The organism is Allokutzneria sp. A3M-2-11 16 (genome assembly GCF_024213555.1).
GTDB lineage: Bacteria > Actinomycetota > Actinomycetes > Mycobacteriales > Pseudonocardiaceae > Allokutzneria.
The window spans coordinates 113806-229148 of record NZ_JANAVO010000002.1; the positions used below are offsets into that span (position 1 = coordinate 113806).

The window sequence follows — 115343 nt, forward strand, 5'->3', positions numbered from 1 at the left end:
GGGATCATGTGTGCGGGCAGCCGACTGCTCACATGCCGCTGCACCTCGACGACGTCGAGGTCAACCGCGTCCTCGGGACGGCGGGCGCGCAGCGTCGCCAGGCCGGAGTCACCGACCGCGCGGTGGGTGACCTCCGTGAATCCGGCTTCGGCGAACAACTCCGCCCACCGCTGTGCGGAGAGCATGGGCGAACCGTTGGCGCGGCGCTCCGCGTCGAGTCCGTCAAATCCGTTCTCCAGCAAGGCCGCGGTCAGTAAGCCGATGGGCGCCAGCTCGGTCGGCTCCACCGCGATCACCCAACCGCCGCGACGTACGAGGAGTCCGGCCACAGCGATCCCGTGCCGGACATCGGCGTACCGGTGCAGCACGTTGTGCGCGAGCACCACGTCGAACTTGTGCCGCAAGGACTCCGGCACGCGACCCTCGGCGACCCGTTGGCAGTCAACGCCGTCGAGCCTCCGCGCTGCCGCCTGCACCATGGACGTGGAGGGGTCGATCAGCGTGTAGCAGACCTGATCGGAATTCAATGCGGATTGAAGTCGTTCCGCTGCAACACCTTCACGGCCGCCAAGCTCCACGACCTCCACTGGCCGCCCGAGTTCTGCGGCCAGCTCAGCGATCTCGCGGGCGATCACGGGCACGCTCTCCGCCCCGGCGTTCGCGGGCGCGAGGACCGGGTCCGTCAGGATTTCCGAGACGTTGCCGGTCTCCAGCACTCCGCGGAACCAGTCGATCCTGCGCCAGATGTGGTCGACCACCTCGTCCTGGCCGCCGGGCGCAGGAGGCTGCCGGTCCAGCCAGCGCGTCCACAGATCGCGGAGCGGCGGCGAAGCGGCGGGCAGGAGGTCACGGAGCAGAGGAGCAACGGCGGCGGCCTGCCCTGTGAAGTCGACGGCCTCCGTGACGCCGGTAGTCACCAAGGTCCGCGGAAGCCGTGCGGGAACGATCGCCGCCGTCAAGGTCGGGCTGACCACTGCTTGCCCGACTGCGGGGTGGGAGTGCAGGGCCGCTTCGATCTCGCCCAGCTCGATGCGGTGACCACGGATCTTGACCTGGTGGTCACGACGCCCCAGGAACTCCAAGGTGCCGTCCGGCCAGTAGCGGCCCAGATCCCCCGTGCGGTACCACCCGTCCACGAACTGCGCCGCCGTCGCCTCGGGCGCTCCGCGGTACCCCAGGGCCACTCCCGCTCCACCGATCCACAGCTCGCCAGGAGTCCAAACAGGACAGTCACGGCCAAACGGGTCCACCACGCGGAACTGCTGGTTGCGCAGCGGGAATCCGTACGGGATCGAGCTCCACTCCGGATCGACAGCATCCACTTCGAAGCAGTTCGACCAGATGGACGCCTCGGTTGCCCCTCCCAGGGCAACGAAACGGCAGTCCACCTTGCCGGGAAGATCCAGGCCGACCCAGTCACCGGACACCAGAACCACGCGGAAAGGCACCTGTTCCGCGACGATCAGGAGCATGTCGAGCAGCGCGGGAACGGTGTTCCACACGGTCACGCCGTGCCGGTGCACCAACTCCGCCCAGCGACGCGCATCGCGCCGGGCCTCCTCCTCGACCAGCACCACCGCGCCACCGACCGACAGCAGGCCGAACACGTCGTAGACCGAGAGGTCGAAGTCCAAGGCGGACACCGCGAGCACGCGATCCGACGCAGTGATCTCGAACCGCGAGTTGATGTCCGCGATGGTGTTCATCGCCGCGAAGTGGGTGATCTCGACGCCCTTCGGCTCCCCCGTCGAACCCGACGTGAAGATCACGTACGCGAGCCGGTCCTCGCCCAGCACGACCGGCGCGGGATCGGCCGACTCTGCCGCTCCCAAGAACTCCCGGTCGACGACCAGCCGCACCCTGGCGAGCCGCAGGATGCGTTCGCGCCGCACGGGCGGCTGGTTGACACCGATCGGCACATACGCCGCGCCCGCCGCGAGAACGCCCAGCACTGCGACGATCTGATCAACGCCCTTCGGCAGGGTCACCGCAACCGTCTCCCCCGGCCGCACCCCCTCCGCGAGCAGGACGGACGCGACGCGGCGAGCACGATCGGCCAGTTCGCCATAGCTCAACGAGCCATCACTTCCCCACAGGAGCGCGGGAAGCGACGGTGACTCCTCCGCGATGCGGAAGAACTCCTGGTGCAGCAAGACATCCGGCCGCGGACCAGCCGTGGCGTTGACGTTGGCAAGAATCGTCTTCTGCCCTCCGGGAAGGAGATCCGGAGTAGGAGCGGACCAGTCCGATTCGGCCAGCCAGTCCAGCATCCGGAGGTAGGCGTCGAACATCGCGTCCAGCAGACCCGCCGGGAACAGCTCCTCCACGGCGTCCCACAGCAACGCGATACCACCGTCCACTTCGGACACTTGGTGGTCGAGCCAGACCTGTGGGGTCTGCGAGATCCCCCAGAGCTGATCGGTGAGCAGCGGGTTCTCCGGGAAGGGAAGACCAAGGGCGCTGGTGAACACCACCGGCATGACCACGTCGGGTTCCCCGGCCCGCTTGGCCAGTTCGCGCAGCACCCAGACCGCGGATGCCTCGCGGTGGTCCAGCGCTCCCCACAGGCGTTCCTGAAGCCTGCGCGTGCCCGTGGACCACGCTTCTCCGGGCTCTGGATGGTGATCGACCAGGATCAGCGAGGTGAAGTCCCCGATCACGTTGGCGATGTCCGGATGTGCTTCACGGCGGTCGAACAGGGTGACGTTCAGGGTGAGGTCGGCGCGCCCGCTCCACCGCCCGAGCACATCGGCGAACGCCGACATCAGCACCGCCGAAGGCGTGACGCCGTGCGAGCGCGCTCGATCAGTGATCGCACTCCACTTCTCAAGACCGAGCACCGATTCCCGGCGGACGAACTGCGGCCGCTTGACCTCCGCGGGGTCCACCGCCAAGGGCAGCTGTGGCGCGGGCGGCAGCTCCGGGAGCCGCGCGCTCCAGTACTCCTGGGCCTTCTCCGCAGGCGGTGTCGCGGTGAGAACGTAGTCCCGGAAGGACATGTCGACGGGCGGCAGCTCAGCCGAAGGATCGGCGTAGAGCGCGCCCAGCTCGGAGTAGAAGATCAGCACGCTCAGTGCGTCAAAGATGAGGTTGTCGGTGCCGATGCCGAGAACGCCGTCGCGGGAGACAGTGACCGAGAACAACGGCCACACTGAGGGGTCGAAGACCTTGTGCGACATCTCCGCTCGCAGGTCGTCCACAATGGACACCTCGTAGGCGGGAACCTCAGGCAGCACACGCTGCTGGCCGTGCTCGTCGAAGACCACGCGAAGCATGTCGTGCCGGGCGACGAGCGCGTGCACCGCGGCTTCGAGCCGGGCCACGTCGAGATCCGGAACCGAGTACTCGCGGTAGAAGTGGCTTCCGACGCCGCCGAGCGTGAAGTCCTCGCCACGCCCGATCCAGTACGCCCGCTGCACATCGGTGGGCGGGAACGGCTCGAAGCGATTCGCAGGGTCGGCGACGACCTGCGCCACGGAGGACGCGCTCTCGGCCAGTGTCGCGGCGAAGGCGGCGAGCGTCGGGTTGGCGAACAACGCCGCCAACCCGACATTCCCGAGCCCGGCCGCGTTCAACCTGCTGACCAGGCGCGTCGCCAGCAGGGAATCCCCGCCCAGCAAGAAGAAGTTCTGTTCACGTCCGCGTACTGGTGTGCCGAGCAAGTCCGACCACGTCGCCGCAACGGCCTCCTCGACGCGTCCGGTCGGCGGAGTGAACTCTTCAACGTCCTTAATGGACAGGTCGCGCTTCAGGGCCGCGCGGTCGATCTTGCCGTTGGCGGTCAGCGGAAGAGAGGGGAGAACAGCAACCCGGTCCGGCACCATCACCGAAGGAAGCCGCTCCACCAAGGAGGCTTGCAGGGCTTCGAGATCGACGTCGCCCAGCCGATCGAACTCGGCCAGGTCACCATCGCCATGCAGGATCGCGACGAGCTCGTCCGTGCGCTCGGCGAGCGAATGCGCGAAAGGACCGCCCTGCCACCGCGCCGTGATCCACGGTGCGGGATCACGGCCGACGAGCCACTGCGTCACTTCAACAGCGTCGGTGTCGGGCGCCATCTCCAAGAGGTAAGCGACGAACGACGCGATGAGATCCCGGTCCGGCGCCATCGTGATCGCGGCGGCCAGCCTGCGCTCGTCGGTGACCACCGCGACGGCTTGCCCCACACCGGGGAACGCGGTCAGGGCCGACTCGATCTCCCCCAGTTCAATGCGGTGGCCGCGGATCTTGACCTGGTGATCCGTGCGGCCGAGGAACTCCACGGTGCCGTCCGGCCAGTAGCGGCCCTGGTCGCCGGTCCGGTACCACCGCACGCCGTCGAACTCCACGAACTTCTCGGCCGTCCGCACCGGATCGTTCTGGTAGCCGAGGGCCACCCCGGCTCCGGAGACCCACAGCTCCCCCGCCACCCAGTCCGGACAGTCGCGGCCGTGTGCATCGACGATGCGACATCGCATGTTCCGCAACGGTTTTCCGTACGGCATGGACGTCCACTTTGGATCGACCTCGTCGACTTCGAAGACGGTCGCGTGGATGGCCGCCTCGGTCATGCCCCCGAGCCCGGCGAAGCGACATCCCGGCCGCAGCTCGCGCAGACGTCCGGGCAGGTCGACAGTGACCCAGTCGCCGCCCAGCATGACCAGCCGCAGGTGGTCACCGAGGTCTCCGGTGACGATCAGCATGTCCAGCAAGGCAGGCACGCAGCTGACCACGCTGACTTCCCACCGCCGCATGAGGTCCGACCACGCATGAGCGTCGCGGCGCTGCTCCTCGTTCAGCAGGACGACGCTGCCACCGAACGCGAGAAACGCGAACAGGTCGTACGCGGAGAGGTCGAAGTCCAAAGCGGACAGTGCGATCGTGCGGTCATCCCTGGTGATCCCGAAGTGGTCGTTGACTGACTCGACAGTGTTGGCGACCGCGCGATGCGGAACCTCGACGCCTTTGGGAACTCCGGTCGAGCCCGAAGTGAAGATCACGTACATCAGGTCTTCACCGGACACGGGAACGACGGCGTCCAGCGGCCGGTGATCGATCGCGTCCGCCATGACGGCCTCGGTCAGCACCACCTTGACCACGGCGTGCGCCTGCGCCCGCCGAGCGGCGGGAATGTCCACTCCGGACGGAATGTAGTAGGCACCCGCGGCAAGCACACCGAGGACCGCGATGACCTGGTCCGGCCCCTTGGGCAGGGTGATCCCGACCGCGTCACCCGGCTGGGCGCCTTGGGACATCAGCATCGTGGAGACCCGACGGGCCTTCAGCGACAGATCGCCGTAGCTCATCTGTCCGGCTTCGCCCCAGACCAGGGCGACGCGCTCGGGCTCAGCTTCGGCGACCTCGAAGAACCTCAGGTGGAGTGGCTTCCCCGGTTCCTCACCACGAGTCCACGACCTGATCGGCACCACCGGGGCGACCGGCTCGTCCCAGGGTAGGTCGGTGACCAGACTGGTGAAAGCGTCGAACATCGCGTCGAGCACGCCTTCGGCGAAGAACGACTCCCGCGCGTCCCAGCTGAGCAGGATGCCGCCGTCGAGCTCGGTGACCTGCGCGTCGAGCCACACCTGCGGCCCCTGCGAGATCATCCACACCGGTCGCCCCAGGCCGTTCAGCTCGCCGAAGTCCAGGGTGCTCGCGAAAACGACTGGAGCGACCACGTGTGACCCGTTGGCGCGCGTCAGCTCGCGCAGCACTTCCACGCCGGTGAAGCCGGAGTGGCTCGACGCCTCCCGCAGGTCCTGCTGAATCCGCCGACATCCCTCCACGAAGGGAGATCCAGTGCGCACACCGAGCAACACCGAGCTGGAGAACGCTCCCACCAGCGAATCCACGTCGTCGTGCAGTGGTTCGCGGCCGAAAACGGGGATGTTCAACAGGAAGTTCGGTTCACTGCTCCACGCTCCGACAATCTCGGCGAAAGCGGCGGCGAGAACGACCGCGGGCGTGAGGCCAAGGCCGTGCGAGCGCTCGCGGAGCTGACGCGCCGCAACAGGGTCCAACCAGAACTGGCGCCGCGTAAAGCGTAAGTCCTTGCTCGGCACCACGGGCAGCGCGGGCGCTCCGGGCAGCTCGCCGAGGCGGTCGAGCCACCATCGCTTGTCCTGCTCCACATCGCGCGCCGCAGCACGATCGGCGAGGTAGCGCGGGTAGCTGTAGTCCAGTGCGGGCAACGACTCGCCGTGATAAGCACGAGCGATGTCGTTGACCAGGATGCGCAGGCTCATCGCGTCGGCGGCGACCATTTCCAGGTTCACATGTACCCGGGAGCGCACATCGTCCACACGGGACAGTTGGACGTCGAAGACCTCACCATCCGTGATCCGCTCGGAAAGCTCGGCCCGGACATTCGTGTCGTGCACCCTCAACCCCGGCCACGTGCTCTCCGGAAGGATGCGCTGTTGTCCATTCGCGTCAACCGAAACGCGAGTCATCCCGTGCCGGGCGATCACCGCGCGAACGGCGGACTCCAAGCGCGACGGGTCGACGTTCTCGACCTCGAACTCGGCGTAGAAGTGTGCGGCGACGCCTTCCTCCCGGCCGATCCACATGGCGTGCTGGAGCGGGTCGAGGTCGAACGGCGCGAACTCGTCGACCTCCACGCGCTCGACCGGGGTTGCCTTCTCCCCCAGCAGTTCCCGCCAGGCGGCGACGGCCGGGCGCTCCGCGAGGTCGGCGAAGCTCACCTTCGCGCCCGCGCGGCGGAGCCTGCCCGCCACCCGCATCATCGCGATGGAGTCCATTCCGGACTCGATGAGGTTCGCGTGCTCGTCGAGGGAGTCCGCGGGCACCTTGAGCACGGACGCCACGGTGCCGAGCAGATCGATGGTCACCGCAGGACGTCCTTCGCCTCGTTGAGTTGACGTGTCAGCAAGTCGAGCAGCAAAGCGTTGTGCTGAACGGGGTAGAAGTGATCGCCCGGCACGACGTGCAGATCGAAGCCACCTGATGTGAAGTCGCGCCAGCGTTCGGCCTGCGCGGGCGTCACCTCGCGGTCCTCCTCGCCGACCACGGCGGTGATCGGCGCGCGCAACGGCACACCGGGCCGATGCCGATAGGTCTCCTCGATTCGGTAGTCCGCGCGGATCGCGGGCAGGAACACCGGCCACAGCTCGGGATTCGCCCGCAGCACCTCGGCACCGGCACCGCCGACGCGGACGACCTCCTCGACCAGACCGGCGTCGTCGCGAAGGTGGACGCCCCCGCCGACCAGCTCGTCCGGCGCGTGCCGCCCCGAGGCGAAAACCCTGGCCGGAGCCTCGCCACGGGCTTCGAGCGCACGGGCGAGTTCGTACGCGGCGACCGCGCCCATGCTGTGCCCGAACAAGGCGAGTGGACGGTCCAGCAGCGGGCCCAGGTCCGCGAGCACCTCGGTCACGATCTCGGCCATCGTCGCAGGGACCGGGTCGGCGATCCGGTCCTCGCGCCCCGGGAACTGCACGGCCCACAGCTCGACGTCGTCCGGCAGCCCGGTTCCCCAGGACCCGAAGAAGCTCGCCGAGCCCCCCGCGTGCGGGAAGCAGACCAGCCGCGTGCGCACGGCGGCCCGAGGGGTGCGGCAGCGCAGCCAGCGAGGGCTCATCGCGTTCCTCTCCAGTCGAAGCTCTTGTTCAGCGTTCAAGAGACTAAGGTAACCCTTACCAAATATCGAGGGAGCGGACCACCTCGTGACCAAGGACCCATGCGAACCCCCGAATCAGTACACAGTGGACACTTAAAGATTCGCGTTTGGCCATGAATTTCCTTGGCACATCAGCACACTAAGCGCAGAATCCAGCATCGTCACATGCGGATATCCGCACGGGTCACGCTGCGTTCGCCCCGGTCACGGATCGTTCACGTGACGAAGGGCGCTCTTGGAATCTCGCCGTTGAACTCCCCTGGGCGGCTTGTTACCTTGACCGCGCTTAGGTCGACCTAACCACTCTCGCTCCGTCCCGGAGGTCCCCTCATGCCGTTGAGTCGTCGCGCCCTGCTGCGCTCGGCCGGACTCGCGTTCGGCACCGCGACGCTGCTCGGCGGCTGCGGCCCGAGCACTCCGGCGTCCGCGCCGGTGGAGAACACGGCCGGGCGCGTGCCCCGCAAGGGCGGCAGCCTGCGCGCGGTGTTCACCGGCGGCGGCACCGCGGACACGCTCGACCCGTTCGGCTCGGCGTCGCCGGTGGACTTCGTCCGCAACGACGTGCTCTACGACGTGCTGTTCTCCATCGAGAACGGCCGCGCGACGCCCCGGCTGGCGCTCGCCGCCGAACCCGCGCCGGACGGGAGGTCCTTCGTGTTGCGGCTCCGCGACGGCGTGGTGTGGCACGACGGTTCGCCGTTCACCGCCAACGACGTCGCGTACAGCTTCCGCTACATGAGCGCGCCGGAACGCCCCATGCCGAGCGAGCTCCAGAGCTACTTCGACCTCGGCAAGGTCGCGATCCGCGACGTCAGGACCCTGGTTGTGCCGACGCGGCAACCGATCGGCGATCCGGCGCTGATCATCGCCGCCTTCCTGACCAAGGTGATCAAGGACGGTGCGACCTCCTTCACCCCGACCACCGCGGTCGGCACCGGGTCGTACCGGGTCACCGCGTTCGAGCCCGGCCGCGAGGCACGGCTGACCAGGTTCGACCGGTACTGGGACGGCGCGGGCGCGGTGGACGAACTGGTCGTGCTCAGCCTGTCCGACCCGCAGGCCAAGGTGAACGCGGTGCGCACCGGCCAGGCCGACTACGCGGGCGACATCCCGTTCAGCATGGCGAAAGCCGGAAGCGGCAGCCCGGACGTCGAGGTCCGCACGGCCGGGCGGCGGCATCGAGTCGGGTTCGGCTTCGTGCTCAACGCGACGATCGCGCCGTTCAACGATCCTCGTGCCCGTCGTGCGGTGCGGCTCGCCGTCGACCGGAAGTCCCTTGTGGACAGTGTGCTGCTCGGCTACGGCGAGCCCGGCAACGACCTCTACGGCTTCGGCACGGATCACTTCGCCGAGCGCGAGCCGCTGCGCCGAGACGTAGACCAGGCACGGAAACTGCTACGCGAGGCGGGTGCCGAGGGCGCGTCGATCACCATCCGGTCGACGGAGTACGAGGTCGGCTACAACGCGTCCACGCAGCTCCTCGCCGAACAGCTGCGCGAGGTCGGGCTCAAGGTGAAGCCGGACATCGTTGGTGTGGCGGAGTTCTTCGAGCCCAGGGCCCTCGCGGCGAGCAACGGTGTCACCTTCTCCATCGGAGCGCTGCCCCTTCCGGTGATCTACGCGCGCCTCGCCGCCTATCCCTCCCTGGCGCTCAACGATCGCGAGTTGAACGACGCGATCGCCGCCGGGCTCGCCGCGGTCGACGACACGGCGCGGCGCAGGGCGTGGACGACGGTGCAGGACGTGATGTCCGACCGTGGCAACACGATCGTCTGGGGGCTCGCCGACACGCTGAGCCTGGAGCGCAAGGCCGTCGCGGGCGTCGAGGTGCGCGGCCTCGCCAAGTACCCCTATCTCGGCAAAGCCGGACTGGCGTGATCACCAGGCTGGCCACCGGCGCGGCGCTGCTCGCGGTGCTGTCGTTCCTGGTCTTCGTCGGTGTCGAACTGCTCCCCGGTGATCCTGTCACCACCCGACTCGGTCCGACCGCGACGCCGGAACGAGTTGAGGCGGCACGGCATCAGCTCGGGCTGGACCGTCCAGTGCTGGTGCGCTACGGCGAATGGGCCAGCGGGCTCCTCAGCGGTGATCTCGGTCGGTCGGCCACGGGCAAGCCGGTATCGGAGATGCTGGCCGACCGCGTCGGGAACTCCGCACTGCTGGCCGGAATCAGCCTCACGTTGCTCATCCCGCTGTCCCTCGGCCTCGGCCTGCTGGCGGCAACCCGGCGAGTGGTTTCGGCCGGAGCTCTTGTACTGGCGTCGGTCCCGGAGTTCGTGCTCGCCGTGGGTGCGGTGCTGCTGTTCGCGATCACCCTGCGGTGGTTTCCCGCGGTGTCGTTGATACCAGCGGGTTCGAGCCCGCTCGCGCACCCATCGGCCTTGGTGCTGCCCGTGTTGAGCCTGCTCGCGGTCGGCATGGCCTATGCGATCAGGGTCATCAGCTCGGCGGCCTCGACCGTGCTGAGATCGCCGCACGTGGAGTTCATGCGCCTCAACGGAATTCCGGTGTTGCGCACGGCGGTCATTCCCGCTGTGCTGCCGGTCGCGGTGCAGGTGTGGCTCGTGACCGGGGTGAGCCTCGTCGGCGGTGGAGTGCTGGTGGAGAAGGTCTTCGGCTACCCGGGCATCGGTGAGCTCCTGGTCGTTTCGGTGCAGTCCGGCGATCTCCCCGTCGTGCAGGCCCTCGTCCTGATCTTGGGTGGCGCGATGCTGCTCGCGCTTCTGCTCGCCGACATCGCGATCCGGTTCCTCACCCCTCGTCTGCGGACCGCCTCGTGAAGTGGGTCCTCGCGCTTGTCGCCGGGCTGATCGCGCTTCCCTCGTTCGCGCCGCACTCGGCGACGAAACCGATCGGGGCTCCGTACTCCTGGCCGACGTGGGCGATGCCGTTCGGGACCGATCACCTCGGCCGGGATGTCTTGTCGCGCATGCTGCACGGCGGTCGCCCCCTGGTGTTGACCAGCCTCGCCGCCGCGGCGGCCGGCGTGCTGCTCGGCGCGGCTGTCGGGTTGGCGGTTGCTTTGACGAAGCGTCAGATGTTGATGTGGCCCTTGGACGCGATCGCCGCGGTGCCACCGACTCTGGTGTTGCTGCTGACTTTGACGGCGATGCCGGATCGCACGGGGCTTGTGCTCGCTGTCGCGATCGCCGGTGCTCCGCTCGCCGCACGGGTCACCCAGGCTGCCGCGGCACAGGTCGTGGGCCGCGCGCACGTGGAGATCGCGATCGCGCGCGGGGAGAACTGGGCGTGGTTGCTGGGCCGGGAGATCCTGCCTTTGGTGGGTGGCACGGTTCTGGCTGATGCCGGGATGAGGTTCGTCTCATCGGTGCATCTCGTTGCCGCGGCGGGATTTCTCGGGTTGAGCGTGTCGGACTCGGACTGGGGCTTGCTGATCGTGGAGGCCCTGCCGGGAGCGCCTTTGCAGCCGTGGGCGCTGCTCGTGCCCGTGCTTGGCGTGGCCCTGCTCGCGGTGAGTTCGAACCTCTTCGCGGATCGCGTTGCGCGGCGCTCCAGGGGGATGCTCGGATGAAACCGTTGGTGGAGCTGTCCAACCTGTCGCTTTCCGCGGACGGTCGGCCGCTGTTGGACGGTGTGAACCTCACGATCGCGCCGGGCGAGGCCGTTGGCGTGCTCGGGCCTTCCGGCTCCGGGAAGACGACCCTCGCGTTGGCAGTGCTGGGCCACCTCCGCCCCGGGGTGCGCCATGTCAGCGGTCAGTCCTATGTGGATGGACACCCGATGCTTCCCTCGCCTCCGCCCGGAGTGCGCGGCGGTGTTGTCGGTTACCTCGGCCAGGACCCCGGCCTGCTGCTCAATCCCTACGCCAAGGTCAGTGCCGATCTGCCGCTCTCCCGCGTCGGCCTGTCCACCTCACTGGTCGGCCGCTACCCGCATCAGCTCTCCGGCGGTCAGCAGCAGCGCGTCGCGCTCGCCATCGCGCTTGCCCGCCAGCCACGGCTGCTGGTACTGGACGAGCCAACCACCGCGCTGGACGTGCTGGCCAAGACCGAAGTGCTGACCGAGCTTCGACGGCTCCGGGACAGCGGCGTCGCCTTGTTGTGGATCAGCCATGATCTGGACACAGTGGACAGTCTGGTCGATCGCGTGTTCACGATGGACGGCTCTGCTCCGACTCGTAGCGCCATCCCTCGCACACCGTCCACTTCGGACGGACCGATTGCTCTACGTGCCTCGGGCCTGCATGCGGCTCATGGTTCGCATCGTGTGCTCAACGACGTTGACTTGGACGTTCGCGAGGGGGAATGTCTTGCCGTGCTCGGAGCTTCGGGCGTTGGCAAGAGCACGCTCGCGCGATGCTTGGTCGGGCTGCACAAGCCCAGCTCGGGAGCGGTGTCCGGATCGGATATCCAGCTGGTGCCACAGAATCCGGCGGAGTCGCTGCACCCGCGCCAGGACGTCCGCACGGCTTTGGTCCGCCCGCTGCGCAAGATCCGGGGGATGCGGCGGCCCTACGACGCGGAGGTGCACCGCCTGCTCGACGCGGTCGGACTGCCCGCCGAGTTCGCCTCGCGGCTACCCGGTGAACTGTCCGGCGGTCAGCGGCAACGCGTCGCGCTCGCCAGAGCCCTTGCCGCCCAACCAAAAGTTCTGGTCTGCGATGAGATCACCTCAGCGTTGGACGCTTCGACCCAGGCAGGCGTGCTCAGTCTGCTCGGAGAGCTCCGCCAGCGGCACGGGCTCGCGGTCGTGTTCATCACCCACGATGCCCAGGTGGCCGCGGCGGTGTCCGACCGCGTTCTCGTGCTCGTCAACGGTCGCGTCGCCGTGACCGGACGCACCGATGACCTGCTCGCGCGGCCGGAGGACCTGCCCGCGCTGCTACTGGAGGAACGACCGTGCAGGACGTAGAGGAGCTGCCGCGGCTCGACGCGGAGTACTTGCAGAACCCGCACGAGCTGGCCGATCGGCTGCGCCGCGAAGGACCCGCGTGTCCGGTGCTGATGCCGGACGGGATGCGGGTGTGGCTGGTCACCAGTCACACGGAGGCCCGTTCGCTGCTCACCGATCCCCGCTTGAGCAGCGACGGCGTGTACGACCGTCTTGAGTACCAACGACAACTCGCCGAGGGCAAGAAGATCGAGTTCTCGCGGTCGTTGGCCGCGCACATGCTCAACGTGGACCCGCCGGACCACACTCGGCTGCGCAAACTCGTCACCAAGGCGTTCACCACGCGCACGATCGCCCGGCTCCGCCCGCGGATCGAGGAGATCACCGCACAGCTGCTCGACGACATGTCCGGCAGCGTCGACCTGATCCCGGCGTTCGCGCTGCCGCTGCCGATCATGGTGATCTGCGAGCTGATGGGCATTCCGCCCGAGGACCAGGAGCGGTTCAGCGGCTGGTCGAACGCGATGGTCTCGACCGCGCCACCGGAGCAGATCGGTGCCGCGTCCGGCGCGATGGCCGGCTACCTCGCGGGCTTGACCGAGCAGAAGCGTTCCGCTCCGGCCGACGATCTGCTCTCCGCTCTGGTGCACGCTTCCGAGGACGGCGACCAGCTCTCGGTCCCCGAGCTGATCGCGATGACGTTCATCCTGCTCATCGGCGGTTATGAGACGACGGTCAATCTGATCGGCAACGGCGTCCTCGGTCTCTTGCAACATCCGTCGCAGCTCGCGGCGCTGCGCGCGGACCCCGGCCTGCTGCCCAATGCCATCGAGGAGTTCCTGCGCTACGAGACGCCGAACAACATGGCTTCGCCCAGGTACACCACATCCCCGGTGCGCGTAGGCGATGTGGAGATCCCGGCCGGTGAGTTCGTCATGGTCTCACTCCTCGCCGGAAACCGTGATGCCACAAGGTTCCCTGAGCCCGACAAGCTCGACATCACCAGGCCGACCGGCGCGCACCTCGGCTTCGGCCACGGGATTCACTACTGCGTCGGGGCTCCGCTAGGCCGCCTCGAAGGCGAGATCGCGATCGGCCGCCTCCTGGAACGCTTCTCGCACATCGAACTCACTGTAGATCCCTCCGAGCTGCGCTGGCGCAAGAGCACGCAGATGCACGGCCTCGAAGCTCTCCCGGTCCGACTTCATCCCTAGGACAAGACGATGTGTGGCATCACCGGCTGGGTCGCCTACGACACCGATCTGACGCAGCACGCGGATGTGCTCGACGCGATGACGGACACCATGTCCCGTCGTGGTCCCGATGCATCCGGCACCTGGCTGCGCCCGCAGGTGGGGCTCGGACACCGTCGCCTCGCCGTGATCGACCTTCCCGGTGGCGCGCAACCCATGGAGGCCAACGGTGTCACCCTCGTCTACAGCGGCGAGGTCTACAACTTCGCCGAGCTTCGCAGGTCCTTGGGGGAACACAATTTCCGCACTCGCAGCGACACCGAGGTGGTCCTCAACGGCTACCTCCGTTGGGGTTCGGCCGTCGCGGAGCGCCTGAACGGCATGTTCGCCTTCGCGCTGTGGGATTCCCGCGAGCAGAAGCTCCTCCTGGTCCGCGACCGCCTCGGCATCAAACCGCTGTACTACCAACGCACTTCGGACGGTCTGCTGTTCGGATCCGAGCCGAAGTCGATCCTCGCCAACCCGTTGTCCTCGCGCGTGATCGACCGCGACTGCCTTTACGAGCTGTTCGGCCAGACCAAGGCACCGGGTTGGTCCTTGTGGAAGGACATGCACGAAGTCCCACCGGGCACCGTCCTCACGTTGAGCCGCAACGGACTCCGCTCGCGCGCATACTGGTCACTTGAGACCGCCGAGCACACCGACGACCGCGACACCACGATCGAGACGGTTCGCGATCTCCTCACCGACACCGTCTCGCGCCAGCTCGTCGCCGACGTCCCTCAGTGCGTGCTTCTCTCCGGTGGTCTCGATTCCAGTGCTATCACCGGCCTGGCCGCCCAAGCTCTTCCTGACCTGCGCACGTTCTCGGTGGACTTCGTCGGCGAGTTCCAGCCCGATGAGCTTCGCTCGACCGCTGACTCCGGATTCGTCCGTGAGGTCGCTGATTTCGTGGGTTCCAAGCACACCAACGTAATCCTGGACCCCAGCGAGCTGTCCGATCTTTCGCTGCGCCGCGCCGTCGTCTCGGCCTGGGACATCCCGTTGGGTTTGGGCGACATCAACACGTCGCTCTACCTGCTGTTCAAGGCCATCCGCGCCGAGTCGACCGTCGCACTTTCCGGCGAGTCCGCCGACGAGCTCTTCGGTGGCTACCCCTGGTTCCACATCGAGGCGACTCACACGTTCCCATGGCTGGCCTTCTCGCATTCCATCAACGCCGATCGAACGGCGGTGCTGCGCAAGGACCTCGGCCTGGACCTCGACTCCTACGTCGCCGACCAGTACGCCTCCGCCGTGGCGTCGGTGGAGTTCCTCGACGACGAGTCCGTTTCCGAGCGCCGGATGCGCGTTGTCTGCCACCTGCACCTGACCCGCCTCGTCCGGGCTTTGTTGGATCGCAAGGACCGCATGTCCATGGCTACCGGCCTCGAAGTGCGCGTCCCGTTCTGCGACCACCGCCTGGTCGAGTACGTGTACAACGCCCCTTGGTCGTTCAAGCACTTCGACGGCCGCGAGAAGAGCCTCCTCCGTGCCGCTGTCCGCCACGTCCTGCCCCAGTCGGTCGCCGACCGTGTGAAGAGCCCCTATCCCACCGTTCAGTCCGCCGACTACGTCGCTTCGTTGCAGGCGCAGGCCGCCGATGTGTTGTCGGAGAAGGACAATCCCGTGTTCGCCCTGATCGACCGCCAGTGGCTGCGCGCGGCCGTGGGGGCGTCGTCGGTTCCCGGTTCGGTGCGACAGGGCTTGGAGCGGGTTCTCGACCTGTACCACTGGGTTGATCTTTACCGCCCGACCCTCGCTATTTGACGGGGTACGCCTGCGGCGCTCCGTCCTTGTCGACGCCGATCCCGGCGTACCGGCTGACCCAGAACGGCGCGACTTCGACGGTGGCGGAGATGTCCTTGCCGGTCTTGGCATCGAGCACGATCGGCTTCCCGCTCACCCTGCCGTACACCGCTCCGTGCCACGCGGTCACGACCCCGGGAGCGACACGGTTGGCGCCCACGTCGGGCAGCGTCCACAGTTGCTCGGCAGTCTTGGCGTTGTAGCCGGTGACGCGCCCGCCATTCGTACAGACGAGGACCGACTGCTGGTCGTACACGCACTCGCCGTAGGCCCTGCTGCCGAATCCGCCCTCGCCCTTCAGTTCTCCCTTGACGGCACCGGAAGCGGGGTCGAGGAACAACAGCGACGGCTTGCCGCTGCCGTAGTCGGTGCGGTTGACCACCACCAGCGCCGGGTCGGACGGCACCACGGTGAGCTGGCTCGCCCTCGTCGCGCCCACCCACAACTGCCCGCCGGTGACGACGTCCAGGGCGGTGGCCTGGTTCATCGACTTGTTCTCGGCGACGTTGGAGTCCGTGCCCACCAACACATGCCCGTTGAGGCTGCCCGCCTCGTAGTCGCGGCGCTCCCACAACGTCGCCCCGGTCGCGGCGTCGAGCGCCACCGTGAACGCCCTGTCGCTGTCGGAATAGCTGGCGACCACGGCCTTGTCGCTGATCGCGGAGACCTTGGTGACCGATCCCTGACCGCTGCCGCCGTAGGTGTCCGTGGCGACCTTGACCTTGGCCTGCCACGCTTTCGCCCCGCTCGTGGCATCGGCGGCGACAACCGTCAACGCCGTGAACCCGGGTGTGGTCCCCTGTCCCGGTTCCGCCGTCGCCACGGCCGCTGCGGCGAGCTTGTCCGTCACCGCGGGTGGTCTGGGGCCGACCGGGTTGACGAACGGCCCGCTCTGCGCGTACGGGTCCGCTGGCTTGCCCTCGATGCCTACGGTCCAGTTCTGCTTACTGGTAAGGACATCCACCGCCGTGAGGCTGTTCGGCGCCACGATGTACGCCGTCCGTTCGCGCAAGGTGAGGAACCGGGAAACCGCATCGCCCGCGAGATTGGCCCGCAACGCCGACTTGGGCAGAGCCACCGCGGCGGCGGTGTCGAACCCCATGGGCGGATCGGCCGTCTTGGCAGGCGCCACGAACGTCGTCGACTGCGGGCCCGTCCCTGGCTCCGCTGGCAGACCCCGCGTCGCCTCACTACACCCGGCCAGCGTCACAGCCGCTGCCAGGCACACCACCGTCACTGCGTCGCGCCGCACGCGAGTCCCCTCTATCGGCCGGTCCTCGTTCGCTCGCGGACAGTAGGAGGCCACGCTTGAAGTTTTCTGCAATGCGCTGGTCAGGAGGTTGCGGCGGCCTTGACCATCGACCTCAAGTAGCCGGAGATCGCTCCCACCGAGGGATAGTTCCACAACAACGTCGCAGGCAAAGCCACCCCGACCGCCCTCTCCAACTCCACCCGCAACGCGGAAGCCAGCAGCGAATCCACCCCCAACTCGCTCAAAGCCCGATCCACGCCGATCTCCGGCATCCCCAACACCCGTGAAACCACCTCCGACACCAACTCCGTCACATCCCCCACCTCAACCCTCGCCGGAGAGGAAGAAACCACCTCGTCGAGCACCGCGGGCCGAGGTCCCGAATGATCGCGCAGCACACGCAACACCGCGACCACGTTCGCCTCACCTCCGACCGACTGGTCGAAAGCGCGCAGTGCCTGCGAAGCGGTGACGTCCGCGGTCCCCCGAGCCGCCAGCTCCACGTCCGTCGCCGAGGCCGAGGTCGACATGCCGAGGCCGCGCCAGCTCGTCCACGCCAGGCTCACCGTCTCCCCGCCACGCCGCGTTGCCAAGTCGTCAAGGAACGCGTTGGCCGCCGCGTACGCGGCCTGACCGGGCAACCCCAACAACGGCCCCGCGGACGAGAAGAACACCATGAAGTCCAACGACCCCGGCGGGAACAGTGCGTCCAACACCCGAGCGCCATCGACCTTCGGGCGCATCACCGAGGCGACGACCGAGGCGTCCAACGACTGAATCAGTCCACTGTGGACCACACCAGCCGCGTGCACCACGCCGGTGACCGGCGGAGCCTGCACGCTGGCCAAAGCCTGACGCACCGAAGAAAGGTCAGCGATATCCGCCGCAACGGGGAAGACAGAGACTCCGGCAGCTTCCAGAGCAAGCACAGCCCGACCAGGTGAACAAGAAGCCCACGAGGACCGTGGAGGAAGCGGTGTCCGTCCAAGCAATACCAGCCGACGCGCACCTCGCTGGGCCAGATGTGCCGCCACCTCCAACCCCAGTGCTCCCAAGCCGCCAGTGATCAGGTACGTGCCGTCAGCACGACACGAGAACGAGCCCGCCCCAACGACAGGCACCAGGCGCGGAACGAAGACCTCACCCTCCCGCACAGCGAGAACCGGCTCCCGAGACGACAAAGCCCGCCCCAGAGCCGACACGTCGAGCGCGGTCATGTGCGAGGGCAGCTCGATCGCGCCGCCCCAGAACTCGGGGTGCTCACTCGCCACGACACGGCTCACCCCCATCATCGAAGCGGAGGAAGTCACGCACCACAGCCGCGAACCAGAATGCGACTGAACAAGGGAGAGCAGCGAGGCAACGGAGTCCGGCGCACACAGGACATGTGCGCCGGAAGCCCCCTCGGGCACCCCCAAGGCCGCAGCCAGCTTCGCATCGCCAAGAACGGACACGTCCGTCAGAGCCACAGCGTCCGAAGTGGACAAAGGCTTCCACTCGACTGAATACCGCAGCTCGGCGAGCGAGTCGGCTTCAGCCGTCAGCTCCCCGTAACGCAGCCCCTCCAGCCACGCCGACCCATCATCCCCCGAAACCCAGACATCCACGGTGGACTGATCAACAATACGAACCGAGATCGACGCCGAGGTCGGAGCCACCCCCGAAACACCGAAGCGAGCAAGGCGCGAAGGCATCCGCAACACCGCGGGCCCGCCAAACACCACAGAAGCCATGGACAGCGCCGCGTCCAGAATCGAAGCCCAACCGCCATCAGTGCTCACTCGCCCCGTCAACACGCCATCACCGCGACGAAGCTCCGAGAACCGCCAGGGGTAACCCATGGCCGCAACACCCAGCTCCGCCAGCCGCGTGATCACGTAGTCCGGCGGCAACTCCGAAGAGGCCGATATGGAAAACCCAGATCCCGCACGGGAATCCACAAGAGCCGTAGTAGTCACGGCATCGTCGGAGACGATGCGCATGCTGTTGCCATCACGAACGACCTGAACCGAACGCGCACCCGACAACGGCACCACCACCGGAGTCCGAAGCGACACGTCACAAAGCCCAGAACACTCCCCCGCCTCCAGGAATGTGTTCAGCAGCACCGCCGCGGGAACGATCTCCGTGTCCAGCACAGGATGCCGCCCGGGGTAGGGACGCGTACGCACGTTCAGTGTCGTCGTCCACACCCGAACCGTCGAGCCGTGCACAGAAACAGGAGTGCCGAGCAACGTGTCACGCGGGAACGACGCACTGGGCCCCGAAACCCAATGATGCGTGTGCTGCCAGGCGACCCCAGGCAGGTCCGTCAAACCGCCATCGGGCTGAAGCACCGACCAGTCCACGTCAATCCCATGGCAGTACAGCGATCCGACCGCGGTGAGCAGGCTGGCGTGCTCCGGCTGGTTCCGCCGAAGACTCGGCACCACAACGCCCTTGCCACCAAGGACCTCGTTGATCGAGTGACTGACCACTGGATGCGCGGAGATCTCCAGGAACACCCGGAAGCCGTCCTCGACCGCAGCCTCCACCGCATCCCTGAACAGCACAGGGTTCCTCAAGTTCTGCGCCCAGTACAACGCATCCTGGCGCGGAGCCGAGCGAGGATCGGAAACAGCGGTGACATACAAGGGAATGTTCGGCGTAGAAGGCGAGAGGTCTGCCATCGCCGATGCCAACTGGGAGGCCAACGGAGCCATCTGTGGCGAGTGGAACGCGACATCTGAATCCACCCGCCGAACAACGCGTCCATCCAAAGTGGACAGGAAGGCGTCCAGGGCGGAAGGTGTACCGGCGAGCACCGTCGAGGCTGGAGCCGCCGCGATCGCGGGAACGACATCCGAGCGCGCAGCCAGCAGCGCTGAAGCCTCCTCGAACGACATGTCCACCATGGCCATCGTGCCCTGGCCCGCGGCCAACGGAAGCAGGCGGGAGCGACGGCACACCAGCCGCGCGCCCTGCTCCTCCGTCAACGATCCCGCGACCACGGCCGCCGCGATCTCACCGACCGAGTGGCCGATCACCGCCGCAGGACGGACACCGTACGAAGACAGCACCGCCGCGATTCCCACCTGCATCGCGAACAACATCGATTGGATGCAGTCCACTCCCCCGAGCGATCCCGACTCCAGGACAGCACGTGGCGAGATCCCCTGCTCCGCCCGGAAAACCGGCTCCAGACGATCGATGACCTCGGCGAAGGCAGGCGAATCGACCAGCAGCGAACGGCCCATCCCCGACCACTGCGCACCGTGCCCCGAAAACACCCACACCACATCGGAAGACGAGGAAACCACCGGGGAAACCGACTCCAACCCGGCCACGAGCGTCGAGTGATCACTGGACACCACCGCCGCGCGCACGGGCAGATGCGCGCGGCGGTGGGCCAGTGTGTGCCCGACGTCGGCGAGTGAGCGCTCGCCGATCGCCGACACGAGCCGGGAAGCCTGCTCGCGAACCGCGGCCTCGGAGCCGCCTGACACCGGATACACCCGAAGCCCAGAAACGGTTTCCGAAGCGGCAACCGAAGTGGGCCCCTTCTCCAGCACGACGTGCGCGATGGTCCCGCCGTAGCCGTAGCTGGCCACGCCCGCGAACCTCGACTCCAGCGAACGCGGCGAGGTCACGACCTCCAGACCCGCCCAGTCGATGTCCTCGCGGAGCGACGTGTCCAGCACGGTCGGCGGTACCACGCCCGCGTCCAGGGCGAGCGCGGTCTTGATCACTCCGGCGATGCCCGCGGCGGCTTCGGTGTGGCCGAGGTTCGTCTTCACCGAGCCGACGAGACAGCCGCCTTCACCCACCACAGTGGACAGTGCTCCGACCTCGATCGGATCACCGACGCGCGTCCCGGTGCCGTGCGCTTCCACGTAGCCCACCTCGCGCGGATCCACCCCGGCGTCGGCGTACGCGGCGCGCAGCAGGTGTTCCTGCGCTTCCCGTGACGGCGCCATGATCCCGTCGGTGCGGCCGTCCTGGCGAACCGCCCCACCCCGCACGACGGCCCACACGTGATCGCCGTCGGCAATGGCGTCCGACAGCCGCTTCAGCACGACGACTCCGCAGCCCTCACCGCGACCGTAGCCATCGGCGGTGGCGTCGAACGCCTTGGACCGGCCATCCGGCGAGATCGCCCCGGCCTCGTCGAGGACAGCGGTCAAACCCGGGCCGGACATGAGCATCACGCCACCCGCGAGCGCCAGCGGCACCTCGCCGGAGGCAACGCTCCGGCAAGCCTGGTTCAGTGCGACAAGCGACGAAGAACAAGCTGTGTCAACGGAAAAGCTCGGTCCGCGTAAGTCCAATGTGTACGAAACGCGGTTCGCGACCGCGCACGCCGAGGCGCCGATCCCGGTCCACGCGCGAACGTCGGGCAGGTCTTCGAGGAGCCTCCGACCGTAGTCGTCCGAGCCGACGCCCATGAAGACACCGGCGTCCGTGCCCGCCAGCTTCGTCGGATCGATCCCCGCGTGTTCGAGGGCTTCCCAGGCAACTTCGAGCGCCATTCGCTGTTGCGGGTCCAGCTGTTCCGCCTCTGTGCCCGACACACCGAAGAACGTGTTGTCGAAGCCCGCGATATCGTCGATGAAGGCACCCCGCGACGTCACCCGCGACAGCACTGCCGCGTTCTCCCGTGACTTCGACCACGCGGCGTCCCAACGCCCTTCCGGTACCTCTCCCACGGCACGGGAACCCGACATCAGGAACGACCAGAACCGCTCCGGCGAAGAGACTCCACCCGCAAAACGGCAGCCCATACCCACGATCGCAACAGCCACGCGCCAGAGCGAAACACGCACGTGGGCACGTGCGCGTGAGTAGCGCGGAAACTTGAGTACCCAGCTACTCACGCCATACCGCGCACCACGTGTTGAGCTTCCACGGTGCGCACCGAGAGCCTGTTCCTAGCCGGTATCGGCAGCCACCTGCCGCCGCGCGTGACAACGGAACACGCGGTGGCCCAGGGCTGGTACGACGACACCGAACGTGAATTCGGAGAGATGCACGCGGTCACGGTCAGCCCGGACGAGCCCGCACCGGACATGGCGATCGCCGCTGCCAAAAAAGCGCTGAAGTACTGCGATCCGGACGATGTCGGAGTCCTGCTGCACAGCTCGACGCATCCGCAGGGGCCCGAGGGGTGGTCTGCCGCGCACTACATTCTGCTCAACACCGTGAACCGGCCCATTCCCGCGATGGAACTACGGCAGGGCTGCCTCGGCATGCTCGCCGGGATCGAAGCCGCCGCGCACAGGTTGATCGCCGATCCCACGCACGACGCCGCGCTCATCACCACCGCGGACAACTTCTCCACTCCGCTCGCCGATCGCTGGCGCGCTTCGAAGCTCTTCCTCCTCGCCGATGGTGCCGCCGCCGTCGTGGTGTCCCGGCGAAGCGGATTCGCGAAAGTGCACGCGATCGGCTCGTTGTCCAATCCCCGCATGGAAATCCTGCACCGCGCGGGCGAAGACCTCTTCCCGCCTGGTGCCACGATCGGCCGCGGCCTCAACTTCACCGAACGCAGCGAGCGCGTGCGCGAACAATGGGCGGCGGGGGAAGCACCACCGATCCTGCACTTCGGCGAACAGGTCGCGGAGATCGCCGAACGTACGCTCGAAGAAGCCGGACTCACAATGGACCAGATGAGCCGCGTCTGCCATCCCGGATATTCACGTGGCGCGCTGGACGCGATTTTCCTCGACTCGCTGGGCATCGACGACGAGCGTGGTATCTGGGATTACACCAGGACGGTCGGCCACACGGGGGCGGCTGACCTGTTCCTCGGCCTGGAAGACCTGTGGCGCAACGGAAAAGTCCAGCCCGGCGAGTTCGTGCTGCTGGTCGGCGCGACCACCGGGATGGAAGCCGGATGCGCCGTCGTCGAGATTGTGACCGAAGATCCGCTTGCGGGATCGAGCATTGGCACAGGTTCGTGATGCTCGACGGATGCACGCCCTGGCCCGCCGAGTTCGCGGAGCGCTACCGGGAACAAGGGTATTGGCGCGGCGAAACCCTCGGCGCGGTGCTGCGCACGGCGGCGAAGGACTTCGGCCCGCGCACCGCGTTGGTGCACGGTGACCGCCGGATTTCCTATGCGGCGCTGGACGAATGGGCCGACCGCCTCGCGGCGGGATTCGCCGATCACGGCATCCGGCCCGACGAACGCGTGATCGTGCAGCTGCCCAATGTGCCGGAGTTCGTGGCGATCTGCTTCGCCCTCTTCCGGCTCGGCGCCAAGCCCGTCTTCGCCCTCGCCGCGCACAGGCACACCGAGATCCGGCACCTCCAGGAGCTGAGCGGGGCGACCGCCTACATCGGCCCCGGCACGCATCGCGGCTTCGACTACCGCGAGATGGCCAAACAGATCGATTTCCGGCTGCGCTTCGACCTCGGCGCCGACATCGCGGGAATTCCCAGGGACTTCCCCGAGCCTGATCCGTCCGATGTCGCGTTCTTCCTGCTCTCCGGAGGCACGACGGCGCTTCCCAAGCTGATTCCCCGCACGCACGACGACTACGTCTACCAAACGCGCACCGCCGCGTCCGTGTGCGAACTCTCCGCCGACGACGTCTACCTCGCCACGCTGCCGATCGAGTTCAACTTCGCCTGGGGCAGCCCCGGTGTGCTCGGAACCCTGTGGAACGGCGGCAAAGTCGTCATCGCCGACAGCCCTTCGCCCGACGACTGCTTTCCGCTGATCGAGCGCGAAGGCGTCACCGTCACCGCACTCGTGCCCTCGCTCACCCAGATCTGGGTGGAGGTCGCGGAATGGACCGAGGCCGACCTCTCCACCTTGCGGTTGCTGCAAGTCGGCGGCGCTCGAATGCGACCGGAGTTCGTCAGGAGCATCGGCCCGGCGCTCGGCTGCCGCCTGCAACAGGTGTTCGGCATGGCGGAAGGCTTGCTCACCTTCACGCGGGGCGAGGAGGACGCGCTGCGCACACAGGGCACCCCGATCTCCCCAGCCGATGAACTGCGCATCACCGACGAAACCGGAAACGACGTCCCCACCGGCGAAATCGGCGAGCTGGTCACCCGTGGCCCGTACACGCTGCGCGGTTACTACCGCGTTCCCGAGCACAACAAGAAGGCGTTCACCGCGGACGGTTTCTACCGCACCGGCGATCTGGCGCGGCTGACCGGGAACGGTGAGCTGGTGATCGAGGGCCGCATCAAGGACATGATCATCCGAGGCGGCGACAAGATCTCCTCCGGCGAGGTCGAGTCCCACCTCGCCGAGCACCCCGCCGTCGCGGGCGTCGCGGTGGTCGGCGTGCCCGACGAGTTCCTGGGCGAACGGATCTGCGCTTACGTCATCCCCCGGGAGACCGCGCCGAGCCTGGCCGAGCTGCGCGAGTTCATGCACGGCCGCGACGTCGCCGAGTACAAGCTGCCCGACCTGATCAAGCTCATCGACGCTTTCCCCTTGACCCCGCTGGGGAAAGTCGACCGGAAGGCCCTGAGGTGATCACCGAGTCCGAACTGCGCGACACCCTCGCGACCGTCCTGAACCGACCGGCCGAGGAGATCCCGGGCGATGCGAACCTGGTGCTGCTCGGCATCAGCTCACTGGAGATCATGCGCCTGGTGAGCCGCTGGCGCAGGCAGAAGCTGCCCGTGTCGTTCGAGGCCCTGGTCACCGAGCCGACGCTGGACCAGTGGCTGGCCCACCTCAACGCGAGCTGATCCGTGGCTACCCTCGTCCAGGACGCGTGCGTCTACACCGCCGACACCGATAACCGAGTCATACCAACAGGTTCCGTCCTCATCATCGACGGCAGGATCGCCGCGGTGGGAACGGCGGCGGAGATCGGGCCCACCGTCGCGCAGATTCCTCCGGACCAGCTCACCGTGCTGGACGCGCGGCGGATGATGGTGCTGCCCGGCTTCGTCAACGGGCACTGGCACGAGACCTTCGCGCTGCGCCTGGCTCGACCGAACTCCGGTTTCCTCAGCTGTGGCGGCGATCTGCACCAGGTGTCGGCGTCTTTCGACTCCTCGGCGGACTTCGGCGACCTGCTGACCCCGGACGAGGCGGAGGCGGTCGCGCGCTACTCCATGTGGACGCAGCTCCGCAGCGGTGTGACCACCCTCGGCGACGCCGGGTCGATCAACCGTCCCGAAGCTCTCGCGAAAGCGGCACACCAGCTCGGAATGCGTTGCGCGGTAAGCACATGGGCTGCCGACGCCGTGTGCTTGCCCGACGAGCACAAGCCGACCAGGACCCGGGACGCCGACGCGGTTCTCGCGCGCGTCGAAGCCCTCTTGCCGTCGCGCTCCGATCTGGTTCGGTGCCGTCCCTCCGCCATCTACGTCACCAACATGACCGACGAACTGGGCAGGGGGTTGGCCGAGCTCACTGCCCGCCACGACCTTCCCTTCGCCACCCATGTCGGGGCTCTGCGCAACGAAGCCGAAGTGATGCTTCGGTATTACGGCACCACTGGCGTGCGGCGCCTCGACGAACTCGGGTTGGTCACCGACCGGCTGATGGCCGTCCACTGTGGATTCGCCGATGAGGAGGAACGGCAACTGCTCCGCGCCGCAGGTGCCCAGGTGAACATCTCACCCGCGAAGTACGGCATGTCCGGGGAGACCGCGCTCACCGAAGGTACGGTCGCCGATCTTGAGATTTCCCTCTCCACGGACGGGCTTCCGCTGCCCCTGCCGGGTATGACCGAAGCCATGCGCGCCGCATGGCACGGCTTCGTCGAGCGCACCGGCGATCCGGCCACGCTCCTGCCGACCGACGCGCTCGCGATGGCCACCCGGGTTCCCGCACGCGGCCTGCGCTGGCCGGACATCGGCAGCCTGGCAGTGGGAAACCAGGCCGATCTCGTGCTCGTGCCGACCGAGGACTGGCGATACCTGTTGCAGCCCAAGCCGTTGGAGACCTTCCTGTCGCTCGGTTGCTCCAACGACGTGGACACGGTCATCGTCGGCGGCGAGGTGCTGATCTCCGGCGGACGCGGAACGCGGACCGACGAGGACGCACTGCGCGAGGACTACCTCAGCGCCTTGGCGTCCTTCAGTTCCCGTTGCCTCGGCATCGAAGCCGCCGCACCGGTGCGAAGCGCTAGGCGGAGAGCACCGCGGCGAGATCGGCACGCGTCGTGATACCGAGCTTGCCGTACACGCGTTGCAGGTGGTTCTCGACCGTGCGCACCGAAACCACGAGCAGGTCGGCGATGTCGCGGTTGGTCAGCCCGTCCGCCGCGTACTGGGCGACTTCCCGTTCGCGCGAGGTCAGATCGGGGCTCGCCCCGACACAGGGCAGGACGCGGCGAACCGGCTTCCGCCTGGTCGGCACGAGGAGCGCCCGAAGCCTGCGCGCGGTCAGCTCCGGCATGACCGCCGCGACGACCTCACCGCAGAGCGGATAGGTCATGCGGACACAACTCCCTTCCGCCACAAGGACTCCGCGACGGTTCAGCGACTCCGCGGCCTGCGCGAGCGCCGGGAACCGGTCCACGCACAGCGTTCCGGCGAGCGCGATCATGTCGATCAGCTCGGCCTCGTCGCGGGTGAGCCTGCCCAGCCGCATCCGCACCACGTCGGCCAGCCTGCCGTCCGCGCAGGCGAGCCCGGACCAGCGCCACACGCCGGCCACGCGGCGCAGGCTGCCCTCGTCCACCGCGTGCTCGGTGAGTTCCCGCAGCAGCAACGCGTTCCCCGCCGTGAGCAGGCCCATGCCCTGGGTGGTCGCGTCGTCGACCACCGCGCCGAGCCGGGCCAGCAGGACCGCGCGGATCGCTTCGTGGCCGAACGGCCGCACCTCGACGCGCTCGGCCAACCCGTCCAGCCACAGCCTGCTGATCCCGTCCGGCACCCACTCCCCGGTGCGCACGGCCGCGACCACGGTGACCCGGTCCAGCGCGGCGAGACGGCGCACCCGGTCGGCCACCTCCGGCTCCAGCAGCTGCGCGTCGTCGAGGGCGAGCACGACCCGGCCCGTGGCGGGCCAGCCGTCCAGGGAGCGGACCACGTGACCGCCCGCGAGCCCGGCCGCCTCGGCCAGCAACCGGCTGCGGCCGGTGCCCGCCTCCCCGGTCAGCACCACGCCGAGGCCGGCGCCGAACGCGGCGGTGATCCGCGCCAGCTCGGCGTCCCGCGCGACCAGCGGCCACTGCATGCCCGTCACTCCCCGTATCCCGACGTCATCCCTTAGGGGAGCCTAACTAGTGAATGCACGCACAAACAAGGCGCATCCGCGCACGTGAGATAGCACTCTGTGCGCAAGATCCTCACGTTCGACCACCAAAAACCTCTTGAACACCGCACTAGCCCCCACCACGCCCGCCTTCCCCGTTTCGTACTCTTGCCGGGAAAGAGAGCGCTCCCAAATCCCGCTATGAGTACGAAACGGGATTGGTCCAGACCACACCGGCCTCAGAAGGAGGAGGTGGGAGGGTGCGAGAGGGTGTGGCGCATGGGCACAGTCTACCCGCGTCGGCGGCGCCGGATCGCGGTCAGCCGCGCCTGCGCCCCGTCCAGCGCCCGCTCCACGCAGTACCGGTAGAACTCGGCGTCGTAGGCGCGCAGCTTGCCCATGTCCGCCGACCGCTCACGCAGCCACTCGCCCATCGCGGCCAGCCCGGGATTGCCCGGCTCGTCGGCCAGGTCCGCGAGCATCCGGGCGTGCTCCAGCCGGGCCTCCGGCCGCGAGTTGCGGTCGTCCTCCACCGCGATCAGGTTGAACGCCGTGTTGACCAGGTAGCTGTAGACGGTGGCGGACTCGTCGCCGAAGCCCGCCGCCTTCAGCACGCCGACCCCCTCGTCGATGATCTCGCGCGCGGACGGGACCACGGGGCCGAGCAGCACCATCTGCCGGGCGATGCCGTGGTAGTGCATCGCCACCTTGCGCACGTCGGCCAGCAGCGCGCCGAACCACTCCCGCCACGCCAGGTCCGCGCCGGGCACCGGGACCTGGGCGATCACCCGCTCGGTGACCGCCATCGTCACCTTCTGCCGGTCGCCGACGTGGTGGTAGACCACGGCGGCGCCGACCCCCAGCTCCGCGGCGAGCTGGCGGATCGACCACCCCTCCAGCCCGTCCCGGACGGTCAGCCGCACCGCCGCGTCCACCACCTGATCCGGCGTGATCGGCGGCAGCCCGGCCGACGCTCGGGAACGGGGGCGGGTCACTAGCGGAACGCGGGGTACAGCGGCAGCCGCTCGGCCTCCGCCCCGAACCGGGAAACGATTGCCTCGGAAACCGCGCGGGCGTGCTCGGCGACCGCGATCCGCCCGCAGGCCACCGCGTCGGCGTGCAGCCGCCGCCACCGGTCGGCGAGCGCGGCGCTGCGGCGCGGCGACACCATGTTCGCGTCGATCGGGCCGTCCTGTTCGGTGGTCCGCGGCAGCAGCCACCACGTGGACAGCCACACCCACAGCACCTGCGCGTCGAGCAACCTCGGCAGCAGCACGGCGTCGTCGTCCAGGTCCGGCCACACCACGCTGACCTCGGCCCGCCACGCGGCGAGCATCGCCTCGGTCATCCCCGGCGGCAGCGAGAAGGAGCACCAGCAGGACGGGAACGGCACCCGCAGGTAGGCCGCGTCCAGCGCGATATCGCGCATGCAGCCCCACTCGAAGTCCAGGAACCGCACCCCCCGGCTGGTCACCAGGTTGTTGTCGGGGCAGACATCAGAGGGGCTGAACGCGCGGTAGCGGGTGCCCTCCAGCAGGTGCGCGGTGCTCGCGGCGTGCGCCTCCGCGTCCGAGTTCCGTTGCACGCCAAGGGCTTCGGCCAGCAGCTCGGGCAGCTCGGCGAGCGCGACGCGCGCCTCGTTGGCGATCGGGTCCCGCCACGAACGTTCGCCGAGGCGGCGCATCAGCGCGTCGAAGTCCGCCTCGCGGCCCGCGGTCGTGGCGTGCAGCCTGCCCAGCGCGCGGGCCCACGCCAGCAGCGAGCTCTCCGCGGCCCGGGGGTCCTCGCCGAGCAGCTTGTCCGCCAGGGTCGGCGCGCGGCCGAGGTCCTCCATCACCAGCACGCGTTCGGCGACCCCGTGCGCCATCAGCTCCGGGCTGACCCGCTCCGGCGCGGTGAGCGCGGTGAAGAGCTGGCTGCTCGCGGCCTCGTGGGCGAACGGATCGGGCCTGCCGTTGTCGGTGTGGTCGTGGTAGTGCTTCACGACCATGGTCCGAGGCAACGAGAACGGCGTCTCGGCGACCCGCACCCGCAGCACCACGGAACGGTCGCTGCCGCCGAGGTCCTCGTCCGCGTCCAGCCGCACGGGCGCGCCGAAACGACGGCTCAGCACGGACTCCGCCGCCGCGACCGTTGTCGCGGCCTCGGTGTCGGAGCGCACGGCGTTGTGCGGTTCCGCGGTGTGCGGCGCCGCCAGGCCGGTGGTGATGTCCACGCTCATCGTCACCGAACCTACCCCCGCCACTCGCTACGTTCCGACATGATCTGGTTACACTCCGGCAAACGCGCACCACCGCCGAGGGACACGGCCACGGTGATACCTCCTGGGATCGCTACCCAAACATCTCAAGGATGACGTTTCCGCACGGTCTCGTCACTCGCGGAACGGGTGACGAGGGGATGACATTTCCGGTGTTCACCCGGCTGCCAGCGGGCGGCCGTTGGCACCGGGCGAACTGAACCGGTTCCGCCGGTACCTCAACCACAACACCAGCGCCGCCGCGACCACGATGCCCGCCAGGTTGACCGCGAGCTGCGCACTGGACTCCAGCGCCTTTCCCCAATCGCCCAGCACGGCGGCGACCGCCGCGTAGCCCGCGGCGGGCACGGTGGTGACCGAGATGAACACGCCGACCAGCGCCGCGGACTTGGCCGACGTCAGGGCGAGCATCCCGGCCGCACCGGCCAGCAGCGCGACGATCAACGAGAACGGTCCCACCTGGTAGACGAAATCCACCTGGTGCTGGGTGCCATTGAACACTTCACGGTCGAACAATCCACCCGTTTCGCCCAACGCCGCGGCGCCCGCGGTGACCAGCATGGCGAGCGGGAAGCCCACGGCGATGGCGAACGCGGCCCGGCGGACGAGGTCCCAGCGGCGCAGCACCAGGCCGACCGCGATCGCGGCGAGCGGCCCGAACTCCGGGCCCACCACCATCGCGCCGACGATCGTCACCGGGGAGTCGGTGACCACGCCGACCGCGGCGAGCAGACAGGCCAGCGCCATGAACGACTGGAACGTGGTGGTGAGCCGGGACTCCTCGCCCGTGCGCGCGATCAGCTCCTCCCACACCACCGCGTCCGCGCCGTCACCGGGCGCGTCGGCCTCGGCCCGGTCGGCCGCGTCGGAGAGCGAGGTGTCGATGGTCTCCAACGTGATCGCACCGTCGTGGTCGAGCTGCATCGCGCACAGCTGCGCCAGCACGTCGTCGGCGGCCTCCCGCGCGACATCGGCCTCGACGACATCGCCCGCCGGGTCGAGACCCGCGCCGGGCAACAGGACCAGGTGCGTGGCGCCTGCCGTCGCGCGGAGCACACCGAGTACCGCCTCGGTGCGCTCCGGCGGGCAGACGATTCGCAGGTGCAGCACGGGATCAGCTCGCTGCGTTGTCCCTGGCGGGCCGTTCCTTCGGCTCGGTCGGCTTGGGCTTGAAGTCGACCCCGGCCTCCTTGCGCTGCTGCGCCGTGATCGGCGCGGGCGCGGAGGTCAGCGGGTCGAAACCGCCACCGGACTTGGGGAAGGCGATGACATCGCGCAGCGAGTCGGCCTTGGCCAGCAGCATGCAGATGCGGTCCCAGCCGTAGGCGATGCCGCCGTGCGGGGGCGCGCCGTACTTGAAGGCGTCGAGCAGGAAGCCGAACTTCTCCTGCGACTCCTCCTCGGTCAGGCCCATCACCTCGAACACGCGCTTCTGCACGTCGGCGCGGTGGATACGGATGGACCCGCCACCGATCTCGTTGCCGTTGCAGACCATGTCGTAGGCGTAGGCCTTGGCCGCGCCCGGGTCCTGCTCGAACGTGTCGACGCTGTCCGGGGTCGGCGAGGTGAACGCGTGGTGCAGCGCGGTCCACTTGCCCGACCCCACCGCGACGTCGTCACCGATCTGGTCGGTGGACTCGAACAGCGGGAAGTCCACCACCCAGGCGAAGGCCCACGCGTCCTCGTCGATCAGCCCGCAGCGGTGGGCGATCTCCACCCGCGCCGCGCCGAGCAGCGCGCGGGCGTCGTTGGGCTGGCCGGCCGCGAAGAAGACGCAGTCGCCCGCGTTGGCGCCCGCGGCCTTGGCCAGGCCCTCGCGCTCGGACTCGCTGAGGTTCTTGGCGATCGGGCCGCCCAGCGTGCCGTCCTCGGTGACCAGCACGTAGGCCAGGCCCTTGGCGCCGCGCTGCTTGGCCCACTCCTGCCAGGCGTCCAGCTTCTTGCGCGGCTGGCTCGCCCCGCCCGGCATGACCACGCAGCCGACGTAGGGCGCCTGGAAGACGCGGAACGGGGTGTCGGCGAAGTACTCGGTCAGCTCGGTCAGCTCGACCTCGAAGCGCAGGTCCGGCTTGTCGCTGCCGTAGCGGGACATGGCGTCGGCGTAGCTGATCCGCGGGATCGGCAGCGCGATCTCGTGGTCGGCCAGCTCCTTCCACAGCGCGGAGATCACCTGCTCGCCCAGCGCGATCACGTCGTCCTGGTCGACGAAGCTCATCTCGATGTCGAGCTGGGTGAACTCCGGCTGCCGGTCGGCGCGGAAGTCCTCGTCCCGGTAGCAGCGGGCGATCTGGTAGTACCGCTCCATGCCGCCGACCATCAGCAGCTGCTTGAACAGCTGCGGCGACTGCGGCAGCGCGTACCAGGAACCCGGCTGCAACCGCGCGGGCACCAGGAAGTCGCGGGCGCCCTCGGGGGTGGAGCGGGTCAGCGTCGGCGTCTCGATCTCGACGAAGTCGTTGGCGTGCAACACGTTCCGGGCGATGCGGTTGACCTCGCTGCGCATCCGCAGCGCGCGGGCCGGGCCGGAGCGGCGCAGGTCCAGGTAGCGGTGCCGCAGCCGGATCTCCTCGCCCGCCTCCACGTGCTCGTCCAGCGGGAAGGGCAGCGGCGCGGACTCGTTGAGCACCTCCAGGTCGGAGGTGGTGATCTCGACGGCGCCGGTCGGGATGTCCGGGTTCTCGTTGCCCTCGGGACGGACCTCGACGGTGCCGACGACCCGCAGGCAGAACTCGGCGCGCAGCCGGTGCGCGCGGGTGGCCATCTCGCCCTCGCGGAAGACCACCTGGACCACCCCGGAGGCGTCCCGGAGATCGATGAAGATCACTCCGCCGTGATCGCGACGCCGCGCCACCCAGCCGGTGAGGGTGACGGTCTGGCCTGCATGCTCGGCGCGGAGACTTCCGGCCTCGTGCGTGCGCATCACGGGGGTGCTTCTCCTTGGTCAGGGGTGTAGAGCCCGTCAAGGCTAGCTTGACGTGTCGGCGCACCTCGTCCGGGTCACTACCGCAGCGGGCCGCTGAACCTCGGGCCCGCGAGCCTGCGCTCCAGGCGGCTCAGCCCGGTGCGCACCGGCTGGGCCAGGTACTCGCCGAGCACCACGCCCGCCGCCAGGGCCAGGCCGATGCCCAGCGCGAGGAACAGCGCCCGCATCCCGCCCGCCACGTCCTGTTCCACCGTCAGCTTGAACAGCGCCTGGTAGGCGGTGAGGCCGGGCAGCAGCGGGGTGATCCCGGAGACCGCGATGGCCAGCGGGGAGACCTTCAGCCGCCGCGAGACCACGCCGCCGACGAAACCGATCAGCGCCGCCGCCCCGGCCGAGGCGATGATCATGTCGACGCCGAGCAGCACCAGCGCGCCGTAGCTGGCCATGCCCGCCGCCCCGGCCAGCCCGGCCAGCAGGAGGGTGCGCAGCGTGGCGTAGCTGGCCAGGGCGAAGCAGGCCGAGGTCGCCGCGCCCGCCGTGATCATCGCGGGCAGGTGCGCCAGCAACGGCGGGATCGGCTCGCCCACGGTCAGCGGGGAGCCGACGGCCACGCCGAGCTTGAGCACCAGCACCACGCCGATGACCAGCCCGATCGTCATCAGCGTGATCTCCATGGCCCGCCCGGCCGCGGTCACGTTGAAGCCGGTGATCGCGTCCTGCACGGCGCCGACGAGGGAGAGCCCGGACAGCAGCACCACGATGCCCGCGGCGATCACCAGCGAGGGCCGCAGCGAGCCCCCACTGCCCTGCAGGGCGTTCACCCCGAGCGCGATCCCCGTGGCCAGCGCGCCGCCGATCACCTGCTGGAAGAAGAACGGCAACGCGATGCGGTTGACCATGCGGCCGATCCGGTCGATCAGCGCGGTGGCCAGGGCCGCGATCACCGCGAGCAGCATCCCGCCGCCGAGCAGCACCGCCACCGCGGCGGCCATCCCGGACCAGGCGAGCGTGGCCACCCACCGCGGGTACGGGTGCGGCGCCGAGCTGATCTCGTCGAGCACCAGCCTGGCCTGCTCCGTGGTGAGCCCGCCGCGTCCGATCCGGCGCACGAGTCGTTCCACCTCGGCCAGCCGCGTGTAGTCCATGCTGCGCGAGCGGACCACGCGGGTCGCGGTGACCGGCGCCGCGGTGTAGCCGCGGTGGCAGCAGATGGTGATCGACGTGAAGATCACGTCGACCTCGCAGCTGGGCATGCCGAGCGCGTTGGTGACCGCGAGCATGGTCGAGGTGACGTCGGCGGCGCCCGCACCGCTGGCCATCTGGAGCTCACCGATGCGCAGGGCGAGGTCGAGCACCTGGTGCACCGAGGCGTCGTCGGGGACTTCGGGGCCGTACAGCATGGTGGGCATGATCGCCGCTCGCCCGGCCGCCCGCTGGTTGGCCTCGCCTCCCTCCCCGCGCCGCATCCGGAACGCCCGAAACGCCAGCCCCACCGCTACCCCCACCGCGTAGTCACGTCACCTGGGGCATCGACGGACCAACCCGGCGCGTTGCACGAGTGGATCATTGCGCTCGTCACACCGCCCGGAGCCCGGGGCCGCCGGGTACAGCTGGGGGCATGACCGCCTCAGCGCAGGAGAGCTTCCTGAAGGCCTTTCACGCCGAGCACCCGATGGCCACGTCCGAGGCGTTCGGCGGTGGCCGAACCCCGGATGGCCTTTCCAGCTACGAGGTTCTCGCCGCGCGGGTGGCGGGCGGCGAACGGGTGCTGGACCTGGGCTGCGGGGACGGTGCCCTGTTGGACCTCCTCGCCTCGCCGGGCAGGCAGCTCACCGGGATCGACCTCTCCCCCGACTCGCTGGCCGTGGCGCGCCGTCGTCCGGCGCTGGCGGGGGCGAGCCTGGTGGAGGGGCGTGCTCAGGAGCTTCCCTTCCCTGACAACGGTGTCGACGCATGTACCTCCCACATGGCGTTGATGTTGATGGACGAGGTCGACGCGGTGGCGGAGGAGATCGCCAGGGTGCTCGTCCCCGGCGGGACCCTCGCCTGCGCGCTGGGCGGTGGGTCCGCGGGTGGTGAGGCGTTCGAGGTGTTCCTCGCCCTGCTCCGGCCGGTGATCGCCTCGGCTCCGCCGGAGCAGCGCATCCCGCCGCTGGGGGATCGCCGCACCCGGGACCGCGCCGGGCTGGACGAGATCCTGGGCCCGGCCGGGTTCGCACCGGTCGCCTGGGAAACGGTGGTGCTCGACCTGAGCGCTCCCGTGCACGAGCTGTGGCCGGTCGTCTCCTGCCTCTACGACGTGCTGCCGCTGCCCTCGGCCACCGTCGAGACCCTCCGCTCGGAGTTCACCACCGAGGCCGCCGCCCTCGCCCGCCCGGACGGCACGATCCCCTGCGGGTTCAGGCTTCACATCGCGACCACCTCACTCCTGCCTTCCTGAAGACCACACCTCTTGGAGAGCGCGGTAATCGATCACGACGACGCCCTCGTGCCGAAGGACGTCACCGGCCTCCCGTGAGGTCAGGAACTCGTAGTCGGTGCGACGCACCCGCCAGCCGGGGTCGACCGCCCGCGACCTCTCGGCACCGGTGCTGGGGTGCACCGCCCACTCGGTGAGCCCCGCGGGCAGTTCGCGCAACAACCGGGCGTACCGGGCCTCCTTTCCTTGAAGCTCAAGGGAAAAGCTGTCCAGGAAGTCGTTGTCCGTGACCGGCAGGCCCCGGTGTCGCGCCTTCCGTCGTCCCGGTTCGAGCCAGACCCGCAAGGCGAGGCCGTGCTCGACGGCCAGCGCCGCGGTGAGGTCGAAGACGTCTTCTCGGCCACCGTCGGCCAGGCAGTGGAAATCCAGGTGCGTCGGTGCGAGGCCCGCCGCGGCCACGGCGTTGATCTGGTGCCTGAACTCCACCTCGACCTCGTCGATACGAGCGCGGGCCAGCAGCGCGGCCCGCCCGGCGGGCTCCGAGGTGAACAACTCGCCCGTCTCGTCGAGCAGGGAGGGCACGGCCCGCCGCGGGGCGAGCGGCCCCCACTGCTCGTGCACCGAATCGCGCACGAGCGAGAGGTGGACCCCGAAAGGGATCTCCGGCCGCTCGCGCAGCAGGGCCATCGCCCCGGGCGCCCCGGGGCAGGGCGTCATCAGGCTGCACGAACTGGCGATCCCGCGTTCGATCGACTCGATCACCGCGGTGTTGACCTCCTCGTGCAACCCGAAGTCGTCGCAGTTGACGATGAGCAGCCGGGCATCCGCGGGATAGCCCAGCAGTTCACTCGACCGCACCACGTCCCGCCCCTCCTCTCCATCAGTAGGTCTTCGGCAGACCCAAGGAATGCTGCGCGACGAAGTTGAGGATCATCTCCCGGCTGATCGGAGCGATCCTGGCGACGCGCGCCGCCGCCCAGAGCGTGCCGACGCCGTACTCCGTCGCCATTCCGTTGCCACCGAGGGTCTGCACCGCGGTGTCCACGGCGTTGATCACCGCTTCGCCCGCCGCGTACTTCGCGATGTTGGCCGCCTCCGCCGCGCCCGAGTCGTCGCAGTCGTAGGCCCACGCCGCGCGCTGCACCGCCAGCCGCGCCAGCTCCAGTTCCACGTGGGCCTTGGCCAACGGGTGCGCGATCGCCTGGTGCGTGCCGATCGGATCACCCCACACGTTCCGGGTGCGCGCGTACTCGTTGGCCTTGCCCAGGGCGTGCCTGCCCATGCCCGTCGCGTAGGCGGCCACGGTGATCCGCTCCGGGTTGAGCCCGGCGAACAACGCGGTCAGCCCCGCGTCCTCGCCGCCGACCAGCGCCTCGGCCGGGAGCCGCACGTCGTCGAAGAACACCGTGTACTGCCGTTCCGGCGCGGTGATCTCCATCGGGATCTCGTGCCGCTCGTAGCCGGGGGCGTCGGTCGGCACGATGAACATCGCCGGCCGGAGCTTGCCCGTCCGCGCGTCCTCCAGGCGCGCCACCACCAGCGTCGCGTCGGTCTCGTCCACGCCGGAGATGTAGTACTTCCGCCCACTGAGCCGCCAGCCGTCGCCGTCCGGCCGCGCGGTCGTGCTGATGTGGTGCGCGTTGGAACCCGCGTCCGGTTCGGTGATCGCGAAGGACATCTTCGTGGAACCGTCGGCGAACCCGGGCAGCCAGGTCTTGCGCTGTTCCTCCGTCCCGGACTTGGCGATCACCGTCGCGGCGATCGCCGGGGAGACCACGATCAGCAGCAGCGGACAGCCGCCCGCCGCCAGCTCCTCGCAGACGATGGCGAGTTCGGTGATGCCCCCGCCCCCGCCGCCGTACTGCTCGGGAACAGCCACGCCGAGGTAGCCGAGCTGCCCGGCCTCGCGCCACAGCTCGTCGGTCCGCTCACCGCGCTTGGACTTGTCGACCCAGTACCCGTGGCCGTACTTCGCGGCCAGCGCGGCGACCGCGGCGCGTAACGCCCGTTGTTCGTCGGTCTCCCGGAAATCCACTACCCCTCCTCAACGTCCAGGACGCCCACCACGGCGAGCACGGCGCCCGCGTCCACCTGATCGCCCACCTTGACCTCGATCGCCTCGACGATCCCCGCGTTGGGGGATCGAACGGAGTGCCGCATCTTCATGGCTTCCAGCACGACCAGCTCCGCGCCCGCCTCGACGCGCCCGCCCGCCTTCGCCACCAGTTCCACCACTGTTCCGGGCATCGGCGCGAGCAGCGACCCCTCAGCGATCGACTCGGCTGGGTCGGTGAAGCGCGGCATCCGTTGCAGCGCAACCGATCCCAGCGAGGAATCGACGAAAACACGGTCGCCGTACGCCGCGACGTGGAAAGTCCGTCGCACCCCGGCGATATCGAAAGTAGCCCGATTTTCCCGGCTGTCAAACAGGACCACGTCCTCGTCGCAGAGGAGCCGCCCCCGCTCCAGCCGGTAGGCGACCTCGTGCTCGCCACTCGATCCGGCGAATCTCTTGCGCTGCAACTGCGACGGGAGATTGCGCCATCCGGGGGGAATCGCCGGATGGGTGCGGCGATCCGCGCTGCTCTCGGCCACGGCGGCGGCCAAAGCGGACAGTCGCTCTGTGCGATTTTCACCCAGGCGTTCCACCACCCGATGGGTCTCGAGGAAAGAAGTGTCGGTTTCGCCTGATACAAACGCCTTATGCCGCAACACATCGACGAGAAGATCGCGATTGGTCGCCGGACCGTGCAGCCTCGCCCCGGCCAACGCCGAGGCAAGCCGCCTGGCCGCGGCGATCCGCGTCGGCGCCCACGCGATCACCTTCGCCAGCATCGGGTCGTAGTGCGTCCCGATGACCGAACCGCTCTCCACTCCGGAGTCCAGCCGCAGCCCGTGCTCGGACGAGCCCACCGCGAACTCGGTGTCCACAGTGGACATTTCAAAGCGGTGCAGCGGTCCGCTCTGCGGGCGCCAGCCCGCCGCGGGGTCCTCCGCGTAGAGCCGCACCTCGATCGCGTGTCCGCGCGGGACGGGCGGTTCGGCGGCCAGCCTGCCGCCCTCGGCGATCTCCAGCTGCGCCCGGACGAGGTCAACGCCGGTGACGCACTCGGTCACCGGATGCTCGACCTGAAGCCGCGTGTTGGTCTCCAGGAAGAAGAAATCTCCCTTGGGGGACACCATGAACTCCACGGTCCCGGCGCCCACGTAGTTGATCGCCCTCGCCGCGGCCACCGCCGCCGAGCACAGCGCGGCGCGCAGATCAGTGCTGACGGCGGGGGACGGCGACTCCTCGACGACCTTCTGGTAGCGGCGCTGGATCGAGCACTCCCGCTCGCCGAGCGCCCACACCGTCCCGTGCCGATCGGCCAGCACCTGGACCTCGATGTGCCTGCCGCGCTCCAGGTACGGCTCGCAGAACACGGTGTCGTCCCCGAACGCGCTGCCCGCCTCGGCACGAGCGGACCGCACGGCCTCGTCGAGCTCGGCGAGCGCCCGCACGATCCGCATGCCGCGACCGCCACCCCCGGCGGAGGCCTTCACCAGCACGGGCAGGTCGGCCTCGGTGACCTCCGCCGGGACCAGCTCCGGCAGCACGGGTACCCCGGCTTCGGCCATCAACCGCTTGGCGGCGACCTTGGACCCCATGGCCTCGATCGCCTCCGGCGCGGGACCGACCCAGGTCAACCCCGCGTCCAGGACCGCGCGCGCGAACTCCGCGTTCTCCGACAGGAACCCGTACCCCGGGTGCACCGCGTCGGCTCCCGCGTCGCGCGCCGCGCGGATCAGCAGCTCTCCGCGGAGATAGGTGTCGGTGGGGGCGGCTCCGGGCAGGCGTACGGCCACGTCCGCCTCCCGCACGTGCGGCGCGTCGGCGTCGGGATCGGAGAACACCGCGACGGTCCGGATGCCGAGCACCCGGCAGGTCGCGATCACCCGGCGCGCGATCTCGCCCCGGTTGGCGATCAGCAGGCAGGAAATCACTGTCGCTCCTCACATCCGGAACACGCCGAACCGCTCGGCACCTGCCACGTCCGCGCTGTGGATCGCGGAGAGGCAGATGCCGAGAACGGTCCTGGTGTCCCTGGGATCGATCACGCCGTCGTCGTAGAGGCGGCCGGACAGGAAGGGGGCGAGGGACTGCTCCTCGATCTGCTGCTCGACCATCGCCCGCAGCCCGGTGTCGGCCTGCTCGTCGTAGGGCTGTCCCTTGGCGGCCGCGGCCTGCCGCGCCACGATCGAGAGCACCCCTGCCAGCTGGGCGGGCCCCATCACCGCGGACTTTGCGTTGGGCCAGGTGAACAGGAACCGGGGGTCGTAGGCCCTGCCGCACATGCCGTAGTTGCCCGCGCCGTAGGACGCGCCCATCACCACGGTCAGGTGCGGGACCGTGCTGTTGGACACCGCGTTGATCATCATCGCGCCGTGCTTGATGATCCCGGCCTGCTCGTAGTCCTTGCCGACCATGTAGCCGGTGGTGTTCTGCAGGAACAGCAACGGGGTGTCCGAGGCGTTGGCGAGCTGGATGAACTGCGTCGCCTTCTGCGCCTCGGCGCTGAACAGCACCCCCCTGGCGTTGGCCAGGATGCCGAGGGGATAGCCGTGCAGCGAGGCCCATCCGGTGATCAGGCTCGTGCCGTAGGACGGCTTGAACTCGTCGAAGTCCGACCCGTCGACCAGGCGGGCGATCACCTCGCGCGGGTCGAACGGCTCGCGCAGGTCCGTCGGCACGATGCCCAGCAGGTCCTCGGGATCGTGCGCGGGCTCGACGACCGGCGCCACCGGGCCCGGCCCGTGCTTGCGCCAGTTCAGCCGGGCCACGATGCGGCGGCCGACGCGCAGCGCGTCCGGCTCGTCCTCGGCGAGGAAGTCGGCGAGGCCGGAGGTCCTGGCGTGCATCTCGGCCCCGCCGAGCGACTCGTCGTCGGACTCCTCGCCGGTGGCCATCTTCACCAGCGGCGGCCCGCCGAGGAAGACCTTGGCCCGTTCCCTGACCATCACCACGTAGTCGCTCATGCCGGGCACGTAGGCGCCGCCCGCGGTGGAGTTGCCGAAGACCAGAGTCACCGTGGGCACCCGGGCCGCCGACGCCCTGGTGAGATCGCGGAAGAGCCTGCCGCCGGGGATGAAGATCTCGCTCTGGCTCGGCAGGTCGGCGCCGCCGGACTCCACGAGGTTGACCACCGGCAGCCGGTTCGCCATGGCGATGTCGGTGGCGCGGAAGGTCTTGCGCAGGGTCCACGGGTTGCTGGCCCCGCCGCGCACCGTCGGGTCGTTGGCGACGATCAGGCACTCGACACCGGAGATCACGCCTATGCCGGTGACCACGCTCGCGCCCACCGTGTAGTCGGTGCCCCAGCCCGCGAGCGGGGACAGCTCCAGGAAGGCGGAGTCCTCGTCGATCAGCAGCTCGATGCGTTCCCTGGGCAGCAGCTTCCCGCGCTTGTGGTGCCGGTCGACGTACTTCTGCCCGCCACCCGCCAGCGCCTTGGCGTGTTCCGCGGCCAGCTCGTCGAGCTTGGTGAGCATGGCTTCCCGGCGCGCCAGGTGCCCGGGATCATGTGTGTCCACTGTGGACTTCAGAACGGTCACGCCGTGTACCCCATCCGCCGGGCGGCCAGGTCCGCGAGCACCTCGCTCGCCCCGCCGCCGATGCCCAGGATCCGGGAGTCCCGGTAATGCCTCTCCACCTCGGCCTCCCGCATGTACCCGAAACCGCCGTGCAGCTGCACGGCCGCGTCCACCACGAAGTCGCACGCGCGCACGGCGGCGTTCTTCGCCATGCACACCCGCGCGACGGCCTCCCCGCCCTCCGCGACGGCCAGCACCACAGCGCGCACGTAGGTCCTGGCCAGCTCGATCTGCTGGGTCATCTCCACCAGGCGGTGCCGCACCAGCTGGCGGCTCACCAGCGGCCTGCCGAACGTCGAGCGGTCGCGGACCCACGCCAGGGTCAGCTCCAGACACCGTTCCGCGGTCGCGTACGCCTGCACGGCGAGGCTGAGCCGCTCCACCTGGAACTGGCGCATGAGGTGCGCGAACCCGCTGTCCTGCGCGCCGACGAGGTTCCGCACCGGCACACGAGCGTCCACAAAGGACAGCTCAGCAGTGTCCGAACAGTGCCAGCCCATCTTCTCCAGCCTGCGGCTGACGGTGAACCCCGGCGTTCCCCGTTCCACCACCAGCAGGCTCACCCCGCCGTAGCCGGGCTCGCCCGTCCGGACTGCGGTGGTGACGAAGTCCGCCCGGGCACCGGAGGTGATGTAGGTCTTCGCCCCGTTCACCACGAAGTGGTCACCGTCGCGCACCGCGCGCGTGCGCAGGGCCGCGACGTCGGACCCACCGTCCGGCTCGGTCACGGCCAGCGCTCCGATCAACTCTCCGGCCAGGGTCGGTCGCACGAACCGGTCGACCAGGTCGTCCCCGCCCGCGTCGGCGATGTGCGGCAACGCGATGCCGTGCGTGAAGAGCGCGGCGACCAGTCCCGAGGAGCCACCCGCGCGGATCAGCTCCTCGGTGACCACGGAGACATCGACAAGGTCGCCGCCGTCACCGCCGACCTCCTCGTCGAAGCCGATGCCGAGCAGGCCCGCTCCGGCGGCCTCGCGGTGCAGGGAACGCGGCACCTCGCCTGCCCGTTCCCAGTCCGGCAGATGTGGCCGGACCTCGCGCTCCACGAACGCGCGCACGGAGCCCCGAAGTGCTTGCCGTTCCGGGGTTTCGAAGCTCATCGCTCCCCCTTCAGCAGCGAGGCGGGCAGGTCGACCACGCGGGCGCGGAGCCACTCCCCCAACGCCTTGGCCTGGGGATCGAACCGGGTCGAGGAGGCGACGCCCTCACCGAGCAACCCGTGCACGACGAAGTTCACCGCGCGCAGGTTGGCGAACTGGTGGCGCTCCACCTCCAGGTCGGCCACCTCCGGCAGCAGGTGGCGCAGCCGGTCCACGGTCAGTTCGTGCACCAGCCACCGGAAACCCGCGTCGGACCGGGCCCACACGCCGAGGTTGGCGTCGCCGCCCTTGTCGCCCGAGCGCGCGCCGAACGCCGTGCCCAAGGGGGCCGCGGTCGTCGGTTCCGGTGGTGACGGCGGGATCTCGTCCTCCCAGGCGAGAACCCAGTCCGGCTGGTCGTGGCCGACCTCGACGATCTCGACGCGGGCGCCGCCCGGCAGCACGGCGACGTGCGAGACGTCCTTCCTGGACACGTAACCGGCGCGGTACACGCCGAACGGCGTGCCGTCAGCGGGTGGAGCGGTGACGTGGAACCCGGGATAGGACGCGAGCGCGAGTTCGACGGCGGCGCGGGAGAAAGCCTTGGCCCGCTTCGGGTCCGTGGTCTTGATGGTGGCGTGCAGCAGGGCGCTCGCCGTCTCCTCGGTGTCGGCGTCCGCGTGGTCGGTGCGGGCCAGTGTCCAGGTCAGGCCGTCCGCCCCGATCGCCGATTCGAGCTGACCCCGGACGAGTTCGGCCTTGGCCTCGATGTCGAGTCCACAGAGGACGAATGTGGTGGCGTTGCGCCAACCCCCGACCGTGTTCAGGCAGACCTTCAGGGTGGAAGGAGGTGGGAAACCGCGGACTCCGGAGATCCGGACCCGGTCCCGGCCCTGCTGGGTGAGTTCCACGGTGTCGAAGCGAGCGGTCACATCCGGTCCGGGATAGCCCGCCCCACCGATCTCGTAGAGCAGCTGCGCCGTAACGGTGTCCACGGTCACCGCGCCCCCGGTGCCCGGGTGTTTGGTGATCACCGAGCTGCCGTCGGCGTGCAGCTCCGCGATGGGGAACCCGGGGCGGTCGCGGTCGGCGATCTCGGTGAAGAACGCGTAGTTGCCGCCCGTGGCCTGCGCCCCGCACTCCAGGACGTGACCCGCGGCGGTCGCCCCGGCGAGCTGGTCCAGGTCTCGCGCGTCCCACCCGAAGTGCGCGATGGCGGGTCCGACCACCAGGGACGCGTCGGTGACCCGCCCGGTCACCACCACGTCGGCACCGGCTCGCAGGCACTCGGCGATACCCCATGCGCCGAGATAGGCGTTGGCGGTCAACGGTTCCGCCTGGCCCGGCTCGCACAGGCCCAGTTCGGTGGCCCGCCCACGCAGGTCGTCGCCCTCGACGTGGGCCACCGACACCGCGAGGCCGAGCCGGTCCACGAGCTCGCGCAGGGCGGCGGCGAGCCCGGCCGGGTTGAGGCCGCCCGCGTTGGCGACGATCCGCACGCCCTTGTCCTTGGCCAGCCCGAGGTTGGCCTCCATCTGACGGAGGAATGTCTTGGCGTAGCCCAGTTTCGGGTCCTTCACCAGGTCCCGGCCGAGGATGAGCATGGTCAGCTCGGCCAGGTAGTCGCCGGTCAACACGTGCAGGGGGCCGCCGTCGAGCATCTCGCGCACCGCGTCGAACCGGTCCCCGTAGAAGCCCGAGGCATTGCCGATGAGGAGAGGAGAGCCGGAGTTCATGGGACCGGTGCTCATGAGAACTGCCCTGCCGCCCGGCCGCCCCCGGGTGGTCCGGCGAAGACCTGGGCGATGCCCAGCCACGTCCGCGCCACCTCGCCGGTCGCGGTCACATCGAGGTCATCGAGGTGGCGCCGCTGGGTGACGAGCAGGCAGAAGTCCAGCGCCGAGCCGGTGACCCGCTGCTCCGCGTCCTCCGGGCCCCACGACCAGACCGCGCCCTCCGGTCCGGTCAGCTCCACCCGGACCGGGTCCTCAGGTGCGGCCGTTCCGTTGACCTGGAAGGCGAATCCCCTCGTGCGCACGCCAAGGTAGGCGATGTGCCGAAGCCGGGCGGTGGGGCCGCGGGAGACACCGAGCGCGTCCACGACGTCCTGACCGTGCGCCCAGGTCTCCATGATCCGGGCCGTGGCCATCGACCGCGGTTTCATGGGCGGGCCGAACCAGGGCAGCTTGGCGTCCGGATCGGCGAGCGCGAGCGCCGCGGTCAGTTCGCTGCGCCCCCGGCGCCACCGGCGCAGCAGCTCGGCTGGGTCCTCGGCCGCGCCTTCGGCGGCCCCGGCCTCCACGAAACCGGTCGGGTCGGCCAGCGCGTCGCCCAGCTCGGCGGTGAACGCCTCCGGGTCGCGGATGGACAGCACGGACAGCCGGTCCGTCCACGCGAGGTGGGAGACCTGGTGCGCGACAGTCCACCCCTCGGCGGGCGTGGGCGTGCGCCAGCCCCGGTCGTCGAGCGCCGCGACCAGGGCGTCGAGCTCGTCGCCCTCGGCACGCAGGTCGGCCGACAGCGCGATCAGGTCCGTCATCGGTTCCCCTCGTCTTCGGAGTCTTCAGAGACTGCAGAGTCTTCGGAGCGCTGCTGATCGGCGCGCTTGTGCGCGGTGGCGTGGGCGAGCTCCCGGTCGAGGGTCCGCGCCCAGTGCCGGACGATCCGGCCGCGGCGGCGGGTGTCGTCGGCGAGCTGCGCGGCCAGCGCGAGCCCGCGGGCCAGGTCGAGCGTGGTCTGCACGGCCACCCGCACCGCGGCGTCGGAGTCGTCGACGCCGAGCAGCTCCACCGCGAGCCGGTGGGTCTCCCGGCCGAGGCGGGCCTGGAGCGGGAGCACGACCTTGTGCAGCTCGGCGTCGGTGCGCGCGGCCACCCACAGCTCCAGGGCGGCGGTGAACAGCGGGCTGGCGAAGAAATCGGCGATCAGCCCGACCACGGCGACCGTGCGCCCCTCGGTGCCGCTGATCTCGGCCGCCCGGTCGCGGAGCACCTGCACGCTCTCGGCGCCCACGTGCTCGACGGCGGCGGTGACCAGCTCGGCCCGGGTCGGGAAGTGGTGCAGCTGGGCACCTCGCGACACCCCGGCGCGCTCGGCCACGAGGGTCGTCGTCGTGCCCGCCCAGCCCCGCTCCACCAGGCACTCCACCGTGGCGGCCATGAGTTTTCGCCTGGTCTCCCGGCTGCGGTCGGCCTGGCGCTGCCGGGTGGACGCGGGCGTGGTCGCGGTCTCGGGCACGAACCGAGTCTCACCTCCGACTAACAAACAGTCAAGCCTGCTTGTTAGTTTCCCTGGCGTGTCCGGAGCGCGGCCAGCCCCGGTTTCCCGCGTCTCACGAGCCGGTGTCCCAGCAGGTCAGATCACACTCTTTGTCTCACCTTCCCGCGTACGCCGGAATCGGTTGCGGGCCCGCCCGCCCCTGGTGAAGCTGTGCCGCACGCGGAAATCTGGGGGACCGATGTTGCGCATCCACTTCACCGACCGCGATCTCGCGCTCACGCGGGTGGCCGCGGCACCCGACCCGCTCTGGGAAACGGTGCTGAGCCTGCACATGCTCGGGCCCGCCGGGCGGCACCTCCCCGCGTTCACCTCGTGGCGCACGGCGGCGCGGCGGAAGCTTCGTGATCGTGACGTCAAGGCGCCGTTGCACTTTCTGCACGCGCTCGCCGCGCCGGGCAACTACTTCCCCGATCTGCTGACCCCGGCGGAGGCCGATGGCGGCCTGGATGACGGCTTGGCCGCCGTCGAGGACACGGCGCCGGAGCGGTTCCGGGCGGAGATCACGCGGCTCTCCGCGGTCCGTCCTTTGCCGCGGTGGACCGACGAACTGTGCGGGGGCGACCGGCGCCGGGCCCGGATGCTGAGCGAAGCGCTGCGGCGGGCGCACGAAGCGCTGGTCGCCCCACACGTGCGCGAGGTCCACACGCACGTGGACGCCGACCGGTCGATCCGGGCGCGCGCCGCGTGCGACGGGGGCAGCCACGGGTTGCTGCACTCCCTGCGGCCGGTGCTGCGCTGGGACCCGCCGGTGCTCTCCGCCGACTACCCCGTCACCAGGGAGCTTCACCTGGACGGCCGGGGCCTGCGCCTGGTCCCTTCGTACTTCTGCTGGGGCACGCCGGTCACGTTCGCCGACCCGGATCTGCCGCCCACGCTGGTCTACCCCGTGTCGCACGACCTCGCCGACAGCAGGCCAACGAACCAGGCCGCGCTCACGGCCCTCCTGGGACGCACCCGCGCATCGGTGCTGCACGCCTCCACGGACACCAGCACCACCGGTGAGCTGGCCCGGCGTCTCGGCATCTCGCCCGCCGCCGTGAGCAGGCACACCGCGGCGCTGCGCGACGCCGGGCTGCTGACCAGCCAGCGGCAGGCGGCCATCGTGCTGCACCGGATCACACCGCTGGGCGGCGAGGTGATCAGCCGATGTGGATTCGGCCCCCCAGAACCGAACCCACACCGGCTGATCGACTAGCGGGACGGCACAACCCTGTCGTCCGCGCCGACCGCGCCGCGACCCTTTTGCGGCCTCGTGCAAAAGCCACGCTGCTGGGAGACTGGGAACCGCGTGACCGACTCGGGTGAGGGGAAGGGCGACGTGCGCGCGGGGCAGGCCCTGGCGGCACTGCTCGACGACCTCAAACACAGGAGCGGCCACAGCTACGGGGCCGACCAGCGGGAACTGTCCAAGCTCTACCGGCTCTGGGAACAGGCCAGCTTCCCGAAGCCGAAGTCGAGCAGGAAACCCTTGCAGCACAACCACTTCCGCCTGCCGGGCGGCGCCGTTCACTGCTCGGTCTCGGTATCGTGCTCGCGGTGCTGCTGCTGGCGGCGGGGCGAGCACACCGCACGTCGCCCCCGATGCGGATTTCGCCGAGAACGTTCCGATCTGGACGAACAGGCCCTTCCCGGTACCCGATGAGTTCATCGGCGTCACCAAGAACGCCGCGTCGCGGGAGATGCCCGGGTTCGAGGTCGGCGGGCTGCGCCTGTGGAACTCGGGCAGCCGGTGGTCGAAGCTGGAGCCGCAGCGCGGGGTCTACGACTGGCCGAAGCTCGACCGGCACGTCGAGCCCGCGGAGCGAGCCGGGGTCTCGCTGCTGTTCACCCTGAGCGGGACGCCGGGGTGGGCCAGCCCGGACGGGCCGGAGATGAACTTCTTCGAGCGGCCGCGCACAAGCGCGCCGGACGATCTGGCGGTGTGGGAGGGCTACGTCCACACAGTGGCGACGCGCTACCGCGGCCGGATCCAGGCGTACGAGGTGTGGGACGCGGCCAACGTCGAAGCCGGGTACAGCGGGACCGTCGAGACGATGGTGGAGCTCGCCTCCCGCGTCGATCAGGCCCTCTACCGCTCGGCCCGCTGGGTGCCGCCGCTGTGGAACACCGGGCAGGGCTTCACTCTACGCCGAGTATCGGAGGGTCTACTTCTACAACTGGGGCAGCGACAAGCTCCCGATCACGTTGCAGCCGCACGGCGGCCATCCGACGAAGGTGGGGTTGCACGTGCAGGAGCTGGACCGGACGCAGAACACGTTCTGCGGGCAGGGGGAGAAGGCCGCGTTGCCGAACAACGCTTGGGAGTGCCGATTCCGGCGCGACGGTGCGGAGCTCCGGATCTGGTGGACCGACCGCGGTACCGCACGCGTTCCCGTGCCACCGGGCGTCGGCGTCGTGCACACCCTCGACGGCGAGCGCCGGCTCGTGAACCTTGGTGAGCCCATCGACATCACGAAGAGCCCCGTGCAGCTCCGTAGCCGATGAGTGACCCTCCGTATTTCCTTTCACCGCTTGACGTCCGCCTGTCTAACCTGAGCACGGATCGTGGCGGGTGCCACGACCTCGCAAGGGGGATTCGCACTGTGAGCATCGGAAAGAAGCTGGGCGCATTCGTCGCGGCCGGCGTGTTCGCGCTGGGTGTACCGGCCGTGGCCGAGGCGGGGCCCACGGTCACCGCGCTGGCCGAACTGCCGGGCGGTTCCGGCAGTGGTGCCTGGGGCGTGAACAACCACGGCGTCGCAGTCGGCTGGTCCAACACCGGAACCAGCGCGCACGCGGTGCGCTGGGCCGAGAACGGCGCCGTCACCGACCTCGGCACGCTGCCGGGGGACACGGGAAGCAGGGCGACCGCGATCGCCTGGGACGGCACCGTCGTCGGGCGTTCCTCGTCGCCGAAGGGCTACCGCGCGGTGCGATGGTCGCCGGACGGCGCGATCACCGAACTCGCGAGCCTGCCCGGAACCACCTATTGCACGGCAGAAGCGGTCGACGTGCACGGCTTCGTCGCCGGGCACTGCTCCGACGACTACTCCGCGAGCACCGGTCGCGCGGTCCGGTGGGCGCCGGACGGGACGGTCACCGAGCTGGGCAAGCTTCCGGGCGATGTGGCCAGCAGGGCGCTGGGCATCAGCTACGAGAAGGTCGTCGTGGGCTGGTCCAGCCGCCCGGATGGCTCCACCCGCGCGGTGCGCTGGGGTGAGGACGGCAGCGTGACGGAGTTGCCGTCGCTGCCCGGTGGCGCGCAGAGCGACGCGCGCGGCATCAACAACGGCGCCATCGCGGGCCGGATCTGGGTCTACACCCCGGGACGCGGCGGCGTGCACCACGCGGTGCGGTGGAACGCGGACGGCACGGTGACCGACCTCGGCGCCCTGCCCGGCACGAGCGGCGCTCCGAGCGAAGCCCGCGCCGTCACCGCCGGTGGTGTCCATGGCGCGGGCACTGTTGTCGGTGAGTCCCGGAACGCCGATGGCCGCTACACCGCCGCGCACTGGTCTGCGAACGGTGCCGCCGTCGACCTCGGCGCGCTGCCGAACGCCGGCGCGGGCACGATCACGTTCGCGACGGCGGTAAACGCTCCGGGCGTGGTGGTCGGCAGCTCCGGCGGACACGCCGTCCGCTGGACCATCTAGCTCCTTCCCCGCCATCCCCCACCCACCCACACACACCCTCATCCCACGCCGAAGTGGCCAGAGAACCTCCGTTTCGTACTCTTAGCGGGCTTTGGGAGCGCTCTTTTTCCCGCTATGAGTACGAAACGGGGTTCTCTCGGCTGCGCCGTTGATGTTTCGGGTGGACACCTCAGCGACCCCTGAGCTACGGGGATACTGGGCGCATGCTGACCGATCGGTTGGAACTGCGGCGCTTCCGAGGTGATGACGTCGCGGTGTTCCGCGCCTACCGGTCGGACCCGGAGGTGGCGCGCTACCAGTCCTGGGAAACAACACTGTCCACAATGGACGCAGGCGAGCTGGTCGACGAGTTCACCGGGCTCACCGCGGACGCGCCGGGGTGGTTCCAGTACGCGGTGGAGCTGCGCGGCACCGGTGCGCTGATCGGGGACGTCGGGGTGAACCTGCACGAGAACCGCATGCAGGCGGAGATCGGTTTCACCTTCGCCCGGGAACACCAGGGGCGCGGTTACGCGACCGAGGCGGTATCACGCGTCGTGGATCACCTCCTTGTCTCCCAAGGGTTGCGGCGGGTCTCGGCGGAGTGCGACGCGCGGAACACCGCGTCGGCTCGCCTGTTGGAACGGGTCGGTTTCCGGCGGGAAGGTCACCGGCCGGAGTTCACGTGGCTCAAGGGCGAATGGACTGACGACCTCCTGTTCGGGTTGCTCGCGCGGGACTGGCGGGCACGCGAGGCCGGGGCCTAGTCGAGGTGGGCGAGCAGGGCCTGTGACCGCGAGGGGTGGCGCAGCTTGCACAGTGCCCTGATCTCGATCTGCCGGATGCGTTCGCGGGTCAGGCCGACGACCGCGCCGACCTGGTCCAGCGTCCGCGGCTGGCCACCGGTGAGGCCGAACCGCAGGCGCAGAATCCCCGCCTCGCGTTCTGACAGCGTGTCCACGACGGCGTTCAGGTGCTTGCGCATCCGCTCCGAGGACAGGAGTTCGACGACGTCGACCGCGCGGGGGTCCTCGATGAAGTCGCCCAGCCGTGAACTCCCTTCCTCACCAACGGGCATGTCCAGTGACAACGGGTCGAGGGCGCATCGCCGGATCTCCTCGACCCTCTCCACGGTGAACCCGGCCTCCGCTGCCACCTCCTCCGGCGTCGGTTCGCGGCCGAGCGACTGCAGCAGATCGCGCTGGACACGCTTGATCTTGTTGAGGGAGTCGACGAGGTGCACCGGCATCCGGATGGTGCGGGCCTGGTCCGCCATGGCGCGGCTGATGGCCTGGCGAATCCAGCACGTCGCGTAGGTGGAGAACTTGTACCCCTTGCGGTAGTCGAACTTCTCCACCGCGCGGATCAGGCCGAGGTTGCCCTCCTGGATCAGGTCCAGCAACGGCATACCCCGGCCGGTGTGTCGTTTGGCCAGGGAGACCACCAGGCGGAGGTTCGCCTCCAGCAGCTGTCGCTTCGCCTGCCGCCCGTCCCGCTCCAGCCAGCGCAGCTCGGCGCGCTCGCGCACCGGGCGGTTGTCGTTGCCGCGCAACAGTTCCGCCGCGTACAGACCCACCTCGAAACGTTTGGCCAGCTCCACCTCCTCCTCGGCGCGGAGCAGGCCGACCTTGCCGATCTCGTTGAAGAAGAGCCGGATCAGGTCCGGTGTCGCCGTCGCGGTGGTCACATCGGCGAATCTAGGTGGGGCGGGTGGGGGTGGGCATTGCGGAAAACCACCGGGGTTGCTGTGGAAAACCACAGGGGACTACAGGAGCGTCAGCTGCTCCTGCCGCACGGCCGCCGGGTTGAGCGCCTCCGGCAACGCCCCCTCCGGCCACAGGTCAGCGACGTCGCCCGCGCTGGACCTGCCCATGCCCTGGGCGAGCCCGTGCTTGCGCAGCAAGGGCGCCACCCGCTCGCCGAGCCAGCTCCGGTACCGCGGGTCGGCGTAGCTGCCCCTGGCGTAGACGCGGCGGTAGCCGGCGACGAGGTCCGGGCGTTCGCGCGCCAGCCACGCGAAGAACCACTCGCGCGCGCCCTTCCGCAGGTGCAGCGGCAGCACGGTCACCCCGGTCGCCCCGGCGTCGCGGATCGAGGCGAGCAGGTCGTCGATCCGCGCCACCGAGTCGGTCAGCCAGGGCAGCACCGGGGCCACGAACACACCGCACGGCAGCCCGGCCTCGCGCACCCGCCGGACCAGTTCGAGCCGCGCCTGCGGGCTGGCCGTCCCGGGTTCGAGCGAGGCCTGCAGGTCGCGGTCGAGCAGCGCGATCGACACCCCGATCCCGATCGGCACCCGCTGACCGGCCTCGGCCAGCAGCGGGATGTCCCTGGACAGCACCGTCCCTTTGGTCAGGATCGAGAACGGCGTCCGCGCGTCGGCCAGTGCCCGGATGATCCCCGGCATCAGCTGGTAGCGGCCCTCGGCGCGCTGGTAGGGGTCGGTGTTGGTGCCCATCGCCACGTGTTCCCGCGCCCACCTCGGCGAGCGCAGCTGCGCGGCCAGCACCTCGGGCGCGTTGACCTTGACGATGACCTGGGTGTCGAAGTCGCGGCCGGAATCGAGGTCGAGGTAGGTGTGCGAATCCCTCGCGAAGCAATAGGTGCAGGCGTGGGAACACCCCCGGTACGGGTTGACCGTCCAGCCGAACGGCATCGACGAGCCGCCCGCCACCTTGGACAGCACCGACTTCGCCCGCACCTCGTGGAAGGTGACATCGGCGAAGCCCGGCGTCGGGGTGGTGGAGTACTCCAGCCCCGGCAGGGTCGCGTTCATCCGGTCGTCTCGCTGACTGTCCCACCTCATGGCTATGATTCGAACATGTGTTCGAACACGCCGCAAGGCTCAGAGGGAGGCGACGAGCTTTGACACCACCTCGGGAGCGATCCGCTGCGCGAGCTTGCCGGGCTCGGCCGCCGCCGCGAGGGTGAACAGCGGCCGCTCGTCGAGCGCGGCCTCCCTCGCCTCCGCGCGCAACTGCGCGACCAGCAGCTCCGCGAACAGCAGCGCGTGGGGCTGCCCCGTGGCGTTGAGCGCGTCGGCGAGCTTGCGCAGCGCCAGCGGCTCCAGCTCGCGCAGGCGGTCCTCGGCGTAGATCGCGAGCGCGACGGAGATCGTCTTGCCGCCCGCGGTGACCAGCAGGCTGACCGTGCGCAGTCCCTTCGCCTGGCTGACCAGCACGCCCAGGTCGGTGACCTCGGCGAGGTCGGCGCTGGTGGTGCCCAGCCCGCGCACGGTGAGCACGCGGCCGTCCAGCCAGCTGCGCTTGCGGGACTCCGCGAAGGCGAGCAGCGACGGCGGGAGCGCGAGCACCACGAACAGCACTAGCCCGGCCGTGGCGTCGAGGAGCAGCGCGACCAGAACGCCGAGCAGTGCCGCGACCAGACCACCGGTCAGCCCCACCACCAGCGCGCGCCTGCGCGCCAGCTCCGGCGAGAGGAGATCGAGCGGAACCACTCACAACCCCCTGGTGGGGAACGACGCGCCACCGCCGGACAGGAACGGGTTGGTCACGCGCTCCCTGCCGATCGTCGACGCGGGCCCGTGTCCGGGCAGGACCACGGTGTCGTCGGACAGCGGCAGGATCTTCTCCTTCAGCGAGCGCATGATCTCCTCGGTGTCCCCACCGGGCAGGTCGGTGCGCCCGATGGAGCCCGCGAAGAGCGTGTCGCCGGAGAACAGCAGGCTGCCGCCCTCCTCGGTGGTGATGCGGAAGCACACCGAGCCCTCGGTGTGCCCCGGCGTGTGGTCGACGGTGAAGCTCAGCCCCGCCAGCTCCAGCACCTCGCCCCCGGCGAGCTCGCGGACCTCGTCCGGTTCGGTCATCTCGACCCGGCCGCCGAACAGCGCGGTGGCCGTGGGGCCGAGGGCGCGCCCGGGGTCGGCCAGCATGGGCCGGTCCGCCGGGTGGATCCAGGCGGGCACCCCGTGCGCGCGGCACACCTCGGCGGCGGAGAAGACGTGGTCGAAGTGGCCGTGGGTGAGCAGCACGGCCACCGGGGTCAGCCGGTGCTTGCCCAAGGCCTCCTCGATCGGTTCGACAGCGTCCTGACCTGGGTCGATGATGACGCAGTCGGCGTCTTCGGCCGGGGCGAGCAGGAAGCAGTTGGCCTGCAGCGCGCCGACCGGGAAGCCTGCGACGAGCACAGTGGAGACCTCCGGGAAAGCGGTGTTCGCGGACAAGAGAGAATTTCGGCGTCAGCCTAACGGGGCGGCGTGCCACACCGGGTTCACACCGTGTTCCCTAGACTGCCCCGTCACGCACGATCCTCGGGAGGGAGCACTGTGCCGAGCAACGAGCAGCGCCGCCAGGCCGCGAAGCGGAAGCTGGCGCGTCAGCTGGAGCGTCGCGCCCAGCGCGCCAAGCGGCGCCGCGTCATCGGAGTCGGGTCCGCCATCGGCGGAACGGTCCTGGCCGTCGCGCTGATCTTCTGGGTCACCAGGACGCCGCCGGAGCCGGAGGCCAAGCCGCTGGAGATCCCGACCGAGCTCGCCAAGCCCGCTGCCCGGCCCAGCCCGCTGCCCCAGAAGGTGAACTGCGAGTACAAGCCCACCCAGGGCGAGCCCGCCGCCAAGGGCGCGAAGGCCCCCGAGGGCAAGGACGTCTCCTCGACCGGCACGGTGAAGGTGAACGTCGAGACCAACGTCGGCACCCTGCCGCTGACGCTGGACCGCTCCCTGGCGCCGTGCGCGGTGAACAGCATGGTCAGCCTGGTCCAACAGGGCTACTACAACGACTCGGTGTGCCACCGGATCAGCACCGAGGGCCTGCAGATGCTCCAGTGCGGCGCGCCGAACCCGGACGGCTCCGGCGGTCCCGGCTACGCCTTCGCCGAGGAGGTCTGGCCCGAGCTGACCTATGGCCGCGGCTACCTGGCGATGGCCAAGACCAACGCCCCGAACAGCACCGGCGGCCAGTTCTTCATCGTCTACGGCAACGCCGCGCTGAGCCCGGACTACAGCGTCTTCGGCACCATCGGTGAGGACGGCCTCAAGCTCGTCGACGAGGTCGCCCGCGCCGGGCACGACGGCTCCTTCGACCCCAACCCGGGCGGCGGCAAGCCGAAGAAGGAAGTCAAGTTCACCAAGGCCACCGTGGCGTGACCACCTCATGACGAGGGCCCGTCCGAATTGATCGGACGGGCCCTTTGTCATTGCGCGAGAAGCAACGGAAAGACACGCTTGTGGCGGTATGGATACCGCCGATCCGTCCGCTACGGTCCAATTCCCTGCGATTCATCCGCCGCCGCGATCATGCTTTTTCCCGCTCAGCATGAGGAGTGACGGTGGCGAGCAAGTTTCTTGGACGGATCAGCGCGGTGGCCGCGGCCTGCGTGGCCCTGCCCCTCGTGCTCACCGGGGTGGCCGGCGCGCACGGCTACACGACCAACGTCCCGAGCCGGGCCTACCTGTGCAAGACCGGCGCGGTGACCGGCTGCGGGCCGGTCCAGTGGGAGCCGCAGAGCGTGGAGGGCCCGAAGGGCTTCCCCGCCCGCGGCCCGGGTGACGGCCGCATCTGCGCGGGCGGGCTGGGGCAGTTCGCCCAGCTGGACGACCCGCGCGGGGGTTCGTGGCCCGCGCGGAAGGTGAGCTCCGGCGCGAACCTGACGTTCAGCTGGACGCTGACCGCGGCGCACGCGACCACCTCGTTCCGCTACTTCATCACCCGCACCGGCTGGAACCCGTCCGCGCCGCTGACCAGGGCCGCGCTGGAGCCCTCGCCGTTCTACACGGTGAACTTCAACGGGGCCCGGCCCGGTTCGACGGTGACCCACACCGGGAAGCTGCCCGCGCGGTCCGGACGGCACCTGATCCTCGCCGTCTGGGATATCGCGGACACCGGGAACGCTTTCTACCAGTGCGGTGACGTGACTTTCTAGAATAGGCAGCGAAATAGCCTCCCGGGCACCCGGGAGGCTATTTCGGCGTGACTACCTTCCGTTCATCGACATAAAGGCTTCCGGATAACGCGGTCCGGCCGTCTCGCCCAGGTCGAGCGCGGCCAGGTCGTCGGCGTCGAGTGCGATCTCCGTCGCGGCCAGGTTCTCCTCCAGCCGCGCCCGCCGCTTGGTCCCGGGGATCGGCACCACGTCCTCGCCCGTGGCGAGCAGCCAGGCGAGCGCGATCTGCGCGGGTGTGGCTCCCTTGCGCTCCGCGATCTCGCGGACGGCACCCGCCGCGGCCATGTTGGCGTCGAAGTTCGCGCCCTGGAACCGCGGGTCCCGGCGGCGGTAGTCGGTCTCCGGGTAGTCCTCCGCCCGCATCGCGTCACCGGTCAGGAAGCCCCGGCCCAGCGGCGCGTACGGCACCAGACCGATGCCCAGCTCCCGCAGCACCGGCAGGATCTCCGCCTCGATCGCCCGCTCCCACAGCGAGTACTCGCTCTGCAGCACGGAGACGGGGAAGCTCGCGTGCGCCCGCCGGATCGTCTCCGCCCCGGCCTCGGACAGGCCGAAGTAGCGCACCTTCCCGGCTTCGACGAGCTCGCCGACCGCGCCCGCGACGTCCTCGATCGGCACGTTCAGGTCCACCCGGTGCTGGTAGAGCACGTCCAGGTGGTCGGTGCCGAGCCTGCGCAGCGACTGCTCGACGACCCACCGGATGTGCTCGGGACGGCTGTTGAGCTCGCCCTGGACGCCGTTCTCGTCGAACTCCCAGCCGAACTTGGTGGCGACGACCGCCTCGTCGCGCCTGCCGCGCAGCGCCCGGCCGAGCAGTTCCTCGTTGGTGAACGGCCCGTACATCTCGGCCGTGTCGAGGAAGGTGCAGCCCAGGTCGAGCGCGCGGTGGACGGTCGCGATCGACTCGGCGTCGTCCGGCGTGCCGTAGGACCGGCTCATCCCCATGCAGCCCAGCCCGAGGGCCGATGCCCGCAGTCCCTGTCGCCCCAGCTGGCGGATCTCCATCGTGGCTCACAACCTCTCGGTTCGGTGTTCGCCACCGAACCTAGGAGTTGGAGCGCGCTCCAACGCAAGTCAGTGGTGCCACGCCTTCCCGCCGACGTTGTGGATCATGCGCTGGAGCACCTTGAGCGTGCGCACGTACTCCTCGTCCGGGATGCCCTCGTGGATGCGCGCCCGCAGGTCCCGTTGCAGCAGCGCGATCTTCGCGTGCAGCGCCCTGCCGTCATCGGTGATCGCCAGCCTCCCCGGAACCGCGACGGCCCAGCCCCGGTCGAGCACCGCGTCGATCTCCGGTTGCAGGTCCGCGCCGACGTCCAGGTAGCCCTCCAGGATCGCGGTCACCTCGGCGCGCGTCTTGTCCCCCTCGACCAACTGGTTCAGCACCCACCACCGGGGCTGGGTGAGGTCGTGTTCGGCGAGGGCGGTCCGGATGAAGGTGACGGCGGCCTTGTGCGCGGCCCACGCCCAGTAGCCGATCGGTTGCCAGGCAAGGTTTTCGTCGCTGTGTGAGTACTCCATGCGCCGACCGTAGGAGCTCAACTCGGGTTGAGGTCAACCGTCCAGTCCGCGCGTGGCGACCTTGTCGAACCGGCGGTCGGAGAGCAGCCGGTTGAGCCGCAGCAGCAGCTTGCCCATGTACCCCGAGACGTAGCGCGTCTTCGGCCGGTCCGTCTCCACGGCCGTCAGCACGGTGCGCGCCACGACCGACGGGTCGGAGAGCTTGTGCCGCTGGGCGTTCGAGGACTCCGTGCGCGTGGCCATCGCCTCGGCGAGCGCGGCGTAGGGACCCTGCCCGGAGAGCTCGCGCAACTCCGCCGCGGTGCCGTCCTGGATCTCCGTGGCGATCAGGCCGGGCTGGACGACGACCACGTCGACGCCGAAGCGGCCGACCTCCTGGCGCAGCGTGTCGGAGAACGCTTCGAGGCCGTGCTTGGACGCGTAGTACCAGGCGCCGAGCGGGAGCGCGATCTCACCGCCGACCGAGGTGACGTTGACGATCGTGCCCGAGCGCTGGGCGCGCATCGACGGGAGCACGAGCTGCACCAGGCGCGCCGCGCCGAACAGGTTCACCTCGAACAGCTCACGGGCGCGCTTGAGCGGGACGTCCTCGACAGCCCCGTGCAGTGCCACGCCCGCGTTGTTGACCAGCACGTCGATCCGGTGCTGCTCTTCGAGGATCGTGCGCACGACGCGTTCGGTCGCGGCCTCGTCGGTGACGTCCATGGACACGGTGTGCGCGCCCGCCTCGCGCAGGTCGTCCATGCGCTCCAGCCGCCGCGCCGCCGCGTAGACGACGTGGCCCGCGCGCACCAGCTCCAGTGCGGTGGCGTGGCCGATGCCCGACGAAGCGCCGGTGACCAGACAGATCATCGCTATCCCCCCTCGCGTTTGACTTGGAGCGCGCTCCAATTCCTAGCCTCGACGGCATGACCACGACGCAGCACAAGATCGGCTCCGGGTTCGGGGCCAGGAGCACCGCCGACGAGGTGCTAGACGGTATCGACCTGACCGGGAAGCTGGCGATCGTCACCGGGGGATATTCGGGTCTGGGATTGGAGACCACTCGCGCCCTCGCCCGCGCGAGCGCCACGGTGGTGGTCCCGGCGCGGCGGCTGGCCACGGCGGAGGCGGCGGTCGGCGACATCGCCGAGGTCGGTGAGCTGGACCTGGGCGATCTGGACAGCGTTCGCCGCTTCGCGGAGCGGTTCCTGGCCTCCGGGCGGCGCATCGACATCCTGATCAACAACGCCGGGATCATGGCGTGCCCGGAGACCCGCGTGGGCCCGGGGTGGGAGGCGCAGTTCGGCACCAACCACCTCGGCCACTTCGCGCTGGCCAACCGGCTCGTGCCCGCGCTGAACCCGGACGCGAGGGTCGTGTCGGTGTCCTCGGCCGGGCACCGCCGCTCGCCGATCCGGTGGGACGACGTGCACTTCGAGCAGGGCTACGACAAGTGGGCGGCCTACGGCCAGGCCAAGACCGCCAACGTGCTGTTCGCCGTCCAGCTCAACGCGTACGGCGTGCGGGCGTTCTCCCTGCACCCGGGCGGCATCCTGACCCCGTTGCAGCGCCACCTGCCCAAGGCCGAGCAGGTCGAGCTGGGCTGGATCGACGAGGACGGCAACGCGCTGGTCCCCGCCTTCAAGACGCCGGAGCAGGGCGCGTCGACCCAGGTGTGGGCGGCGACCTCACCGCGGCTGGCCGAGCTGGGCGGCGTGTACCTGGAGGACTGCGAGGTCGCCGAGATCTCCGACGACGACGCCCCGGGCGTGCGCCGCTACGCGATCGACCGCGACGAGGCCGCGCGGCTGTGGGCGCTGTCCGCGGAGCTCACCGGGGTGAACGCCTTCTAGCGCGGGTTCGCCCGACTAGCCGCCGACGTGGATGCCGGGCCGCCGGTCGGGATCGTCTTCGGAGCTGCGCAGGATCTCCCGGACCACCGGCGCGGTGTCGCCCTTGCCGAGGATCAGGTAGCGGAACAGGTGGGTGAGCGGATTGCCCTCCGACCACTCGAAGTAGCACCGCGGCCGCACCCCGGTGGTGTCCCGCAACGCCAGCAGGATCGCGGCGATCGCGTTGGGCACCGCCGGGCTGTCCGCGCGCAGGACGCGGTGCCCGTCGACCTCCACCCCGCGCACCCGCAGCACGTCGCTGAAGTCCGACGGGTCCACCACGTCGATCTCCAGGAACAGCACGTCGGCGGCGCCGGGGACCGGGTTCATCCCGCGCTGCGCGGTCTCCTTGGCCGAGTACTCCGCGTTGTCCCCGGCCTGCCGCTGGTTGGCGATGATGTTCAGCGCGGAGTCGTGGGCCAGCGAGTCGGTGACGAAGCGCCGCGCGGTCTCGTCGAACTCGATCCGCTCCGCGCGCAGCTCGGTGGTGCGGCTGACCCGGGAGATCAGCGAGATCACCACGATGCCCGCGATGAACACCGCCGAGATCGCGATGCCGTCCGGCTTCTCGATCACGTTCTCCACCAGGGCGTAGAGCAGCACCAGGGTCAGCACGCCGAAGCCGATGACCGCACCGCGCTGCCGGTGCCGCGCCGCGGAGATGGTCACCGCGACGGAGCCCGACACCATCATCGCCAGGATGCCGGTCGCGTAGGCCCCGGACTGCGCGTTGACGTCGGCGCCGAAGGCGATGGTGATGCCGATGCTGATCAGGGTGTAGACGATCACCACTGGCCGCACCGCCCGACCCCAGTCCGGCGCCATGCCGTAGGAGGGCAGGTAGCGCGGCACGATGTTGATCAGCCCAGCCATCGCGGAGGCACCGGCGAACCACAGGATCAGGATGCTGCTGACGTCGTAGACGGTGCCGAAGCCCTCGCCGAGCTGCTGGTGCGCCAGGTAGGCCATGGCCCGCCCGCTCGCCTTGCCGCCGGGCGCGAACTCCGGGCCGGGGATCAGCATCGTGGTCACGAAGCTCGTCGCGACCAGGTACACCGACATGATCACCGCGGCGGCGGTCAGCAGCTTGCGGGTGTTGCGGATCCGGTTGTCCAGCCGCTCGCGATCGGTCTCACCCTTCGCGGCGACCAGCGGCATCATGCTGACGCCGGTCTCGAAGCCGGAGAGCCCGAGCACCAGCATCGGGAACGCGAGCACGGCCGCGCCGAGCGCCCCGGGCAGGCCGCCGGGGCTGTGCGTGAGCGCGTCCCACCACGAGGAGACCGCCGCCGGCGAGGTGAACAGGTCCACCACGGCCGCGCCCACGGTGATCGCGTTGAGCAGCAGGAAGATCGCGACCAGCGGGATGGCCACGCTGACCGCCTCGCTGAAGCCGAGCAGGAACACCCCGCCGAGCACCAGCAGCAGCACGACGGTGATCAGCACCTCCTGCCCGTGCAGGAACTCCGGCGCCAGCGGGTTCTCCAGCGCGTGCACAGTGGCGTCCGCCGAGGACAGGGTGATCGTGATGATCCACGAGGTGGCGACGAACCCGAGCAGGACGAGCACGAAGACCTTGCCGCGCCAGAACGGCAGCAGGTCCTCCAGCATGGCGACCGAGCCCTGGCCGTGCGGGCTCTCCCTGGCCACCCGCCGGTACATCGGCAGCATGCCGAGCAGCGTCAGCGCCACGATCAGCAGCGTCGCCAGCGGGGACAGCGCGCCCGCGGCGAGCGCGGCGATGCCGGGCAGGTAGGACAGCGTGGAGAAGTAGTCGACGCCGGTCAGGCACATGACCTTCCACCACGGCTGCGGCGTGCCGTGCCCCTCGTCGGCCTCGGGGCCGACGGGCTGCACCCGGTGTTGCAGCAGCCAGCCGGCGAACCGGCTCTTCGGCGGCCTCGGCCGCACCGGACTGTCCACTGAGGCCGGTACGGCCAGCGTGCTCTCTTCCACGAGGGCGAATGTAGCGAAGTCGGCTCACGACGGCTTGAGGAATGCGACCAGAACCGCGCTCAGCAGGTAGAGCCCGGCGAAAATCCAGACAACCCCGGACATTCCCACCAGGGGAAAGAAGACGGCGACGACGGCGGGGCCGACAAGCATGCTGGCACCTGCACCCAAGTTGAGCGCGCCCATCGCCTGACCCCGGTGGCCGGGAGCCAACGCGGGCACCAATGCGGACAACGGTGCGTACGCGGCGGCCGGAGCCCCGTTGAGCGCGGCGGCCAGCAGAGCGAGCGCGTACTGCTGTCCCGCCAGCAACGGCACGTAATAGAGCAGCAGGAGCGTGACCGCGCAGCCGACTCCGCCGAACCACGCGATCGTCCGCCGCCAGCCGATGCGGTCCCCCACCGCGCCGAAGATCAGGTTGCACACCATGGTCGTCGCGCACATCACGAACGACAGGCGCAGCCACTCGGCGAGGCTGAACCCGATGGTCTGGGTGAAGAAGATCGGCATCAGCACCGGATACGCGTCGTAGGCGGAGCTGCAGATGCAGCGCACCACGGCGCCGACGCCGACTTTCCAGTTCCGCCACAGGATCGCCACGCTGCCGAAAAGCACCGCGAGCGGCTTCTCCGCTCCGGCGGGCGCACTGGTCTCGCGCACCAGCAGAAGCGTCATCAGGCAACCGGAAACCATGCACAGCAAGGCGAACCACAGCGTGGGGAAGGTGCCGAGCCACGGCACGAGCACGCTCGCCGACAACGCGCCGAACACCAGAAGCCCGCCGACGTAACAGAAGTAGAACCAACCGACAGCACGGCCAAGCCGTTGCTCCGGAGTGACCGCGGTGAGCCAGGTCAGGAACGCGAAGGCGAACAACGGAAACCCGAAGCCGCGCAACGCGAAGCTGATCACCAGCAGCGAGAAGTCCAATGTGGGCAGTGCGACAGTGAGGAACAGCACCTGGAACACCGCCCAGATCACGCTGCCCACCCACATCACCCTGCGCGGCCCCCACAGGTCCGACAGGGCACCGGAAAGCCAGGAAGCCACGCCCACCGCGACACCGCGCACGGTGAACAACATGGCGATCGAGTGCAGCGAAACGCCTTGGTCGGACAGGTAGGCGGAGAGGAAACCCTGGTCGATCCCCTCGCCCAGCATGAACAGCAGAACGCCGGGGAAGCCCCAGATCATCGCAGCCTCCCCAGGTTCCCGGCGAGAATCGGCCCGATCTTCGCGAGCGGCCCCGGGCGCATCATGTCCGCGTGCGCGCAGGGAATCCGGTGTTCCTCGATCTCCCCGTCGACATACGGGGCCCAGGGTGCGGCGGTCTCCTCCGGGCCCGCCGTGAAGAACAGCATGTCGCCCTTGAAGCGTTCGGGCACATAGCCGTCGAGGCTGCGCACGACAGGCACCCCGCTGATGGCGTACTTCGTCAACGCCGACACCGCGGCGGCGTCCAGGTTCGCCGCCTGCTCGATGATCTCCGCCGCGCGGGCGCGGGTCAGCGGTTCGTCGCCCGCGCTCACGCCGAGGTTGGTGAGGAGCCCTGCGAGGATCGTGTGCTCGTCCAGCTCGGCGGAATCGTTGTGCGGGTAGGCGCTCAGCACGGTGAGCGAGGCGACCTCGGAGCCGAGCTGGGCGGCGAGCGCCTGCGCGACCACACCGCCGAACGACCAGCCGACCAGGTGGTACGGGCCGTCCGGCCGAACCTCGCGGATCTGTTCGAGGTAGTCGGCCACCATCTCGTCGATGGTCTCCGCGCACCGGTCCGGCTCGGCGATTCCCCGTGCCTGCAACGCGAAGACAGGGTTGTCGACATACCGCAGGAGCCCGGAGTAGCACCATCCCAGTCCGGAGACGGGGTGAACGCAGAACACCGGCGCTCCGTCTCCATTCTCCCGCAACGGAAGCACGACGCCGAGCGCGTCCGGCTCCGCGTCGATGGGACCGGCGAGACCGGCGACGGTCGGTGTCCGGAACACCGCCCGCACCGATAGATCGACTCCAAGCACTGCCCTGATCCGGCCGGTCAGCCGCATCGCGAGCAGCGAGTGCCCGCCGAGCTCGAAGAAGTTGTCGTCGACCCCCACCTCGGGAAGTTCCAGCAGCTCCGCGAAGAGTTCGCACAAGATCCGTTCGTGCTGCGTGCGCGGCGCTCGTCCCGACCTGGACGGCGTCGGGGTGGGCAGTGCGGCCCGGTCGACCTTTCCGTTGGGCGTCAACGGGATCTCGTCGAGCCACACCGCGATCGAAGGCACCATGTAGTCGGGTAGCACCGATCGCACTCTCGCCAGCACATCGCGGTCTCGCGCCACGAGATACGCGACAAGACGTTCTCCCCCTTGCGAAACCACGACCGCCTGCGACACGGCGGGATCAGCCAGTAACGCCGCCTCCACCTCGCCGGGCTCGATCCGGATTCCGCGGACCTTCACCTGGTCGTCGGCGCGACCGACGAAGACCAACTGCGCGCCACGGGTCCACCGGGCCAGGTCACCGGTGCGATAGAGCCGAGTTCCGTTGTCGGCGAAGGGGTCTGCGATGAATCGCTGCGCCGTGAGCCCCGGACGGCCGAGGTAGCCGCGCGAAACCTGGTCACCCGCGAGGTAGAGCTCGCCGACCACGCCCGGCGGAACCGGCTGGAGGTGCTCGTCGAGGACATAAGCCCGCGTGTTGCGGATCGGACGGCCGATGACGGGCTCCGCCGTGTCGCTCATGTCGGCGATCACAGTGTTCACCGTGCACTCCGCCGGGCCGTAGAAGTTGTGCGCCACCACAGGACTTCGCCTTAGTTCTGTCCACAGTGGACCGGGAACGGTCTCACCGCCGAGCAGGACGACATCGGTGTCGATCCCGAGCGCCATCAGGTGTTGGAAGTACGACGGTGACGTTTCGAGGCAGTCGATGCGCTCTGCCCGCACGTACTCGACGAGCGCTTCGGGATCGCGCCGCACGTCATCGCCCACCACGTGCAGTTCGTGCCCGCCCAGCAACCACAGCAACGAATCCGTGGCGGCGTCGAAGGACCAGGAAGCGACGTGCACAACCCGAGCCCGGCGCTTCACAAGCGAATGAAGGTCCTCGACGTGTCGTCGGAACAGGTTCACGACGTTGCGGTGCTCGACCACGATTCCCTTCGGCACACCGGTCGAGCCGGAGGTGAACACGACGTAGGCGGGATGCTCTGCCAACAGGGATCTCGACGGATTGGCTTCAACTAGGGTGCTCGACAGCTCGGACAGCACCAGCGCGGGCTTCGCTTCCCGCAACATGACGTCGATGCGCTGCTGCGGATACTCCACGTCGACCGCGAGGTATGCGGCTCCGGCCTTCAGCACGGCGAGGATGGCGATCACCATCTCCACCGAATGCGGCAGGAGCAACGCGACGACCTTCTCCGGCCCCGCACCCCGTTCGATCAGCTCGTGCGCCACCGCGTTCGCTCGGGCGTTGAGTTCGACGAAGGTCAGCCGCACGCCTTCTCCCACCACCGCGACGGCGTCGGGCGTACAGGCGGCCTGCGCCTCGAACAGATGCGGCAGCGTCGTCGGAACGTGCGCTACCGCAGTGTCGTTCCACTCCGACAGGATGCTCATTCGCTCCACTGTGGACAGAACGTCGATCTCACTGATCCGGGTTCGGGGGTTCGCGGCCACTGCTTCGAACACGCGGACCACGCGGCTCGCGAATTCGTCCACTGTGGACTCGTCGAAGAGATCGGAGCGGTACTCGACCCTGCCCGCGTCACCGACCAAGGTGAAGCACAGGTCGAACTTCGACGTCGCCGACCCCACCTGCTCGGGCTCGACGACGAGACCGGGCAGCCGCAGCTCCGCGCGTTCCTCGGGCAGGTACACCACCATCACCTGGAACAGCGGGTGCCTCGCGGTGCTCCTCGGCGGGTTCAGCTCCTCGACCAGACGCTCGAACGGCAGGTCGCCGTGTTCGAAAGCGGCGAGGTCACTCTCCCGCACCCGTTCCACCAGCTCGGCGAACGTGGGGTTCCCCGATGTGTCCGAACGCAGCACAAGCGTGTTCAGGAAGTAGCCGACCAGGTCCCGCAACGCTTCGTCCGACCGGCCGGAAATGGGAGTCCCCAAGGGAATGTCGGTGCCCGCGCCGAGCTTGGTGAGCAGCACCGCGACGACGGCGTGGAAGACCACGAACGCGCTGACGTCGAGCTTCCGGGACAGTGGCAACGGATCAAGCGTGAACTCCACCGCGCCGCCCCGAGCGGAGGCCACCGCCGGGCGTGGCCGATCGACCGGCAGGGCGATCTCGGCGGGAAGCCCGTGCAACGCCCGGCGCCAGTGCTCCAGCTGACCGGGGATCGACCGTTCTCGCTGCCACAGAGCGAAATCCGCGTACTGCACGGGAAGCGGCGACCAGTCCGGAGCACGCCCGGCGGCCCTGGCCGCGTAGGCTGTGGCGAGGTCCTCGGTCAGCGGCCGCACCGACCAGTCGTCGCTGGCGATGTGGTGCAGCACCAACGTGATCACGTTGTCCTCGACGAACATCCGGATCGGGATCTCCCGCTCCAACGCGAACACGTGCTCGACGTCGGCGGGACCAACGGTGAACGGCACCTCCGGCTCATCCAGCACCACCTGGCAGGGCTCACTGTCGACGACCGGGAAGATCGTGCGCAGGCTCTCGTGCCGGGCGAGCACATCGGCCACGGCGGCACGCAGGGCGACGATGTCCAGATCTCCCGTGACCCGCCAGGCGAACGGGACGTTGTACGCCGAGCCCGCCCCCTCGACCTGGTGCGCCAACCACATCTGCTGCTGGGAGAACGACAACGGCAGCCGAACCGGACGCGCCCTCGCCGCGAGCGCGGGCCGTGCTCCCCCGATCGGTAGCAGCTCAGCGAGCCTCGCCGGGGTCCGCGCGTCGAACACCAGTCGCATCGGAACGTCCACCCCGAGCACCGCCCGAACCCGGTTCACCACCTGCATCGCCAGCAGTGAATGTCCGCCCAGGGCAAGGAAATCGTCGTCCACGCCAACGCTTCCGAGCCCCAGCACCTCCGCGAACGCCTTACACAACGCCGCCTCGACCGAAGTTCGCGGAGCCGCCCCCTCCGCCCGCGACGCGAAGTCAGGATCGGGCAGCGCATCCCGATCAACCTTGCCGTTCTCCGTCAACGGCAGCGCCTCAAGCACCACCACCGCCGTGGGCCTCATATACCCAGGCAACTCCCCCAGACGTTGCGTACCCAATGTGGCATTTGTTTCGTCTGACGTAACGAATGCCACATTGGGTACAACGTAGGCGAGGAGTCGATCAGCGCGGGCGATCACCACGGCCTCCGCGACGCGCGGGTCGGCGAGCAGCGCCGCCTCCACCTCCGCGGGTTCGATCCGGTGGCCCCGAACCTTGATCTGCCGATCCGCCCGCCCGAGGTATTCCAGCTCCCCGGTCTCGGTCCACCGCGCCAGATCGCCGCTTCGGAACATCACCGATCCAGGCGGGCCGAACGGGCACGTGACGAACCGCTCCGCCGTGAGCCCCGGACGGTTGAGGTAGCCGCGCGCGACGCCTTCCCCGGCGATGTAGATCTCCCCGGTAGCGGCCGGGCGCAGCCGTTCGTCCAGCACGTGGATGCGCGCACCGGGAATCGGCCGCCCGATCGGCACGGGGCCGGACGGCAGCGGGACGCCCGGCTCGACGCGATGCGCGACGCACCCCACCGTCGCCTCGGTCGGCCCGTACTCGTTCACGACGGCGGCGTGGGGATGCCGTTCACGCCACGAGCGCAGCGCCTCACCGGTGAGCTGTTCGCCGCCGATCACCAGGTCGGTCACCGCGGGCAGGTCGGGCAGCAGCGCGATGTGCGCCGGTGTCGCCTTGACGAACTCCGTCTCAGGAGCCCAGTCCAGGCAGACGCGCCCACCGGACACCAGCGGCGTGTACAGCGCGGTCACTGTCAGGTCGAAGGAGATCGGCGAGTGGACGACGGCGCTCCGCCGCGCTCCGGGATAGGCGTCCTTCGCGAAGGACAGGTATGCGCTGAGCGCGCCGTGACTGACGACGACGCCTTTGGGGCGTCCCGTGGAACCTGACGTGTAGATGACGTACGCGGCACTCGACGGGTCCACCCGGACTCCGGGATCCGAATCAGGAAATCCGTCCAAGGATTCGACTGCGGTCAGCACATCGACCGGGCGGGCATCCGCGAGCATGAATGCGATTCTTTTCACCGGATAGTCCGGGTCCACGGGCAGGTAAGCCGCGCCGGTCTTGAGCACCGCGAGCAGCGCGACCGGCAGCTCGGCCGTACTCGGCAGCACGACGGCGACGCGGCGCTCCGGACCGGCACCGCGCCGGATGAGCAGGTGGGCGAGGCGGTTGGCGCGCGCGTTCAGCTCGCGATAGGTCAGCACGACGTCCCCGTGCACGACCGCGGGCGCGTGCGGGGTCAGCCGGACCTGCCGCTCGAACAGCTCGGGTAAAGAAATCACCGGATGCGTCCTGAAATGAGCCGGACAAATGAAGCGAGGACCCTAACCGAGGAACGCGGCGACCCGGGTCACATTTCGGAACCCTCCGAAGGTCTCACCGGAAAGTCTGCGCCGGAAACCCGTTCCGCCTAACGACAGAAAACCCGGGTTTTCTTATGCTCGTCCTTTATGGACACCGCCCCCGTCGCCCCGGGACGCCGACTCCTCGCCGGGCACGCGCTGAAGCTGTGGCGCGAGCCGCTGGACTTCTTCCGCTCGCTCCCCCAGCACGGCGGCGTGGTGCGGATCGGCCTCGGGCCCAAGAACGCGTTCGTCGTCAACGACCAGGACCTGCTGCACGAGATGCTGGTCGGCAAGGCGGAGCTGTACCCGCAGGGGTTGCTGTCGGAGAAGATGAAGCCGCTGCTCGGCGACGCCAGCAGCACCCTGAGCGGCGAGGAGCACCGCAAGCGGCGGCGGATGATGGCCCCGGCGTTCCGGCAGCAGCGCGTCAACGGCTACGTCGCGCTGATGACGGAGCTGTCCGAGCAGCGCGGCGCGCAATGGCGCGCCGACGAGCCGTTCTCGCTCCGCACCGACATGAACGACCTTGCCCTGATGACGGTGATCACCGCGCTGCTCTCGTCGGAGGCGAGCAAGGACGCGGTGGCGGAGCTGCACGAGCTGCTGCCGGTGTTCCTGAAGGGCCTGTTCCGGAGGCTGGTCCTGCCGGGCTTCCTGCTGGATCTCATCCCCACCAAGGGAAACCGCGGCTTCACCACCTCGGTCCGGCGGATGCGGGAGATCACCGAGGAGGTGATCAGGGCCTACCGGGCGGACTCCACCGACCGGGGCGACGTGCTCTCGATCATGGTGCGGGTGCGCGACGAGGAGACCGGCGACACCTTCACCGACTCCCAGATCCTCAACGAGATCATGGCGCTGGTCCTGGCCGGGACCGAGACCACCGGCAACATGATGACCTTCGCCTTCCAGAACCTGGCCCGCCGTCCCGACGTGGAGGCGCGGATGCACGCCGAGCTGGACGAGGTGCTCGGCGGCAGGCCGGTCACCGCCGACGACATCCCGCGGTTGGTCCTCACGCAGCGGGTGGTCGACGAGTGCCTGCGGATGTACTGCCCCTGGATGCTGACCCGGCAGGCGGCCGAGGAGACCGAGTTGGGCGGGGTGCGCATCCCCAAGGACGCCTTCATGATCTACAGCCCGAACACCGTCTGCCGGGACGAGCGCTGGTACCCGGAGCCGCACCGCTGGGACCCGGACCGCTGGAACACCGATCGGCAGCCGCCCAAGCGGTCGTGGATCCCGTTCGGCGCGGGCGGGCACATCTGTCCCGGCAACATCTTCGGCCGTGTCGAGATGATCGTGCACATCGCCACGATCGCCGCGCGGTGGCGGCTGCGCCCAGAGATCGACGAGCTGGACCCCGGCGCCCCGGTCACCGAGATCGGCTCCGCCGCCGTGGTGCACCCCGACGACACTCCGATGATCCCCACCCGCCGCACCACCACATAACGCTCGCGAGGTAGGGGCGTCTTCAAGTACCACCCACCCCCCTCCCAGCAGTCGTTAACCGCCACTAACCCCGGGGTTAGTGGCGGTTTGCGACGGTTCCAGCCGGGGTTCGTGGGACTTGAAGACGCCCCTACTCCGATGAGGCGCTCGAAGTTCTCCTCGGACGGCTCGGTGGTGCTGATGTCCGGCGCCGCCAGCGTCCGCCCGCCCGCCGCCGCTCCCGCCTACGTCGCCTGCAACGCCGCGATCGAGGGGCTGGGCCGGGGCCTCGCGGTGGAGCTCGCGCCGGTCCGGGTGAACGTGGTCGCTCCGGGCACGATCGACGGCAATCTCTGGGCACAGCGCCCGGCCGAGGTCCGCGAGGCCGTCTTCGCCCAGTACGGCGCGGACAGCCTGCTCCGCCGCGTCGGGCGGGAGTCCGAGGTGGCCGAGGCGGTGCTGTTCCTGTTCACCAACACCTTCATGACCGGTTCGACGATCTACCCCGACGGCGGTTACTCGCTGCGGTGAGGTTCACCCGTCCACGCGGCTGCTGTGGGCGTGGCTCCCCTTCGCCGGGGCCACGACCCGCGCTGAGCCCCTTTCAGCGGAGGCCAAAAGCAACCACCGGAATGACACATCCGGAACCCCGTTCCGCCTAACGACAGGAAATGCGGGCGTTCTTAGCATGATCCGTCATGGAAACCGCCGCCATATCGGCCCCGGTCGCACCCGGGCGCCTTTTTCTCGCCGGACACGCGCTGTCCCTGTGGCGAAAGCCGCTGGAGTTCTTCCGCGACCTCGCCCGGCACGGTGACGTCGTCCGGATCGGGCTCGGGCCGCGTAGCGCCTACGTCGTCACGGACCCGGACGTGCTGCACCAGATGCTGATCACCGACGCGGAGTCCTTCAAGCAGGGGCTGCTCTCGACGATGACCAAGCCGCTGATCGGCGAGAGCAGCAGCACCCTCAGCGGCGAGGAGCACCGCAAGCGGCGGCGGATGCTCGCCCCGGCGTTCCGGCAGCACCGCGTCAACGGCTACACCGCGCTGATGAGCGGTCTGTCCGCCGAGCGCGCCGCGGGCTGGCGCGAGGGCGAACCGATCGCGCTCAAGGGCGAGATGAACGACCTGGCGCTGACCACCGTGGTGACGGCGCTGATGGCGGCCGAGGCCAACCGGGACGCGGCGCGGGAGATCCGCGAGCTGCTCCCGGTGTTCCTGAAGGGACTCTTCCGGCGGCTGATCCTGCCCGGATTCCTGCTGGATCTCATACCCACCAAGGGAAATCGCGGGTTCACCACCTCGGCGCGGCGACTGCGGGAGATCATCACCGAGGCCATCTCCACCGCGCGGGCCGACGCCACCGACCGGGGCGACGTGCTCTCGATCCTGATCGGGGTGCGCGACGAGGAGACCGGCGACCGCTACACCGACACCCAGATCGTGGACGAGCTGATGGCCCTGATCCTCGCGGGGGCCGAGACCACCGGCAGCATGCTGACCCTCGCCTTCCAGAACCTCGCGCACGACCCCGGCGGCGAGCGGCGGCTGCACGCCGAACTGGACGAGGTGCTCGGCGGCCGCCCGCCCACCGCCGAGGACATCCCCCGCCTCGTCTTCCTCCAGCGCGTGGTCGACGAGACGCTGCGGATGTACGCGCCCTGGATGCTCACCCGCCAGGCCGCGACCGACACCGTGCTGGGCGGGGTGCGCATCCCGAAGAACGCGTTCATGGTCTACAGCCCGCACCTGATCTGCCGGGACGAGCGCTGGTACCCGGACCCGCACCGCTGGGACCCCGACCGCTGGGCGCCGGAGCGGATCGAGGGGCTCCGCAAACGCGCGTGGGTGCCCTTCGGCGGCGGGGCGCACATCTGCCCGGGCAACATCTTCGCCCGAGTGGAGATGATCATCCACATCGCCACGATCGCCAGCCGCTGGCAGTTGCGCCCGGAGACCGACGCCCCCGTCGCGGAGATCGGCAGCGCCGCCCTGGTCCACCCCGCCGATACACCGGTCATCCCCGTTCGGCGGGGAAATTCGTGAATTCCGCACGGTTTCACGCGGTGCTTAATCGGTTAACGCCGCCCGTGGCGACGCCCCTAGCCTCCGCGCGGTCGCGATCACCCGATCGCGAAATCACATCACGACAAAATCGGGGACTTGTCACGTGAAGAAGTCAATGATCTCGCGCATCGGTCGAGCCGGTGCGGTCGTCGCCGTCCTCGGCGCGGCGTTCGCCGGCGTGGCCGCGGCTCCCGCCTCCGCGCAGGCCGACTGCGGGGAAGGGCCCTGGGGGTCGGGCGAGCGCATCAAGTGGTGCAACGCCGCCAACGGCTGGGGCAAGCTGAGCACGACCACGTTCTGGAAGCCGGGCGGCAACCCGATCGAGGCGCAGGCTGTTCTGCTCAAGGACGGCAAGCAGGTCCCGATGACGGTGTACCTGGACCGCACCACCAACCCCGGCGGCGGCCACGACCCCCGCGTGGTCGTCGGTTCCGGCTTCGCGGGGACCAGGTCCGTCTCCTACGGGCAGTGGTACCGCGGCTGCGCCACCGATGACCGCGGTGGCTTCATGTGCACCGCCTGGGTCAAGGTCGGCTGACCGACCGGCCGTGGCGCGTCCCGTCTCCAGCGGGCACGCCACGGCCCGCCCTCAGGGCGCTTCCCCGGCACTCGCCTTGCCGTTGCGCTCGAACTTCGACCACGGGGTGCCGGTACCGCAGTAGCCGCAGTTGGCGCCGTAGAACAGGCCACGTGCCTGGGTGTCACCCATCAGGTGCCAGCGGAACCACGCGGTCACCGGCCCCCGCAGCTCCAGGGTGGCGAGGTGGCCCGCGTCGCGCAGCTCAGCGAACACCGCCGGGACCTGCTCCGCCCGCGCGTACTGGCTCCACACCACGCCCGAACCCACGATCAGATCTTTCTGACCGGCGGTGAACAACGCCGGGCCGTGCAGCTGGCCCGGGTTGTTGAACGGGCCGCCGAACAGTGGCGCCACCGTGTCCACCCTGGCGTCCGCGCCCGCGCCGATCGCGGCCCCGCCGCCAAGGGAGTGCCCGGTCGCCCCGACTCGGGTCAGGTCGACCTTGCCCGCGAACACGCTGCCCGGTTTGGTGTCCTCGCCGGTCAGGTAGTCCAGTCCGGTCAACAGCGGATCGCCGGAGCCGGAGCGGCCCTCACTCGCGGCCACGATGAGACCGTGCGAGGCGAAGTGGGTGAGCAGGGCGGTGTAGCTGGCGACCGTGGCCGCCGCGCCGTTGCCCCACAGCAGCACCGGATGCCGGGCACAACCGAGGCCGCCGAGCTGGACGGGACGGAAGACCGTGGTGCCCGCGCCGTTCGAGGCGCTGGTCACGGTGAACGGGCCCGGCGCGGCCCAGTTGCCGTTGACCGACGGGCAGGCGGCCGGACCGGCGCTGGCAGGGACCAGCACACCGGCCAGGAACGCGGACACCGTCAGTGCGAGCGCGACGATCCGCGACAGGGTTCTCATACTCGCCTGTGTACTGGATCCAACCTGGTCAGGACCATGTCCTTTGGGGCAGCATCCCGACTGCCCGTTCGTCCCGCCCCGCGGAGGAGCTAGCTGGCCGAGGTCACCCGGTACACGTCGTAGACGCCCTCGACGTTGCGGACGACCTTGAGCACGTGACCGAGGTGCTTGGGATCGCCCATCTCGAACGCGAACCGGCTCACCGCGACCCGGTCCCGCGAGGTGGTCACCGACGCGGACAGGATGTTCACCCGCTCGTCGGCGAGCACCTTGGTCACGTCCGAGAGCAGGCGGTGCCGGTCCAGCGCCTCCACCTGGATGGACACCAGGAACATCGAGGAGGCCGAGGGCGCCCACTCCACCTCCAGCAGCCGCTCCGGCGAGGACTGGAGCTCGTCGGCGTTGGTGCAGTCGGTGCGGTGCACGCTGACCCCACCGCCGCGGGTGACGAAGCCGAGGATCTGGTCGCCCGGCACCGGGGTGCAGCAGCGGGCCAGCTTCACCCACACGTCGGAGACGCCCTTGACCACCACGCCCGCGTCGGAGTTGCGGCGGCGCTGCACCGTGGACGGCGTGGACCGGTCGGCAAGCTCCTCCTCGGCGTGCTCGACCCCGCCGAGCACCGCGAGCAGCCGCTGCACCACGTAGCGCCCGCCCACGTGGCCCTCGCCGACCGCGGCGTAGAGCGAGCTGACGTCGTGGTAGCGCAGTTCGCGGGAGAGCGCGGTCATCGAGTCGGCCGACACCAGGCGCTGCATCGGCAGGCCGACGCGGCGGACCTCCTTGGCGATGGCGTCCTTGCCCGCCTCGATCGCCTCCTCGCGGCGCTCCTTGGCGAACCACTGCTTGATCTTCGCCTTGGCCCTGGGCGAGGCGGCGAAGGACAGCCAGTCCCGCGACGGCCCCGCGCCCTCGGCCTTGGAGGTGAAGATCTCGATGACCTCGCCGTTCTCGAGCTTGCGCTCCAGTGCGACGAGGCGGCCGTTGACGCGCGCGCCGATGCAGCGGTGCCCGACCTCGGTGTGCACGGCGTAGGCGAAGTCCACCGGGGTGGAGTCCGCGGGCAGCGTGATCACGTCGCCCTTGGGCGTGAAGACGAAGATCTCCCGCCCGGCCAGCTCGTAGCGCAGCGACTCCAGGAACTCGCCCGGGTCGGCGGCCTCCCGCTGCCAGTCCAGCAGCTGCCGCATCCACGCCATCTCGTCGACCTCGACGGAGCGGCCCGCGTGCGAGCCCTTGGTCTCCTTGTAGCGCCAGTGCGCCGCGATGCCGTACTCCGCGGTGCGGTGCATCTCGTGCGTGCGGATCTGCACTTCCAGCGGCTTGCCGTCCGGGCCGATCACCGTGGTGTGCAGCGACTGGTAGACGCCGAAGCGCGGCTGCGCGATGTAGTCCTTGAAGCGGCCGGGCATCGGCTGCCACAGCGCGTGCACCACGCCCATGGCCGCGTAGCAGTCGCGCACCTCGTCCACCTGGATGCGCACGCCCACCAGGTCGTGGATGTCGTCGAAGTCGCGGCCGCGGACGATCATCTTCTGGTGGATGGAGTAGTAGTGCTTCGGGCGGCCCTCCACCTTGGCCACGATCCGCGCGCCGTCGAGGTTCGCGGAGATCTCCGCGATCACCGTGCGCAGGTAGGTGTCCCGGGACGGCGCGCGGTTGGCCACCAACCGGACGATCTCGTCGTACTTCTTCGGCTGCAGGATGGCGAAGGCCAGGTCCTCCAGCTCCCACTTCACCGTGGCCATGCCGAGGCGGTGGGCCAGCGGGGAGAGCACCTCCAGGGTCTCCCGCGCCTTGCGGGCCTGCTTCTCCGGCGGCAGGAAGCGCATGGTGCGCATGTTGTGCAGGCGGTCGGAGAGCTTGATCACCAGCACCCGGGGGTCGCGGGCCATCGCGATCACCATCTTGCGGATGGTCTCCGCCTCGGCCGCCGCGCCCAGTTTGACCTTGTCCAGCTTGGTGACGCCGTCGACCAGGTGCGCGACCACGTCGCCGAAGTCCTCGCGCAGCTGCTCCAGCGAGTAGTCGGTGTCCTCGACGGTGTCGTGCAGCAGCGCGGCGACCAGCGTCGTGGTGTCCATGCCCAGCTCGGCCAGGATCGTGGAGACGGCCAGCGGGTGGGTGATGTACGGGTCACCGGACTTGCGCCGCTGGTGGCGGTGCTTCTCCTCGGCCACGTCGTAGGCGCGCTGCAGCAGCGCCAGGTCGGCCTTGGGGTGCAGCTCGCGGTGCACCGCGGCCAGCGGCTCCAGGACCTGCTTGACCGAGGTGGCGCGCTGGGCGGTGATCCGGCGGGCCAGCCTCGCGCGGACCCTCCGGGTGGCAGACGGCGCCCGCTCGGCCGAGACCGGTTGCGCCACCGTGGATGCGGATTCGACCTCTTGACTCACCGCGTTCTCCCCGCTGTCGCACTGCTCGTCCGGCCGGGGAAACCCACCCGGCCGGAAACACGAGGATAACGCCGTTGGGCGCCGTCATTTCACCAGTACATCGCAAGAACTGATCGTGATACGTCGAACAACCGTCCTCACACGGTGAGCAGCGACCGCACCTTACGCCCGGCCAGTCGCTCCCGACCGTTCAGCGCGGCCAGCTCCATGACCACCGAAACGGCGCTGACCTCGGCTTCCGCGTGCTCGACCAACGCGCAGGCGGCCTCGACGGTTCCCCCGGTGGCCAGGACGTCGTCCACCACCAGGACGCGGGAGCCCGCCCGCAGCGTGCCCTCGGGCAGTTCCAGCGTGGCCGTTCCGTACTCCAAGGCGTAATCGATCCGATGCGCGACCGCGGGCAGCTTGCCCGGCTTGCGCACCCCGACCACGCCGAGGCCGAGCTGGTGCGCGACGGCGGCACCGAGCAGGAAACCCCTGGCCTCGATGCCGACCACCACGTCGACCCCACCGTCAGCGCCGGTTCCGTGGGCGGCCATCTCGCCGACCACCACCCGGAACCCCTCGGCGTCGGCGAGCAGCGGGCTGAGGTCGCGGAAGAGCACCCCCGGCTGGGGGAAGTCCGCGACCTCCCGGATCAGCCCGCTGACCCGCTCCAGCTCCGGGTTCACCTGCGCTTCTTGCCCGAGGGCCGCCCGGCGGACTTGCCGGTGGGACGGGCCTTGCGGGACTCCGGGCCCTTGCCGGTGCGCGCCGGAACGCCCGCGGCCGCGGCGTAGGCCGCCTCCTTGCGCAGCTCCGCGCTCAGCGCCTCGTCGTCGCTGGACTCGACGCCGGTCTCGCCCGCGGCGGCCTTGCGGGCCTGGTTGGCCCGGCGCGAGGCGACCCGCTCCGCCTGCTGCCTGATCCTCGGCTCGGTGAGCTTGAGGTCCACCAGCAGCGGGGTGGCTAGGAAGATCGAGGAGAAGGCGCCCGCGATCATGCCGGTCATCTGGACCAGCGCCAGGTCCTTCAGGGTGCCGACGCCGAGCACGCCCACACCGATCACCAGCAGGCCGAGCACCGGCAGCACCGCGATCAGCGAGGTGTTCAGCGAGCGCATCAGGGTCTGGTTCAGCGCCAGGTTCGACGCCTCCGCGTAGGTGCGGCGGGTCAGCCCCAGGATGCCCCGGGTGTTCTCCTTGACCTTGTCGAAGACGACCACGGTGTCGTAGAGGGAGAAACCGAGGATCGTCAGCAGGCCGATGATCGTTCCCGGCGTCATCTCGAAGCCGACGATGGAGTACACGCCCGCGGTGACGGTGGTGTCGAAGATCAGCGCCACCAGCGCGGAGACGGCCATCCAGCGTTCGAAGTACCCGGCCAGGAAGATCGTCACCAGCACCAGGAACACGATCAGCGCGATGATCGCCTGGGTGGTGATCTCCCCGCCCCAGGAGCCGCTGACCGCGCTGTCGCTGATCGCCTGGACACCGCCCTGCGGCCGGAGCTTGTCGGCCAGGGCGGTCTTGACCTTGGTGACCTGCTCGACGTTGAGCGTCTCGGAGCGGATCAGCACCTGCTGGCTGGCGCCGGTGCCGGCGACCTGCACGGTCGAGGGCTCGTGGCCGATCGACTCGGCGAAGACCGACTTCACCTCGTCGCTGGTGATCTGCTTGCTCACCCCGGTGGCGGGCATCTGGATCTTGGTGCCGCCGACGAAGTCGATGCCGAGGTTGAAGCCGCGGAAGAGCACCGACCCCAGGCAGACCAGGAAGATCAGCGCGATCACCGTGTACCAGCGGCGGCGCGAGCCGACGATGTCGAAGGCGCCGTTGCCGAGGTAGAGCCGGTTGAAGATGCTCGGCCGCTTGCCGGTCGCCTCGGCGACCCGGGGCTGCGCGGCGTTGTCGGGAGTGGTCATGTCAGACCCCCTTCGCGGCCGGCGAGCCGGACGTCTTGGCCATCGAGCGGCTCGCGGCCGCGGTGCGGTGCGCCTCGCCGAGTCCGGACCAGGCGGGCTTGGACAGCAGCTTGGACTGGGACGCCAGCGCCACCAGCGGGTGGGTCACCAGGAACACGACGACGAGGTCGAGCACGGTGGACATGCCCAGGGTGAACGCGAAGCCCTTCACCTGGCCGACGGCCAGGATGTAGAGCACCGCGGCCGCCATGAAGCTGACCGCGTCGGCGGACAGGATCGTGCGCCGGGCGCGGATCCAGCCTCGCGGCACCGCGCTGCGGAAGGTCCGGCCCTCGCGGACCTCGTCCTTGAGCCGTTCGAAGAAGACGATGAACGAGTCGGCGGTGATACCGATGGCCACGATGAACCCGGCGATGCCCGCGAGGTCCAGGGTGAAGCCGATCCACCGGCCCAGCAGCACCAGCACGGAGTAGATCACCGCGGCGGCCAGGCCCAGCGAGAGCACGGTCAGCACGCCGAGCGCGCGGTAGTAGAACATGCAGTAGCCGAAGACCAGCACCAGGCCGATGGCACCGGCGATCAGGCCCGCCTGCATCGAGGCCAGGCCCAGGGTCGCCGAGACCGTCTCGGCCTCGGACTGGTCGAAGGCCAGCGGCAGCGAACCGTACTTGAGGATGTTGGCCAGGTCCTGGGCCTCCGCCAGGGTGAACCGGCCGCTGATCTGGGTGTTGCCGCCGAGGATCGGCTCGTTGATGTTCGGCGCCGAGACCACCCGGCCGTCCAGCACGAACGCGGCGCGCTTGCCGACGTTGGCGGAGGTGAACTTGCTCCAGATGTCGCTGCCGACGGGGCGGAAGTTCACCGAGATGACGTAGCCGGGGCTGTTCTGGTCCTGTCCGGCGGCAGCGTCGGAGATCTCCCGGCCGGGCAGGAACACCTTGCCCAGCACGAACTTCTCGGAGTTGTCGTCGCTGCAGGTGACCAGCGGCAGCTCGGGCTTGTCCAGGCCGCGCAGCGGGTCGGCCGCCGTGCAGTCCAGCAGCGCCAGCGCCTGGGCCTGGACCTGCGGGTCCTCGCTCTGCCGCAGCGCGCGGGCCTTGGCGACCGCGTCGGCGGCCGAACCCGGGGCCGGGGCGGTGCCGGTCGGCGGCGTCGGGTTCGGCTGCTGCTGCTCGGCGGCGGGGGCCGGGCGGCCCTGCGGCTTCGGCTGCGAGGTCGGCGGCGTGCCCGCGTTCGGCGGCGGCGTCGAGGTCGGCGGCGTGCCGGAGGCCGGGGGCTGGCCGCCGGTCGGCGGGGTCTGCGGCGGCAGCGGCTGGTTGGGCACGGCCTGCAGCACGGGGCGGAAGTTCAGGTCCGCGGTCCGGCCGAGGGTCTTGGCCTCGTCACCGCGCTCGCCCGGCACCGTGATGACCAGGTTGTTGCCGTCGCGGACCACCTCGGCGCCACTGACACCCATGCCGTTGACGCGCTGCTCGATGATCTGCCGCGCCCGGTCGATGGACTCCGGCGGCGGCTGCGCCCCGTCCGTCGAGCGCACGGTGAGCGTGACCCTGGTGCCACCCTGGAGATCGATGCCCAGCTTGGGGACCGGCCTGCCGTCCCCGGTGAAGAACACCAGGGAGTAGAGGAAGCCGACGATCAGGATGAATGCGCCAAGGTATCGCCCTGGACGGATATGCCCAGCCGGAGGTGCCACGGTAGGTCGATCTCCTCAAGCACGGTGTGTGGAAGCCGCGACGCCAGGATCGACGCACAGCCCTTGTCATACAGCGCAGCCCCCACCTCCTCGTGAGCGAGGGGTGGGGGCGCAGCATATAGCGCCAGGCCGACCGCCCCGCGAAGACGCAGGGCCGTTGCTCTGTTTGTCCTACTTGTTCTTCTGCTCTTCCAGCGGCGGGGCGAGATCGGCCTTCGACTCGGCGGTGTCGGCGTCCTCGTCGTCCAGCGCGTCAGCGCTGTCCTCGACCTGGTCCTGGACCTTCTCGCGGATCGCCTGGCGCAGCCAGGTGGTGTGCACGCCGGGGGCGAGCTCCAGCTCGATGGTGGTGTCGTCGGTGGCGTCCAGCACGGTGGCGTACAGGCCGGAGCTGGTCATCACGCGGTCACCGGGACCGAGGGAGCTCTGCAGCTGCTGCATCTCCGCGTACACCTTCTTCTGCTTGCGCGCGCTGAGGAACAGCGGCAGCGCAAGGACCACGAGCATCAGAGGAAGGATGAAGGAGGAGATATCCATCGTTCTCGTCTCCGGCGACGCGCTCGCGCCGCCTGGGTGTCGTCAACGTCCGAATTATTCGGTTCTCTCGGGACCGAGTGTGCCACGCCCCTGGTCGTCGACCGGGAGGGGTAGCTGCTCCCCCGGCGCCGAGGCCGGGGGCTCCACGCCCAGGTGCCGCCACGCGAGCGCGGTGGCGACCCGTCCACGCGGGGTCCGTGCGAGCATGCCCGCCCGCACCAGGTAGGGCTCACAGACCTCTTCCACGGTAGCTGGTTCCTCGCCGACCGCGACGGCCAGTGTCGAGACGCCGACCGGGCCGCCGCCGAAGGAGCGCACCAGCGCGCCCAGCACGGCCCGGTCCAGCCGGTCCAGCCCCAGCTCGTCGACGTCGTAGACCTTGAGCGCGGCCCGCGCCACCTCCAGCGTGACCGCGCCGTCCGCGCGCACCTCGGCGTAGTCGCGGACCCGGCGCAGCAACCGGTTGGCGATCCGGGGGGTGCCGCGCGAGCGCCCGGCGATCTCGCGCGCGCCGTCGGTGCGCAGGTCCACGCCGAGGATGCCCGCGGCCCGGCGCAGGACCCGCTCCAGCTCCTCCGGCGCGTAGAACTCCATGTGCGCGGTGAAGCCGAACCGGTCGCGCAGCGGGCCGGTCAGCGCCCCGGACCTGGTGGTGGCCCCGACCAGGGTGAACGGCGCGATCTCCAGCGGGATGCTGGTCGCCCCGGGCCCCTTGCCGACCACCACGTCGACCCGGAAGTCCTCCATCGCCAGGTAGAGCATCTCCTCGGCGGGGCGGGCGATGCGGTGGATCTCGTCGATGAACAGCACGTCGCCCTCGGCGAGGTTGGACAGCATCGACGCCAGGTCGCCCGCGCGTTCCAGGGCCGGTCCGGAGGTGACCCGCAGCGCGCTGCCCAGCTCGGCGGCGATGATCATCGCGAGGCTGGTCTTGCCCAGCCCCGGCGGGCCGGACAGCAGCACGTGGTCCGGCGGGGAGCCGCGGCGCAGTGCCCCGGTCAGCACCAGCTCCAGTTGCTCGCGCACGCGGTGCTGGCCGACGAACTCGTCCAGGTTGCGCGGGCGGAGGCTGGTCTCCAGGTCGTGTTCGGCCGGGGCCGCGTGCGGGTCCAGCTCGCCGAAACCGTCCAGGTCTGTCACGGCACCCGCCTACCGCTTGCGGCCGAGCGTGGCCAGCGCCCTGCGCAGCAGCGCCGGGGTGTCCAGGTCGGCGCCGCCGTTGGCGAACACGGACTCGACGGCCTGGTCGGCCTGCTTGGCGGTGAAGCCCAGCCCGGCGAGCGCCTCGGTCACCTGCGACCGCGACTGGTCGGCGGCGGGGGTGGCGGTCACGGCGGTGGCCGGGGTGAGCGCGCCGACCTTGTCCCGCAGCTCGATGATCAACCGCTCCGCGCCCTTGCGGCCGATGCCCGGGACCTGGGTGAGCGTGGTGACGTTGCCGTCGGCCAGCGCCCGGCAGAGCGCGTCCGGCTCCAGCACGGCCAGCGCGGACAGCGCGAGCCGCGGGCCGACCCCGGACACGGTCTGCAGCAGGCCGAACAGCATCCGCGCGTCGGCGTCGGCGAACCCGTAGAGCGTCAGCGAGTCCTCGCGCACCACCAGCGTCGTGGCGAGCTGCGCCTCCTCGCCCCTGCGCAGGGTGGCCAGGGTCGCCGGGATGGTGTGCACGGCGAGCCCGACGCCGCCGACCTCGACCACGGCGTGGTCAAGGCCGACCGAGAGCACCGTGCCGCGTACCGAGGAGATCACCGCGTGTTCCCTTTCCTGTTCTGCTCGCGCTCGGCCACCGAAGACCCGCTCGCGGGGTCGAGCCTCGTCACCGAAGACCCGCTCGCGGGGTCGAGCTTCGTCGGGGTGGCGGCGCGCAACTTACCCGTCCCGGTCCGTGCCGCGGTCCGCAGCCGCGCCTGGTGCGCGCGGGCCAGTTCCGCGGCGCGCGCCTTGGCCTCGGAGAGCCTGGACTGCATCGGCGAGCGCCACAGGTGGCAGATGGCCAGGCCGAGCGCGTCCGCGGCGTCGGCGGGCCGCGGTGGCTCCGCCAGCCCGAGTACCCGGGTGACCATGGCGGTGACCTGCGCCTTGTCCGCTCGGCCGGAACCGGTGACCGCCGTCTTCATCTCGCTGGGCGTGTGGAAGTGCACCGGCAGGCCGCGGCGGGCGGCGGAGAGCGCCACCACACCGGCGGCCTGCGCGGTGCCGATCACGGTGCTCACGTTGTGCTGGCTGAAGACCCGTTCGATCGCCACGGCCTGCGGGTGGTGCCGGTCCAGCCACTCCTCGACGCCCTCGGCCACCAGCAGCAGCCTGCGCGCGAGGTCCAGGTCCGCCGGGGTGCGCACCACGCCGACGTCGACGAAGCGCACCGACCGGCCGGTGCCGCCGTCCACGACGGCCAGCCCGCATCGGGTCAGCCCCGGGTCGACCCCCAGCACCCGCACGTCACCACTCCCGCCCTCGGCCGAACACTCGTTCGAAACCTTACGGGTCTGCGGGGGCGGGCGAGCGCGGGGACACGCTGTCGCTAGGGCCCCGTGACGCCGGAGAGCCAGGTCTCCGGCACACCGCTGTCGGTGAGCACCGGTTGCGCCGCCCGGAGCCTCGGGTCGGCGCTGCTCTGCCAGGGCCACACCCGGTCCTCGTCCGGCCAGAGCATCTGCAGCACCGGGAACTCCCCGTCCGGGTACAGGAAGAACCCGGACGCCAGCCACTCCGGGTAGTGGCGTGGACCGACGAACTCGAACATCACCGGATACCCGTCGAAGAACCCGTCGTAGCCCACGCCGGGCTCGAACGTCTCCCCCGCGATGATCCGTTCCGCGTAGCACTGCACCAGTTCCGCCGCCAGGGCGCGCGGCGCGATCACGAGCACCTCGGGCGCGCGGTGCATGCACCACAGCCCCACCGAGTACACGAACCCGGGATGGTTGCGGCCCTGGTAGGGATCGTGCTCACCCTGGACCGCGACCATCGAGAAGTCGTGCTCGGCGACCCTCCGCATCAGTTGTCTGCGCACGTCCTCGACCGAGGCACCGCCGCACATGTCACACATCGACTCCATCTCCCTCACTGGACGATCCCATTCGAACACATGTTCGAATGGGGCGCCAGCGTCAGGGCCCGTCGAAGCCGGGAGTCCAACTTTCGGGTGAGCCCGAACCGGTGAGCACCGGCTGGTACTCGGCGAACCCGGGCGGCGCGTCGGCCGACCACGGCCACTGCCCCTCCGGGGTGCGCGCGATCATCTGCACCGCGGGGAAGTCCCCGTTGGGGTGCAACAGGAACGCGCTGCCGAAGAACTGCGGGTAGTACGGCTTGGCCACCTTCTCGAAGGTGACCGGGCAGTCCACCAGGAACCCGCCGTAGATCCCGCCCGGCGCGAACTTCTCCCCCGCACTCGCCCGGCCGACGTAGTCGTTGATCACCACCTGGGAGACCTCCGGCGGCAGCCCGATCGCCACCACCTCCGCCAGCCCGAACCGCCGCCACGCGCCGACCGAGAACGCGTACGGCGGGTGGTCCTCCCCCTCGATCTGGATCACCGCGACGCCGTGCTCCTCGGTGGTCTCCAGCAGCCACTGCCGCAGCTGCTCCTCGTCGCGCTCCAGCTGCGTCATCGGGCCACCCCCGCCCGGAACCGGACAACGGAGGGCGACACGGGGAGTACGGACAGACTCGGCACAGAACCATTCTGCCGGGCGAAGCCCACCCATTGGTGTAACAGCCTCGCCACACTCTCCCCCCGTTAAGCCCTGAACGAGTCGTTCGGGGAACCCAACGCCCCCAACGACCCGTTCAGGGAATCCAACGCCCCAAACTCGTCATTGACTCCGCCCACAAAGCGGGGCAAAGCGACACAAAACGGACAGTCGGAGCACTCGTGGACCCCCGCTCCACCCGCCTCAACTGCCCTGAACGAGTCATTGAGGTACTTCAACGCACCGAATGACTCGTTCAGGGAACTCAACGCCCTGAACGAGTCATTGGGGGTTTCAGCGGGGGCTGAGATGACGAAGCCGCGTCGGGCCTCGCGGGCCGACGCGGCTTCGAAACGGAGCGGGGTCAGGCAGTGTTAGTCCTCGAGCGCGGCCATGACCTCGTCGGAGACGTCCACGTTGGAGTAGACGTTCTGCACGTCGTCGCAGTCCTCGAGCGCGTCGATCAGCTTGAAGACCTTGCGGGCGCCGTCGGCGTCCACGGGCACGCTCATGTCCGGGACGAAGTTCGCCTCGGCCGAGTCGTAGTCGATGCCCGCCTTCTGCAGCGCGGTGCGCACCTCGACCAGGTCGGTCGGCTCGGAGACCACCTCGAAGCTCTCGCCGAGGTCGTTGACCTCCTCGGCACCGGCGTCGAGCACCGCGCCGAGCACGTCGTCCTCGCCGAGCTCGCCCTTGGGCAGCAGCACGATTCCCTTGCGGTTGAACAGGTACGACACCGAACCCGGGTCGGCCATGTTGCCGCCGTTGCGGGTCATCGCCGTGCGGACCTCACCGGCGGCGCGGTTGCGGTTGTCGGTGAGGCATTCGATCAGCACCGCGACGCCGTTCGGGCCGTAGCCCTCGTACATGATCGTCTGGTAGTCGGCGCCACCGGCCTCCGCGCCCGATCCCCGCTTCACGGCGCGCTGGATGTTGTCCTGCGGCACGGAGTTCTTCTTCGCCTTCTGGATGGCGTCGAAGAGCGTGGGGTTGCCGTCGGGGTCACCGCCGCCGGTGCGCGCGGCGACCTCGATGTTCTTGATCAGCTTGGCGAAGAGCTTGCCGCGCTTGGCATCGATGGCGGCCTTCTTGTGCTTCGTGGTGGCCCACTTGGAGTGGCCGCTCATCTCTCCTCCAGGTCCAGCCGTCCAGGACGGCGGTAGCGAATGTCGTCGGGCTTCGGCTCAGGCGCGGCGCACCATCTCGGTGAACAGGCGGTGCACCCGCCCGTCCCCGGTGAGCTCCGGGTGGAAGGCGGTGGCGAGCACGGAACCCTGCCGAACCGCGACGATCCTACCGGCGGCGTCCCCGGCGCTCGCGGACTCCGGCACCGTCGCCAGGACCTCGACCCCGGCGCCCGCCGACTCCACCCACGGGGCGCGGATGAACACCGCGTGCAGCTGCCCCACCCCGGTGAAGTCCAGGTCGGCCTCGAAGGAGTCGACCTGGCGGCCGAAGGCGTTGCGGCGCACCGTCATGTCCACCGCGCCGAGCGGGTGCTGGTCCGGCCGCCCGTCGAGCACCTTGCTGGCCAGCATGATCATCCCGGCGCAGGAGCCGTAGGCGGGCAGGCCCTCGGCCAGCCGCTGCCGCAGCGGGTCCAGCAGCTCGAAGACCTCCAGCAGCCTGCTCATGGTGGTGGACTCGCCGCCGGGGATGACGATGCCGTCCACCTCGGCCAGCTCCTCGGGCCTGCGCACCGGCCGGGCGAGGACATCGCATTCGGCGAGGGTGAGCAGGTGCTCCCGGACATCGCCCTGGAGCGCGAGCACCCCGATGACGGGCTGTGCGGTGGCCACTGTTCCCTCCCTGAAACGACGAAACTCCTAGGCCGGTCGAATGACCAGCCTAGGAGTTCGACTCAGCGATCAGCCAACCGGCTGGTTCTCCTCATCGGGGTCGTTGCGCTTCGACGTGGCCGCGACCGCCTGCTCGGCGGAGATCGCGTCGTTGGCCGAGGACATCAGCGAGGCCACCTTGGCCTGCCGCGCGGTGACCAGCTTCCAGCCGACGAACAGCACCACGGCCAGCACCGGGATCAGGTAGAAGGCGATCTGCTCCGGTCCTTCGGAGAAGCCCATCGACCCCACCACGAACACCAGGAAACCGATGCTCAGCCAGTTGGTCAGCGGGGCGCCGGGCATCCGGTACGAGGGCCGCTCGATGAACCCGGCGTCGGCCTTCTGCTTCAGCTTGATCTGGCAGTACAGCAGCGTGATCCAGGTGGCGATGACGCCGAGCGAGGCCACCGAGGTCGCGATGTCGAATGCCTCGTGCGGCACGAACGCGTTCATGAACACGCCGAGCACGTAGACCACGGCGGTGAAGATGACGCCGCCGTAGGGGACGTGGCGGGCGCTCATCTTGCCCACGAAGGACGGGGCCTCGCGCTTGTCGGCGAGCGAGCGCAGGATGCGGCCGGTCGAGTAGAGGCCGGAGTTGCACGAGGACATCGCGGCGGTCAGGACGACCAGGTTCATGATGTCGCCCGCGATCGGGATGCCCAGCCGCGAGAACACGGTGACGAACGGGCTCTCCCCGGCGGAGTACACGGTCCACGGCAGGACCATCGTCAGCAGCAGCACCGAGCCGACGTAGAAGATGCCGATCCGGTAGACCACGCCGTTGATCGCCTTGGGCAGCACGGACTTGGCGTCCTTGGTCTCGCCCGCGGCGATGCCGACCATCTCGATGGCCGAGTACGCGAAGATGACCGCCTGGAAGGTCATCAGGACCACGCCGAGACCGGCGGGGAACAGGCCGCCGTGGCCCGCGACGTTGGCCACGCTCGCGGTGTGGCCGCCACCCATGTCGGCGTTGGTGATGACCAGCGCGATGCCGACGAACAGGAAGGTGACGATCGCGGTCACCTTGATGACGGAGAACCAGAACTCCAGCTCACCGAACAGCTTCACGCTGAGCAGGTTCACGCCCAGCAGCACGATCAGGGTGATCAGCGCGGTGGCCCAGCGCGGGAACGAGGATTCCGGCACCCAGTGCGCGACGTAGATCGCCACGGCGGTGATCTCGGCGATGCCGGTCATCGCCCAGTTGACCCAGTACATCCAGCCGGAGGTGAACCCGGCCCAGGGGCCGATGAACTCGCGGGCGTACTCGACGAAGCTGCCCGAGGCCGGGCGGTGCATGACGAGCTCGCCGAGGGCACGCATCACGAAGAACGCGACGATGCCGCAGAGCGCGTAGGAGAAAATGAGCGCTGGGCCCGCGGACGCGAGCCTTCCGCCCGCACCGAGAAAGAGACCGACGCCGATGGCGCCGCCGATCGCAATCATCTGGACTTGGCGCTTGCTCAGCGACTTGGCATAGCCGTCATTCGACTCGATCGCGTCGTCGAGCTCAGGCTTTATGGACGAACTCACGGTGAGAAGCCTCCACAGGCGTCGTTCTCTAGGCGTCGCCTGGCCTCGACACCGGCGACACGGTGAGTGTGGAAAGTAACCACACGTCAGCCGGGAGAGTACGGCACCCCCTCAAAAAGGGGAAACGTGGACGAAATTACGAATTGATTCACCACGCTCAGTAATACTCAGGCCTTTCTTAAGTAATACCGACGAGTCGCAGGCCAGCAGTGGTCAGAGCGGCTCCGATGACCACGAAGACGAACGGCAGCCTGGCCACCGCGAGTAGCGCACCGGTCCCCACTCCTAGGGTGCGCGCCCAACCGGCGAATCCTTCGCCGTCAACCAAACCATTGGTGGCGTACAACGCGGCCAGCAGTGCGATAGCGGACAAAGCGAACAGGCGGCGCACGTGGTCGGGCACCGCGACCCGCTCCCGCAGCAGCACCCCGCCGAGCCGGATCGCGTAGGTGCCCGCGGCCAGCACGAGCACGGTCGTCAGCGTCATCGGGCGCGCTCCAGCTTCTTCGGCAGCGGCAGGGCGAAGACCACGCCGAGCAGCGCGATCAGCACGGGGACCCCCGCGGGCAGGAACGGCGTCGCGGCCACGGCGAGAACGGCTCCCGCGATCGCCACCCGCAGGGGTCCGGGTTCGCGCAGCTGCGGCAGCAGCAACGCGAACAGTGCGGCGGGGAACGCCGCGTCGAGGCCGAAATCGGCCGGGTTCCCCATCGCCTCGCCGAGGTAGGCGCCGACCAGCACGGCCGGGTTCCAGGCGCAGAACAGCGTGATGCCGCAGAGCCAGTAGGCGGCGCGGGCGCGCTGGGGGTCGCGCTGCGCCATGGCGAAGGCCACCGACTCGTCGATCATGATGTGCGCGCCGAGCAGCTGGGCGGCCCGGTTGCGGCCGAGCAGGTCGCCGACCACCAGGCCGAACGGCAGGTGCCGCAGGTTGAGCAGGAGGGCGGCGGCGACCGCCGCGACCGGGGTGCCGCCCGCGGCCAGCACGCCGATCACCATGAACTGCGAGCCACCGGCGAAGACCAGCAACGACATCACCGACGCCAGCCACACCGGGACCCCGGCCGCGACGGCGAGCGCCCCGAAGGACGCACCGACCACGGCAACGGCTGCGGCCAGGGCGGCGACGTCACGCACCAGGCCACGGTCTATTGTTCGCCATATCGAACGCATCGCCTTCCATGGTGAACACCTGAGTGGGTGTTCGTCAAGGCGAACACTTGGACCGCTGGAGCGAACACGTGGAACCCACCTCGCCCCTGGAGACCATCGCGGCCGCTCTGCGCCGGGAACGCGAGCGCGTCGGCGTCTCACTGACCGAGCTGGCCAAGCGCGCGGGCATCGCCAAGTCGACCCTGTCGCAGCTGGAGTCCGGCAGCGGCAACCCGAGCGTGGAAACGCTGTGGGCGCTCGGGGTCGCGCTGGGCGTGCCGTTCAGCCGCCTCGTCGACCCGCCGACGCCGCGGGTCCGCGTGGTGCGCGCGGGCGAAGGTCCGGTCATGCGCTCCGAACAGGCGCAGTACACCGGCACCCTGCTGTCGGCCTGCCCTCCGGGCGCGCGTCGGGACATCTACGTGCTGACCCTGGAGCCCGGTTCGATCCGCAACGCCGACCCGCACATCCCCGGCTCGGTCGAGCACTTCGTGGTCAGCAAGGGCTCCGTCCGCACCGGTCCGGTGGGCAACGTGGTGGAGCTGTCCGCCGGTGACTACGCGTCCTTCCCGGGCGATGTGCCCCACCTGTACGAGGCCCTGGAACCCGGCACAGTCGCGGTTCTGGTGATGGAGCACATCTAGCGCTGGACCAACGGCAGGCCGAAGGTCAGGAGCAGTTCGGTCGCGTTGTGCAGGCGCGCCCTGGACACCTCCAGCCGATCGGGCCGGGTGTCCGCGCCCGTCATCGCGTCCCGGCAGATCGTGCCCGCGGCCGAGTACTCCTCCAGCGCCGTCGCCCACAGCCGCGAGCTGGTCCCGCCGGGCGGCGCGGGGAACTTCGCGGCCTGCCCGCTCGCGGCCACGAGTTCAGAGCAGGCTTGGAGGTACGCGCGGGAATCCTTGCGCCGCAACGACTCCCGGTATTCCTCCGAGTGCCGCATCAGCGCGAGGACGTGTCCGGCCCCGCCGCCGGTCGCCCACGTCCGCAGTGCCTGGTCGTTCTCGGCCAGCGGCACACCGCGCTCGGCCGCGGTCACCTCCTCGACCGGCCCAGGTCCGTCGCTCGGCCGATAGAGAGCCAGCAGGACCACCACGATTCCGGCTACCACCAAGGGAAACACGCGGCCGCCGGAACCGGGCACCGATACGCCACGCGCCAGCAAACGGCCCAACAGCAAGGCAATCGGCAGCGCGAACACTCCGGCCACCACGACCAGTCCGAGACCGATGGCGGGCACCGACGGTGACACCGGCTGCAAACATCCACCGGAAAACACCACCAGTGAAGGAAAACAGCCCTCGACCGAGCGGATCGCCCACAGCACCAGCACCGCCGACAGTCCCGTCACAGCCGCGCCGAACAAGGCCGTGACCGCTCGTAGTCCCCGCATTGTCAACACAACGACAACGACGAACTGCACGAGGATCAAGGCGCTGTTCTCCCACAGCACCAACACCCATCGGAACCCGTCGGAGACCCGCAGCGCATCGGAGACACTGGCAGCCGCGGCTCCACGAAGAACAAGTTCGACGACGAGCCAGGCCGCCGCGCCGATCACCCCGGCTCGAACCGCTGGGCGCAACGGCTCGTTTCGCCTCAGCAGCAACGGGATCGCCCACCCCAGCACGAGCGGGATCGTCACCAGCGGCGCGCCCATGAACAGGTGCAGGAACGGCGCTCCCAGAACGGAGTTGAGCGCATCGTCCAGCACCGTCCACCGCGCGCTGTCGACCAAGCGCTCCGAAGCCACACCCAGCGGGCCCAGCGTGTTGATCAACGCACCACCGGTGATCGACGGCGCGCTCATCCAGCTCAAACCGCTGGCGCAGAAGGAAAAGATCGTGCCGGTCACCGCAACCCAGGCGATCACCCGAGCCCGCGGCCGGTCCAGCTCGCGGATCAGGTCGGCGCAGTGCGCCACCCACCACATCAGCGCCGCCAGCACCAGCACGAGGACGACGAGCACCGCCAGCTCCAGCAGCGTGAGCCCCGGAAGCGAGCTGAACGCTCCGATGTACTGGCCGACCCACAGGCCCAGCGTGATGCCGAGCGGTGTCAGCAAGAGCACGCGCACCGACCCGCCGCCAGCCCGGAACGCCGCGAATCTCGCACCGGCGAACAGCACAACCGCTGCCGCGCCCGCTCCCCACACGGTTCCCAGCAGCCCCAACGCGAATGACCCGCTCTGCCCGATGTTCGTCAGCGCGAGGACGACGGTGCGCCAAGCGACCTGGATCGCCACACCGGCCGCCGCGGCCTCCCAGAAACCGGGGCGCAGCAAGCGAACCGGCTCGGCGACCGCGCTGATCCGCTTACTGGGAACGGGATGCTTTCCGACCAGACGACCCCACCACCGCTTCGAGCCGCGAACGGAGGCCAGCACCTCGCCCGGCTCCTCCCGCCCGAGCCAGCTCGCGACGCGATCGTCGGCGTGGTACTCGCGTGACCGCAGCACCGCGTTGCGGGACAACAAGACCACCAGCACCAACGCGAGCACCTGGATGAGAACCGTGCTGATGTCGAGCAGATATCCGCCTGCCCACAACGGAAACGGCGACGTGAACGGAGTGGAGCTGGTCAGCCACGGGTCGAGGAGCGCCGCGAGGAACGGCGCCAGGCCCACGACGAGGAACGACCGCCACACCGCGATCGTGAGGTAGGTGATCGGGACATCGTTGTTGCGCAGGTGGGCCAGCTCGTGCAGCACCACGACACGGAAGTACGCCGGGTCCCACCGGAACCTGGTGACCAGCCCCGCGTCAAGGCACACGTACGGCCGCCGCCGCGTGCCGAAAGCGACGCCGCCGCAGTTCGGGTTGACCGGGTCGACCAGGAAGACGGGCGCTCGCCGCAACCCGGCCCGCTCGACGAGCCCGTCCAGCTCCTCCGCCAGCTCCGGCGACAGGTCCAGTCGCGCCAGGCCGAACCGGCGGATTCGCCAGCACGGCAAGGAGAAGTAGATCAGCGCGGCCAGCCCGCCGAGCCCGAACAGCCCTCCCGCCAGCCATGGCAGGCGCAGCGGCAGGTACTGGCCCATGCACTCGCGGAACCGCTGGGCGTTCGCGTCGATCCGCTCCACCTGGAACGGGCTGATGTCCTGGTCGCCGATGTAGAGGCCCGACGACACCTGGCACCTGATCTGCGCGCTGTGGTTGAACAACATGCCCGGCGGCATCACCAGCAGGTACACCAGCACGGTGACACCGACCGCCAACGCGATCAACAACGCGAAGCGGACCGTCGTGCCCGCGGGCGGCGTGTTCACTCGTTCCGACTCAGGCTGACGAGCACCGCGTCGGCCACCAGCTCGACCTGGTTCGGCGCCAATCCCAACTCCGCTGCCCGCCGCGCCACGACCGCCCGCACGTCGTCCTCATCGCGCGCACCGGCCTCGTACACAGCCGCCGCGACCGCCAGTGCCACCGGCGACAACAGCGCGACCGCGGTGTCCAACCCTGAGCCGAGCACCTCGTCAGAACGCTTCCGCCCGGCCAATGCTCGCCGCGGATCACGGAAGTACGCCGCACTGGCCGCGGCGAAGAACGGCAGCTCCTCCGGCGCGCACGCCTCGACCACGCCCCGCGCCAGCGTCGTCACCTCGTCCACGGCAGCTCCCCGGTCGGATGATCAATCCTGACCACGGGGTTCACGGTTGTCGCTCGGCCGAACGGCCCCACGACCAGGGTGTTTGCCGGGCCGCCGAGGCTGTCGGGGCCACCGGATAGATTGCTCCATACGGACCAATCTCCGAGTAACACGACCAAGGGGGAACACACGTGACATCAACACAGCAGCTCTCCACGTCTTCGGGCGTCGCGGTAGCAGAAGTCCGCCGCTACCCTGGGGATATGAGCGAGCAGCACACCAGCGTCTCCGCCGACGCCCTCCACACGCTGCACGCCGCGAGCGAGCAGGCGGCGCGGTGGGAGGACGCCGTCCGCCGTGCCGAGAACGGTGAGACCGTCGCGGTGATCGCCCATGGCGAGCACGTGGCCGACGTCGTGCCCTCCGGCGAGTTGGAACGCCTCCGCGAGACCATCGAGGTCCTCTCCGACTCCGATGCCATGAGGGACCTGGCCGAGGCGCGCTCCACTGAGCCGGACCTCGTCGGGGTTGACGCCATTCGCGCCGAGCTCGCCGCCCGGATCGCCCGCGAGGCCCCGTCCCAGTGACATCCCATCACCATCGTCGCGACGCCTATCGCGCCCGTTGACGCGCTCTCGGCATTCCGAACGCTCACATCGCCCCACTGAACGGAGCAGACGGCCAGGCGGCAGTCCCGACAGTCACCCGGAGCCGACCACGCCGGACGCGTGCAGCCTGCGCGACCACATCGAACGCCAGCACGCCCAGTTCGCCGCGGAGGGCAAGACCATGGCCAAGTGGCTGGAGGAGATGCGGGGCTGCCGGATTCCCGGGCTCACCGTCGACTCGGTAGTGCGGACCATTCGCCTGTACCGCGACGCGGATGATCCGAGGACCGTGGAGTGAGCACGGCCAGTCTCGTCATCGACTTGGCGGTGTTGAACATGCTGCGGTGCAAAGACTCGACGACAAGAAGACATCGACAAGTGCCCGAGTCGTACGCTCCCTGACAGCACACCGCCCCTGGCGTCCACAGTGGACACCAGGGGCGGGGCGGAACGGACTACCAGCCGCGGGTGGCCAGGCGCTGGGTCTCCGGCAGCTCCGAGACGTTGATGCCCACGATGGCCTCGCCCAGGTTGCGGGAGACCTTGGCGATCACGTCCGGGTCGTCGTGGAAGGTGGTGGCCTTCACGATCGCCTCGGCGCGCTTGGCCGGTTCGCCGGACTTGAAGATGCCCGAACCCACGAACACGCCCTCGGCGCCGAGCTGCATCATCATCGCGGCGTCGGCCGGGGTGGCGATGCCACCGGCGGTGAACAGCACCACGGGCAGCTTGCCCGCCTGCGCCACCTCCTTGACCAGCTCGTACGGCGCGCGCAGCTCCTTGGCGGCGGCGAAGAGCTCGGCCTCGTCGAGCACGGTGAGACGGCGGATGTCGGCGCGGATCTGGCGCATGTGGCGGGTCGCCTCGACCACGTTGCCGGTGCCGGCCTCGCCCTTGGAGCGGATCATCGCCGCGCCCTCGGCGATGCGGCGCAGCGCCTCGCCCAGGTTGGTGGCGCCGCAGACGAACGGCACGGTGTAGGGCCACTTGTCGATGTGGTTGTCCTCGTCGGCCGGGGTCAGCACCTCGGACTCGTCGATGTAGTCCACGCCGAGCGACTGCAGCACCTGGGCCTCGACGAAGTGCCCGATCCTGGCCTTGGCCATGACCGGGATCGAGACGGCGCCGATGATGCCCTCGATCATGTCCGGGTCGCTCATCCTGGCGACGCCGCCCTGGACGCGGATGTCGGCGGGCACGCGCTCCAGCGCCATGACCGCGACGGCGCCGGCGTCCTCGGCGATCTTCGCCTGGTCGGGCGTGACCACGTCCATGATCACACCGCCCTTGAGCATCTCGGCCATGCCGCGCTTGACCCGGGCGGTGCCGGTCACCTGGTCCGCCTCAGCGCGGGGGGTCTCACTGGAGGTCACGGTAGGGCCCTTTCAACTACATGCTCGCCCCGCGAGGCGGGTCTCTTGGCAGAGCTCGCGGCGGATGACCCATCCATCCTACGTCCGGGTCTTACCCCATTTCGGTGTTCGGGGCGTGGACCGTCACACACCGCGCTCGTCCGGGCGGGCGGTCCACGTCCGGCAAGGTTGTCAGCACTACGCCAAGGGTGTGAGATCGGCCACACGGACAATTCCGGGAGGCCGAGTGCGATGGGATCCAAGAACACCGAGAACGGGACCGCCGGGGCCGCGGTCGCTGTGCCAGACCCCGCCCGCATCCGCAACGTAGCCCTCGTCGGGCCGTCCGGGGCGGGCAAGACGACGCTGGGTGAGGCGCTGCTCGCCGCGGCGGGGGTGATCACCCGGACGGGGTCGGTCACCGAGGGCACCACTGTCTGCGACCACGATCCGGCGGCCGTGCGCCAGCAACGCTCGGTGGCGCTGTCGGTCGCGCCGTTCTTCGTCGGCGACGTCAAGGTCAACCTGGTCGACACCCCCGGCTACGCCGACTTCGTCGGGGAGCTGCGGGCCGGGCTGCGGGCCGCCGACGCCGCGCTGTTCGTGGTGTGCGCCGCCGAGGGCATCGACACGAGCACCGTCGCCCTCTGGCAGGAGTGCGCCGCGGTCGGCATGCCCAGGGCGGTCGTGGTCTCGCGCCTGGACCACCCGCGCGCCGCCGTCGAGGCGGAGATCGCCGCCTGCCGGGCCGCGTTCGGCGCCGGGGTGCTGCCGCTGTACCTGCCGGTCACCGACTCGGACGGTGCGGTGACGGGGCTGGTCGGGCTGATCTCCGGCAAGCTCTACGACTACTCCGGCGGGCGGGTGCCGGTCGCCGACATCCCCGGTGACGGCGACGCGGACCGGATCGAGCAGGCCCGCGCGGAGCTGATCGAGGGGATCATCGCCGAGAGCGAGGACGAGTCCCTGATGGACCGCTACCTCGCGGGCGAGGAGATCGACCAGGCCACGCTGGTCACCGACCTGGAGAAGGCGGTGGCGCGCGGCTCGTTCCACCCCGTGCTGCCGGTGTGCGCGGCGACCGGGGTCGGCCTCACCGAGCTGATGCAGGCGATGACCAGGGGTTTCCCCTCCCCGCTGGAGCACAAGCCACCGCGCGTGACCGACCCCGACGGCACCGGCGAGCAGGCTCTCGCGGTCGATCCGGACGGCCCGCTGGCCGCCGAGGTCGTGCGCACCGCCGTGGATTCCTACGTCGGCCGCGTCTCGCTGGTGCGCGTGTTCTCCGGGACGTTGCGCCCTGAGCGGCCGGTGCACGTCTCCGGGCACGGGCTCGCCGACCGCGGTCACGAGGACCACGACGCCGACGAACGGGTCGCGCACATCTACTCGCCGCTCGGGTCGAACCTGCGCGAGGTGCCGTACTGCGTCGCCGGGGACCTGTGCGCGCTGACGAAACTGACCTCGGCGGAGACCGGCGACACCGTCTCCGACCCGGCGCGCCCGCTGCTGATGAAGCCGTGGGAGATGCCGGAGCCGCTGCTGCCGATCGCGGTCGTCGCGCACAGCCGCAGCGACGAGGACGCGTTGTCCCGCAACCTCTCCAAGCTCGCGGCGGGCGATCCGAACCTCCGTCTGGAGCGCAACGCCGAGACGCACCAGCTGGTCCTGTGGTGCATGGGCGAGGCTCACGCCGACGTGGTGCTGCAACGGCTGCGCGCGGGCGGGGCAGAGATCGACACCGAGACCGTGCGGGTGCCGCTGCGCGAGACCTTCGCGAGTCAGGCCAAAGGCCACGGCAGGCACGTCAAGCAGTCCGGTGGGCACGGGCAGTACGCCGTGTGCGACCTCGTGGTGGAGCCGCTGCCGAGGGGTTCGGGCTTCGAGTTCGTCGACCGCATCGTGGGTGGGGCGATCCCGCACCAGTTCATCCCGAGCGTGGAGAAGGGCGTGCGCGCCCAGCTCGACAAGGGTCTGCAGAGCGGATATCCGCTGGTGGACGTGCGGGTGACCCTGGTGGACGGCAAGGCGCACAGTGTCGACTCCTCCGACGCCGCGTTCCAGACCGCGGGGGCGCTGGCGCTCAAGGAAGCCGCCGCGCAGGGCCGGATCACGCTGCTCGAACCCCTGGACGAGGTCGAGGTGCGGGTGTCGGACGAGCACCTGGGCACCGTGCTCGGTGACCTGTCCGCGCGCCGCGGCCGGGTGCTGGGCACCGAACCCGGCGACGAGGACCAGCCCGGCACGACGGTCGTGCGCGCCGAGGTGCCGGAGACCGAACTGCTCCGCTACGCGGTCGAACTCCGTTCGCTGACTTCAGGAACGGCCAGCTTCACCCGTCGATTCAGCCACTACGACCCGCTGCCCGAGCAACGCAAGTAAGCAAGTCCTCAGTGGACAGTCCTGGGCTGGCCACCGCGAAGGGCGTCGGGCAGCAGCTCGCGCAGCTGGGCCGGGTAGACCCGGTCCCGCGTCGCGGCCAGCTCCCGCGCGCTCCACCAGCGGTGGTGCTCGATGGTGTCCACCTCCAGCTCGGTGAAGCCGGAGGTGTCGATCTCCCACGGCTTTCCCTTGCGCAGCACGAAGAACAGCTCCACGCTGTCCACGGGCAGGCCGCCGAAGGTGAACTGCTCGCGGCGCCGCCACACCGGCCCGGCCAGCTCGGCGACCGGCACCACCAGACCGGTCTCCTCTGCCAGCTCACGGGCCGCGGCGGCGCGCGGGTCCTCGCCGGGGTCGATGCCGCCGCCGATGGTGAACCAGAACGGTTTGTCCGGGGTCTCGGGCGCGTGCCCGCGGAAGAGCAGCACGCGGTCGTCGGCGTCGACCAGCAGCACGCGCGCGGAGTGCCGGGGCTCGAAGACGGTGTCGGGGTCGACCACGTCCGGCAGGTCGAAACCCGGTGGCAGCACCGCGCGCAGCTCCCGCTCGGACTCGGCCAGCCGCCGCCACAGCCCCGGCGAGATCCTGGTGCGGTCGATGCACGACAACAGGAAGCTCAGCTCGTTCTGCGCCTCGGCCCCGCCCGCGTCCGCGTCGTCGACCGCCTTGGCGAAGGTGATCGCGAAGTCCGGCTCCAGGGCGTCCGGCGTGGCCAGCACCTCCCGCGCCAGTTCGACCCGGCGCGTGAGAGCCGCCTCCATCACCGCGACGACCGGTGCACGGCGACGATGCGCTGCACGACGGTGATCACCGCGAGGACCGCGAGCACCCACAGCGCGATCTCCGCCGCGTAGGGCACGCCGAGCCCGTACAGCCCGGTCCCGACCAGCGCGATGATCAGCCGCTCCGCGCGCTCCACCAGCCCGCCGTCCGCGGACAGCCCGGTGGCCTCGGCGCGTGCCTTCACGTACGAGATCACCTGCGCCGAAACCAGGCACACCAGCCCGGCCGCCGCCGCGGAGTGGTTGTGCTCGACCGCGAAGGCCCACCACACGATCGCCGCGAACACCGCACCGTCCGCGATCCGGTCGCAGGTGGCGTCGAGCACCGCGCCGAACGGCGTGCCGCCGCCGACCGCGCGCGCCATGGCCCCGTCGATGAGGTCGAAGAACGTGCAGAGCGTGACGACCACGGTCCCGACGAACAGCTCGCCCCTGGGGAAGAACCACAGGGCGGCGACGGAGGTGCCGATCGTGCCCGCGACGGTGACCAGGTTGGGGGTGAGACCGCGCCGGACCAGCCACGCGCCGATCGGATCGGTGACACGCGAGACCGTCTCGCGGGCGAAGAGGTTCAGCATGTCGGGGCTGCGCACCTGCCGGTCGGTTTCGGAGTGGGCCCCGAGCAGAGTAACCGCCGTCCGGTGTGACCAGCGTTTTGAGCGATCGCTCAAAAGTGGCGTACGCTCGGGGCCATGAAGGTCGTCATCCCCGGCGGGACCGGGCACATCGGTACGTTCCTCGGCCGCGAGCTGACCGCGCTCGGTCACCACGTGGTGGTGCTCGGCAGGACCTCGGGGACCCACTGGGACGGCCGCACGCTCGGCCCCTGGGCGGCCGAGATCGACGGCTGCGACGCCGTGGTCAACCTGGCCGGGCGGAGCGTGAGCTGCCGCTACACCCAGGAGAACCTGCGGCAGATGATGGACTCGCGCGTGCACTCCGCCCGCGTGATCGGCGAGGCCATCGAGCGCGCGGACAGTCCGCCGCGGGTCTGGTTGCAGATGAGCACGGCCACGATCTACTCGCACCGGTTCGACGCGCCCAACGACGAGGCGACGGGCGAGATCGGCGGCTCCGAGCCCGGCGTGCCCGGCTACTGGGCCTTCAGCGTGGACATCGCGAAGGCGTGGGAAGCCGAACAGGAGCGGGCCAGCACGCCGCACACGCGCAAGGTCGCCCTCCGGACCGCCATGGTGATGAGCCCCGGGCGCGGCGGGGTCTTCTCCGTGCTGCGCGCGCTGACCAGGTTGGGGCTGGGCGGCCCGGTCGCGGGCGGCGCGCAGTTCGTGTCGTGGCTGCACGACCGGGACTTCGTTCGCGCGCTGACGTTCCTCATCGACCGGGAGGACCTGAGCGGTCCGGTCAACCTCGCCGCGCCCAACCCGGTGCCGCAACGCGAACTCATGCGCACCCTGCGCGCCGCGCTGAAGGTCCCGGTGGGCCTGCCCGCGACCAGGCTGATGGCCGAACTGGGCGCGTTCGCCCTCCGGTCCGACACCGAGCTGCTGCTGAAGAGCCGCCGGGTGGTGCCGGGGCGCCTGCTCGACGCGGGCTTCTCCTTCGGCTTCCCCCACTGGGCCGACGCCGCGCACGACCTGGTGCGCCGGGTCAACGATCCGCGGGGCTAGGACTCGTTCCAGGCCCCGGCGAGCAGGTCCCTGGTCTCGCCGAGCAGCTGCGGCAGGACCTTGGTGTGCGCCACCACGGGCATGAAGTTGGCGTCGCCGCCCCACCTCGGCACCACGTGCTGGTGCAGGTGGGCGGCGATGCCCGCCCCGGCGACCGTGCCCTGGTTCATCCCGATGTTGAACCCGTGCGGCGCCGCCGCCCTGCGCACCACCCGCATCGCGCGCTGGGTGAACTCCGCGAGCTCCACCGTCTCCTCGGGCGTGAGGTCGGTGTAGTCCGGGATGTGCCGGTACGGCAGCACCATCAGGTGCCCCGGGTTGTACGGGTAGAGGTTGAGCACGGCGTAGACGCGCGCGCCCCGCGCGACGATCAGCCCGTCGGGGTCGTCGAGGTCGGGCACCCGGCAGAACGGGCACACCTCTCGATCGGCCTCGCTCGGCTTGTTCTCGCCGCGGATGTAGGACATCCGGTGCGGGGTCCACAACCGTTGCAGGGCATCAGGAATCCCGATTCCGTCCTGTTCGGACAGTTCGGGACCGCCGCCTGCGCCGAAAACCGCACTCACCTCCCGATGCCCGTGTCAGCCCACGACCGCCGCGAAGGTCTCCGCGCTCGGCGAGGTGTTCTCCCTGCGGGTGATCCAGTCCACCACCGCGCGCACCGCGTCCGGGACGGAGACGCCGTTGATCTGGCTGCCGTCGCGGAAGCGGAAGGAGACCGAGCCGCCCTCCACGTCCTTGCCGCCCGCCAGCAGCATGAACGGCACCTTCTGCGTGGTGTGGGTGCGGATCTTCTTCTGCATCCGCCCGTCCGAGGCGTCCACCTCGACGCGAACACCCTTGCCGCGCAACGCGTCCGCGACCGCCTCCAGGTGCGGCACGTGCTCGTCGGCGATCGGGATGCCGACCACCTGCACCGGCGACAGCCAGGCCGGGAACGCGCCCGCGTAGTGCTCGGTGAGCACGCCGAAGAAGCGCTCGATCGAACCGAACAGCGCGCGGTGGATCATGATCGGCTGCTGGCGCGAGCCGTCCGGGGCGGTGTACTCGAGCTCGAACCGCCTGGGCTGGTTGAAGTCCAGCTGGATGGTCGACATCTGCCAGGAACGGCCGATGGCGTCCTTGGCCTGCACGGAGATCTTCGGCCCGTAGTAGGCGGCGCCGCCCGGGTCGGGCACCAGTTCCAGGCCGGAGTCCTCGGCGGCCTGGCGCAGCGTCTCGGTCGCGTCCGCCCACTCCTGCGGGTCGCCGATGAACTTCGGCGAGTCGTCGCGGGTGGAGAGCTCCAGGTAGAAGTCGCTCAGCCCGTAGTCGGCCAGCAGGTCCAGCACGAACTTGAGCAGCGAGCGCAGCTCGCCCGGCATCTGCTCCTTGGTGCAGTAGATGTGCGAGTCGTCCATGGTCAACCCGCGCACGCGGGTGAGGCCGTGCACGACACCGGACTTCTCGTAGCGGTAGACCGTGCCGAACTCGAACAGCCGCAGCGGCAGCTCGCGGTAGGACCGCCCGCGCGAGCGGAAGATCAGGTTGTGCATCGGGCAGTTCATGGCCTTGAGGTAGTAGTCCTCGCCCTCGAACTGGATCGGCGGGAACATCGTGTCCGCGTAGTACGGCAGGTGGCCGGAGGTGTGGAACAGCCCGCCCTTGGAGATGTGCGGGGTGTTGACGAACTCGTAGCCGGACTCCTCGTGCCGCGCCCGCGAGTAGTCCTCCAGCTCGCGGCGGACGATCCCGCCCTTGGGGTGGAAGACCGCCAGGCCCGAGCCCAGCTCGTCGGGGAAGCTGAACAGGTCCAGCTCCACACCGAGCTTGCGGTGGTCGCGCCGCTCCGCCTCGGCCAGCCGCTCCAGGTACGCGTCGAGCGCCTCGGAGGTCTCCCACGCGGTGCCGTAGATCCGTTGCAGCTGCGGGTTCTTCTCGCTGCCGCGCCAGTACGCGGCGGCGCTGCGCATCAGCTTGAACGCCGGGATGTACTTGGTGGTCGGCACGTGCGGGCCGCGGCACAGGTCCGCCCACACCCGGTCGCCCGAGCGCGGGTCGAGGTTGTCGTAGATCGTCAGCTCGCCGCCGCCGACCTCCATCACCTCGGACGTGTCCACGTCTGACTTGATGTCGACCAGTTCCAGCTTGTACGGCTCGTCGGCCAGCTCGACCTTGGCCTCGTCGACGGAGTCGAACCGGCGGCGGGAGAACCGCTGCGCGCCCTTGATGATCTGCTTCATGCGCTTCTCCAGCGCGGTCAGATCCTCGGGGGTGAACGGGGTGTCCACGTCGAAGTCGTAGTAGAAACCGTCCTTGACCGGCGGGCCGATGCCCAGCTTGGCCTTGGGGAAGAGCTCCTGCACGGCCTGCGCGAGCACGTGCGCGCAGGAGTGGCGGATGACGCCGCGGCCGTCGTCGGAGTCCGCGGTGACCGGCTCGACCTCGGTGTCGGTGTCCGGTGCCCACGCCAGGTCGCGCAGCGCGCCGTCGGCGTCGCGGACCACGACGACCGCCTGTGGCCCCTTGTTGGACGCGCCGACCTCGCGGAGGGCCTGACCGGCGGTAGTCCCCGCCGGGACCGTCACACGCGTGGGAAGCGAGACGACCGGTTGGGGCTCGGACACGGGAACTCCTCAGAACGGCAAACTCCGGAAACCCAGATGTTATCCGCCGTCCCGGAGCCGCTGAGCCGTAGGTGCGAGTGCCGCCATCAGGTACGCGTCGTGCCACTGCCCGTCCCAGCGCAGCACGTGCCGCAGCGTGCCCTCGATCTCGAAGCCGCACTTGCGGTAGCAGGCGACGGCGCGCGGGTTGAACGTGTAGACCTCCAGCTCCACGCGGTGCAGGCCGATCCGCTCGAACGCGTAGGCCAGCACCAGCCGCGTCGCCTCGGTGCCCAGTCCCCTGCCGGTGGCGCCGCCGGTCAACCCGATCCGGTAGCCAGCGGAGAGGTTGTCGAAGCTGATGTCCTTCAGCGCGAGGTCGCCTGCGAAGCCGCCGGTGGCCCGGTCGATGACGGCGAGGTCGATCCGGTCGGTCTGCTCGGCCCTGGTCTCGCACCACCGCTGGACGACGTCGAGGGTGAAGTCGCGGTGGGTTCCGGTGAGCCTGCGTCCTTCGGGGTCCTCGGTGGCGGCGAAGGCGTCCTCGGCGTGTTCCGGCCCGAGCGGGACGAGCGCGACCCGCGATCCGAACAAGGTGGGTTTGTCAGCTATCGCGGCTCGATCGATCACAGGTGCTGTGTAGAGCACCCGCTCCCACTCCCGCCACCGATTTTCCCCTTCATGAAGCCAAACCCCGCCTCCTCGTCCCCCGCCGAAGTTGGGGTGTCTTCAAGTACCCCCAACCCCCACCCACACCGTCTCAAACCGCCCCCAACCTCGGCGAGTCCAGGAGGTGGGGGGCGGTTTGAGACCCACGGGAGGGCGGTTCGCGGTACTTGAAGACCCGACCGCACCGTGGGGGCTCGGGCGTCACTCGGGTACGTGCTCGACCCCGGCGGATGAGCGCGGCACCGGCCGGCCGAGCATCGTGCAGAGCATCGCGGTCTGGAGCGCCTTGCTGGCTGCGGCGATCTTGGGATTGGACCCGAACTCGACCCACGTTTCCATTGCGACGAGCATCGTCGCCGCGCGGCTGCCAGTGCGGTCGGTGACGTTGACGGAGAAGTAGCCCGGGATTCCGGCGTCGTGGCCCCAGAACGTGCCGCACGGCGTGGTGCCGGTCTGGATGCCCAGACCGTAGCCGGGCCCGTCCGGCTGTTCCGGGAGTACCGGCACCGTGGTGCGCATCTCGGCCAGCTGAGCGGCGGGGAGCAGCTTGCCTGACATCAGCGCGGTGTGGAACCGCGCCAAGTCCCACGCCGTCGACACCACCGCCCCGGCCGCCCCGCCCCACGACAGGTCGTTGCCGGAGACGTCCACGTGACCATCGCGGCGCGGCCCGGCGAAGTCCCTGAACTCCGCCGGCACACCCGGTGGCATGTGCTCCGCGTCCGGCTCGTACCCGCGAACGTGCCGCCCGCGCCAGGCGGGGTCCGCGGCGTAGTAGGTGTGCGCGAGGTTCAGCGGCCGGGCGATCCGATCCCGGACCAGATCCGCCAGGCTCACCCCCGTGACCCGCTCCAGGAGCGCGCCGATCGCCGCGTAGTTGGTGTTGCTGTAGTCCCATTTCGTGCCCGGCGCGAACAGCGGATCGTGCTTCACCCCCACCGCGAGCAGCTCCGCCGACGTCCACCCCCGCCTGCCCTTGCCCACGATCGACGGCACGACCGCCGGGTCCGCGGTGTAGTCCGCCAGGCCGCTGGTGTGGTTCAGCAGCATGCGCACCGTGATCGCCTTGCCGCCCGGCACCTCGCCCGGCAACCACTTCTCCACCGGATCGGCCAGCGCGAGCTCGCCCTCGGCGACCAGTTGCAGCACGAGCGTGGCCATCACCGTCTTCGTGCTGGACCCCACGCGGAACTCGTCGCCCGCCCGGAGCACGTGGTCCCGCCTCGCCCACCGCGCCTGCTCGGCGATCTCCACCGGCAGGCCACCGCCGTCGTCCACCCGCACGATCACCCCCGGCGCCCCGGCGTCCACCAGCTCCCGCGCCAACCTCTCCAGCGCCTCCATCTCCAGCGCCGCCGTCGATGTCGTCGTTGCAGCCGCCGGGGCCGCCAGGGCCGCGGCCAGACTGACCACCAGCGCGGACACCGCGAACATCCGCAGCGCCGAAGAACCACGTCGAGGCATAGATCCTTCTTACCGGATCACAGCATCAACGATGCCGCCCCCAGCGCCGACCGCGACAGATGACGATCTTGGCCGGATTTTCGCCATCGGGGGTCGCCCAGTCCCCCGCCGAGGTTGGGATGTCTTCAAGTACCCCCAACCCCCACCCGCACCGTCTCAAACCGCCCCCAACCACGGCCGCACCACGAGGTTGGGGGCGGTTTGAGACCCACGGGAGGGCGGTTCACAGGACTTGAAGACACCCCAACCCCACGCTGAGGGCTGCACCAACAGAACCCACAGCACCACGCTGGGCTGCACCGCCAGCACCCGACAACACCGGCGGAAGCCACAGCACCACGCTGGCGCCGCACCGACAGCATCGACAGCACCGACGGAAGCTCAGTACCACGCTGGTTCAGCACCGACCGCACCGTGGGGGTGTGGGGGCTCGGCCCCCGCATACGACAACGGCCGACCCGGTTCACGCTCTCCGTGAACACAGGTCGGCCGAGGCTGGTGGGCGATACAGGGATTGAACCTGTGACCTCTTCCGTGTCAAGGAAGCGCTCTCCCACTGAGCTAATCGCCCGCGCGTGGTGCGTGGGTACCGCATGGGAACCAGCATTTCGAGACAGAGGCTCCGAACGGGTGAACCGTTCGGAGCCTCTGGCCTGCTGGTGGGCGATACAGGGATCGAACCTGTGACCTCTTCGGTGTGAACGAAGCGCTCTCCCGCTGAGCTAATCGCCCGGGATGGTGCGCCGCTCTCGCGGTGCGGTGCAAACATTACACAGGCCTGGGCCGAGGACAAAAACGGGGGTCCCGGGCGCGCTGCGGACGATCTCGGTCACGGTCCGCCACCGCCCGGCTACGGCCCGGCGCGTCGCAGGTCATCGCCCTTTCGGGCGGTCAACAAGACCTTCGATCGACCTCACCCCTCCGGCGGGGTCCTTTGTCGGTTTCCCGGTGTTAGCGTGAGGCCGCCGCGCCGCCGGGGTACCCGAGTTGGTCACGCCACACGGGAGCACCGGTACGCCAGCGGGGCCGTCCACGGCCCGGCGTCCTCCGCCGGACCGCACGGCCCGGACTGGCCACGGCACCCCCCAGATGTGTCGGGCGACCGATTACGGAGCGCAGTCCAACGGTTGCCCAACGAAGAAGTTCTGCCCCGTACGGGTGATCTATGAGCGACAGGCGAGCGCGAAGGGCCACATTCGCGTCACAAATATGTCGTTCCGTCGTTCACTTGAGCGGCAGACAGCACGAGAGGCGGCAACAATGCGTAACGACCACGTGACTCTGCGCTCCACGGCGGTCTTCGACCTCCTGGCGCCCCGCAGTCCGGCGGTCCCCGTCCAGGTCGAGCTCCGCTACGACACCCGCGACCCCTACGCCGTGGTGGCCGCGTTCCGCACCGGCCGGGCGGGCTGGGTCGAGTGGGTCTTCGCCCGCGACCTGCTCGCCGACGGCCTGATCGCCGCCGCGGGCGAGGGCGACGTCCGGATCCGCCCGGCGGTCGACGACCCCGAGGTCGTGGTGATCGAACTCAGCTCCCCCTCCGGCCACGCGATGTTCGAGGCGGCCGCGCAGGAGCTGGCCGACTTCCTGGACCGGACCTACGACCTGATCGTTCCCGGCAACGAGAACCTGTGGGTCAGCGTCGACGACGCGCTGAGCCACCTGCAGTCAAACGACCTCAGCTGATTTCGGCGTCTTCGCAGGTCAACTGGCACGCAGCAGCAAACGAGCACCCCGATTTGATCCCGGCGGACGGTGTCGGATAGTGTTTCGCCATCGCCACGGCGGCGGGGACGGGCAAGATCAAGCACCACGGTTGAACACCACGATCGAGCACCGTCAACACAAGCCGGGCAGCACGCGGATGTAGCGCAGCTGGTAGCGCATCACCTTGCCAAGGTGAGGGTCGCGGGTTCGAATCCCGTCATCCGCTCGGAAGGCCCTCGTCCGGGCCGACTGGATCCTCCGGGGCACTGCCGGTATCGGCCCCAGAGCATCGGCGGAGTGGCCGAGTGGCTTAGGCAAGGGCCTGCAAAGCCCTGTACGCGGGTTCGATTCCCGCCTCCGCCTCGGGCGATTAGCTCAGTGGGAGAGCGCTTCCTTGACACGGAAGAGGTCACAGGTTCAATCCCTGTATCGCCCACCAGTGACAGACGCTGGTCACAAGCCCCATCCCTCCTCGTGAGGGGTGGGGCTTCAGTGTTGTCGGGCAGACCGAAGCACGGTGCTCGTCGCTGACCCGTCGTCGGCGCGGACCGTGGCTCCGATCGCGGTCGAGTTTTCGGGTGTCGATCCCGCGAGAGAAATGGGCGCACCTTCTGGTAGCCGGGAACGGGAAGGCTTCCACGGAAGAGTGCGTACAACTACTTCGCTTTGATCGATAACGACTTCAGCACATATGACCGGCCGATCTTCCTTTTCCGGGAATCCTCGGATGATCCTGGCCCCGAAAGCCAGGAGACCTTCGATTACCACGCCGAGTTGACGTGGCACAAGTGCGCCGTGCTGGATTCTTTTCGGAACGGCGCAGGCCGCCGCTGCCGCCGCTTCCGCTTCTTCGTCGTGGTCCGGGAATGGGACCTGGCCCCGGGCTTCACCGCGGAACAGGCTTACACCAGCGACCTGGAATGGCGCCGTTCCCATCACTGCCACGAAGCCCCGTCCTTCGGTTCGAAGGGCGGGGCTTCGTGCTGTCGCGGGAGTTTCAGCGGCGGGTGAGGCGGTACCAGGTGGGGCCCGCGTCGGGGCGGCGGCGGATGCTGCCGGGGGTCACCGAGACCAGGTCCCAGTGCGGCGCGAACGCGGTGTCGATCTCCTCGCGGGTGACGCTCAGCGGGCCCTTGGTGAAGGCGTAGAGGACCAGCGTCGCGCCGGGGGCGGCCAGCTCGGCGATTCCCTTGGCGTACAAGGCTTTCGCCTCGTCCCGCAGGCTGTGCGAGCAGCCGAAGTCGAGCAGGAAGTCATACGGCCCGCCCAGCCCGGCCGAGGGGATGTCGAGCAGGTCGCACTCCACGAAGTCGACGGAGACGCCCTGCTCGGCGGCCTTCTTCTCGGCCAGCTTCAACGCCTGCGGGGCGATGTCGACACCGGTGACCTGCCAGCCGTGCTCGGCGAGGTAGACCGACTTGGTGCCCGCGCCGCAGCCGAGGTCGATGGCCCGGCCGGGGGTGAGCCGGTCGGGGCCCTCGATCAGCTCGACCAGCTCCGGCATCGGCTTGCCGAGGTCCCACGGCGAGATGCCCAGCCGGTAGGCGAGGTTGTAGATGGTGTTCGTCAGCTTCGAGGAGCGCTGGCGCTGGGTGCTCGTCACGGTGTCCTTCTCTCCTTCGTCAGCGGGCCGAGATGGCACCGGAGAACAGCTCTGAGCGCCGTTTGGCGCCCATCTTGCGCAGGATCGAGGCGACGTGGTTCTTCGCCGTGTTGGGGCTGATGCTCAGGGAGCGCCCGATCTGCTCGTTGGTACATCGCTTGGAGACCAGCCACAGCACCTCGTGCTCGCGGGAGGTCAGGGTCTCGGAGTCGCCGAAGCTGACCTGCTGCCGCGGGTCGCGGGGCGGGCCGAACAGCCATTCCCGGTTGCCCCGCAGCGTCGAGGCGATCGCCGCGGCCAGCCGCTCCGGCGACTCCCTCGTCGAGACGAAGGAGTCGACGCCGGAGAGGTAGCAGAACTTGAACTCCACCTCGGAGCCGAGGTCCCCGAAGGCGACCACGTGCGGTCTGCGGGCGGTCTCCTTGAGCGCGCGGCAGAGCTCGAAGCACTCCTCCAGGGTCGGGCTGTGCGGGTCGACCACGACCAGGCCGACGTCGCCGTCGCGGACCCCGCGCAACGCGTGCTCCGGGGTGGGCGCGTGACTGAAACCGGCGACCTGGCGGAGTTCGGCCGACTTCGCCAGCACCGTGGCGATCCCGACCGCGGTCACCGGTGTGAATCCATGAAGCAGAGCCTGCATCTTGTCCCCCAGACAGATGATTCTCATGTCTCACCGGACGCGTGTGTTCCGGGATCGCGACCCCCAGTGGTTTCGATCCCCGGTCCGGCTCCCGCGCCGCCCGCACCGATCCGAAAAATCCCCAGAGGATCGGTCTGCCGTGCGGTGCGATCCCGATCCTGAGTGTTCGAAACGTGAACCGCAAGGATCGGGATATTGAATTACATGCACCAGCATACGATTGCGTTAGGTCACGCCGGGCTCATTGTCAAGAAACGTAGAACAAGCTCTTATACGGCCCCGTGAACAGGGGACACGGGGTCCGGGCCGCGCCCCGGATCTTCGGATACCGCCCCACGACGTGCCCGCACGGTGGTATAGGCGCGACGCGGTCAGGCCTGCATCGCCCGGCCGACGCGGGAAAGGGTCTCGAACATGCTCTGCCCTTCGGCGATCGCCTCGACTTCGAAAACACTGTATGACGTCGGCCCGTAGCCGATGAGCTCCTTTGCTTTGCTGACCTCGAAAGGGCCATTCATGTGTTCCGGGGAGTCCCAGAGGTAGACCGCGCCCCACACGCCGCGTTCGGAGTTGGAGAACCACGTCTTCTGCCGCATCCCGGGCAGCGTGGAGAACGCGTCGACGGCGTAGTCGCGGAGGTAGGAGCGCAGGCTCTCCACGGTGGCGGTGGACTCGGTGAGATCCCAGACGATGATCACCACGTACATGTCGTGCTCCTCGGTCCTCAGGGGAAGGGGTGCGGGTCGGGGTTGATCTCCTCGGCGGTGAGCGGCCGGTCGCTCATGCCCAGCCGGTGCGGCACCTCGCGCAGCCTCGGCAGTCCGTCCACCCGGCGGAAGCGGTGGCCGAAGGTCATCGGCAGGGTGCCGGGGATGATCACCTTCACGCAGGCCAGATCGCCCGCGGCGTGCTCGGGCGTGGTCTGGTCGACCACCACCACGTCCATGCCGTCGGCCAGGTAGCGGCCGACGAGCTCGCGCAGGTCGTCGGTGAGGTCGGCGTTGCCGAAACCGCGTGGCAGGTCCGCGAAGGTGCTCCGGCGCGCGGAGCTCACCAGGAAGTCCAGCCGGGCGAAGGCCGACGGGTCGCCACTGGCCAGGGCGTGATCGGGCATGTCGGCGACCAGCTCGGGATCGGCGGCCATCGCCCGCGCGCGTCGCGCCTGCTCCGGAAATGCCTCGACGAGCGCGGACAGGATCGGGCCGAGTTCGCTGAGCGCGTTCTCCGCCGCCCGTTCCGGATCGGGGTGCGAGCCCGCGGCGCAGACCACCTTCGGGTGCCCCGGCCGGTCGTGTTCGTCGACGGCCATCGCCCAGATCGAGGGCACCCGCTGTTCCAGGGTGATGTCGAAGATCGACACGTGGTAGCCGGTCTCGGCCTCCAGGGTCCGCACCAGCGCGGGCACCGTGCGGTCGGCGGCCGACTCCGGGTCGATCCTCGGCACGCCCATGCGGGCGTACCAGGTCATCAGGAACGCGTCCCGCTCGGCGACCTCCAGGATGCCGTAGAAGATCGCCTCTTCCAGGCAGCCGCCGAGCGCGCAGCCGTTGGAGATCTCGTAGACGAACGGTGCCGGGGTCCCTTCCGGGCGCGGGGCGCGGTAGTACGCGTACGCCTCGGGCACCAGGATCGGCTCCTGGCGGGCGAAGGAGTACCCCCACACCCACCGGTACTCCGCGTCCGGGTCGAACGGCGCGAACCGGAAGCCGGGCTGCGCGTAGGACTCGGCCGGATGCGCGCCGAGGGTGTTCGGGTCCAGCGCGTGCTCGCGGATTTCGTTGTACGAAGCCATGATCACCGTGTCGCGACCACCGGGCTCGACACCGCCGTAGCGCTCCAGCGCCTCCAGTACCGCGGTGAGTTCGCTCGCGCGGTAACTGCGGGTTCGGCCGTAGCCGCTCTCCACGGCGAGGCTGCGCAGGCCCATGGGCGCGGACGCGAGGGCGAGACCGCCGTCGCCGCCCCGGTACAGCGCGCGGATGATGCCGGTCTCGGAGTCCACATAGGACTCGATCAGCGAGTTCGCGGTGTCGTCGGTGACCGGGCGAACGCGGTAGACCTCCGGCGCGGGTTTGGGTTGGGGGCGCAGGACGATCCTGGCCAGCTCGGCGGAGTCCGCGGGCAACGTGCCGCAGTCCGGGCAGCGCGGATCGGGCAGGAACCGGTGTTCGGTGATGCGCAGCGTCTCCAGGTCCACGTAGAGCAGGCGCTGGCGAGGGTTCGCGAGTTCCGCACCGACGAGCGCCGCGACCAGGTCGGCGGCGAGCGGGGTGAGCCACGAGGACGGCGTGTCGGCGAGGGTGTCGCCGTGCTGTGCCAGCACCGCGTCGTGGCCACGGGGTTGCTTGCGCGCCAAGCGTCTCCGGAGTTCCGCGCAGGCCGCGCAGCCCGGTTCGCCCGGCAGCTCGACCGGCCCGATCACGACCCGGCCCAGCTCCGCGCGCACGGGCAGCCACGGGAGTTTCCGCTCGCGCACGGAGGCGTAGTCACGGGTGTCCCAGCCGTCCGTGGCCACGACGATCGCCGTGGACTCGGCGCTCACCTCGCCTTCGGCACTGAGGAAGTCGGTGATGGTCTCGGCGAGAAGACCCTTGCCGAGCACTGTGATCGGCTCACCCATTGTCGATCACCACGCGAACGATGTGCGGCATGATGGCGTGCACCTCTGGGTCGTGGTCGAGTGGGGTGACGGTCAGCCGGAGCCCGCGCGCTTCGAGCCGCGCTACCAGGGAGTCGTGGTCGCAGGGCTGCGGAACACTGACCCCGGTGCCGCGCTTGATCTCCGGTGCGGCAGGCGGCGCGTACTCCGGCTGGCGGTTCTCGCGGGACTGGTGGTGCAGCAACGCCTGTTCGAACACCTCGGTCACCGCCTCGCCAGGCGTGAACGCACTGGCACAGCCGACCGGCTCGTCCCCGATGAAGCACACAACCGTTGGCAGGCCGAGAGATCCGGTGATGTCGTAGACGGTGACCGGCTCACCGAGGGTGTTCACCAATGCGCGGTAGCGCGGGTCCGCGTCGAGGGAGTCCAACTCCACCAACGAAGCTGGCGTTGTGCGGGCCTCGGCCAACGTGAGTCGTCTGCACTGGTCGATGAGCCCGGCGTCGATCGCCTCCTGGCGGCTGTAGCCCGCGGCGACTCCCTCCTGGGTGCCGGAGCTGTACGCGGCGAGGCCGCGCATGGCCGCTCGGTAGCGCGCGGTCGCGAAGTCTGGCCCCGCCGCGGTGATTCGTGGCCCACCGGCCACTCGGACCTCGCAGACCCGCAGTGGCACCTGGGCGTAGTGGCGTTCCGAGGGCTCACTGAGCACACCCATCAGGTCGTCGACCGCCGCGGCGGCGCGCTGGGAGAACTCCTCGGGCGTGAGCGGGCCGAGATCGATCTGTCGCTGTGGGCCGCCGACCCGGAGGAACGCGTGCGTCTTGCTGTCCAAAGTAGACAGATCGACGCGCACGGCTTCGTTCTTCGTCGTCGGCTTGTCGCGGAACACGCCCTGCACGAGCTGCGCGGCGAGTGCGGTCACCGCCAGCTCGGTGAGGTGCTGTGCGGGGCCGGGCGCGGGGTTGAGCGCGCTGAGCCGACGCCATGCCGATGACCAGCCGGGGCGGCCGGGCCCAGACCGGATCAGCCACGCGTGGTCGCCGCGCACGACGATCTGCGCGATGGTGATGTCCGCGCACAGCTCGTCGAGGGCTGCGGCTTCGTCCGGATCGTCGGTGGCGTGGAGAACGAGGTCCACACCGTCCACAGTGTTCAGTCGGGGAGCCTGTGCCACCGTGGCGAGCCCGGAGCGGCGAGCTGAGCTGGCGAGAGCAGTTGCCAGTGGGCCGGAGCCGACGACAGTGGTCCGCAGTGCTTGGTAGCGCTCGAAGATCTCGTCGGCGGAGTCGTGGAAGTAGCCGAGGAAGCCCGCCGTGGGCGGAGCGGAGACCTCGCGGACCACGTCGCGGTCGATCAGCGCGGTGAGCAGCTTGGTGACCATGTCCGCGTGCCCGGTGGGCAGGCCGTCGACCAGGTCAGCGAGCGACCTGGTGCCGTTGAGGGCGGGGGCGAGCCGGTCGATCAGCTGGTGCACCGTCTTCCCGTTGAACGTCACCGGACCGCTGTGCGTCAGCAGGTAGGAGCCGGTGTCGGTTTCGGCGCGGTAAACGTCAGGACGCAGCAACAGGCCCATATTCGACTCCTTTCAGCTCGGCGGGACGGCTGCCGATCAGGAACTCGCCGACGCAGCCCTCTGCGGTGTGGTCGTGCCCGGTCAGCTCCGCGAACGCTGCGGAGTCCCCCGCGCCGAGGCCGCACGCCGCGAGGCCCATCGACGTGGCGACGAGGTACAGCGTCTGGTAGAGCACGCCGACGTGCTTGAGCATCAACGAGTACGGGATCTCCTCGTAGGTCCGCATCAGGCGGCCGAAGCGCGCGGACACCACCAGCAACACCTGCGGCGGCTCCGGCATCACGGCCGCCTGCGTTGCTGTCCACAGTAGACGTCCGACCTCGGGGCTCGCCGGTCGGACGAGTTCGAGCCGGTGCTCGTGCGAGTCGTAGTGGTACATGCCCGGAGCCAGGCCCGAGACGTTGCGCACCACCGGGTACAGCTCCAGCTCGAACGCGGAGCCGCCGGACGGATAGGGCTTGCGCAGGTACTCGACGCCGTCCTGGACGAAGACGTTGCGCACGCGCGCCGCGCGGTAGAGCAGCTCCCCGAGCTGGTCCAGTGTCATCGGCGCGGCATCGTCGTGCTCGCGGACGGACATCCGGTCCTCGATCGCCGACGTCAGACTGATGTCGTTGGCGCGCAGGGAGTCCAGGTCCGGCTTGGCCAACTCGACCGTCGGGCCGGGAAACGGCTCCGGCTTCGCGGGGAGCTGGTCGAAGACGTCCTTCGCCCAGTTTGTCCTGCCGAACCCGCCGTCGGAGTAACCGCCGTTGCCGAGCCGGCTGCGGCCGTGGAACCACAGCTCGTGCGGACGCCACTGCCGCAGGCGCGCGTCGGCTTCTTCCGAACCGGGGCGCACCGCGAGTCCGGCCGCCCACAGGTCCTGGAACAGTCGGTCCGCGATCGGGCCCGCCGGAGTTCCTGGCCGGGCCAAGCCGCCAATCAGCTCCACCACCACGGGACTGTGCACGAGAAGATTCGCTTGCGCGACAGGCGATTCCACGACCAGGTCAGTGCCTTCTCGGCGCAGGAGCGCGAAGCGTGACAGTACGAGTTCCTCGCCGGAGTACGGCTCACGACGACCAGAGCGGACGGGCTGGATCGTGTAGAGGTCTTCGCCGTCGCCACGCACGGTCGTGGTCAGCCAGTCGCCGTCGAACAGCGCGTCCAGCAGCTCCGCGGTCTCGCCGGTGCGGATCTCCTCCGCCGGGCACGGGCCTTCGGCGAGCTTGGCGAGCACGGTCCGCTTGACAGGGGTGAGCGCGCCGAAAGAACCCATGTGCCGCCACAGTTCTCGCCGCAGCAGCCGCAGTTCGCCGGACGGTGTCGTCGAGAGGTACACGCCGGGGCGCAGCTGCAAGAGCTCCGCGTACCGGGTCGTCGTCGCGTTGGTCATGACATCACTCCTTGGCCTACCGGCGCGGCCTGGCCGATCAGGTCGAACGCGGAGATGCCGTAGATCTCCTCGACCGCGTTGGCGGCGAGGTGGCACAGCAGGAATCGTTCGGCCGGGGTGATCCCGAGCCGCGTCAGGTGCAGGTAGGTGAGGTTCAGCATTCGGCGGTACCGGGAGAACGTCTTGTCCCGCAACAGGTCGTGCCAGCTCGGGTTGGCGAAGAGCTTGCGGTGGAAGGGACTCGCTTCCACGAAGGCGCCGGGCTCCGGTGCTTCCTCGAAGACCGGCTCGACCTCTGGCAACCCCCGGAGAATCGTGACCCACTCCCGCACCAGGGGAATCGAGTCCGCTGTGCCGTCGAGTGTCGCCACCGTCGCGCGAACCCTGCCGGTGAGGGCCGCCGCGTTGGCGCGGTAGTAGGACTCCCACGCGGGGCGGAGCCCACCGCCTTCCGGGAAACCGTTGAGAAATCCCTCGGCGTGCGAACGGAATGAGATGAAGCCGTTGGTGATCCCGTTGCCGGACAACGCGTGCGCGGTGGCCACGATCAGGGAGAGCGCGGTGCCCAGCAGCGCTGGCCTGCTTTGCGTCGCCTGGAAGGACAACTCCGTTGTCGCGCAGTAGAAGTCCTCGTCCGGGGACGCCACGTACGGCGCGTAGTGCATGGAGTTGTTCGGCAGCCACGGGAGCAGCGGACCGTCTTCGCCCTCCAGCTCGGCCAGCCGCGTGTGCAGCGGGAGCTGGCCCTCCGGGTCGATGATGGTCGTGGACGGGTGGCGCTCGAGGAAACCGCCGATGATCTCCTCAGCCGCCGACCGGACGTGGTCGAAGGAGGATGTGCGCACGTTCAGCCGCAGGTGCGGGCCGAGCTTCCAGTGCCGCAGGTGGTAGGCGTCCCCGTCGACGCGCTGGAAGAAGGGTCGGACCGCTTCGAGGATCAGGCGGCCCTTGTCCTCGTCGTGGTAGTGCACGTGAATGCTGTTCCAGGTCAAGGGTTTCACCACCCCTGCTCGGCGAGGTCGGCGAGCGCCGCGACGGCGAGTCTGCGGATGCCGCCTTCCGCGACCGGCGAGAGCCCGAGGCGGTTGCACACCAGGTGCGCGCACACGTCCAGCACGGTCAGCACGCGGGCGCGCGGATCGTGGGTGGCGATGCCGTCAGGGCCTTCCCAGCCCCGCGTCGGCGGGACGAACACCCCGGCGGCGACGTGGGCGATGAGCCGGTCGCGCAGCGTGTTGATCGTCCTGAGCCAGTCCACCAGGGTGCCCTGGGCCGACGCGGGCGGCGGGTTCGCCGTGAGGGCGTGCATCTGCCTGGCCAGGGTGACCGCGCGATCCCGTTGCGCCAGAACGAGGTCGTCGAACTTCTCGCCCGCGGTCCGGTCGATGTCGGTGATCCGCTTGCCGTCCTTGCTGATCCACTGCGCGAGGCTGGCCGGATCGGGGTCGTAGCTCAGCCAGGTCAGCAGGATCATCGCGGTCGCCGCGCTCGCCCGCTGGTCCATGGTCGCGCCCCGGTTCAGCACGGCCAGCGCGATCCGGCTGGAGTCGGCGAAGTGCCGCTCGACCGCCTGCACGGACCGCCCGGTCCCGTACCGCTCGTGCTCGCGTCGGTAGGGGACGAAGGCGACGGAGTTGTTGGGGCACAGGGTGGCCGAGTACTCCGTCATGCTTTCCCGCTCGGCGAGCGAGCGCGCCATCCGCGCGTACTCCCGCTGAGCGATCCGATCCGGTGAGGGGTTGCGCGCCAGGAACGTGCCGAAGTGACCGGTGACGATCGCCTCGATCTCCGAGCGGTCGGCCTGCCGCGTCGGCAGCACCCGCAGCCGCACGTGCGAACCGCCGTCCCAGTACCGCAGGAAGAAGAACTCCCGGGCCAGGTCCCGCTCGGCGAGCAGGCTGACCAGCGGGTCGACCACACCGGTCACCAGCAGGTCCAGCTCGTCTTGGTAGAAGGCGTGCGCGCTGATCCACTCCGACTCGTGCCGGGCGGTGCCGCGCAGGACCGACTCACGCATTCCGGCCCCCCGGCTCGGAGATCTCGATCAGGTACTCCACGACGCTGGGCGCGGCCGGGTCGGGCCCGAACGCGTCGTCGGGATCGGGCAGCGCCTCCTCGAAGAGCACCACCGGTCCCGGGCCGCCGACGGTCCGGTCGAAGGACTGCGCGAGGAAGTGGTTGGCGAAGTCGACGTAGACCGGCTTGTGCGACTTGTCGAAGATCCACTTCGCCGTCGGGCCGCTGCCCTCGGCGGAGTCCTGCGACCACATCCGCACGAAGCACTTGGTCGGGATCTCGTTGTCCCGCAACCACGTCGTCATCCGCATCAGGTGCTCGGCGTCGGTCTCGCCCTTGGCGCGCAACGGGACCAGCGCGGCCGGAACGATCCACCGCGCCCTGCGGACGACGACCCTGCCGAGCTCGATGCGCGGGGAGAAGCCGATTCCGTCCGGCACAGCGGTGTCGTCGCCCAGCAGGGGCATGCTCGGGTGGAGGTAGTAGGTCGCGCCGAAGCCCATCGAGAGCAGCCGGGCGACCGGTGGCAGCAGGGTGTCGGCCATCATTCCGAGGTGCAGCGGCCGGATCTGCTCGCCGGTGGCTCGGGAGGTCAGGGAGCAGAGCCCGGTCTCCGCCGAGTGCACGACCTCGATGTCACCGAGCGGGATGCGCTGCGCGTTCTCCCTGCCGCTGACGGTGAACGGGTAGTCGATCTCGTGGTCCACGCTCGGCGTCCGCGCGTTGAGCGAGAACGCGAACGTGCCGCTCAGCTCCGCCAGTCCGGGCTCGCCGCGCCACAGGTCGAACTCCGGCAGGTCACCGCCGGCCTGCCGGATCTGGTGCAGCACCCGGCTCCGCCCCCGGCCGAAGCCGCCGTGCGCGGTGTTGACCGCGATCCGGAACGACTCCCCTTCCGGCACGGCCTGGAGGTAGCAGGCGAGCGAGGCGGGGGCGGTGATCCACTTCGGCCAGCCCGCAGCGAGGGCGGTGAGCGCGTCGGGATCGACTCGCACGACACCGTCGCCGTCCGGCTCGGCGAGCAGCAGCCGCCGCAACGACTCCTGGATGCGGCCCAGTTCACGCAGTCGCGGCAACGGGCTCTCGGTCAGCGGGGTTCCGGTGAGCAGTGTCCCCTTGAGGAAGGTCCCGATCGCGTTGGCCGCCGCGTTGTCCTTTGTGGACAGATCGACCGCGATGGCGTGGTGCAGGACGAGCAGGGGAACCCGCGCTCCGGAGCCGAACCGCTCGGTGAGGTAGGTGCCGAGCGCGATGCGCAGCGGCAACGCGGGGTCGAGCGCGGCGAAGCACCGGCGCAGCACGTCGAGGTCGGCGAGCGCGGGACGCCAGCGATCGGTGGCGCACTCGGCGACCAGCGAGGTGAAGACCGCGTTCTCGTGAACCGTGTTCTTCTCCTGGCCGCCGATGGCCTCCTTCGGGAAGCCCGCGCGCTCGACGAGGCGGTCGACCGCGGCCAGTAGGTCGCGGTGACGGCGCAGGTGCTCGTTGACGTCGTCGACGGCGGCGGGAGAGCGCAGCTGTTCCCGGGTGTCGGCGATCGCGGTAGCGAGGTCCTTGTCGTCGCTGTGCTCGTCGAGCCAGGCAAGCAGGTCGCCGAGGGGATCGGCGGACTGGTCGGCGACGGGGTTCAACCGCTCCAGCAACCCGGCCGAGAGCAACGTGTCGAGGAAGTCCGCCGAACCCTCGCCCAAGGCCGAACGCAGCTCCGCCAGGGTCCGGGAATCCTTGCCGAGCAGACGGAGGCACTCGATGACCGCGGGCGTCGCGGGCACGCTCACCAGGGCCTCGCGCGGCGGTGGGCCCAGGAAAGTGATCTTCTCGCCGACGCGGGTCGCACTGGGGTTGGCGCGGATCTGGACGACCGGCGCGAGCGAGGGCCGCTCGCACAGCAACCGGCTCAGCCGCTGTGTCAGGAAGCCGTTGAGCTCCAGGGCCGCAGTGATCGTCGCGGGTCTTGATGTGTCCTTTGTGGACCAAACTCCAGCCCCGGAAGCGGTGAACGTGCTGTAGGGACTGGTCTTCGCCGCGGCGCGGGCCAGGTACTTCGCGATGCGGATCATCGACTGGCGCCGCGGCAGGCGGTTGGCGTCGGCGACCCACTTCTCCAGCTCGGCGAACAACGCGGGGCTGGCGTGGGACAACGCGCGACGAAACCGCGGCAGCGAGGCTGCTTCGCGGAGTTCTCCCTGCTTCGCAAGGGTTTCCTCGGCCAGAACCGCAGGCAGCCCGGCGAGGAGTTCTTGGCGGCGGCTCAGCGCGGCGATCCACTTCTCGATCCGCGCGCGCAGCACCGACGGCAGCAGGGCTCGGACGGTGTCGTTCCACTCGCTCGGTTTCGGTTGGCGTGCCTGGAAAATCGCGCGCCGGAGGCCGACGACCGCGGGCTTGTTCCCGATGTCGGTCAGCGAACCGATCACCGCGTGCAGTTCGGCGGAGAGCTTGTCGCCCTCCTCGGCCAGCTCCCGCGCGAGCAGCACCAGGTCGGCGGCCCGCTCGTGCGCGGTGTCGAAACGCAGTCTCCGCAAGGACTCGGCCGGAACCCCGGCCACCCGCAGCACCAGCGGGCTGCTCACCCATGCCCCGCTGGGCAGTACGAAGCTCGTGTCCACGCCTGAGACCCTTTCTGGAGTGCTGTGCCCGGGTGGGCGGGAGAACCCGCCCACCCGGTGCGGGTTCAGCTGGTGCAGCAGGAGCAGACGCAGACGCAGGTGGTGCAGGAGGCACCGGCGTCGGCCATGCCGTGACCAGCGGTCAGCGACTCGACGGACAGGCCGCTGTCGGCCAGGTCGAACACGTCGACGGGCAGGGCGGCCAGGTCGCGGTCGTCGCTGTTGTTGATCTTCATGTGTTTCTCCATTCGAAGTGGTGCACCTTGCCCCTCGAACTCTGCTCGGCTGCTGGGCCGCGCCGCATCGACCGCAGCGACTCATCACCTGCCTACCGGGCGGGAGTACGAACTAGTCCGAAACGGACTATCTCTTCGATAGAGCTGAAAGCGTTGCGGCACAATGCGTTCAGCCCGGTGGTAGCTTCCCCGGCACAGTGCTGCGGCACAGTGATGAGGCGAGGTGTCTGATGACCACGTACGAGCTCGGCCCGGTCGCTCTGCCGACCAAGCGCGCCACCGGCTGCCCCTTCGACCCGCCCGCCGAGCTGGCCGAGCTGCGCGAGGAGCGGCCGGTCAG

General features: G+C 69.6%; 90 protein-coding genes, 5 tRNA genes and 2 pseudogenes (2 of these 97 only partly in view). 32 read left to right on the forward strand and 65 right to left on the reverse strand.

All coding sequences use genetic code 11. The features are described 5' to 3' along the window. Together NLX83_RS18670 and NLX83_RS18675 are read right to left on the reverse strand one after the other, a co-directional pair. Positions 1-6830, reverse strand: partial view of a non-ribosomal peptide synthetase gene (locus NLX83_RS18670; RefSeq protein WP_254236364.1) — the 5' portion only. It extends 337 nt beyond the left edge of the window; the window shows 6830 of its 7167 coding nt (coding positions 1-6830); its start codon is at positions 6828-6830; its stop codon lies off the left edge, out of view. Next, positions 6827-7579, reverse strand: coding sequence for a thioesterase II family protein (locus NLX83_RS18675; protein WP_254236365.1), 753 nt, complete (start codon positions 7577-7579; stop codon positions 6827-6829). Before NLX83_RS18675 ends, NLX83_RS18670 begins: the two co-directional genes overlap by 4 nt. A gap of 369 nt (positions 7580-7948) precedes the next feature. On the opposite strand from NLX83_RS18675, the gene NLX83_RS18680 reads away from it, so the two are divergent. From NLX83_RS18680 to asnB, 6 genes are read left to right on the forward strand one after another with little or no spacing between them, the layout of a single operon-like run. Beyond that, entirely contained in the window at positions 7949-9496 is a 1548-nt protein-coding gene (locus NLX83_RS18680) for an ABC transporter substrate-binding protein (protein WP_254236366.1), read from the forward strand. Further along, entirely contained in the window at positions 9493-10398 is a 906-nt protein-coding gene (locus tag NLX83_RS18685) for an ABC transporter permease (protein WP_254236367.1), read from the forward strand. Before NLX83_RS18680 ends, NLX83_RS18685 begins: the two co-directional genes overlap by 4 nt. After that, positions 10395-11150 carry an ABC transporter permease subunit gene (locus tag NLX83_RS18690; RefSeq protein WP_254236368.1) on the forward strand — a complete coding sequence of 252 codons (756 nt, stop codon included), beginning with the start codon at positions 10395-10397 and terminating at the stop codon, positions 11148-11150. The genes NLX83_RS18685 and NLX83_RS18690 overlap by 4 nt, the downstream gene beginning before the upstream one ends. Continuing rightward, the gene (locus NLX83_RS18695; RefSeq protein ID WP_254236369.1) at positions 11147-12490 is read left to right on the forward strand and encodes an ABC transporter ATP-binding protein; all 1344 of its coding nucleotides are present in this window, start codon (positions 11147-11149) and stop codon (positions 12488-12490) included. The genes NLX83_RS18690 and NLX83_RS18695 overlap by 4 nt, the downstream gene beginning before the upstream one ends. Further along, on the forward strand, positions 12478-13683 hold the full coding sequence (locus tag NLX83_RS18700; protein ID WP_254236370.1) for a cytochrome P450 family protein: 1206 nt from the start codon (positions 12478-12480) through the stop codon (positions 13681-13683). Before NLX83_RS18695 ends, NLX83_RS18700 begins: the two co-directional genes overlap by 13 nt. Positions 13684-13692: 9 nt before the next feature. Beyond that, positions 13693-15471: an asparagine synthase (glutamine-hydrolyzing) gene (asnB, locus tag NLX83_RS18705; RefSeq protein WP_254236371.1), complete on the forward strand. Its 1779-nt coding sequence runs from the start codon at positions 13693-13695 to the stop codon at positions 15469-15471. On the opposite strand, the gene NLX83_RS18710 is transcribed toward asnB, so the two are convergent. Then, positions 15464-16762: an outer membrane protein assembly factor BamB family protein gene (locus NLX83_RS18710; protein ID WP_254236372.1), complete on the reverse strand. Its 1299-nt coding sequence runs from the start codon at positions 16760-16762 to the stop codon at positions 15464-15466. The genes asnB and NLX83_RS18710 overlap by 8 nt on opposite strands. Positions 16763-16842: 80 nt before the next feature. Continuing rightward, positions 16843-21564: an SDR family NAD(P)-dependent oxidoreductase gene (locus tag NLX83_RS41905; protein ID WP_308209333.1), complete on the reverse strand. Its 4722-nt coding sequence runs from the start codon at positions 21562-21564 to the stop codon at positions 16843-16845. 84 nt (positions 21565-21648) lie between these two features. On the opposite strand from NLX83_RS41905, the gene NLX83_RS18720 reads away from it, so the two are divergent. Genes NLX83_RS18720 through NLX83_RS18735 form a run of 4 tightly spaced genes read left to right on the forward strand, consistent with a single transcriptional unit; the run spans position 21649 to position 25882 of the window. After that, positions 21649-22701: a ketoacyl-ACP synthase III family protein gene (locus tag NLX83_RS18720; protein WP_254236373.1), complete on the forward strand. Its 1053-nt coding sequence runs from the start codon at positions 21649-21651 to the stop codon at positions 22699-22701. Further along, positions 22701-24233, forward strand: a complete 1533-nt coding sequence (locus NLX83_RS18725) for a (2,3-dihydroxybenzoyl)adenylate synthase (RefSeq protein ID WP_254236374.1) — start codon at positions 22701-22703, stop codon at positions 24231-24233. The genes NLX83_RS18720 and NLX83_RS18725 overlap by 1 nt, the downstream gene beginning before the upstream one ends. Continuing rightward, positions 24230-24451: a phosphopantetheine-binding protein gene (locus NLX83_RS18730; RefSeq protein WP_254236375.1), complete on the forward strand. Its 222-nt coding sequence runs from the start codon at positions 24230-24232 to the stop codon at positions 24449-24451. Before NLX83_RS18725 ends, NLX83_RS18730 begins: the two co-directional genes overlap by 4 nt. Before the next feature lie 3 nt (positions 24452-24454). Then, complete coding sequence (locus tag NLX83_RS18735) at positions 24455-25882, forward strand: amidohydrolase family protein (protein ID WP_254236376.1); 1428 nt, start codon at positions 24455-24457, stop codon at positions 25880-25882. On the opposite strand, the gene NLX83_RS18740 is transcribed toward NLX83_RS18735, so the two are convergent. The 6 genes from NLX83_RS18740 to NLX83_RS18765 form a co-directional block, all read right to left on the reverse strand. Continuing rightward, positions 25842-26897: a helix-turn-helix transcriptional regulator gene (locus NLX83_RS18740; RefSeq protein WP_254236377.1), complete on the reverse strand. Its 1056-nt coding sequence runs from the start codon at positions 26895-26897 to the stop codon at positions 25842-25844. The genes NLX83_RS18735 and NLX83_RS18740 overlap by 41 nt on opposite strands. A 308-nt stretch (positions 26898-27205) precedes the next feature. Further along, positions 27206-27910, reverse strand: coding sequence for a TetR/AcrR family transcriptional regulator (locus NLX83_RS18745; RefSeq protein WP_254236378.1), 705 nt, complete (start codon positions 27908-27910; stop codon positions 27206-27208). Further along, a complete protein-coding gene (locus tag NLX83_RS18750) occupies positions 27910-29136 on the reverse strand; it encodes a phosphotransferase family protein (protein WP_254236379.1) in 1227 nt (408 codons plus the stop codon). Before NLX83_RS18750 ends, NLX83_RS18745 begins: the two co-directional genes overlap by 1 nt. A gap of 195 nt (positions 29137-29331) precedes the next feature. Continuing rightward, entirely contained in the window at positions 29332-30285 is a 954-nt protein-coding gene (locus NLX83_RS18755; protein WP_254236380.1) for a DUF389 domain-containing protein, read from the reverse strand. A 4-nt stretch (positions 30286-30289) separates the two neighbouring features. Next, the gene (gene aspS / locus NLX83_RS18760) at positions 30290-32098 is read right to left on the reverse strand and encodes an aspartate--tRNA ligase (protein WP_254236381.1); all 1809 of its coding nucleotides are present in this window, start codon (positions 32096-32098) and stop codon (positions 30290-30292) included. A gap of 77 nt (positions 32099-32175) precedes the next feature. Next, positions 32176-33507 (reverse strand): threonine/serine ThrE exporter family protein, encoded by a 1332-nt coding sequence (locus NLX83_RS18765; RefSeq protein WP_254236923.1) that lies wholly within the window; start codon positions 33505-33507, stop codon positions 32176-32178. A 209-nt stretch (positions 33508-33716) separates the two neighbouring features. On the opposite strand from NLX83_RS18765, the gene NLX83_RS18770 reads away from it, so the two are divergent. Continuing rightward, entirely contained in the window at positions 33717-34538 is an 822-nt protein-coding gene (locus NLX83_RS18770) for a class I SAM-dependent methyltransferase (protein ID WP_254236382.1), read from the forward strand. On the opposite strand, the gene NLX83_RS18775 is transcribed toward NLX83_RS18770, so the two are convergent. Genes NLX83_RS18775 through NLX83_RS18810 form a run of 8 tightly spaced genes read right to left on the reverse strand, consistent with a single transcriptional unit; the run spans position 34521 to position 44386 of the window. Further along, complete coding sequence (locus tag NLX83_RS18775; RefSeq protein WP_254236383.1) at positions 34521-35378, reverse strand: ChbG/HpnK family deacetylase; 858 nt, start codon at positions 35376-35378, stop codon at positions 34521-34523. The genes NLX83_RS18770 and NLX83_RS18775 overlap by 18 nt on opposite strands. 19 nt (positions 35379-35397) lie before the next feature. Further along, positions 35398-36552 (reverse strand): acyl-CoA dehydrogenase family protein, encoded by a 1155-nt coding sequence (locus NLX83_RS18780; RefSeq protein ID WP_254236384.1) that lies wholly within the window; start codon positions 36550-36552, stop codon positions 35398-35400. After that, positions 36552-38501 (reverse strand): acetyl/propionyl/methylcrotonyl-CoA carboxylase subunit alpha, encoded by a 1950-nt coding sequence (locus NLX83_RS18785; RefSeq protein ID WP_254236385.1) that lies wholly within the window; start codon positions 38499-38501, stop codon positions 36552-36554. The genes NLX83_RS18780 and NLX83_RS18785 overlap by 1 nt, the downstream gene beginning before the upstream one ends. A gap of 9 nt (positions 38502-38510) precedes the next feature. After that, positions 38511-40109, reverse strand: coding sequence for an acyl-CoA carboxylase subunit beta (locus NLX83_RS18790; RefSeq protein WP_254236386.1), 1599 nt, complete (start codon positions 40107-40109; stop codon positions 38511-38513). Beyond that, complete coding sequence (locus NLX83_RS18795) at positions 40106-41248, reverse strand: acyl-CoA dehydrogenase family protein (protein ID WP_254236387.1); 1143 nt, start codon at positions 41246-41248, stop codon at positions 40106-40108. The genes NLX83_RS18790 and NLX83_RS18795 overlap by 4 nt, the downstream gene beginning before the upstream one ends. Further along, positions 41245-42978 carry an acyclic terpene utilization AtuA family protein gene (locus tag NLX83_RS18800; protein WP_254236388.1) on the reverse strand — a complete coding sequence of 578 codons (1734 nt, stop codon included), beginning with the start codon at positions 42976-42978 and terminating at the stop codon, positions 41245-41247. Before NLX83_RS18800 ends, NLX83_RS18795 begins: the two co-directional genes overlap by 4 nt. Then, entirely contained in the window at positions 42975-43766 is a 792-nt protein-coding gene (locus tag NLX83_RS18805; RefSeq protein WP_254236389.1) for a TIGR03084 family metal-binding protein, read from the reverse strand. The genes NLX83_RS18800 and NLX83_RS18805 overlap by 4 nt, the downstream gene beginning before the upstream one ends. Then, complete coding sequence (locus NLX83_RS18810; RefSeq protein ID WP_254236924.1) at positions 43763-44386, reverse strand: TetR/AcrR family transcriptional regulator; 624 nt, start codon at positions 44384-44386, stop codon at positions 43763-43765. Before NLX83_RS18810 ends, NLX83_RS18805 begins: the two co-directional genes overlap by 4 nt. 298 nt (positions 44387-44684) lie before the next feature. Between NLX83_RS18810 and NLX83_RS18815 the strand changes: the two genes are divergently transcribed. The 5 genes from NLX83_RS18815 to NLX83_RS18835 all read left to right on the forward strand — a co-directional run bounded on the left by NLX83_RS18815 (position 44685) and on the right by NLX83_RS18835 (position 48884). Continuing rightward, positions 44685-45701 carry an ArsR/SmtB family transcription factor gene (locus tag NLX83_RS18815; RefSeq protein WP_254236390.1) on the forward strand — a complete coding sequence of 339 codons (1017 nt, stop codon included), beginning with the start codon at positions 44685-44687 and terminating at the stop codon, positions 45699-45701. Positions 45702-45794: 93 nt separating this feature from the next. Then, positions 45795-46148 (forward strand): hypothetical protein, encoded by a 354-nt coding sequence (locus NLX83_RS18820; RefSeq protein WP_254236391.1) that lies wholly within the window; start codon positions 45795-45797, stop codon positions 46146-46148. 37 nt (positions 46149-46185) lie between these two features. Beyond that, positions 46186-46944 (forward strand): beta-galactosidase, encoded by a 759-nt coding sequence (locus NLX83_RS18825; RefSeq protein WP_254236392.1) that lies wholly within the window; start codon positions 46186-46188, stop codon positions 46942-46944. 144 nt (positions 46945-47088) lie between these two features. Continuing rightward, entirely contained in the window at positions 47089-48138 is a 1050-nt protein-coding gene (locus NLX83_RS18830; protein WP_254236393.1) for a hypothetical protein, read from the forward strand. 203 nt (positions 48139-48341) lie between these two features. Then, positions 48342-48884 carry a GNAT family N-acetyltransferase gene (locus tag NLX83_RS18835; protein WP_254236394.1) on the forward strand — a complete coding sequence of 181 codons (543 nt, stop codon included), beginning with the start codon at positions 48342-48344 and terminating at the stop codon, positions 48882-48884. Here the strand turns inward: NLX83_RS18835 and NLX83_RS18840 are convergent. The 4 genes and pseudogenes from NLX83_RS18840 to NLX83_RS18855 form a co-directional block, all read right to left on the reverse strand. Next, positions 48881-49792: pseudogene (locus NLX83_RS18840) on the reverse strand (RNA polymerase sigma factor); the annotation flags it as partial. The gene NLX83_RS18835 and the pseudogene NLX83_RS18840 sit on opposite strands and share 4 nt — an antisense overlap. Positions 49793-49882: 90 nt before the next feature. After that, on the reverse strand, positions 49883-50923 hold the full coding sequence (locus tag NLX83_RS18845) for an Rv2578c family radical SAM protein (protein WP_254236395.1): 1041 nt from the start codon (positions 50921-50923) through the stop codon (positions 49883-49885). Positions 50924-50962: 39 nt separating this feature from the next. Continuing rightward, positions 50963-51574 (reverse strand): hypothetical protein, encoded by a 612-nt coding sequence (locus NLX83_RS18850; protein WP_254236396.1) that lies wholly within the window; start codon positions 51572-51574, stop codon positions 50963-50965. After that, complete coding sequence (locus NLX83_RS18855) at positions 51575-52264, reverse strand: MBL fold metallo-hydrolase (protein ID WP_254236925.1); 690 nt, start codon at positions 52262-52264, stop codon at positions 51575-51577. Between the two features lie 138 nt (positions 52265-52402). On the opposite strand from NLX83_RS18855, the gene NLX83_RS18860 reads away from it, so the two are divergent. Continuing rightward, positions 52403-53221 carry a peptidylprolyl isomerase gene (locus NLX83_RS18860; protein ID WP_254236397.1) on the forward strand — a complete coding sequence of 273 codons (819 nt, stop codon included), beginning with the start codon at positions 52403-52405 and terminating at the stop codon, positions 53219-53221. 182 nt (positions 53222-53403) lie between these two features. After that, positions 53404-53997, forward strand: coding sequence for a lytic polysaccharide monooxygenase auxiliary activity family 9 protein (locus tag NLX83_RS18865; RefSeq protein ID WP_254236398.1), 594 nt, complete (start codon positions 53404-53406; stop codon positions 53995-53997). 51 nt (positions 53998-54048) lie between these two features. Here the strand turns inward: NLX83_RS18865 and NLX83_RS18870 are convergent, their stop codons facing one another. The 3 genes from NLX83_RS18870 to NLX83_RS18880 all read right to left on the reverse strand — a co-directional run bounded on the left by NLX83_RS18870 (position 54049) and on the right by NLX83_RS18880 (position 56391). Next, positions 54049-55023, reverse strand: a complete 975-nt coding sequence (locus NLX83_RS18870) for an aldo/keto reductase (protein ID WP_254236399.1) — start codon at positions 55021-55023, stop codon at positions 54049-54051. A 69-nt stretch (positions 55024-55092) separates the two neighbouring features. Further along, positions 55093-55539 carry a MarR family winged helix-turn-helix transcriptional regulator gene (locus tag NLX83_RS18875; RefSeq protein WP_254236400.1) on the reverse strand — a complete coding sequence of 149 codons (447 nt, stop codon included), beginning with the start codon at positions 55537-55539 and terminating at the stop codon, positions 55093-55095. Positions 55540-55572: 33 nt separating this feature from the next. Continuing rightward, positions 55573-56391 (reverse strand): oxidoreductase, encoded by an 819-nt coding sequence (locus NLX83_RS18880; RefSeq protein WP_254236401.1) that lies wholly within the window; start codon positions 56389-56391, stop codon positions 55573-55575. A gap of 56 nt (positions 56392-56447) precedes the next feature. Between NLX83_RS18880 and NLX83_RS18885 the strand changes: the two genes are divergently transcribed. Continuing rightward, positions 56448-57374: an SDR family NAD(P)-dependent oxidoreductase gene (locus tag NLX83_RS18885; RefSeq protein WP_254236402.1), complete on the forward strand. Its 927-nt coding sequence runs from the start codon at positions 56448-56450 to the stop codon at positions 57372-57374. A 15-nt stretch (positions 57375-57389) separates the two neighbouring features. Here NLX83_RS18885 and NLX83_RS18890 read toward each other — a convergent pair whose 3' ends face one another. The 3 genes from NLX83_RS18890 to NLX83_RS18900 all read right to left on the reverse strand — a co-directional run bounded on the left by NLX83_RS18890 (position 57390) and on the right by NLX83_RS18900 (position 65833). After that, on the reverse strand, positions 57390-59207 hold the full coding sequence (locus tag NLX83_RS18890) for an amino acid transporter (RefSeq protein ID WP_254236926.1): 1818 nt from the start codon (positions 59205-59207) through the stop codon (positions 57390-57392). Positions 59208-59393: 186 nt separating this feature from the next. After that, positions 59394-60560 carry an MFS transporter gene (locus tag NLX83_RS18895; protein ID WP_254236403.1) on the reverse strand — a complete coding sequence of 389 codons (1167 nt, stop codon included), beginning with the start codon at positions 60558-60560 and terminating at the stop codon, positions 59394-59396. Then, a complete protein-coding gene (locus tag NLX83_RS18900) occupies positions 60557-65833 on the reverse strand; it encodes an amino acid adenylation domain-containing protein (RefSeq protein ID WP_254236404.1) in 5277 nt (1758 codons plus the stop codon). The genes NLX83_RS18895 and NLX83_RS18900 overlap by 4 nt, the downstream gene beginning before the upstream one ends. Positions 65834-66001: 168 nt before the next feature. Here NLX83_RS18900 and NLX83_RS18905 point away from each other — a divergent pair, with 168 nt between their 5' ends. The 4 genes from NLX83_RS18905 to NLX83_RS18920 all read left to right on the forward strand — a co-directional run bounded on the left by NLX83_RS18905 (position 66002) and on the right by NLX83_RS18920 (position 69934). Continuing rightward, positions 66002-67348, forward strand: coding sequence for a cytochrome P450 (locus NLX83_RS18905; RefSeq protein WP_254236405.1), 1347 nt, complete (start codon positions 66002-66004; stop codon positions 67346-67348). An 87-nt stretch (positions 67349-67435) separates the two neighbouring features. Further along, positions 67436-67858: an SDR family oxidoreductase gene (locus tag NLX83_RS18910; protein ID WP_441296810.1), complete on the forward strand. Its 423-nt coding sequence runs from the start codon at positions 67436-67438 to the stop codon at positions 67856-67858. A gap of 167 nt (positions 67859-68025) precedes the next feature. Next, positions 68026-69375, forward strand: a complete 1350-nt coding sequence (locus tag NLX83_RS18915; RefSeq protein WP_254236407.1) for a cytochrome P450 — start codon at positions 68026-68028, stop codon at positions 69373-69375. Between the two features lie 124 nt (positions 69376-69499). Then, entirely contained in the window at positions 69500-69934 is a 435-nt protein-coding gene (locus tag NLX83_RS18920) for a hypothetical protein (protein ID WP_254236408.1), read from the forward strand. Positions 69935-69985: 51 nt separating this feature from the next. Here the strand turns inward: NLX83_RS18920 and NLX83_RS18925 are convergent, their stop codons facing one another. The 16 genes and pseudogenes from NLX83_RS18925 to NLX83_RS19000 form a co-directional block, all read right to left on the reverse strand. Continuing rightward, on the reverse strand, positions 69986-70825 hold the full coding sequence (locus tag NLX83_RS18925; protein WP_254236409.1) for a poly(ethylene terephthalate) hydrolase family protein: 840 nt from the start codon (positions 70823-70825) through the stop codon (positions 69986-69988). 89 nt (positions 70826-70914) lie between these two features. Further along, the gene (locus NLX83_RS18930) at positions 70915-73218 is read right to left on the reverse strand and encodes a RelA/SpoT family protein (RefSeq protein WP_374118774.1); all 2304 of its coding nucleotides are present in this window, start codon (positions 73216-73218) and stop codon (positions 70915-70917) included. A 137-nt stretch (positions 73219-73355) separates the two neighbouring features. Continuing rightward, entirely contained in the window at positions 73356-73889 is a 534-nt protein-coding gene (locus NLX83_RS18935) for an adenine phosphoribosyltransferase (RefSeq protein WP_254236410.1), read from the reverse strand. Further along, positions 73886-75121: a protein translocase subunit SecF gene (gene secF / locus NLX83_RS18940; protein WP_254236411.1), complete on the reverse strand. Its 1236-nt coding sequence runs from the start codon at positions 75119-75121 to the stop codon at positions 73886-73888. Before secF ends, NLX83_RS18935 begins: the two co-directional genes overlap by 4 nt. A gap of 1 nt (position 75122) precedes the next feature. Next, a complete protein-coding gene (gene secD, locus NLX83_RS18945) occupies positions 75123-76817 on the reverse strand; it encodes a protein translocase subunit SecD (protein ID WP_254236412.1) in 1695 nt (564 codons plus the stop codon). Positions 76818-76988: 171 nt separating this feature from the next. Next, a complete protein-coding gene (yajC, locus tag NLX83_RS18950) occupies positions 76989-77324 on the reverse strand; it encodes a preprotein translocase subunit YajC (RefSeq protein WP_254236413.1) in 336 nt (111 codons plus the stop codon). 84 nt (positions 77325-77408) lie between these two features. Next, entirely contained in the window at positions 77409-78485 is a 1077-nt protein-coding gene (gene ruvB, locus NLX83_RS18955; RefSeq protein WP_254236928.1) for a Holliday junction branch migration DNA helicase RuvB, read from the reverse strand. 18 nt (positions 78486-78503) lie between these two features. Then, complete coding sequence (gene ruvA, locus NLX83_RS18960) at positions 78504-79103, reverse strand: Holliday junction branch migration protein RuvA (protein ID WP_254236414.1); 600 nt, start codon at positions 79101-79103, stop codon at positions 78504-78506. Between the two features lie 128 nt (positions 79104-79231). Then, a pseudogene (gene ruvC / locus NLX83_RS18965) lies at positions 79232-79792 on the reverse strand (crossover junction endodeoxyribonuclease RuvC); the annotation flags it as partial. Positions 79793-79875: 83 nt separating this feature from the next. Then, positions 79876-80412 (reverse strand): DUF4262 domain-containing protein, encoded by a 537-nt coding sequence (locus NLX83_RS18970; protein WP_254236416.1) that lies wholly within the window; start codon positions 80410-80412, stop codon positions 79876-79878. A 52-nt stretch (positions 80413-80464) separates the two neighbouring features. Continuing rightward, positions 80465-80968 carry a DUF4262 domain-containing protein gene (locus NLX83_RS18975; RefSeq protein WP_254236417.1) on the reverse strand — a complete coding sequence of 168 codons (504 nt, stop codon included), beginning with the start codon at positions 80966-80968 and terminating at the stop codon, positions 80465-80467. A gap of 455 nt (positions 80969-81423) precedes the next feature. Further along, the gene (locus tag NLX83_RS18980; RefSeq protein ID WP_254236418.1) at positions 81424-82176 is read right to left on the reverse strand and encodes a YebC/PmpR family DNA-binding transcriptional regulator; all 753 of its coding nucleotides are present in this window, start codon (positions 82174-82176) and stop codon (positions 81424-81426) included. Between the two features lie 57 nt (positions 82177-82233). Beyond that, entirely contained in the window at positions 82234-82848 is a 615-nt protein-coding gene (gene pdxT / locus NLX83_RS18985; RefSeq protein WP_254236419.1) for a pyridoxal 5'-phosphate synthase glutaminase subunit PdxT, read from the reverse strand. Between the two features lie 69 nt (positions 82849-82917). Further along, positions 82918-84342, reverse strand: a complete 1425-nt coding sequence (locus NLX83_RS18990) for an amino acid permease (protein ID WP_254236929.1) — start codon at positions 84340-84342, stop codon at positions 82918-82920. Between the two features lie 265 nt (positions 84343-84607). Beyond that, positions 84608-84916 (reverse strand): AzlD domain-containing protein, encoded by a 309-nt coding sequence (locus tag NLX83_RS18995; RefSeq protein ID WP_254236420.1) that lies wholly within the window; start codon positions 84914-84916, stop codon positions 84608-84610. Continuing rightward, positions 84913-85566, reverse strand: coding sequence for an AzlC family ABC transporter permease (locus NLX83_RS19000; protein ID WP_308209334.1), 654 nt, complete (start codon positions 85564-85566; stop codon positions 84913-84915). Before NLX83_RS19000 ends, NLX83_RS18995 begins: the two co-directional genes overlap by 4 nt. A 104-nt stretch (positions 85567-85670) precedes the next feature. On the opposite strand from NLX83_RS19000, the gene NLX83_RS19005 reads away from it, so the two are divergent. Then, the gene (locus tag NLX83_RS19005) at positions 85671-86225 is read left to right on the forward strand and encodes a helix-turn-helix domain-containing protein (protein WP_254236422.1); all 555 of its coding nucleotides are present in this window, start codon (positions 85671-85673) and stop codon (positions 86223-86225) included. On the opposite strand, the gene NLX83_RS19010 is transcribed toward NLX83_RS19005, so the two are convergent. Both NLX83_RS19010 and NLX83_RS19015 read right to left on the reverse strand, forming a co-directional pair. Next, positions 86222-88849: a M48 family metalloprotease gene (locus tag NLX83_RS19010; RefSeq protein WP_254236423.1), complete on the reverse strand. Its 2628-nt coding sequence runs from the start codon at positions 88847-88849 to the stop codon at positions 86222-86224. The two genes, NLX83_RS19005 and NLX83_RS19010, sit on opposite strands and share 4 nt — an antisense overlap. Next, on the reverse strand, positions 88846-89190 hold the full coding sequence (locus NLX83_RS19015) for a hypothetical protein (RefSeq protein WP_254236424.1): 345 nt from the start codon (positions 89188-89190) through the stop codon (positions 88846-88848). The genes NLX83_RS19010 and NLX83_RS19015 overlap by 4 nt, the downstream gene beginning before the upstream one ends. Positions 89191-89432: 242 nt before the next feature. On the opposite strand from NLX83_RS19015, the gene NLX83_RS19020 reads away from it, so the two are divergent. Further along, positions 89433-89756 (forward strand): hypothetical protein, encoded by a 324-nt coding sequence (locus NLX83_RS19020; protein ID WP_254236425.1) that lies wholly within the window; start codon positions 89433-89435, stop codon positions 89754-89756. Positions 89757-90232: 476 nt separating this feature from the next. Here NLX83_RS19020 and pdxS read toward each other — a convergent pair whose 3' ends face one another. Further along, a complete protein-coding gene (gene pdxS, locus NLX83_RS19025; RefSeq protein WP_308209335.1) occupies positions 90233-91150 on the reverse strand; it encodes a pyridoxal 5'-phosphate synthase lyase subunit PdxS in 918 nt (305 codons plus the stop codon). 231 nt (positions 91151-91381) lie between these two features. Here pdxS and NLX83_RS19030 point away from each other — a divergent pair, with 231 nt between their 5' ends. Beyond that, entirely contained in the window at positions 91382-93511 is a 2130-nt protein-coding gene (locus NLX83_RS19030) for an elongation factor G-like protein EF-G2 (RefSeq protein ID WP_254236426.1), read from the forward strand. Between the two features lie 8 nt (positions 93512-93519). On the opposite strand, the gene NLX83_RS19035 is transcribed toward NLX83_RS19030, so the two are convergent. Next, positions 93520-94272 carry an NUDIX hydrolase gene (locus NLX83_RS19035; RefSeq protein WP_254236427.1) on the reverse strand — a complete coding sequence of 251 codons (753 nt, stop codon included), beginning with the start codon at positions 94270-94272 and terminating at the stop codon, positions 93520-93522. Continuing rightward, positions 94272-94871, reverse strand: a complete 600-nt coding sequence (pgsA, locus tag NLX83_RS19040) for a phosphatidylinositol phosphate synthase (protein ID WP_254236931.1) — start codon at positions 94869-94871, stop codon at positions 94272-94274. Before pgsA ends, NLX83_RS19035 begins: the two co-directional genes overlap by 1 nt. Before the next feature lie 114 nt (positions 94872-94985). Here pgsA and NLX83_RS19045 point away from each other — a divergent pair, with 114 nt between their 5' ends. After that, positions 94986-95921, forward strand: a complete 936-nt coding sequence (locus tag NLX83_RS19045) for a TIGR01777 family oxidoreductase (RefSeq protein WP_254236428.1) — start codon at positions 94986-94988, stop codon at positions 95919-95921. On the opposite strand, the gene NLX83_RS19050 is transcribed toward NLX83_RS19045, so the two are convergent. The 6 genes from NLX83_RS19050 to NLX83_RS19075 form a co-directional block, all read right to left on the reverse strand. Continuing rightward, on the reverse strand, positions 95918-96487 hold the full coding sequence (locus NLX83_RS19050) for an HIT family protein (RefSeq protein WP_254236429.1): 570 nt from the start codon (positions 96485-96487) through the stop codon (positions 95918-95920). The genes NLX83_RS19045 and NLX83_RS19050 overlap by 4 nt on opposite strands. A 15-nt stretch (positions 96488-96502) precedes the next feature. Then, the gene (gene thrS, locus NLX83_RS19055) at positions 96503-98527 is read right to left on the reverse strand and encodes a threonine--tRNA ligase (protein ID WP_254236430.1); all 2025 of its coding nucleotides are present in this window, start codon (positions 98525-98527) and stop codon (positions 96503-96505) included. A gap of 39 nt (positions 98528-98566) precedes the next feature. Further along, the gene (locus NLX83_RS19060) at positions 98567-99136 is read right to left on the reverse strand and encodes a GNAT family N-acetyltransferase (protein WP_254236431.1); all 570 of its coding nucleotides are present in this window, start codon (positions 99134-99136) and stop codon (positions 98567-98569) included. Between the two features lie 240 nt (positions 99137-99376). Then, positions 99377-100639, reverse strand: a complete 1263-nt coding sequence (locus tag NLX83_RS19065; RefSeq protein ID WP_254236432.1) for a serine hydrolase domain-containing protein — start codon at positions 100637-100639, stop codon at positions 99377-99379. Between the two features lie 496 nt (positions 100640-101135). Next, positions 101136-101210: transfer RNA gene (locus NLX83_RS19070), tRNA-Val, on the reverse strand. 86 nt (positions 101211-101296) lie between these two features. Further along, positions 101297-101371 (reverse strand) — tRNA-Val (locus NLX83_RS19075). A 528-nt stretch (positions 101372-101899) separates the two neighbouring features. On the opposite strand from NLX83_RS19075, the gene NLX83_RS19080 reads away from it, so the two are divergent. From NLX83_RS19080 to NLX83_RS19095, 4 genes are all read left to right on the forward strand, one after another. After that, the gene (locus tag NLX83_RS19080; protein ID WP_030430167.1) at positions 101900-102325 is read left to right on the forward strand and encodes an SsgA family sporulation/cell division regulator; all 426 of its coding nucleotides are present in this window, start codon (positions 101900-101902) and stop codon (positions 102323-102325) included. 174 nt (positions 102326-102499) lie between these two features. Continuing rightward, positions 102500-102572 (forward strand) — tRNA-Gly (locus NLX83_RS19085). 65 nt (positions 102573-102637) lie between these two features. Continuing rightward, positions 102638-102709 (forward strand) — tRNA-Cys (locus NLX83_RS19090). Position 102710: 1 nt separating this feature from the next. Next, positions 102711-102785 (forward strand) — tRNA-Val (locus tag NLX83_RS19095). Positions 102786-103343: 558 nt separating this feature from the next. Here the strand turns inward: NLX83_RS19095 and NLX83_RS19100 are convergent. From NLX83_RS19100 to NLX83_RS19145, 10 genes are all read right to left on the reverse strand, one after another. After that, a complete protein-coding gene (locus NLX83_RS19100; protein WP_254236433.1) occupies positions 103344-103949 on the reverse strand; it encodes a class I SAM-dependent methyltransferase in 606 nt (201 codons plus the stop codon). Positions 103950-103968: 19 nt separating this feature from the next. Continuing rightward, a complete protein-coding gene (locus NLX83_RS19105) occupies positions 103969-104559 on the reverse strand; it encodes a helix-turn-helix transcriptional regulator (RefSeq protein WP_254236434.1) in 591 nt (196 codons plus the stop codon). A gap of 401 nt (positions 104560-104960) precedes the next feature. Further along, complete coding sequence (locus NLX83_RS19110) at positions 104961-105296, reverse strand: YdhR family protein (RefSeq protein ID WP_254236435.1); 336 nt, start codon at positions 105294-105296, stop codon at positions 104961-104963. Between the two features lie 17 nt (positions 105297-105313). Continuing rightward, positions 105314-107209 (reverse strand): TOMM precursor leader peptide-binding protein, encoded by a 1896-nt coding sequence (locus NLX83_RS19115; protein ID WP_254236436.1) that lies wholly within the window; start codon positions 107207-107209, stop codon positions 105314-105316. Continuing rightward, the gene (locus NLX83_RS19120) at positions 107202-108764 is read right to left on the reverse strand and encodes a YcaO-like family protein (protein ID WP_254236437.1); all 1563 of its coding nucleotides are present in this window, start codon (positions 108762-108764) and stop codon (positions 107202-107204) included. Before NLX83_RS19120 ends, NLX83_RS19115 begins: the two co-directional genes overlap by 8 nt. After that, complete coding sequence (locus NLX83_RS19125; protein ID WP_254236438.1) at positions 108742-110142, reverse strand: SagB/ThcOx family dehydrogenase; 1401 nt, start codon at positions 110140-110142, stop codon at positions 108742-108744. The genes NLX83_RS19120 and NLX83_RS19125 overlap by 23 nt, the downstream gene beginning before the upstream one ends. Then, positions 110139-111143, reverse strand: a complete 1005-nt coding sequence (locus NLX83_RS19130; RefSeq protein WP_254236439.1) for a thiopeptide maturation pyridine synthase — start codon at positions 111141-111143, stop codon at positions 110139-110141. Before NLX83_RS19130 ends, NLX83_RS19125 begins: the two co-directional genes overlap by 4 nt. Beyond that, complete coding sequence (locus NLX83_RS19135) at positions 111140-112159, reverse strand: lantibiotic dehydratase C-terminal domain-containing protein (protein ID WP_254236440.1); 1020 nt, start codon at positions 112157-112159, stop codon at positions 111140-111142. Before NLX83_RS19135 ends, NLX83_RS19130 begins: the two co-directional genes overlap by 4 nt. Next, positions 112152-114767, reverse strand: a complete 2616-nt coding sequence (locus tag NLX83_RS19140) for a lantibiotic dehydratase (RefSeq protein WP_254236441.1) — start codon at positions 114765-114767, stop codon at positions 112152-112154. Before NLX83_RS19140 ends, NLX83_RS19135 begins: the two co-directional genes overlap by 8 nt. Positions 114768-114832: 65 nt before the next feature. After that, positions 114833-115003, reverse strand: a complete 171-nt coding sequence (locus tag NLX83_RS19145) for a thiomuracin/GE37468 family thiazolyl RiPP peptide (RefSeq protein ID WP_254236442.1) — start codon at positions 115001-115003, stop codon at positions 114833-114835. A gap of 230 nt (positions 115004-115233) precedes the next feature. Between NLX83_RS19145 and NLX83_RS19150 the strand changes: the two genes are divergently transcribed. After that, positions 115234-115343: the beginning of a cytochrome P450 gene (locus NLX83_RS19150; RefSeq protein WP_254236443.1), read on the forward strand. 1090 nt of this gene lie beyond the right edge of the window; the window shows 110 of its 1200 coding nt (coding positions 1-110); the start codon lies at positions 115234-115236; the stop codon falls past the right edge of the window.

What these genes read in the sequence shown, in the direction of transcription:
- NLX83_RS18675 (WP_254236365.1), bottom strand. Translation starts at nt 7,579, where the DNA reads ATGAGCCCTCGCTGGCTGCGCTGCCGCACCCCTCGGGCCGCCGTGCGC.
- NLX83_RS18680 (WP_254236366.1), top strand. Translation starts at nt 7,949, where the DNA reads ATGCCGTTGAGTCGTCGCGCCCTGCTGCGCTCGGCCGGACTCGCGTTC.
- NLX83_RS18695 (WP_254236369.1), top strand. Translation starts at nt 11,147, where the DNA reads ATGAAACCGTTGGTGGAGCTGTCCAACCTGTCGCTTTCCGCGGACGGT.
- asnB (WP_254236371.1), top strand. Translation starts at nt 13,693, where the DNA reads ATGTGTGGCATCACCGGCTGGGTCGCCTACGACACCGATCTGACGCAG.
- NLX83_RS18725 (WP_254236374.1), top strand. Translation starts at nt 22,701, where the DNA reads ATGCTCGACGGATGCACGCCCTGGCCCGCCGAGTTCGCGGAGCGCTAC.
- NLX83_RS18740 (WP_254236377.1), bottom strand. Translation starts at nt 26,897, where the DNA reads ATGCAGTGGCCGCTGGTCGCGCGGGACGCCGAGCTGGCGCGGATCACC.
- NLX83_RS18750 (WP_254236379.1), bottom strand. Translation starts at nt 29,136, where the DNA reads ATGAGCGTGGACATCACCACCGGCCTGGCGGCGCCGCACACCGCGGAA.
- NLX83_RS18765 (WP_254236923.1), bottom strand. Translation starts at nt 33,507, where the DNA reads ATGCCCACCATGCTGTACGGCCCCGAAGTCCCCGACGACGCCTCGGTG.
- NLX83_RS18770 (WP_254236382.1), top strand. Translation starts at nt 33,717, where the DNA reads ATGACCGCCTCAGCGCAGGAGAGCTTCCTGAAGGCCTTTCACGCCGAG.
- NLX83_RS18795 (WP_254236387.1), bottom strand. Translation starts at nt 41,248, where the DNA reads ATGAGCTTCGAAACCCCGGAACGGCAAGCACTTCGGGGCTCCGTGCGC.
- NLX83_RS18800 (WP_254236388.1), bottom strand. Translation starts at nt 42,978, where the DNA reads ATGAGCACCGGTCCCATGAACTCCGGCTCTCCTCTCCTCATCGGCAAT.
- NLX83_RS18805 (WP_254236389.1), bottom strand. Translation starts at nt 43,766, where the DNA reads ATGACGGACCTGATCGCGCTGTCGGCCGACCTGCGTGCCGAGGGCGAC.
- NLX83_RS18810 (WP_254236924.1), bottom strand. Translation starts at nt 44,386, where the DNA reads ATGGCCGCCACGGTGGAGTGCCTGGTGGAGCGGGGCTGGGCGGGCACG.
- NLX83_RS18815 (WP_254236390.1), top strand. Translation starts at nt 44,685, where the DNA reads ATGTTGCGCATCCACTTCACCGACCGCGATCTCGCGCTCACGCGGGTG.
- NLX83_RS18825 (WP_254236392.1), top strand. Translation starts at nt 46,186, where the DNA reads ATGCCCGGGTTCGAGGTCGGCGGGCTGCGCCTGTGGAACTCGGGCAGC.
- NLX83_RS18835 (WP_254236394.1), top strand. Translation starts at nt 48,342, where the DNA reads ATGCTGACCGATCGGTTGGAACTGCGGCGCTTCCGAGGTGATGACGTC.
- NLX83_RS18845 (WP_254236395.1), bottom strand. Translation starts at nt 50,923, where the DNA reads ATGAGGTGGGACAGTCAGCGAGACGACCGGATGAACGCGACCCTGCCG.
- NLX83_RS18870 (WP_254236399.1), bottom strand. Translation starts at nt 55,023, where the DNA reads ATGGAGATCCGCCAGCTGGGGCGACAGGGACTGCGGGCATCGGCCCTC.
- NLX83_RS18875 (WP_254236400.1), bottom strand. Translation starts at nt 55,539, where the DNA reads ATGGAGTACTCACACAGCGACGAAAACCTTGCCTGGCAACCGATCGGC.
- NLX83_RS18880 (WP_254236401.1), bottom strand. Translation starts at nt 56,391, where the DNA reads ATGATCTGTCTGGTCACCGGCGCTTCGTCGGGCATCGGCCACGCCACC.
- NLX83_RS18885 (WP_254236402.1), top strand. Translation starts at nt 56,448, where the DNA reads ATGACCACGACGCAGCACAAGATCGGCTCCGGGTTCGGGGCCAGGAGC.
- NLX83_RS18890 (WP_254236926.1), bottom strand. Translation starts at nt 59,207, where the DNA reads ATGTGCCTGACCGGCGTCGACTACTTCTCCACGCTGTCCTACCTGCCC.
- NLX83_RS18895 (WP_254236403.1), bottom strand. Translation starts at nt 60,560, where the DNA reads ATGATCTGGGGCTTCCCCGGCGTTCTGCTGTTCATGCTGGGCGAGGGG.
- NLX83_RS18905 (WP_254236405.1), top strand. Translation starts at nt 66,002, where the DNA reads ATGGACACCGCCCCCGTCGCCCCGGGACGCCGACTCCTCGCCGGGCAC.
- NLX83_RS18915 (WP_254236407.1), top strand. Translation starts at nt 68,026, where the DNA reads ATGGAAACCGCCGCCATATCGGCCCCGGTCGCACCCGGGCGCCTTTTT.
- NLX83_RS18925 (WP_254236409.1), bottom strand. Translation starts at nt 70,825, where the DNA reads ATGAGAACCCTGTCGCGGATCGTCGCGCTCGCACTGACGGTGTCCGCG.
- secF (WP_254236411.1), bottom strand. Translation starts at nt 75,121, where the DNA reads ATGACCACTCCCGACAACGCCGCGCAGCCCCGGGTCGCCGAGGCGACC.
- yajC (WP_254236413.1), bottom strand. Translation starts at nt 77,324, where the DNA reads ATGCTCGTGGTCCTTGCGCTGCCGCTGTTCCTCAGCGCGCGCAAGCAG.
- NLX83_RS18970 (WP_254236416.1), bottom strand. Translation starts at nt 80,412, where the DNA reads ATGGAGTCGATGTGTGACATGTGCGGCGGTGCCTCGGTCGAGGACGTG.
- NLX83_RS18975 (WP_254236417.1), bottom strand. Translation starts at nt 80,968, where the DNA reads ATGACGCAGCTGGAGCGCGACGAGGAGCAGCTGCGGCAGTGGCTGCTG.
- NLX83_RS18980 (WP_254236418.1), bottom strand. Translation starts at nt 82,176, where the DNA reads ATGAGCGGCCACTCCAAGTGGGCCACCACGAAGCACAAGAAGGCCGCC.
- NLX83_RS18990 (WP_254236929.1), bottom strand. Translation starts at nt 84,342, where the DNA reads ATGATTGCGATCGGCGGCGCCATCGGCGTCGGTCTCTTTCTCGGTGCG.
- NLX83_RS18995 (WP_254236420.1), bottom strand. Translation starts at nt 84,916, where the DNA reads ATGACGCTGACGACCGTGCTCGTGCTGGCCGCGGGCACCTACGCGATC.
- NLX83_RS19020 (WP_254236425.1), top strand. Translation starts at nt 89,433, where the DNA reads ATGAGCGAGCAGCACACCAGCGTCTCCGCCGACGCCCTCCACACGCTG.
- NLX83_RS19030 (WP_254236426.1), top strand. Translation starts at nt 91,382, where the DNA reads ATGGGATCCAAGAACACCGAGAACGGGACCGCCGGGGCCGCGGTCGCT.
- NLX83_RS19035 (WP_254236427.1), bottom strand. Translation starts at nt 94,272, where the DNA reads ATGGAGGCGGCTCTCACGCGCCGGGTCGAACTGGCGCGGGAGGTGCTG.
- pgsA (WP_254236931.1), bottom strand. Translation starts at nt 94,871, where the DNA reads ATGCTGAACCTCTTCGCCCGCGAGACGGTCTCGCGTGTCACCGATCCG.
- NLX83_RS19045 (WP_254236428.1), top strand. Translation starts at nt 94,986, where the DNA reads ATGAAGGTCGTCATCCCCGGCGGGACCGGGCACATCGGTACGTTCCTC.
- NLX83_RS19065 (WP_254236432.1), bottom strand. Translation starts at nt 100,639, where the DNA reads ATGCCTCGACGTGGTTCTTCGGCGCTGCGGATGTTCGCGGTGTCCGCG.
- NLX83_RS19080 (WP_030430167.1), top strand. Translation starts at nt 101,900, where the DNA reads ATGCGTAACGACCACGTGACTCTGCGCTCCACGGCGGTCTTCGACCTC.
- NLX83_RS19110 (WP_254236435.1), bottom strand. Translation starts at nt 105,296, where the DNA reads ATGTACGTGGTGATCATCGTCTGGGATCTCACCGAGTCCACCGCCACC.
- NLX83_RS19115 (WP_254236436.1), bottom strand. Translation starts at nt 107,209, where the DNA reads ATGGGTGAGCCGATCACAGTGCTCGGCAAGGGTCTTCTCGCCGAGACC.
- NLX83_RS19120 (WP_254236437.1), bottom strand. Translation starts at nt 108,764, where the DNA reads ATGGGCCTGTTGCTGCGTCCTGACGTTTACCGCGCCGAAACCGACACC.
- NLX83_RS19125 (WP_254236438.1), bottom strand. Translation starts at nt 110,142, where the DNA reads ATGACCAACGCGACGACGACCCGGTACGCGGAGCTCTTGCAGCTGCGC.
- NLX83_RS19135 (WP_254236440.1), bottom strand. Translation starts at nt 112,159, where the DNA reads ATGCGTGAGTCGGTCCTGCGCGGCACCGCCCGGCACGAGTCGGAGTGG.
- NLX83_RS19145 (WP_254236442.1), bottom strand. Translation starts at nt 115,003, where the DNA reads ATGAAGATCAACAACAGCGACGACCGCGACCTGGCCGCCCTGCCCGTC.